Source organism: Caballeronia sp. LP006, assembly GCF_031450995.1.
Lineage (GTDB): Bacteria > Pseudomonadota > Gammaproteobacteria > Burkholderiales > Burkholderiaceae > Caballeronia.
This window is the reverse complement of the sequence record NZ_JARTVW010000003.1, coordinates 1-115,343: the sequence shown is the minus strand read 5'-3', so window position 1 is coordinate 115,343 and position 115,343 is coordinate 1. Positions and strand designations below refer to the sequence as shown.

General features: G+C 61.0%; 98 protein-coding genes and 1 pseudogene (1 of these 99 running past the window's edge). 66 read left to right on the top strand and 33 right to left on the bottom strand.

Going from position 1 to position 115,343, the window contains the following annotated elements; genetic code table 11:
- From P9250_RS05235 to P9250_RS05220, 4 genes are all read right to left on the bottom strand, one after another.
- On the bottom strand, positions 1-567 hold the 5' portion of the coding sequence (locus P9250_RS05235) for an ABC transporter substrate-binding protein (protein WP_250468890.1). Its footprint begins 384 nt before the window's first position; the window shows 567 of its 951 coding nt (coding positions 1-567); its start codon is at positions 565-567; its stop codon lies off the left edge, out of view.
- A gap of 80 nt (positions 568-647) precedes the next feature.
- Positions 648-1,664: an ABC transporter permease subunit gene (locus tag P9250_RS05230; RefSeq protein WP_310391566.1), complete on the bottom strand. Its 1,017-nt coding sequence runs from the start codon at positions 1,662-1,664 to the stop codon at positions 648-650.
- Positions 1,665-1,683: 19 nt separating this feature from the next.
- A complete protein-coding gene (locus P9250_RS05225; protein WP_310391564.1) occupies positions 1,684-3,243 on the bottom strand; it encodes a sugar ABC transporter ATP-binding protein in 1,560 nt (519 codons plus the stop codon).
- Complete coding sequence (locus tag P9250_RS05220; RefSeq protein ID WP_250468886.1) at positions 3,233-4,474, bottom strand: ROK family transcriptional regulator; 1,242 nt, start codon at positions 4,472-4,474, stop codon at positions 3,233-3,235. The genes P9250_RS05225 and P9250_RS05220 overlap by 11 nt, the downstream gene beginning before the upstream one ends.
- Positions 4,475-4,802: 328 nt before the next feature.
- Between P9250_RS05220 and P9250_RS05215 the strand changes: the two genes are divergently transcribed.
- The gene (locus tag P9250_RS05215; RefSeq protein WP_310391559.1) at positions 4,803-5,309 is read left to right on the top strand and encodes a GAF domain-containing protein; all 507 of its coding nucleotides are present in this window, start codon (positions 4,803-4,805) and stop codon (positions 5,307-5,309) included.
- Positions 5,310-5,618: 309 nt separating this feature from the next.
- Complete coding sequence (locus P9250_RS05210) at positions 5,619-6,602, top strand: substrate-binding domain-containing protein (protein WP_310391557.1); 984 nt, start codon at positions 5,619-5,621, stop codon at positions 6,600-6,602.
- A gap of 79 nt (positions 6,603-6,681) precedes the next feature.
- Here P9250_RS05210 and P9250_RS05205 read toward each other — a convergent pair whose 3' ends face one another.
- Positions 6,682-7,869 carry a fumarylacetoacetate hydrolase family protein gene (locus P9250_RS05205; RefSeq protein WP_310391554.1) on the bottom strand — a complete coding sequence of 396 codons (1,188 nt, stop codon included), beginning with the start codon at positions 7,867-7,869 and terminating at the stop codon, positions 6,682-6,684.
- Between the two features lie 147 nt (positions 7,870-8,016).
- On the opposite strand from P9250_RS05205, the gene P9250_RS05200 reads away from it, so the two are divergent.
- Entirely contained in the window at positions 8,017-8,763 is a 747-nt protein-coding gene (locus P9250_RS05200; protein ID WP_310391552.1) for an IclR family transcriptional regulator, read from the top strand.
- Here the strand turns inward: P9250_RS05200 and P9250_RS05195 are convergent.
- Positions 8,730-9,263: a universal stress protein gene (locus P9250_RS05195; RefSeq protein WP_310391550.1), complete on the bottom strand. Its 534-nt coding sequence runs from the start codon at positions 9,261-9,263 to the stop codon at positions 8,730-8,732. The two genes, P9250_RS05200 and P9250_RS05195, sit on opposite strands and share 34 nt — an antisense overlap.
- Positions 9,264-9,602: 339 nt before the next feature.
- On the opposite strand from P9250_RS05195, the gene P9250_RS05190 reads away from it, so the two are divergent.
- The 3 genes from P9250_RS05190 to P9250_RS05180 are packed head-to-tail and all read left to right on the top strand — an operon-like array spanning position 9,603 to position 13,921.
- On the top strand, positions 9,603-10,769 hold the full coding sequence (locus tag P9250_RS05190; protein ID WP_310391547.1) for an HlyD family secretion protein: 1,167 nt from the start codon (positions 9,603-9,605) through the stop codon (positions 10,767-10,769).
- Positions 10,770-10,779: 10 nt separating this feature from the next.
- Positions 10,780-12,363, top strand: a complete 1,584-nt coding sequence (locus P9250_RS05185) for a DHA2 family efflux MFS transporter permease subunit (RefSeq protein WP_244829902.1) — start codon at positions 10,780-10,782, stop codon at positions 12,361-12,363.
- 1 nt (position 12,364) lies between these two features.
- Positions 12,365-13,921: an efflux transporter outer membrane subunit gene (locus P9250_RS05180; RefSeq protein WP_310391545.1), complete on the top strand. Its 1,557-nt coding sequence runs from the start codon at positions 12,365-12,367 to the stop codon at positions 13,919-13,921.
- A gap of 10 nt (positions 13,922-13,931) precedes the next feature.
- Here the strand turns inward: P9250_RS05180 and P9250_RS05175 are convergent, their stop codons facing one another.
- Complete coding sequence (locus P9250_RS05175; protein WP_250468871.1) at positions 13,932-14,174, bottom strand: hypothetical protein; 243 nt, start codon at positions 14,172-14,174, stop codon at positions 13,932-13,934.
- 228 nt (positions 14,175-14,402) lie between these two features.
- Here P9250_RS05175 and P9250_RS05170 point away from each other — a divergent pair, with 228 nt between their 5' ends.
- Positions 14,403-14,840, top strand: coding sequence for a response regulator (locus P9250_RS05170; RefSeq protein WP_244829905.1), 438 nt, complete (start codon positions 14,403-14,405; stop codon positions 14,838-14,840).
- Between the two features lie 6 nt (positions 14,841-14,846).
- Here P9250_RS05170 and P9250_RS05165 read toward each other — a convergent pair whose 3' ends face one another.
- From P9250_RS05165 to P9250_RS05155, 3 genes are all read right to left on the bottom strand, one after another.
- Positions 14,847-15,257: a hypothetical protein gene (locus P9250_RS05165; protein ID WP_244829906.1), complete on the bottom strand. Its 411-nt coding sequence runs from the start codon at positions 15,255-15,257 to the stop codon at positions 14,847-14,849.
- A gap of 178 nt (positions 15,258-15,435) precedes the next feature.
- On the bottom strand, positions 15,436-15,846 hold the full coding sequence (locus tag P9250_RS05160) for a hypothetical protein (protein ID WP_244829907.1): 411 nt from the start codon (positions 15,844-15,846) through the stop codon (positions 15,436-15,438).
- Positions 15,847-16,388: 542 nt separating this feature from the next.
- Positions 16,389-16,781, bottom strand: coding sequence for a hypothetical protein (locus tag P9250_RS05155; protein ID WP_250468858.1), 393 nt, complete (start codon positions 16,779-16,781; stop codon positions 16,389-16,391).
- 493 nt (positions 16,782-17,274) lie between these two features.
- Between P9250_RS05155 and P9250_RS05150 the strand changes: the two genes are divergently transcribed.
- Together P9250_RS05150 and P9250_RS05145 are read left to right on the top strand one after the other, a co-directional pair.
- The gene (locus P9250_RS05150; protein WP_250494359.1) at positions 17,275-18,612 is read left to right on the top strand and encodes an AarF/UbiB family protein; all 1,338 of its coding nucleotides are present in this window, start codon (positions 17,275-17,277) and stop codon (positions 18,610-18,612) included.
- 417 nt (positions 18,613-19,029) lie between these two features.
- Positions 19,030-24,057 (top strand): autotransporter outer membrane beta-barrel domain-containing protein, encoded by a 5,028-nt coding sequence (locus P9250_RS05145; RefSeq protein ID WP_310391541.1) that lies wholly within the window; start codon positions 19,030-19,032, stop codon positions 24,055-24,057.
- A gap of 11 nt (positions 24,058-24,068) precedes the next feature.
- On the opposite strand, the gene P9250_RS05140 is transcribed toward P9250_RS05145, so the two are convergent.
- The 8 genes from P9250_RS05140 to cyoA all read right to left on the bottom strand — a co-directional run bounded on the left by P9250_RS05140 (position 24,069) and on the right by cyoA (position 31,676).
- Positions 24,069-24,878: an IclR family transcriptional regulator gene (locus tag P9250_RS05140; protein WP_244829911.1), complete on the bottom strand. Its 810-nt coding sequence runs from the start codon at positions 24,876-24,878 to the stop codon at positions 24,069-24,071.
- A 68-nt stretch (positions 24,879-24,946) separates the two neighbouring features.
- Positions 24,947-25,675: an SDR family NAD(P)-dependent oxidoreductase gene (locus P9250_RS05135; RefSeq protein WP_244829912.1), complete on the bottom strand. Its 729-nt coding sequence runs from the start codon at positions 25,673-25,675 to the stop codon at positions 24,947-24,949.
- A gap of 15 nt (positions 25,676-25,690) precedes the next feature.
- Positions 25,691-26,992 (bottom strand): MFS transporter, encoded by a 1,302-nt coding sequence (locus P9250_RS05130; protein WP_244829913.1) that lies wholly within the window; start codon positions 26,990-26,992, stop codon positions 25,691-25,693.
- Between the two features lie 122 nt (positions 26,993-27,114).
- Positions 27,115-27,642, bottom strand: coding sequence for a 2,4'-dihydroxyacetophenone dioxygenase family protein (locus tag P9250_RS05125; RefSeq protein ID WP_310391538.1), 528 nt, complete (start codon positions 27,640-27,642; stop codon positions 27,115-27,117).
- Positions 27,643-27,831: 189 nt separating this feature from the next.
- Entirely contained in the window at positions 27,832-28,164 is a 333-nt protein-coding gene (gene cyoD / locus P9250_RS05120; RefSeq protein ID WP_250510824.1) for a cytochrome o ubiquinol oxidase subunit IV, read from the bottom strand.
- Positions 28,164-28,772, bottom strand: a complete 609-nt coding sequence (gene cyoC / locus P9250_RS05115) for a cytochrome o ubiquinol oxidase subunit III (RefSeq protein WP_244829916.1) — start codon at positions 28,770-28,772, stop codon at positions 28,164-28,166. Before cyoC ends, cyoD begins: the two co-directional genes overlap by 1 nt.
- Positions 28,773-30,788 (bottom strand): cytochrome o ubiquinol oxidase subunit I, encoded by a 2,016-nt coding sequence (cyoB, locus tag P9250_RS05110; protein ID WP_310391535.1) that lies wholly within the window; start codon positions 30,786-30,788, stop codon positions 28,773-28,775.
- Positions 30,789-30,791: 3 nt separating this feature from the next.
- Complete coding sequence (gene cyoA, locus P9250_RS05105; protein ID WP_244829918.1) at positions 30,792-31,676, bottom strand: ubiquinol oxidase subunit II; 885 nt, start codon at positions 31,674-31,676, stop codon at positions 30,792-30,794.
- A gap of 556 nt (positions 31,677-32,232) precedes the next feature.
- Here cyoA and P9250_RS05100 point away from each other — a divergent pair.
- The 3 genes from P9250_RS05100 (at position 32,233) to P9250_RS05090 (ending at position 34,316) form a co-directional block, all read left to right on the top strand.
- On the top strand, positions 32,233-33,438 hold the full coding sequence (locus P9250_RS05100) for a nitronate monooxygenase family protein (protein WP_310391533.1): 1,206 nt from the start codon (positions 32,233-32,235) through the stop codon (positions 33,436-33,438).
- Between the two features lie 116 nt (positions 33,439-33,554).
- Positions 33,555-33,767 (top strand): DUF3079 domain-containing protein, encoded by a 213-nt coding sequence (locus P9250_RS05095; protein WP_250468816.1) that lies wholly within the window; start codon positions 33,555-33,557, stop codon positions 33,765-33,767.
- Between the two features lie 117 nt (positions 33,768-33,884).
- Positions 33,885-34,316: a hypothetical protein gene (locus P9250_RS05090; protein ID WP_244829921.1), complete on the top strand. Its 432-nt coding sequence runs from the start codon at positions 33,885-33,887 to the stop codon at positions 34,314-34,316.
- Between the two features lie 30 nt (positions 34,317-34,346).
- Here P9250_RS05090 and P9250_RS05085 read toward each other — a convergent pair whose 3' ends face one another.
- On the bottom strand, positions 34,347-34,649 hold the full coding sequence (locus P9250_RS05085; protein ID WP_244829922.1) for a hypothetical protein: 303 nt from the start codon (positions 34,647-34,649) through the stop codon (positions 34,347-34,349).
- 140 nt (positions 34,650-34,789) lie between these two features.
- Between P9250_RS05085 and P9250_RS05080 the strand changes: the two genes are divergently transcribed.
- Complete coding sequence (locus P9250_RS05080; protein WP_244829923.1) at positions 34,790-35,110, top strand: HNH endonuclease; 321 nt, start codon at positions 34,790-34,792, stop codon at positions 35,108-35,110.
- A 17-nt stretch (positions 35,111-35,127) separates the two neighbouring features.
- Here the strand turns inward: P9250_RS05080 and P9250_RS05075 are convergent, their stop codons facing one another.
- Positions 35,128-35,406 (bottom strand): hypothetical protein, encoded by a 279-nt coding sequence (locus tag P9250_RS05075; protein WP_244829924.1) that lies wholly within the window; start codon positions 35,404-35,406, stop codon positions 35,128-35,130.
- 413 nt (positions 35,407-35,819) lie between these two features.
- Here P9250_RS05075 and P9250_RS05070 point away from each other — a divergent pair, with 413 nt between their 5' ends.
- Positions 35,820-36,878 carry an NAD(P)-dependent alcohol dehydrogenase gene (locus tag P9250_RS05070; RefSeq protein ID WP_310391529.1) on the top strand — a complete coding sequence of 353 codons (1,059 nt, stop codon included), beginning with the start codon at positions 35,820-35,822 and terminating at the stop codon, positions 36,876-36,878.
- Between the two features lie 56 nt (positions 36,879-36,934).
- Here P9250_RS05070 and tssE read toward each other — a convergent pair whose 3' ends face one another.
- The 6 genes from tssE to tssK form a co-directional block, all read right to left on the bottom strand.
- Positions 36,935-37,360 (bottom strand): type VI secretion system baseplate subunit TssE, encoded by a 426-nt coding sequence (gene tssE, locus P9250_RS05065; RefSeq protein ID WP_244831024.1) that lies wholly within the window; start codon positions 37,358-37,360, stop codon positions 36,935-36,937.
- A gap of 10 nt (positions 37,361-37,370) precedes the next feature.
- Complete coding sequence (tssH, locus tag P9250_RS05060; RefSeq protein ID WP_310391527.1) at positions 37,371-40,046, bottom strand: type VI secretion system ATPase TssH; 2,676 nt, start codon at positions 40,044-40,046, stop codon at positions 37,371-37,373.
- Positions 40,047-40,164: 118 nt separating this feature from the next.
- Positions 40,165-40,650 carry an Hcp family type VI secretion system effector gene (locus tag P9250_RS05055; RefSeq protein ID WP_244829927.1) on the bottom strand — a complete coding sequence of 162 codons (486 nt, stop codon included), beginning with the start codon at positions 40,648-40,650 and terminating at the stop codon, positions 40,165-40,167.
- A 93-nt stretch (positions 40,651-40,743) separates the two neighbouring features.
- Positions 40,744-42,417, bottom strand: a complete 1,674-nt coding sequence (locus tag P9250_RS05050; RefSeq protein WP_310392732.1) for an OmpA family protein — start codon at positions 42,415-42,417, stop codon at positions 40,744-40,746.
- Between the two features lie 5 nt (positions 42,418-42,422).
- Entirely contained in the window at positions 42,423-43,151 is a 729-nt protein-coding gene (locus tag P9250_RS05045) for a DotU family type IV/VI secretion system protein (RefSeq protein ID WP_310391525.1), read from the bottom strand.
- A complete protein-coding gene (tssK, locus tag P9250_RS05040) occupies positions 43,148-44,500 on the bottom strand; it encodes a type VI secretion system baseplate subunit TssK (protein WP_250468806.1) in 1,353 nt (450 codons plus the stop codon). Before tssK ends, P9250_RS05045 begins: the two co-directional genes overlap by 4 nt.
- A 245-nt stretch (positions 44,501-44,745) precedes the next feature.
- Between tssK and P9250_RS05035 the strand changes: the two genes are divergently transcribed.
- The 21 genes from P9250_RS05035 to P9250_RS04935 all read left to right on the top strand — a co-directional run bounded on the left by P9250_RS05035 (position 44,746) and on the right by P9250_RS04935 (position 79,095).
- A protein-coding gene (locus P9250_RS05035; RefSeq protein WP_310391523.1) for an IS3 family transposase occupies positions 44,746-45,866 on the top strand; the annotation gives its coding sequence in 2 pieces (ribosomal slippage) (positions 44,746-45,004 and positions 45,004-45,866; 1,122 coding nt in all).
- Positions 45,867-46,234: 368 nt separating this feature from the next.
- A complete protein-coding gene (tssB, locus tag P9250_RS05030) occupies positions 46,235-46,747 on the top strand; it encodes a type VI secretion system contractile sheath small subunit (RefSeq protein WP_244829930.1) in 513 nt (170 codons plus the stop codon).
- Positions 46,748-46,793: 46 nt separating this feature from the next.
- The gene (gene tssC / locus P9250_RS05025) at positions 46,794-48,347 is read left to right on the top strand and encodes a type VI secretion system contractile sheath large subunit (protein ID WP_310391520.1); all 1,554 of its coding nucleotides are present in this window, start codon (positions 46,794-46,796) and stop codon (positions 48,345-48,347) included.
- Positions 48,348-48,456: 109 nt separating this feature from the next.
- Positions 48,457-50,799, top strand: a complete 2,343-nt coding sequence (locus P9250_RS05020; protein WP_310391518.1) for a type VI secretion system tip protein VgrG — start codon at positions 48,457-48,459, stop codon at positions 50,797-50,799.
- A gap of 8 nt (positions 50,800-50,807) precedes the next feature.
- Positions 50,808-53,669, top strand: coding sequence for a hypothetical protein (locus P9250_RS05015; protein WP_310391516.1), 2,862 nt, complete (start codon positions 50,808-50,810; stop codon positions 53,667-53,669).
- On the top strand, positions 53,666-54,628 hold the full coding sequence (locus tag P9250_RS05010; protein ID WP_310391514.1) for a hypothetical protein: 963 nt from the start codon (positions 53,666-53,668) through the stop codon (positions 54,626-54,628). Before P9250_RS05015 ends, P9250_RS05010 begins: the two co-directional genes overlap by 4 nt.
- A gap of 228 nt (positions 54,629-54,856) precedes the next feature.
- Positions 54,857-55,240, top strand: a complete 384-nt coding sequence (locus P9250_RS05005) for a hypothetical protein (RefSeq protein WP_310391512.1) — start codon at positions 54,857-54,859, stop codon at positions 55,238-55,240.
- Positions 55,234-56,247, top strand: coding sequence for a hypothetical protein (locus P9250_RS05000; protein ID WP_310391510.1), 1,014 nt, complete (start codon positions 55,234-55,236; stop codon positions 56,245-56,247). The genes P9250_RS05005 and P9250_RS05000 overlap by 7 nt, the downstream gene beginning before the upstream one ends.
- 1,090 nt (positions 56,248-57,337) lie before the next feature.
- Entirely contained in the window at positions 57,338-57,958 is a 621-nt protein-coding gene (locus P9250_RS04995; RefSeq protein ID WP_310391507.1) for a hypothetical protein, read from the top strand.
- Between the two features lie 603 nt (positions 57,959-58,561).
- Complete coding sequence (locus P9250_RS04990; RefSeq protein WP_310391505.1) at positions 58,562-58,819, top strand: PAAR domain-containing protein; 258 nt, start codon at positions 58,562-58,564, stop codon at positions 58,817-58,819.
- Between the two features lie 3 nt (positions 58,820-58,822).
- Positions 58,823-60,058, top strand: a complete 1,236-nt coding sequence (locus P9250_RS04985; RefSeq protein WP_310391503.1) for a hypothetical protein — start codon at positions 58,823-58,825, stop codon at positions 60,056-60,058.
- Between the two features lie 1,180 nt (positions 60,059-61,238).
- Complete coding sequence (locus P9250_RS04980) at positions 61,239-63,575, top strand: ImcF-related family protein (protein WP_310391501.1); 2,337 nt, start codon at positions 61,239-61,241, stop codon at positions 63,573-63,575.
- Entirely contained in the window at positions 63,575-65,155 is a 1,581-nt protein-coding gene (gene tssA / locus P9250_RS04975) for a type VI secretion system protein TssA (protein ID WP_310391499.1), read from the top strand. Before P9250_RS04980 ends, tssA begins: the two co-directional genes overlap by 1 nt.
- Before the next feature lie 8 nt (positions 65,156-65,163).
- Entirely contained in the window at positions 65,164-67,011 is a 1,848-nt protein-coding gene (gene tssF / locus P9250_RS04970) for a type VI secretion system baseplate subunit TssF (RefSeq protein WP_250468755.1), read from the top strand.
- Complete coding sequence (tssG, locus tag P9250_RS04965; RefSeq protein WP_310391497.1) at positions 66,975-68,117, top strand: type VI secretion system baseplate subunit TssG; 1,143 nt, start codon at positions 66,975-66,977, stop codon at positions 68,115-68,117. Before tssF ends, tssG begins: the two co-directional genes overlap by 37 nt.
- A gap of 24 nt (positions 68,118-68,141) precedes the next feature.
- Complete coding sequence (tssJ, locus tag P9250_RS04960) at positions 68,142-68,672, top strand: type VI secretion system lipoprotein TssJ (RefSeq protein ID WP_250468744.1); 531 nt, start codon at positions 68,142-68,144, stop codon at positions 68,670-68,672.
- A gap of 466 nt (positions 68,673-69,138) precedes the next feature.
- Positions 69,139-70,338 (top strand): non-hydrolyzing UDP-N-acetylglucosamine 2-epimerase, encoded by a 1,200-nt coding sequence (gene wecB / locus P9250_RS04955; RefSeq protein ID WP_244829942.1) that lies wholly within the window; start codon positions 69,139-69,141, stop codon positions 70,336-70,338.
- A 192-nt stretch (positions 70,339-70,530) separates the two neighbouring features.
- Positions 70,531-72,756, top strand: a complete 2,226-nt coding sequence (locus P9250_RS04950; RefSeq protein ID WP_310391494.1) for a cellulose biosynthesis cyclic di-GMP-binding regulatory protein BcsB — start codon at positions 70,531-70,533, stop codon at positions 72,754-72,756.
- Complete coding sequence (locus P9250_RS04945) at positions 72,753-74,933, top strand: glycosyl transferase family protein (protein ID WP_244829944.1); 2,181 nt, start codon at positions 72,753-72,755, stop codon at positions 74,931-74,933. Before P9250_RS04950 ends, P9250_RS04945 begins: the two co-directional genes overlap by 4 nt.
- 98 nt (positions 74,934-75,031) lie before the next feature.
- Positions 75,032-77,998, top strand: coding sequence for a bacteriophage N4 adsorption protein A (locus P9250_RS04940; RefSeq protein WP_310391491.1), 2,967 nt, complete (start codon positions 75,032-75,034; stop codon positions 77,996-77,998).
- Between the two features lie 44 nt (positions 77,999-78,042).
- On the top strand, positions 78,043-79,095 hold the full coding sequence (locus tag P9250_RS04935) for a hypothetical protein (protein WP_310391489.1): 1,053 nt from the start codon (positions 78,043-78,045) through the stop codon (positions 79,093-79,095).
- 3 nt (positions 79,096-79,098) lie between these two features.
- Here P9250_RS04935 and P9250_RS04930 read toward each other — a convergent pair whose 3' ends face one another.
- The gene (locus P9250_RS04930) at positions 79,099-80,490 is read right to left on the bottom strand and encodes a PLP-dependent aminotransferase family protein (protein ID WP_250528001.1); all 1,392 of its coding nucleotides are present in this window, start codon (positions 80,488-80,490) and stop codon (positions 79,099-79,101) included.
- On the opposite strand from P9250_RS04930, the gene P9250_RS04925 reads away from it, so the two are divergent.
- The 9 genes from P9250_RS04925 (at position 80,473) to P9250_RS04885 (ending at position 87,696) form a co-directional block, all read left to right on the top strand.
- Positions 80,473-80,757: a hypothetical protein gene (locus P9250_RS04925; protein ID WP_310391484.1), complete on the top strand. Its 285-nt coding sequence runs from the start codon at positions 80,473-80,475 to the stop codon at positions 80,755-80,757. The two genes, P9250_RS04930 and P9250_RS04925, sit on opposite strands and share 18 nt — an antisense overlap.
- Before the next feature lie 103 nt (positions 80,758-80,860).
- Entirely contained in the window at positions 80,861-81,343 is a 483-nt protein-coding gene (locus P9250_RS04920) for an MSMEG_0572/Sll0783 family nitrogen starvation response protein (protein ID WP_244829948.1), read from the top strand.
- Positions 81,344-81,348: 5 nt separating this feature from the next.
- Positions 81,349-82,353, top strand: a complete 1,005-nt coding sequence (locus P9250_RS04915) for a Nit6803 family nitrilase (protein ID WP_310392729.1) — start codon at positions 81,349-81,351, stop codon at positions 82,351-82,353.
- A complete protein-coding gene (locus P9250_RS04910) occupies positions 82,346-83,416 on the top strand; it encodes an MSMEG_0568 family radical SAM protein (protein WP_370652265.1) in 1,071 nt (356 codons plus the stop codon). The genes P9250_RS04915 and P9250_RS04910 overlap by 8 nt, the downstream gene beginning before the upstream one ends.
- A 2-nt stretch (positions 83,417-83,418) precedes the next feature.
- The gene (locus tag P9250_RS04905) at positions 83,419-83,970 is read left to right on the top strand and encodes an MSMEG_0567/Sll0786 family nitrogen starvation N-acetyltransferase (RefSeq protein WP_244829951.1); all 552 of its coding nucleotides are present in this window, start codon (positions 83,419-83,421) and stop codon (positions 83,968-83,970) included.
- Positions 83,967-84,938, top strand: a complete 972-nt coding sequence (locus P9250_RS04900) for a sll0787 family AIR synthase-like protein (RefSeq protein ID WP_250527999.1) — start codon at positions 83,967-83,969, stop codon at positions 84,936-84,938. Before P9250_RS04905 ends, P9250_RS04900 begins: the two co-directional genes overlap by 4 nt.
- Positions 84,935-86,092, top strand: coding sequence for an MSMEG_0565 family glycosyltransferase (locus P9250_RS04895; protein WP_310391480.1), 1,158 nt, complete (start codon positions 84,935-84,937; stop codon positions 86,090-86,092). The genes P9250_RS04900 and P9250_RS04895 overlap by 4 nt, the downstream gene beginning before the upstream one ends.
- An 11-nt stretch (positions 86,093-86,103) precedes the next feature.
- Entirely contained in the window at positions 86,104-86,388 is a 285-nt protein-coding gene (locus tag P9250_RS04890) for an MSMEG_0570 family nitrogen starvation response protein (RefSeq protein WP_250468704.1), read from the top strand.
- A 27-nt stretch (positions 86,389-86,415) separates the two neighbouring features.
- A complete protein-coding gene (locus P9250_RS04885) occupies positions 86,416-87,696 on the top strand; it encodes an MSMEG_0569 family flavin-dependent oxidoreductase (protein WP_310391467.1) in 1,281 nt (426 codons plus the stop codon).
- A gap of 63 nt (positions 87,697-87,759) precedes the next feature.
- Here the strand turns inward: P9250_RS04885 and P9250_RS04880 are convergent, their stop codons facing one another.
- Entirely contained in the window at positions 87,760-88,041 is a 282-nt protein-coding gene (locus P9250_RS04880; protein ID WP_250510803.1) for a hypothetical protein, read from the bottom strand.
- A 159-nt stretch (positions 88,042-88,200) separates the two neighbouring features.
- Between P9250_RS04880 and P9250_RS04875 the strand changes: the two genes are divergently transcribed.
- Positions 88,201-88,839: a TetR/AcrR family transcriptional regulator gene (locus tag P9250_RS04875; RefSeq protein ID WP_250494232.1), complete on the top strand. Its 639-nt coding sequence runs from the start codon at positions 88,201-88,203 to the stop codon at positions 88,837-88,839.
- Complete coding sequence (locus P9250_RS04870) at positions 88,836-89,654, top strand: AraC family transcriptional regulator (protein ID WP_310391464.1); 819 nt, start codon at positions 88,836-88,838, stop codon at positions 89,652-89,654. Before P9250_RS04875 ends, P9250_RS04870 begins: the two co-directional genes overlap by 4 nt.
- A gap of 12 nt (positions 89,655-89,666) precedes the next feature.
- Here the strand turns inward: P9250_RS04870 and P9250_RS04865 are convergent, their stop codons facing one another.
- Positions 89,667-90,110, bottom strand: coding sequence for a DUF2000 domain-containing protein (locus P9250_RS04865; RefSeq protein ID WP_244829959.1), 444 nt, complete (start codon positions 90,108-90,110; stop codon positions 89,667-89,669).
- Positions 90,111-90,387: 277 nt separating this feature from the next.
- Between P9250_RS04865 and P9250_RS04860 the strand changes: the two genes are divergently transcribed.
- The 6 genes from P9250_RS04860 to P9250_RS04835 all read left to right on the top strand — a co-directional run bounded on the left by P9250_RS04860 (position 90,388) and on the right by P9250_RS04835 (position 95,390).
- A complete protein-coding gene (locus P9250_RS04860) occupies positions 90,388-91,158 on the top strand; it encodes a flagellar brake protein (RefSeq protein ID WP_250468695.1) in 771 nt (256 codons plus the stop codon).
- A 76-nt stretch (positions 91,159-91,234) separates the two neighbouring features.
- On the top strand, positions 91,235-91,576 hold the full coding sequence (locus P9250_RS04855) for a hypothetical protein (protein ID WP_250468685.1): 342 nt from the start codon (positions 91,235-91,237) through the stop codon (positions 91,574-91,576).
- 54 nt (positions 91,577-91,630) lie between these two features.
- On the top strand, positions 91,631-92,104 hold the full coding sequence (locus P9250_RS04850) for a hypothetical protein (protein ID WP_250494231.1): 474 nt from the start codon (positions 91,631-91,633) through the stop codon (positions 92,102-92,104).
- A gap of 6 nt (positions 92,105-92,110) precedes the next feature.
- Complete coding sequence (locus P9250_RS04845) at positions 92,111-92,776, top strand: MarC family protein (RefSeq protein ID WP_244829963.1); 666 nt, start codon at positions 92,111-92,113, stop codon at positions 92,774-92,776.
- Between the two features lie 120 nt (positions 92,777-92,896).
- Positions 92,897-94,651: an L-arabinonate dehydratase gene (gene araD / locus P9250_RS04840; RefSeq protein ID WP_310391461.1), complete on the top strand. Its 1,755-nt coding sequence runs from the start codon at positions 92,897-92,899 to the stop codon at positions 94,649-94,651.
- 4 nt (positions 94,652-94,655) lie between these two features.
- Entirely contained in the window at positions 94,656-95,390 is a 735-nt protein-coding gene (locus P9250_RS04835; RefSeq protein WP_250494228.1) for a ribonuclease activity regulator RraA, read from the top strand.
- Between the two features lie 3 nt (positions 95,391-95,393).
- Here P9250_RS04835 and nudC read toward each other — a convergent pair whose 3' ends face one another.
- The gene (gene nudC / locus P9250_RS04830; RefSeq protein WP_250510798.1) at positions 95,394-96,320 is read right to left on the bottom strand and encodes an NAD(+) diphosphatase; all 927 of its coding nucleotides are present in this window, start codon (positions 96,318-96,320) and stop codon (positions 95,394-95,396) included.
- A 215-nt stretch (positions 96,321-96,535) separates the two neighbouring features.
- Between nudC and P9250_RS04825 the strand changes: the two genes are divergently transcribed.
- Complete coding sequence (locus P9250_RS04825; protein ID WP_244829967.1) at positions 96,536-96,868, top strand: hypothetical protein; 333 nt, start codon at positions 96,536-96,538, stop codon at positions 96,866-96,868.
- A gap of 27 nt (positions 96,869-96,895) precedes the next feature.
- Here the strand turns inward: P9250_RS04825 and P9250_RS04820 are convergent, their stop codons facing one another.
- Entirely contained in the window at positions 96,896-97,393 is a 498-nt protein-coding gene (locus P9250_RS04820) for a response regulator transcription factor (RefSeq protein ID WP_250468672.1), read from the bottom strand.
- A gap of 201 nt (positions 97,394-97,594) precedes the next feature.
- On the opposite strand from P9250_RS04820, the gene P9250_RS04815 reads away from it, so the two are divergent.
- Positions 97,595-98,254 (top strand): glutathione S-transferase family protein, encoded by a 660-nt coding sequence (locus P9250_RS04815; RefSeq protein WP_310391458.1) that lies wholly within the window; start codon positions 97,595-97,597, stop codon positions 98,252-98,254.
- Positions 98,255-98,277: 23 nt separating this feature from the next.
- Positions 98,278-98,988: a DUF899 family protein gene (locus P9250_RS04810; RefSeq protein ID WP_250494226.1), complete on the top strand. Its 711-nt coding sequence runs from the start codon at positions 98,278-98,280 to the stop codon at positions 98,986-98,988.
- 79 nt (positions 98,989-99,067) lie between these two features.
- On the opposite strand, the gene P9250_RS04805 is transcribed toward P9250_RS04810, so the two are convergent.
- Positions 99,068-100,207, bottom strand: coding sequence for an acyltransferase (locus P9250_RS04805; RefSeq protein WP_310391456.1), 1,140 nt, complete (start codon positions 100,205-100,207; stop codon positions 99,068-99,070).
- 62 nt (positions 100,208-100,269) lie between these two features.
- Here P9250_RS04805 and P9250_RS04800 point away from each other — a divergent pair, with 62 nt between their 5' ends.
- Both P9250_RS04800 and P9250_RS04795 read left to right on the top strand, forming a co-directional pair.
- The gene (locus P9250_RS04800; RefSeq protein ID WP_310391454.1) at positions 100,270-101,586 is read left to right on the top strand and encodes an acyltransferase; all 1,317 of its coding nucleotides are present in this window, start codon (positions 100,270-100,272) and stop codon (positions 101,584-101,586) included.
- Between the two features lie 416 nt (positions 101,587-102,002).
- The gene (locus P9250_RS04795; protein ID WP_250494223.1) at positions 102,003-102,860 is read left to right on the top strand and encodes a transposase; all 858 of its coding nucleotides are present in this window, start codon (positions 102,003-102,005) and stop codon (positions 102,858-102,860) included.
- 56 nt (positions 102,861-102,916) lie between these two features.
- Here the strand turns inward: P9250_RS04795 and P9250_RS04790 are convergent, their stop codons facing one another.
- Positions 102,917-104,422: a mannose-1-phosphate guanylyltransferase/mannose-6-phosphate isomerase gene (locus tag P9250_RS04790; RefSeq protein WP_244829974.1), complete on the bottom strand. Its 1,506-nt coding sequence runs from the start codon at positions 104,420-104,422 to the stop codon at positions 102,917-102,919.
- Positions 104,423-104,806: 384 nt separating this feature from the next.
- Here P9250_RS04790 and P9250_RS04785 point away from each other — a divergent pair, with 384 nt between their 5' ends.
- The 9 genes and pseudogenes from P9250_RS04785 to P9250_RS04745 all read left to right on the top strand — a co-directional run.
- Entirely contained in the window at positions 104,807-106,198 is a 1,392-nt protein-coding gene (locus P9250_RS04785) for an undecaprenyl-phosphate glucose phosphotransferase (protein WP_250510793.1), read from the top strand.
- A 56-nt stretch (positions 106,199-106,254) separates the two neighbouring features.
- Positions 106,255-107,652, top strand: a complete 1,398-nt coding sequence (locus P9250_RS04780) for a UDP-glucose/GDP-mannose dehydrogenase family protein (RefSeq protein WP_310391452.1) — start codon at positions 106,255-106,257, stop codon at positions 107,650-107,652.
- A 9-nt stretch (positions 107,653-107,661) separates the two neighbouring features.
- Positions 107,662-108,105, top strand: a complete 444-nt coding sequence (locus tag P9250_RS04775) for a low molecular weight protein-tyrosine-phosphatase (RefSeq protein WP_310391450.1) — start codon at positions 107,662-107,664, stop codon at positions 108,103-108,105.
- Positions 108,084-109,280, top strand: a complete 1,197-nt coding sequence (locus P9250_RS04770) for a polysaccharide biosynthesis/export family protein (RefSeq protein ID WP_409014806.1) — start codon at positions 108,084-108,086, stop codon at positions 109,278-109,280. Before P9250_RS04775 ends, P9250_RS04770 begins: the two co-directional genes overlap by 22 nt.
- A gap of 32 nt (positions 109,281-109,312) precedes the next feature.
- Positions 109,313-111,544 carry a polysaccharide biosynthesis tyrosine autokinase gene (locus P9250_RS04765; protein WP_409014857.1) on the top strand — a complete coding sequence of 744 codons (2,232 nt, stop codon included), beginning with the start codon at positions 109,313-109,315 and terminating at the stop codon, positions 111,542-111,544.
- A 29-nt stretch (positions 111,545-111,573) separates the two neighbouring features.
- On the top strand, positions 111,574-112,545 hold the full coding sequence (locus tag P9250_RS04760) for a glycosyltransferase family 2 protein (RefSeq protein WP_250528112.1): 972 nt from the start codon (positions 111,574-111,576) through the stop codon (positions 112,543-112,545).
- Positions 112,542-113,669, top strand: coding sequence for a glycosyltransferase (locus tag P9250_RS04755; RefSeq protein WP_310391449.1), 1,128 nt, complete (start codon positions 112,542-112,544; stop codon positions 113,667-113,669). Before P9250_RS04760 ends, P9250_RS04755 begins: the two co-directional genes overlap by 4 nt.
- Positions 113,670-113,673: 4 nt before the next feature.
- Positions 113,674-115,188: a glucose-6-phosphate isomerase gene (locus P9250_RS04750; RefSeq protein WP_310391448.1), complete on the top strand. Its 1,515-nt coding sequence runs from the start codon at positions 113,674-113,676 to the stop codon at positions 115,186-115,188.
- Positions 115,185-115,343 (top strand): annotated as a pseudogene (locus P9250_RS04745) (glycosyltransferase family 1 protein); the annotation flags it as partial. The gene P9250_RS04750 and the pseudogene P9250_RS04745, both read left to right, overlap by 4 nt.

Here is a 115,343-nt window from a genome sequence, read left to right as displayed (position 1 = left end):
GTCGGATAGCACCTTGATGCCCGGATTCTTCGCCAGTTCCGCCTTGCAACCCTTCACGCGATCCGTCACGGCCGAAACCTGCGGCCCGTTCTCGATCACCACGTTGCCCTTGCCGTTGAGCTTCTTTGCGAGGAAATCGCATGCGAGTTCGCCCGCCTGCACGTTGTTGGTCTGCACGGTGGCGTCCGTTCCGGCAGCGGCCACGTCGACCGCGACCACCACGATGCCCGCCGCCTTCGCCTTCTTCACGGCGGGTTCGATCGCCTTCGGATCGACCGCGTTGAGCAGGATCATGTCGACGTGCGCGGAGATGAAATTGTCGATCTGCGTGAACTGCTTGTTCATGTCGTAATCCGACGATACCGCCGTGACCTTGACGTTCGGATTGATCTGCTTGGCCTTGGCTTCCGCGCCGCGCGAGATGGTCACGAAGTACGGATTGCCGAGCGAGCCGACCGTGATGCCGACCGACTTCAGTTGCTTGTCGGCGGCCTGTGCGGCGGGCAGCGCCGCGCAAAAACCGACTGCGAGTGCGACGCTGGCGAAAAGCTTGTTGTGTTTGCGCATGTTGTTGTCTCCAGTGGGTCCATTCGAGTTGGACGGGCGCAGGCGGACCTGCATGCGCCCGGTGTTTTCAAAGCGAAACTTCAGGTTCGGGCCGAACCGCGCTGGCGGTAACGGTCGAGCGCCACCGCGCCGATGATGACGAGACCCTTGATGATGTACTGCCAGATATCCGACACGCCGAGCAGCACGAGTCCATTCGACAGCACGGCGATGATCAGCGCCCCGACCAGCGTCCCGACGATCGACCCCACGCCGCCCACGAAACTCGTGCCGCCGAGAATGACCGCGGCGATGGCATCGAGTTCATACGATTGGCCGAGTTGCAGACCGTTCGCCGCATAGAGCCGCGCCGCCGACATCACCGCGCCGAGACCGGCGAGCAGTCCCGATATCGCGTAGACGAAAAGCTGGATGCCCCACACCTTGATGCCCGAGAGCCGCGCCGCCTCCGGATTGCCGCCGACCGAATAGATGCGCAGGCCGAGCACCGTGCGGCGCAGAATGAACCACGAAATGGCGACGACCGCGAGTGCGATGATCACGAGCCACGGCACGCCGAGCACCGTGTCGTTGCCGATGAACGCGAACGAAAGTTGCGGGTTGAAGATGGTCGTATCGTTACCGATGAGCCGCGCAATGCCGCGCACCGCCGTGAGCGAACCGAGCGTCACGATGAACGGCGGCAGTTTGAGCAGCGAGATCAGCAGCCCGTTGACCACGCCGAAGCCGAGACCGACGGCAAGCGCGGCCGGAATGCCGAGCCAGCCGAGATGCGGCAGGTTCGACGCAAGCAGCGCGGTGACAGCCGCCGCGGACAGGATCGAGCCGACCGACAAGTCGATGCCGCCCGTGAGAATGACGAAGGTCATGCCCGCCGCGAGCACGATGTTGATCGACGCCTGCTGCGTGACGATCGACATGTTCTGCAGGCTGAAGAAGCCGTCGGTGACGATGCCGAAGCCGATGCATAGCAGAATCAGCACCGGCAACATGCCGGCGGTGCGCATCAGGACCTGCATGCGCTCGCGATGTTCGATGCGCGTCTGCCGTTCCGCCGCGCCTGGCCCGACGTTGTCCTGCTTGGTGGTGTTAGCCATGTCTCTCTCCAATGTGCTTTTATGCGGCCTGATCGAGCTTGACCTTCGAGCCCGTCGCCAGTTCGATGATCCCTTCCTGCGAAATCGGCTTGCCGGAATGTCCGCCGAGTTCGCCCGCTATCAGGCCTTCGCGCATGACGAGCACGCGGTCGGCCACGCCGATCACTTCCGGCAACTCGCTCGAAATAACGATGAGGCCGACGCCCGAGCGCGCCAGTTCGTTGATGATTCGATAAATCTCCGACTTCGCGCCGATGTCGACACCGCGCGTCGGTTCATCGAGGATCAGCACGTGCGGCCGCGTTTCGAGCAGACGCGATAGCAGCACCTTCTGCTGATTGCCGCCCGATAACGCGCCCGCGTTCACCCGCATGTTCGGCACGCGGATGGTGAGCGCGGCGATTGCCTCGCGCGCGCGGTTGTTGCCAAGCGCGATGTCCATCACGCCCATCTTGGAATCGCGTCCGGCGACCGCGACGTTGATGTTGTCGCGCACGCTCATGTCGAGAAACAAGCCCTGACCCTTGCGGTCTTCGGTGAGATAGACGAGGCCGGCGTCGATGGCATCGCGCGGCGTGCGCACCTTGAGCGGCTTGCCGTGCATCAGGATGTCGCCGCGCGTGCGTTCTTCCGCGCCGAAGATGAGGCGCGCGAGTTCCGTGCGTCCCGCGCCGACGAGTCCCGCGATGCCGAGCACTTCGCCCGCGTGCAGTTCGAGACTGCAGCCGCGCACGCGGCGGTCGTCGGCGATATCGCGCACCGACAGCACGATCTTGCCGGGATCGTAAGGCGCGTGTTCCTTCTTGTAGAAGCCGGAGATGTCGCGGCCCACCATCATCTTCACGAGGCTCTCGGCGGAGAGTTCGTCGCGCTTGAGCGTGCCGACGTAGCTGCCGTCGCGCAGCACGGAAACGCGATCCGACAGCTCGTAAATCTCCGCCATGCGATGGCTGATGTAGATGATCGCGATGCCTTCCGCGCGCAATGTGCGCACGAGCTCGAACAGCCGGTCCGTTTCGCGCGATGAGAGCGGCGTGGTCGGCTCGTCCATCACGAGGATGCGCGCGTGGGCGTGCACGGCGCGCGCGATTTCCACGAGCTGCCGTTCCGCGATGGAAAGATCGCCGACGAGCGTATGCGGCTTGAACGATGCGCCCAGCCGCTTCAATACGTCCACGCAGCCGCGCTCCATGCCGGCGCGATCCACGACGGACCACGGACCTCGGCCCTTGCGCAGTTCGCGGCCCGCGTAGATGTTCTCGGCCACCGAAAGATTGGGCGCGAGACTCAGTTCCTGATAAATCACGGCGACGCCGAGCGCACGCGCCGCGAGCGGACCGTCGATGACGACCGGCTTGCCATCGATGAGAATTTGCCCGCCTGCATCGGCCTGATACGCGCCCGACAGGATTTTCATGAGCGTGGATTTGCCCGCGCCGTTTTCGCCCATCAGCGAATGCACTTCGCCTGGAAAGACCGAAAGACGCACGTCGTTCAGCGCGCGCACGCCCGGAAACGTCTTGCTGATGCCGCGCATTTCCAGAAGCGGCGTACGCGGGTCCGCGGTGTCATGCGGCATGGTTCACCTCTTGCGTTTTGATGCCCGCGTGGCGAAAGCCGGCGCGCGGGGAGAAGTTATAGAACATGGGCAACGTGGCGGCGCCAATTGCGCCCGCATCCGGGCCGAAGGTGCCGCGCACGAGCGCGGGCGTGCCGCGTGCCTCGGGCGCGTTGGCGGTCATCGTGGTCCGGAGGCGCGCGACGAGCCGGTCGAGCAGGCCGCCGTCGATGTCGGAATCGATCACGACCATCGGCACGTCGAGCACGCACAAGGTTGCGCGCAACGCGGGCGCGAGGGCTTCGATGCAGTCCTCGATCCATTCGTCGACGGCGGGCAGGCGTTGTTCGATGCACGCCTGCAAGTCGACGCGGTTGTCCGCCGCCGCGCCGCTGTAGTGCAGATGCCGCACGAGCGCATTGAGCGAGGCGCGCGACAGCAAAATGTCCCACTGCCCAGCGGGTTGCGGGGCGGAGGGCAGGCGGCTTGGCGGCACGGGAATCACGCCGATATCGCCCGCGTTGCCGGATGCGCCGCGCAGACAATCGCCGTCGATGGCAATGCCGCCGCCGATCGCCGATCCCAGGAACAGGTAGATGAAGTCGTCGCACGTGCGGCCGTGACCGTAGAACAGTTCGGCGGTGGCGGCGGCGTTGCCGTCGTTTTCGCTGAAGACGGGCAGGTTGAGCGCGCGCGATAGGGCGTCGGGGAAATCGGTTTCGTCCCAGGCGCGGAAGTTTTCGGCGGGCAGGCCGAGTTCGCGCAGCCAGCTGCCGAGATTGAACGGCTGCGCGATGCCGATGCCCGCGAGCCGTTCACGTTCGGACGCGCTAAGCAGCGCGAGCATCTGTTCGACATCGCGCCGCACGATTTCGAGCACGACCGACGGATGCGGCAGCACCATGTCGATGGCGCTGCGCCCGAGCACGTCGCCCGCGAAATTGACGAGCACCGTCTCGATACCGGTGCGGTCCAGCCGCACGCCGATACCGAACGCGCCGCGCGGATCGAGCCGGATCAGCGCGGCCGGCTGACCGCGCTGGCCTTCGATCCGGCGTCCGGTGTACTCGATGAGCCCTGCCTTGCCGAGCGACTCGATGATGCTACCAACCGCCGTGCTCGTCAGATTCGCGTGACGCGCGAGATCGGCCTTCGATGCGGGCTCGGTGCGCCGCAGCGCCTGCAACAGCAGGCGTTCGTTGTAGCGCCGGACGTTCGCGGAGTTGCTGCCTCTGCCGCTTGCTGGTTTCACGCGCCTGTCTCCTGTCGAGTCAGCGCATGAAGCGCTGCTCGTTGTCTCGTGTCGCCCTCATGCGGGGCATTAATTAAATCAAGTTGATTTATTTAAAGACGGCGGCGCGTTCTTGTAAAGAGAGGGAATTCCCCAAGCCTCCTTTTAAGCAGCGAATGAAAACTATTCGTGGCATGCGATGCAAGCAACGCTCCCGACGAATGTGCGCCTTTCACACTAGGCGATAGGCCCTTCAGTTCCAAGTTTCGGGCGTCCGTGCCTTTGCCTGCGTGGCGATGAGCGTTGTGCTATCGTCGGCGACACTTTTCGACATTGCGGTTGCGCCATCATGTTTTCGATCTCTCAGTCGGCCCACGCGAGTAAACCTGCCCAGTACGACGATCTGCTTCAACAGGTGCGCTCGCTGCTGGCGGACGAAAGCGATTTCATCGCCAACGCGGCGAACTTTTCGGCGCTGGTTTTTCACTCGCTGCCTGATTTGAATTGGGCGGGCTTTTATCTTTTCGACGGCGCCGAGCTCGTCGTCGGGCCGTTTCAAGGCAAGCCGGCGTGCGTGCGAATTGCGCTTGGACGCGGCGTGTGCGGCACGGCGGCACGCGACCGGCGCACGCAAGTCGTGCCGGATGTCGAGGCGTTTCCGGGTCATATCGCGTGCGACTCGGCGTCGCGTTCGGAGATCGTTGTGCCGCTCGTCGATGCCGCTGGCGCTCTGATCGGCGTATGGGATGTAGATAGCCCGATTCCCGGCCGCTTCGACGATGAAGACGCCACGGGCATGGAAGCGCTGTGCACGGCGTTCGTAGCGATTGCGTGGAGCAAGCGCGCGAAGGGTTGATGGCCGTTTCTTTGAAGCGCGCGGTTTTGCAATCGGCGCGGTATGCGCTTGCAGTTCCCGTTTAGCTCGACGCGAGACACGCTCCGGTCGAGATCACGCGGTAGCTCGCTGGACGCTTGCGGCTCTACTCCGCTCAACGCACTTCACGCAGTGGGAGCGATCACGCAATAGTTCGCTGGCCGTGCGCGTCATCACTCCGCTCAACGCAATCCATCCGTCGAACGTGGCCACGCGGTAGTTCGCTGCGTTTCGGCAAGCGTCTTCCCCGCCTGCGGCTACAATGGGGCGACCCTAACGCCCTCCATTCCGATGCCGAGCCTTGCCCGCCGCCGTCTGCTTGCCGCGTGCGCCCTGAGCGCGAGCGGCCTGGTACGTGTTCGCGATGCGCGCGCCGCCGATGGCCGCGCTACCATCGCGCTCGTGATGAAGTCGGTGAACGATCCTTTCGTCGTGTCCATGATCGACGGCGCAAACAACTACCAGCGCCATTTCGCGTCGCAACTGGATTTGATCGCGCGCGGCACGCAGGGCGACAACGACGTCGCCGCGCAAATTCAAATCGTCGAGTCTTTGATCGATGCGAAGGTTCAGGCCATCGTGATCGCGCCGACGGATTCGAAAGCGCTGCTTCCCTCGGCCACGAAGGCGATACGCGCGGGCATCATCGTGATCGCCATCGACAACGCATTCGACGACGACGCCGACGACCCGGCGTTCACCATTCCCTTCGTTGGTCCGGACAGCCGCCGGGGCGCGCGGCTCGTCGGCAATTATCTCGGCTCGAAGCTGAAAGCAGGCGATGAAGTCGGCATCATCGGAGGACCGGCGAACGACCGCAACGCGCAGCAGCGCGCCATCGGCTTCAGGGATGCGATGAACGCGGCGAACGTGCGCGTCGCGGCCGCCGACGCGGGCGACTGGAGTCTCGCGAGCGGCAAGTCCATTGCGCTGCAGATGCTCTACACGCGCCCGACCTTGCGCGGCATGTTGTGCGCGAACGATACCCTCGCGATGGGCGCGATCGATGCCATTCGCATCGCCGGGAAAAAAGGCCGCGTGCTGGTCACGGGCTATAACAACATCGACGCCGTGCAACCGATGCTGGAAGACGGGCGCCTGCTTGCGACGGTCGAGCAGTTCGGTGCGCGTCAGGCGGTATTCGGCGTGGATGTCGCGGTGAAGGCGCTACTGGAGAAACGGCGACAGCGGGATTTGTCGCCGTACATGGAGACGCCGGTGCAGGTGGTGGCGAAGGGGATGAAGCGCCCGCCGAGGCTGGGCGCTTCTTCGTAATGCCTGCTGTCGCTCGATGACCTGCGCGTCGCCAGATGGGCCATGCGCGCAGGCTGAAGTTCAGCCGATCCTCTAACGCTCAACCCGCCGCCCCACCCAACAACCCACGCGCCGCCAGACTCCGATACAACGCCCGCACCCCAAACGTCCAGGGCTCGACTTCCGTCGAAAGCTGCACCGTGTTCACGAGTGCGCCCAGACTCGGCGTGGCAATCGTCACCACGTCGCCGAGATGATGCGTAAAGCCGCCGCCCGGCGTGTCGCGGTCCTTGATCGGCGAAAACATCGTCCCGAGGAACAGCATGAAGCCGTCTGGGTATTGGTGATGCGCGCCATGCGTCTGCTTGACGAGGTCGGCGGGATCGCGGCTGATCTCGCTCATATGGCTCACGCCTTCGAGCACGAAATCGTCGTCCGCGCCTTCGATGCGCAGCGACAAAGTCGTGCCGCGCACCGTGTCCAAAGTGAAGCGCTCGTCGAACAGGCGCACGAACGGGCCGATCGCGCACGAAGCGTTATTGTCCTTCGCCTTGCCGAGCAACAACGCGCTACGGCCTTCGATATCGCGCAGATTCACGTCGTTGCCAAGCGTGGCGCCAACGATCTCTCCGCGCGCGTTCACCGCCAGCACGATCTCCGGCTCCGGGTTGTTCCATTGCGATGTCGGATAAAGCCCCACGTCCGCGCCAAAGCCCACCGACGACATCGGCTGCGACTTCGAAAACACTTCCGCGTCCGGCCCAATGCCCACTTCCATGTATTGCGACCACGCGCCGCGCCGCTCCAGCTCCGCCTTCAACTTGGCCGCGCTCTCCGAACCGGGCTTGATCTTCGAAAGATCCGCGCCGATCAACTTGTTGATGGTCTCGCGAACTTCCTTCGCCTTCGTCGCATCGCCGCCCGCCTGTTCCTCGATCACGCGTTCCAGCAAGCTCACCGCGAAGGTGACGCCGCACGCCTTCACCGCCTGCACGTCGCAGGGCGCGAGCAGGCGTGGACTGTCGGTTGCGGCATCGAGCGTGGCTTGCAGCAAATCTTCCACGGTGCCGAGGCGTTCGCCTTCAGCCGTGCGCGCGATGTTCACGGCGTCGGGATTGTCGAAGAGATCGGCTGTGGTCGGCGCGGCGCGCGTAATGTCGAACACTTCGCCCCGGCGCACGGCAATGACCGCTGGGCCGTTCACCGGCGCGGGACGCCATACGCGGCCGATCAGCAAGGCATCGGCAAAGTCTTCGGGCAGATACGCGGAAAGGGAAACGGGCTGCATGAGTGGGATCACCGTGCACGGGAAAAGGGAAAACGATCGTAGCCCGCAGGTGCGTTAGTGTCCATTGGGTTGCATGTTTATCCAACCTGTTGGAATATGCGCGGTCTCAATCTCGCTTCCGGTTCAGTAGGAACCGCGACCATCGACATGGATAAAGCCTACGACGTGCCCGCGCTGCGCCGCGCGAACGACATTCTTCAGACGCTCGCCGACGCCGCCAAGCCCGTGCGCGCCGCCACGCTCGCCGAGACCACCGGGTTGTCGCGCAGCACGCTCTATTTGCTGCTGGAGACGCTTGCGCGCATGCAGTGGGTCGAGAAGCGCGACGATGGCTACGTGGTCGGCGTCGGCCTGTTCGAGCTCGGCAACGCGTACGTGCGTCACGACAAGCTGCAGGCGGCGTTTCGCGAGGGCGCGGGCGCGTTCATCAACATGCATAACGAGGTCGTGCAGCTTGCCGTGCTGGATGGCGTGCAGGTCGTGTATGTCGCGCGCGAGGACGCGCATCGGCCGGTGCGGCTCGTATCGGATCTCGGTTCGCGGCTGCCCGCGCATTGCTGCGCGCTCGGCAAGGCGCTGCTGGCCGGTCTCACAGACGATGCCATCAGCGAACGCCTGCCCGAGCGTCTCGAAGCGGTAACGCCGCGCACCATCACGCGGCGCGCGGCGCTGTTGCGCGAGCTCGCGTCCATTCGCACGAGCGGTCTCGCGCTCGAACGCGAGGAAGTGACGGAAGGGCTTGCGTGTTTCGCGGCTTATGTCGGCATGACGCCGGCGGGCAAGCGCGTGGCGGTATCGACGAGCGTGCCCATCGGAAGGCTCGATGCAAAGCGCGAAAAGCAGATTTCGATCGGCATCGTTCAGCTTGCGGCGTTGTTGCGCGGGGCGCTGTGAGCTTGTGTGAAGCGCGCTTCGATCGCCTGCATTTCGCCCGTATCGAACACGTGCCCGACGCCATGCGATGCAATCAGAACGTCGCATGCCGTATGCGTGCAGATCACGTCGCGCATGCGCGCTTCGCCGAACCTCCAGCCGGTTTCCGCTTCGCCGCCTAATACGATGAGGTCCGCGCCGATCTCGCTTGCAACATCGACAATTGCCTCGCCGACGCTCACGCCATGCGGCGGCAGCGTGATGCTACGCGCGACGCCATCGATGCCCGCGCGCTCGATCATCCGGGCGCTATAGCGCGTGACGGCGCGCGCGTGATCGTCGATGACCGCGGCGGTCTCCGCGAAATTGCACTCGGCGGTGACGACGGCCCACCACGGCGTCTGATCGACCACATGCAGCGCGGTGAGGCGCGCGTTGCAGTCGCGGGCGCGCGAGATGGCAGTGGTCAGGGCGCTTTCGCTGAGGCTCGTGCTGACCGCGACGAGAATGTGCTTGTACATGATGGCCTCCGTTGCAGGGTTTCGATTCGATGAAACGCATGATCGGCGCACAAAGTTAGGAGCGAATGAGCGGCGTGGAAACTTCTACAACGCGCATTTAAAAGCTTCCGGCCGTCGCACTTACGCGGCAAGCGCAAATTCATGCCAACCCGCCCGCATGTTCGCGCCAAGCGGACAAATGCCATCGCGGAACACGATTTGCTTGCTGCCTGCCCTCGGATGATTCCGCTCGGGCACCCCGCATACGCGGCGTCGATTGCGCGTGGTCCATCCGCAGGTCCAGAACCCGAGGTTCCACCCGGCGCATCGTCCGGGTTTCAACCTGACAAGTGAGCGGCGATGCCAGATCAACACGACTCCGAAGCCCAAGACGACGAGCGCAAGCGCGACGACAACGGCGAGCAAGAAAAAGACAGCAAGGAAAGCAAGGACGGTAAAGACGGTAAGGACGATAAGGGCGAAAAGAAGGGGCCTGGCAAGAAACCCCTGATCATCCTTGGCGTCGTCGTGGTCGTGCTGGCTATCGGCGCCTTCGTCTGGTGGTTCATGACGCGCAACGAAATCAGCACCGACGACGCCTACACGGATGGCGACGCCGTGACCATCGCGCCGAAGGTATCGGGCTATGTCGTGACGATGAACATCGACGACAACCGCTTCGTGCATAAGGACGATCTGCTCATCAAGATCGATCCGCGCGACTATCAGGCGCAACTCGATCAAGCCAACGCGCAGCTCGGGCTTGCCCAGGCGCAGTTGCATGCGCAGGAAACGCAGCTCGAAGTGGCGCGTGTGCAGTATCCGGCGCAGCTCGCGCAGGCACAGGCGCAGGAGCAGAACGCGCGGGCGAATCTCGCGCAGGCGAGCGCGGCGTATCAGCGTCAGCAATCAGTCGATATCCGCGCGACGTCGCAGCAAAACATCGATACCGCGACCGCGCAGCAAAAAAGCGCTGCGGCGAACGTCGCGCAGGCGCGTGCGCAAGTGCGCACGGCGAGCCTCGTGCCGCAACAAATAGCCACCGTGATCGCGGCCGTCGAAGAGAAGCGCCAGCAAGTGCGTCAGGCACAGGCGCAAGTCGAAGCCGCGCAACTGAATCTCTCGTACACGGAACTGCGCGCGCCCGCCGACGGCTGGATCACGCGGCGCAACGTGCAATACGGCACCTTCCTGCAAGCTGGAACGTCGATTCTCACGCTCGTCACCACGCGCGTCTGGGTCACGGCGAACTTCAAGGAATCGCAACTCGACCGCATGCGTCCCGGCGACAAGGTGAAGCTCGAAGTCGATGCCTATCCGGGCCTCGATCTGCACGGCCACGTAGACAGCGTTCAACTCGGCAGCGGCTCGCGTTTCTCCGCGTTCCCGGCGGAGAACGCCACGGGCAACTTCGTGAAGATCGTGCAGCGCGTGCCCGTGAAAATCGTCATCGACGATGGCATGAAGCCGGGCACGTCGCTGCCGCTCGGTCTGTCGGTCGTGCCGACCGTGATGCTCACGCATTGAGAACCGAGCCATGAGCGATACCGCCGCGCACGATCACAGCAACTGGAAGCCGAAGTCGAACCCGTGGCTGATCGCCGTCGTGGTGACGCTCGCGGCATTCATGGAAGTGCTCGATACGACCATCGTCAACGTCGCGCTGCCGCACATCTCCGGCACCATGTCCGCGAGCTACGACGAAGCCACGTGGACGCTCACGTCCTATCTCGTCGCGAACGGCATCGTGCTGCCGCTGTCCGCCTACTTCTCGAAGATCCTCGGGCGCAAGCGCTACTTCCTGATCTGCATCGCGGCGTTCACCGTGTGTTCGTTTCTGTGCGGCATCGCGACGAATCTCGGGCAGCTCATCATCTTCCGCATTCTGCAGGGCTTCTTCGGCGGCGGTTTGCAGCCGAGCCAGCAGTCGATCATTCTCGATACCTTCCCGCCCGAGCAGCGCGGCCGCGCGTTTTCGATCTCGGCGGTGGCGATCGTCGTGGCGCCCGTTCTCGGGCCGACGCTCGGCGGCTGGATCACCGACAACTTCACCTGGCGCTGGGTCTTTCTGCTCAACGTGCCGGTTGGCGTGCTGACGACCATCGCGGTCATGCAGTTCGTCGAAGATCCGCCGTGGGAAAAGAAGCAGAGCCACAAGGACGTGGGTATCGACGGCGTGGGCATTGGCCTGATCGCGCTCGGACTCGGCTGTCTGCAAGTGTTTCTCGATCGCGGCGAGGACGACGACTGGTTCCATTCGAACTTCATCATCACGTTCGCGGTGCTGGCGGCGGTCGGCATCGTCGGTGCGACATTCTGGCTGTTGTACGCGAAGCGACCCGTGGTCGACCTGCGCGTGCTCAAAGACCGCAACTTCGCGCTGGGGTCGGCGGCCATCGTCGGCTTCGCGTCGGTGCTGTATGGCAGCGCGGTGCTGATACCGCAACTCGCGCAGCAGCAGCTCGGTTACACGGCCACGCTTGCCGGTCTCGTGCTGTCGCCGGGCGCGTTGCTGATCGTGTTCCTGATACCAGTCGTCAGCAAGCTGATGAGCTACGTGCAGACGCGTTATCTGGTCGGCTTCGGCTTCTTTCTGATGGGCGTCGCGCTGCTCTACTCGCATCGACTGGTGCCGAACATCGACTATAGAACGTTGACGATGATGCGCAGCGCGCAGTCGGCCGCCATCGGTTTTCTGTTCGTGCCGGTGACGACGCTCGCCTATCTCTCGCTGCCGAAGTCGATGAACAACGACGCCTCCGCGCTCTTCACCATGTTTCGCAACGTGGCGGGTTCCATCGGCATCTCGCTTGCGACCGCGATGATCCGCGAGCGCACGCAGGCGAACATGGCGCATATGGTCGAGCATCTGACGCCGCTCAACCAGCCGTACAACGACGCGGTGCAGCGCATTGCGCGCACGCTGATGGACACGGGCCAGACCATGTCGCAGGCGATGACGGCCGCAACGGGTCAAATGTACAAGACGCTCGTTTCGCAAGCGACGATCCTCGCCTATCTCGATGTCTTCGCCGCATGCGCGATCTTTTCGTTCATGTTCATTCCGCTCACGTTTTTCTTCTCGCCGGTGAAAGCTGCTGGCGGTGCGGGAGGCCATTGAGATGAAGCCGCGTCGTTCCATTCTGATGCTCGCCTTGCTGACGAGCGCGTGTACCGTCGGACCCGATTACAAGGCGCCGAGCGCCGATGTCCCCGAGGTCTGGAGCGACACGCAGCGCTCGCAGAATCCGCAGAACGATCCGCGTGTGCCGCATGCGGATGCGCCATCGGTCGTGCAGACTGCCGCCGATCCCGATCCGCGCTGGTGGAAGCAGTTCAACGATCCGATGCTCGACTCGCTGATCGACCGCGCGGCGGCGGGCAACCTGAACTTGCAGCAAGCCGTGTTGCGGATAGCGCAGGCGCGCGAACAGAGCGTGTCGGCAGCGGCGCAGGGTTTGCCGCAGGTCAACGCGAGCGCCAGCGTGATGCGCGAGCAACTCGGGCTCAAGGGCATCCTCCAGTCGCAAGGCGTCTATAACCAGATCGATCAGCTTGGCGCGCAAGGCGCGACGCTGCGTCAGGGTCTCGATTCGGCCACCGGGCCGGCGACGATCTATCAAGATGGCTTCGATGCATCGTGGGAACTCGATCTGTTCGGGCGCGTGCGGCGTTCGGTGGAGTCCGCCAATGCGCAGGCCGAGGCAGAGATGGAAAGCCGCAACGACGCGCTCGTCTCGCTCGAATCGGAAGTGGCGCGCACATATGCCCAGTTGCGCGGCGCACAGTCCATCAAGCAAATCACGCTCGCCGAGATCGACGCGGAGCAGCAAATTCTCGATCTCACGCGCGAGCAGGCGCGCGTGGGCCTGACGAGCCAGCAGGACGTGCAAAGCGCGAGTGCGCAAGTCGGCACGCTGCAGGCGCAACTGCCGACGCTCGACGCGCAAATCGCGCAGGCGCTGAATGGGCTCGCCGTGCTAATAGGCAGTCCGCCCGGTACGCTCGATGCCGAGTTGTCCGATGCGCGCGCCGTGCCGCCCGTTCCGCCGATGGTGCCGATCGGGCTTCCCTCGACGCTCGCGCGGCGTCGCCCCGACATCCGTCGCGCCGAAGCGCAGTTGCATGCCGCGACCGCGGAAGTGGGCGTGGCCGTCGCGCAGTTGTATCCGGATATCTCGCTGACGGGTCAGGTCGGCACGCGCGCGTTGAAGGCGAACTATCTCGCACGCTGGTCGAGTCTGTTCTGGTCGGTCGGGCCGAGTATCTCGCTGCCGATCTTCGAAGGCGGGGCGCTGCGCGCCAACATACGCATTTCGAAAGCCGAGGCCGCGCAAGCGGGGCTGGCTTATCGGCAGACCGTGCTCAATGCGTTGCAGGACGTGGATAACGCGCTGGTTTCGTATCGCACGGAGCAGGACCGGCGTGCGGCGCTCGTGCGGACTGTCGATGCCAATCAGATCAGCCTGCAACTCGCGACCGATGCTTATCGCAAGGGCATCACCGCATTCGTTACGGTGCTCGACGCGGAGCGTCAGCTTGCGCAGACCCGTGAGCAGCTTGCGCAATCGACGGTGAATGTGACGACCGATCTCATCGCGGTCTATAAGTCACTGGGCGGCGGATGGCAGGACGACGACCCGAACGTGGCGCAGGCGCAGAAGGACGCACGTTCGTAACGCGCAAGGCTTAGCGTCGACGTTTCTTCCATGCGTAATCGGCGGGTGGATCGGCGACTCCGGCTTTGCCAACGGACTGCGGATTCTCGCTGCACAAAGTAACGAACGCGATGTCCTGGCCTTGCGCCTGTCGGCGGCGAAGTGCTTCGGCGTATTGCAGCGCATCCGCGAGCGCGGTGGGATCGAACCTTCGGTGTTCGGCCTGGGGCGTTGCCTCGTTCAATGTGCCGCTTAGCCAGTAGACGACGAACATCGTGTGAACCTCGGGTTGTGCGGCGACGTCATCGACGCGCCAATGTCGGGAGCGAAGGCGTCACGGCGGTGCAAAAAACGCTCGACGTGTCGCCTGACGGCGCGTGTCATTAGCATCGGGTATTCCCCGAGTGTAATCGCCGTGAGCCATATGCTGCCTGAGGACAGCCAATTGCTTAAAACAGGGAACGCGGGTTGCTTTCGTCCTTGCTTCCCTGAGGGCAACGACATGCAACGACTTGACCGTCTCACCGATGAAGCCGTGTGGCAGATGCCCGAACGCTCGGCCGACAGCGGCGAACCACGCGTGCTGATTGCCGACGACGACATGAACGCGACACGCGCCATTTGTCTCGCGCTCGAGGACGCCGATTTGACGGTGCGCGCCGCCCATACCGGGCTCGATGCCGTGACGGCCGTGCGCAAGTGGCGTCCTGGCGTGGTGCTGCTCGATCTGATGATGCCGCTCGGCGATGGCTGGGAAGTCGCCGAAGTCATCCGCGCTGCCGATCCCGCCATGCTGCTGATTGCGCACACGAGCCGCACGAGCCTGGAAGATCAAACGCGCGCGCGGCTGAAGGGCTTCAATGGATACTTCGTCAAGCCGACCGAACTCGATCGGCTGATCGCCGTGCTGCATGAGTATTATTCGATGCGCCAGGCATGAGCCTCTTCAATGCTCCAGAACCGTGTTGCGCAGTGCGTCCTGCCGCAGGCGCTTCGTTGCGATGCCCGAAGATTTGATCGGCCGTTCCACGGTCTCGGTCTGACGCGCCGGCAAGGTCCGTTGCAATCCCGCGCTATACCCTTTTCTGAAGGCACGGCGGTACGTCCTGCGATACGCTTCATCGGATGAAAACTCGCCTGCGTGGTCGCCGAGCGCAGCGGTCAGCGCGAGTTGCTCGTGCGTGAGCGTGCGCAAAAGCGCCATGAGCGACCGCTGTGTGGAACTGTCGGCGGCCGCGACGCTATCGGCGAGCGCGGCAATGGCCTGCGCGATATGGTTGCAGCGCTGTTCTATCGATTCCGAATGGCCGATGACGGGATGCCCGTCATTGTCGACCGTGACCTTTACTTCATCCATCGTTTGTTCCTTTACCTTGAAACTCGGGCTGAGCACGCCGATGCAGTGCGACGCGGCATGCCGTTCGAGCACGGCAAGGAAGCATTCCTCAAGGGTGATCGACTGCCGCGGGCGAGCGCGCGAGTGTGCCCGAGTTGCCGCTGGGCCGCAACCTGACGCTGTCGAGGCTCGCGGCGACTCACAGGTTCGCGCTCTTGCGCTGCAATCCATTGAGTTCGATGCTCAGCCTGTCGATGTCGCGCTGCACATGCTGCTTGAGCACGTCTTCCCAGTACTGACAATAGCCGGCCCAGAAGGGCATCTGGGTTTTGGCGCAGGCATCCGCCGGGAGCGGATGCGGTAACAGACGGCTCAGACGTCCGATTTCCTCATGCTTCCAGCGAAGCAGCGTGCGTCTCGAACCGCGTTGCGGCGGACACAATTCGTCCATGCGCGCCACCGCGAACCACAGACCTTCGGCGGGACGCGAGGCCATCTTGGTAAGGATGGATGTGTTGGGACGCGGCCCATGGTCGTGACAGATTACGGCACCGATCTGCCCGAGGATATACATGGCTTGCTCGACTGGTTGTTCGGCCTGGTTCTGCATGGCGCCTCTGTCTTTTGTGCGGATGGGAATGATATTGCTGGCGCTCAAAAGTGCCTCTCAGCATGATTTTTCGATGAAGTACGCGGCTTCGTCGTTCTTTATATTGCTAACGTGTTGCTAGCAGGGATTACGATACCGTATCGAAATTTATGTGCAGCATGTGCCGACAAAATAATACAAAGTAACGGTGCGCTGAAAACGGACGCGAAAATGAAAAAAGCCCCTGCTGGCTTAGGGCAGGGGCTCGGGTACTGCTGACTTTCTCGTACTGCGTTTTGCTACGGGTGCTGCTTTGCTTCTGATACTGCTTCACTTTCTCGTACTGCGGATACTGCGGGTGCTTCAGATGCTACTGGTACTGCGTTGCTACAGTTACTGCTCACTTCTCGTACTGCTGCTGCTTTACTTCCGACACTACTCGACTACCGCGTACTGCGGATGCGACCGGTGCTTCAAAATGCTAGTACCGGTTTGCATCCGATGCCACCTCAACTGCTTCAACGATCCATCCTTCCATTTGCAACTACGACAACACTGCCTTATTAATGCCGAACTTCTTCGAAAGCCGGCATTGAAATGTGCGGGTAGTCCGTTGATTCGACCGGCGGCGGTTCAGCGATTTCCGCTTGTTGCTGACGACTGCGATGCTCGAGCGCCGCATTCATGCCCTTCTCGTAATAAACCTGCGCCGTGTGTTTTTCGAGCGCCTCGACGAGCGGCATTTGTTCTTCCGCAAGCGAGTGCATGAGATGCAGAAGATCGCGCTGCATGACGTCCGAAAACATTGCGAATTGCTCGTAGGCACCGGGCGCGGCAATCATCTCGACCAGCGATGCAAGCAAACGCACGCGGCTCTTGCAGTGCTCGCTGATAGGTGTCGAGTGGGAAACAATCGTGTTGCCTTGCGCATCTACCGTGACTTGAGGGGCTTTCATCGCTGACCTTGTTTGCTTGGGATGAGTGTCATTAAACTCGATCGGGCTTAAGAATCTAATGAGACACATCCGAGTATCCGAATCGCTCGATGCAACGGAGCGAATTGTCGAAAGAGCGGGTGAAACATGCGCGATCCGGCTTCGACCAACGGACTGCTCAAGATGTCGCCGTCGCTTCGACGCGTTCGACGAGGTTCGCGAATCCCTCGTACTAAATAAAATTAGCACATGAAAAACGGGACGGTAAGAAGCTGGCCATCGACTTTCGAGGCGACTAGCAACAAAGCCAAGCACACGCACGGCTGGCTGAAACGTGTTACACATGGAAGACAAAACGCGTTTCAAATGCCTGCATCAAGGCATGTCTATTGCACGTTTGCGAACTTAAACCTTACTAAGCGAGCCCGACTCTGCCATGCGACGACTCGCCACCCTTTGGCGCCTAGGCCGTGCATTCATACGGGAAAGTCACCATAGCGAGGATGGTGCCTCGATGCAGCGTGTCGCCCGCTTCTTCGCGCTACATGGAGCGCGTGCCGCGCCGCTCGCGTCGAGCTTGCCCGTGCTGCGGCAGTTGCCGCGCGTCCTGAACGCGACGTCCGGCGCGCTCGCACGTCATCCGGCGCTGGCGGAAACGGCGGTGCGCGTTGCGCTGACTGAAATGGACGGGCTTTTCACGCCGTACGATGCCACGCAGTTCCGCGATGTGTCCGCCGCCGCCCTGCGCGCGCAAGGTGTTGCGCTGACGCAGGTGAGCGCCGCGCCGCTGCGCTCGGGCATCGCGGAGCAGACGCATGCGGCGCGCATCGGCGAAATGGCGGTGCGCGTCACGCTCCTGCGTCCGGATGCACGCCAGGAACTCGCGGATGATCTCGATCTCGCGCTCGCCGCCGCGCGTTTTGCGGAACGCCGTTCGGCCAAGGCGCGCGACATGCATCCGTCCGAATGGGTGCGTCGCGTCACCGAAACCGTCGACGCAATGATCGACCTACGCCAGCGCGCCGCCGACCAGAGCTTTTTGCGCTACCGGTTGCGTGACGATAACCGGCTCGCCGTGCCGGAAGTGCTCTGGGACTTTTGCAACGACGCCGTTCTGACCACGCGTTCCATCGCGACCATTTCTCTTTCGGACGCGCAAGCGCTCGCGCGTCACGGACTGGATCAGGCCGATCTCATTGCGACCCTCATCGAAGCGTTCTTCGAAATGGCGCTCGGCGCGGGCCTCTATCACGCCGGACTCGATGCCGCCGGCGCGCGGGTGAGCATCGACACCGACACATTCGGCCAGATCGTCCTCGAAGCCGACAATCCGACGATGTTTTTCGCCGCGCACGAACGCGAGTTCATCGTCGGCGTGTCGGATGCGCTATTGCAGGGCGATCACAAGGCGGCTGCGCGCGTGCATCTGGAGCACGGACGGCCGGACACGCACTCCATCCATCACGAAGTACGTGTCGAGGCCACGTATCGGCGCGAGGCGGAACGTTTCTCCACGAAGCACACGCGGCATGGTGTGGGCGTGGCACATTTATTCGATGCCATCGGCAAGGCGCCCGTCGAGCACATGTACAGCGCGGCGCACGGGCGCATCGCGTCGCGGGCGATGCTGCTGTCGCGCACGATGGAAGCGGTCGAGCACATGGCGCATGACGTTGCGCCCGACATCGACGTGTGGAAGATCGCGCGCAAGGTCATCGCTCGGCTGGCGCGCGATCAGTTCGGCTGCCATAGTCTCGCGACGCGGCTCGCGCACGAAGCCACTCATTGGCCGCATATGCTGCCGCGTTTGCCCCGGCTTATCGCGCAGCGGGCGGGTGCGGAGCAGCGGTGAGCGAAGCAATCCGCGTGGCGATGCGCGGGCCACGCTGACGGTCATGCGCAGGCTCGCGCGCCTCGGCACGGTGTCGCTTTTCATCGAAACGGGCGGAGTGATTCGATCTACAGGCGTTCCGAGTCTGCATGGCAGACATGACATCGAACGGTAAGACGTCTGCGATCATTAACAAAATAAGCGAAGCTAATTTCATAAGTGATCCTAGGTAACGAGAATTTTATCGGGAACTGTGTCCTAGAATGACACGGGTCGCTTACACCCCGGTAAAGCACCGGAGATTCGTAACGATAAGCCGAAGTATTACTTGTACAAACGCCGGCATGAACACGACGCACCGGGGCGAGGCCGATTCGCATGAAAACACGTCGCGCTCGAACACGTCATTGCGCATCGTTCAACACGAGACTGCGTCCATTGGCGGCCGCCGCCCTGATTGGCTTCGCGACGCCCTCCCAAGCGGGACAGGTTGCGTCGAGCACGACGGGCGCTGTCTTATCGGATGACAGCTCTTATGTGGTTCCTCCGGGCACGACTATCACAACGCAGTCCGAGAACGCAATCGATGTCACGGCCATCGCGCCTGTCACGTTCAACAACGCGGGAGTCATCGTCAGTGCGGTCGACAACCAGGCGGCCGCGATCAAATTCTATGTGCCCGCCACGCTCACCAATAACGCGGGCGGCGCGCTGCTCGGCAATACGTTCGGCGTGCTTTTCGACGGCGGCGGAAATTCCAACGATCTGATCAACCGGGGCGACATAAGCGCACGAACCAGTCACGGTGTCGCGTATATCGACGCGTCGGGGGGGACGTTCGACAACTTCGGCACGATCAATGGCGCGGTCGCCGGGCCCATCAAGCAAACGCCCAATGGCGTCTATATCGGCTCGACCGGAACGGTGATCATCAACAATCACGCGAAGGCATCGATTGCTTCCGGCGTGGGCGATGCGACCTATGGCGACGGAATATTCGTCGAGACAGGCTCGGTCGTCATCAACAACGATGGATCGATAACCGGTTATCAGGCTGGCGTGGTCAACACCGGAACGCTTCCGATGTCGGTCGTGAACAGCTCGACCGGAAGCATCCAGAGCACCGTTGGCGCAGGTGTTCAACTTCAACAGGACAGCACACTCGTCAATAACGGCAAAATCGCGAGTGCGGGATCGGCGGCGATTCTTCTCGTCGGTTCGAACAATCGCGTGACGCTGGGAACGGGGTCGTCGCTGCAAGGCGCGAATGACAATATCCTCGACATCGAAGGATTGGGAAACACGCTCGCGTTGACCGGCTCGGCCGTGCAGTCCGGGAACATCGCGACGGGCCGCGGGCCGGGATTGAGCCAGCTCACCTCCGGCGTGAAGAGCGTCTGGACGCTGACCGGCAACATCGCGATAGGTGGCACGACGCCGGACGCGCTCAACGTGATCGGCGATCTGACGCTCGGCGGCACGCTCACGCAGCACGGCGGGGCAAGCACGGTGCAGAACAGCGGCAGCCTCACGATCGGTACTGGCAGCGCGGGCGGCTCGCTCGACGGCGACGTGGTGAACAACGGCATGCTGCGCTTCAATCGCAATACGGTGGCGACCTTCGCGGGGCAGATCGTCGGCAACGGCACACTCATTCAGGCTGGCAGCGGCGCCACTCACCTGACGAAAGCCGGCTCTAGCCAAGGCACGGTGGTTGTCGAAGCAGGCACGCTCGGCTTCGACCATCCGGGTGCCTTCAACGCCGGCGTATACACCACGCGCGTCGGTGGGACGACAAGCATCTCGGACAAGTCGAGTCTGCAAATCGCCACGAACTTCACGCAGGAAGTAGGCTCGGCGCTGAACGTGGGCATAGGAAAGGTGCAGCCGATCATCACGGCCAGCACGGCGACACTCAGGGGCGCGCTGACCGTGAGCGGTTTCGGAGCCGACGCGCCCAATACGGCCAGCGCGCTTACGAGCACGCAATTCAACATCATTCGGACGACAGGCGGGATCTCGGGCGATTTCGCCAGCGTCGGCTTCTCGGGCACGCAAGGCCCCGCCGATTACCTGACGCTCACCGGCGCGAAAAGCCCCGATGGCCTGAACTATAACGTTGGCTTCGGCCTGACGTGGCGCGCACCGGCCGCTATCGCCAACGGCACCTTCACTCTCGCCGATGCCGCGAGTACCTTCAACCTCGACGTGCCGCTGGCTGACCGGGTCGGTGTATTCGCGAGTGGCTGGGACGGCCGCACCTTGACGAAGACAGGTCCGGGCCTGTTGATCGTATCGGCGCCGCTAATCCACACCGGCGGCACGCTGATCGACGGCGGCACGCTGAGAACCGATGTGAAGGACTCGCTCGCGACCAGCAGCAATGTCAACATCGCGAGCGGCGCCACGCTCGACATGAACGGCTTCGCGCAGCAAATCAACCAGTTGAGCGGCGCGGGCGCAGTCGCGCTCGGCGGTGCGGCGCTCACCGCCGTCAATCTCGCCGATACCGCTTTCAGCGGCACGATCGGCGGTAGCGGAAGCGTGGTGAAAACCGGCCCGGCGACCCTGAGCCTAAGTGGCGCGAGCACGTATAGCGGCGGCACGACCATCGCTACGGGCAAGCTGATCGCGGCAACCGGGACCGCGCTCGGCGCAGGCGCGGTGACGAATAACGCCATCCTGCAACTGGATTTCGCCAACGACGCCCTGATGCTCAACACACTGAGCGGCTCAGGCGCGCTCTTGAAAACGGGCGTCGGCGCGGCGAATCTCGCCGCCTCCGGTTCGACGCAAGGCGCGGTCAGCGTCGAAGCCGGCACATTACGGCTTTTGCAAACGGGCGCGTTCACGACTGCGGCCGACTGGACGACCGCGTCCGGCGCGACCACCGCGCTGTCGAGCCGCAGCCAGCTCGAAGTCGGCCGCGCCTTCACCATGACCGGCACACTGTCCAGCATTGCGGGGGTTGCCGAACCGGTGATCTCGGCGAGCACGGCATCGATCGGTCCTGGCGCGATCTTCAACCTCGCGGGTTACACGGCAGCGCCCGCGACGAGCGCCGCGCAACTGGCAGCGGGCGCATTCACGGAAATCCACGCGACCACGCCCGGCGGGCTTAGTGGAACGTTCGCATCGACGCGCATCGGCGGCACGGCCAGTTCCGTCGATTTCCTGACGCTCTCGTCCGCTTATACCGCCCAGAACTACAACGTGGGCGTCGGGCTCACGTGGTATGCCGCGCACGGGACGACGCCCGCGACGGCGAACGGCGTCTTCACGCTCGTGCAACCCGGCGATTCGTTCGACATGGACGTCGTTCTTGCCAATGAGACGGCCAATCAGACGACGGGCTGGGATGGCAAGACGCTCACCAAGGCAGGCGCGGGCACGTTGCAATTGTCAAAGGCGAACACGTACACCGGCGCGACGCTGATCGAAGGCGGGACGCTGCAAGCCGGAGCGGAGAATGTCATCGCGCCGAGTTCGCGCGTGATGTTGTCGCCGGGCACGACATTCGATTTGAACGGTTTCAATCAGCAGGTCACGAGCCTCGCAGGCGCGGGCAACGTCTCGCTCGGCACGGCAACGCTCACGGCAAATTACAGTACGAACACCGTGTTCGACGGTGTCATCAGCGGCTCGGGCGGCTTTACGAAAACCGGCGCCGGCCGGTTGATTCTGAGCGCGGACCACACTTACACGGCGCCGACCACCATTGACGCAGGCGTGCTGCAGCTCGGCACGGGCGGCGCGTCGGGCAGCGTCGCGGGCGATATTGTCAACAACGGCGCGCTGGTGTTCAATCGCAGCGATCGCTACGTCTATGGCCACTCGATCAGCGGAACCGGCGCGTTGACGCAGCAAGGTTCTGGCGCGCTATTGCTGCCGGGCAGCCAGACATACAGCGGGACCACTCAAGTGAATTCGGGCGCGCTCATCCTGACCGACAACGCGCAATTGCCGAACACGCCGCAAGTATCGGTGGCGCAGGGCGCGACATTCGGCGGTTATGGCGGCGTGGGCGGCGCGGTGGTGAACAACGGATTGCTCGCGGTCGCGGATGCAGCGCCCGGTTTCGCGAATGCCGCGGCTGGCGCGTTCAGTATCGGCGGAACGTTGACGAACAACGGCGAAATCCGCATGAGCAGCCCGACGCCCACGAGTACGTTGACGGTCGCGGGCAACTACATCGGCAACAACGGATTGCTGACGTTGAGCACGGCGCTGGGCGGCGACAGTTCCGCGACAGATCGCCTGATCGTGCATGGCGACAGTGCCGGTCAGACCGCCGTGAAAGTGCGGAACGCAGGCGGCGCGGGGGCAATAACGAGCAACGGAATCCGCATCGTTCAGGTGGATGGTCAGTCGAACGGCCAGTTCACGCTCGATGGCCGCGTCGTCGCGGGTCCATACGAATACAACCTGTACAAAGGCGGCGCGAGCACACCCGCCGATGGCAACTGGTATTTGCGAACCTTGACGGACGGACCGTCGCCTACACCGACACCCGCGCCACGACCCGAACCGGGCGGCTATCTTGGCAATCAGGCAGCGGCGCGCGACATGTTCGTCATGACCTTGCACGACCGCGCGGGCTTCCCCGATCCCTTCGCCGTGGATGGCATGAGCGGCAACGAATCGACGGCCTGGGTGCGCACTCGCGCCGCGCACACCGACGGCAACGCGGCCGGCGGGCGGCTTGCCGAATCCACCGACACCGCGGTCTTTCAGGCGGGCATCGACTTGCTGCATCGCGTGTCGAACGCGCAGCATTGGCAGGCGGGCATCATGGCGGGTTATGGCTCGTCGACGACCGATGCCACTGCGCGTAACAATCCCGCCACCGCGCGAGGCAATGTGAACGGCGCGAGCGCCGGCGTCTACGCGACCTGGCGCGCGAATGCGCTTTCGCCTGTCGGACCTTACGTGGATACGTGGCTGCAATATGCGCACTTCGACAACACGGTCAAGGGCGCGCAACTGAATGGCGAGAGCTACGCGAGCCATACGTGGGGCGGATCGGTCGAAGGCGGATGGGCGTTCGCGGTAGGTCAGACGTCGAGCGGCCCGGTGCTGATCGAGCCGCAAGCGCAAGTCATCTATTCGAACTATGCCGCCGACGATCACGTGGAGTCTGGCGGCACGATCGTCCATGGCGGCAATATCAATGCACTGACGACGCGCGTGGGCATGCGCGTTTTTCACGCGCCGGGATCGGCCGCGGCGCCGGGCTGGCTGCCGTATCTGGAAGTCAACTGGTGGCACGACACGAGCGGCAATTCCATCGCCTTCAATCAGATCGTGGTGTCGCAGGACGGCCCGAGAAATCGCCTCGAAGTAAAGGTCGGCGCGCAGGCGCAACTCGCGCGGAACTGGCGTCTGTGGGGCAACCTCGGCTACCAGCAAGGCGACGGCGGTTATCGCAGCTATCAGGGTTTGCTGGGCGCGCGGTACATCTGGTGAGCACGCGCGCGTCAGCGCGTACCCGGACTCATGCGCTCCCCGATCGCGCGGCACGCGGCCTTGAGCGGTTCGATATAAGTTTCGACAGGCGTCGCGCTCTTTCTGAACAGCGGAATGCTCACGCTTACGCAGCCGAGCGTCGTGCCGTTCGCCCCGACGATCGCGCTGCCATAACAAAAAATCTGCGCTTCGTTTTCCTCGCGGTCTTCCGCATAGCCGCGCGCGTGGCAGGCATCGAGTTCCGCATCGAGCGCGCGACGCTCGGTGATCGTATTCGACGTAAAGCGCTCGAACGCCATGCCTTGCAACAACGCATCGCGCTCGGCACGACCGAGCGTCGACAGATACGCCTTGCCCACCGAACTCGAATAGAGCGTGACGCGCGTGCCGATGCGCGAAGCCATGCGCACCGCATGAGGACTTTCGAGCTTTTCGATATACACCATCTCCGCGCCGCTGCGCACGGCGAGATGCACGGTTTCCTGCGTACTGTCGCGCAGCGCCTGCAACGCGTCGGTGGCGGCGATGCGCAGATCGGAGCGCTCCCAGCTTCGGCTCGCAAGCGACATCAGACGCGGGCCGAGCGCATAACTTCCACCACGTGCGCTCTCGACCGCGAGCCCTTCGGCAATTAGCGCGCCGACGATGCGATACACCGTCGGACGCGGATAACCCGATCCCGCCGTGAGGCTGGCGACGGTCGGCGGTTCATCGGCATCGGCGATGAGTTGCAGCACCACCATGAACTTCGAGAACGCGGCGGTGCCGTTGGCTTTCGCCGCGTCGAAGGAGGAGGAAGAGGAGTCGGAAGCTGCGGACATTTTTGGAAACCTGAGTGCGACGGCGCGCCGAGTATATCGGCATGCCGTGTGATCCGTCGATTGGCGCGTCAGGCGATCAGATAGCCGCCATCAACCGGCACGACCGTTCCCGTCATGAACGACGCCGCCGGCGACGCCAGAAACGCCACCACGCGCGCGACATCCTCCGGCAAGCCCCAGCGCTTCATGGGCGTGCGCTCGAGAATGGCTTGCGAGCGGCCGTCGTCCTCCTGCAGCGCCTGCGTAAGCGGCGTGGCGATCCAGCCGGGCGCGACCGCGTTCACGCGAATGCCTTCTGCCGCGTAAGCAATCGCGAGCGACTTCGTCAACTGCGCGACGCCGCCCTTGCTCGCGCTGTACGCAGGCACGAGACCGCCGCCGAAGAACGTCAGCATCGACGCCGTGTTGACGATCGATCCCCGGCTTTTCGCGAGTAACGGTCGCGCCGCCGAGCACATCCGCATGGTGCCGTTGAGATTCACGGCGATCACGCGCTCGAAGGTTTCGATGTCGTGCTCGTCGCCACGCTTGATCATGCCCGCGCAGTTGACGAGCACGTCGAGCGAATCGAGACGCGCGAAAAGATCGGCGGTGCTGGCGGCATCGGCGACATCGAGCGCGGCGACTTCAATTTCCGCGCCGAGCGCGTCCTTCTGCGCTGCCGTCGGCGCGATACCCGCCGCGATGACGCGCGCGCCGAGCGTCGCGAATTCCTGCGCGATGCCCGCGCCGATACCTTGCGTGCCGCCCGTCACGACGACGGTCTTGCCTTTGTACAGATCAGGTTGAAAGGTCATGAGTAGCTTGAATGATCAGACGACGGGAACGGCGGCGGCTTGCGCCTCGGAATCCTGAATCGGCGAGCGCACGACGAACATGTACACGAGCGCGGCGGCGAACGCCACGCCCGCGCTGATCAGGAACGCGTTGACGAACGAATGCGTCTTGTCGACCACGAGCCCGGTAATGAACGGCGCGAACGACCCGCCGAAGTAACCGCCGAAGTTCTGGATGCTCCCGAGCGAGGCCACCATATGACGCGGAGCCGCGACCGAGACGAGCGCCCACGCCGCGCCGCTCGCCATGTTGACGAAGAACATTGCCGCCGACAAATACACGATGGCAAGCGTGAGATTCGGCGTGAACGCGGCCGGCACCGTGAAGAGCGCGCCGCCGATGAGACCCGAGCAGATTGGCCACTTGCGGCTGCGAATGGGCGCAACGCCGCGCGCCATCAGACCATCGGCGATAAAGCCCGACGACAGCATGCCGAGCGTGCCGGCAAGATAGGGGATGGTCACGACCCAGCCGGTCTTCGCAATCGTCAGATGACGCTCGTGTTCGAGATACGCCGGCAGCCACGTGAGATACAGCCACACCATGTAGATCACGCCCATGAAGCCGAAGATCATGCCCCAGGTCGTCGCCTTGCCGAAGAGACCGCGCCATTCCGCGAACGTCATATTGCGTTCGGCGCGCTGTGCGGGTTCGCCTTCGGTCAGATGCGCGACTTCCTGCGCATCGAGCGTGATGTCCTTGCGGTTCCGATACACCACATACCAGCCCACCGACACCATGATGCCGAGTACGCCCATGATGACGAACATGTTGCGCCAGCCGAAGTTGAGCAGCAACACGGTGAGAATGGGCGGAGCGAGCGCCGGGCCAATGGTCGACGACGTCACGAAGATGCCGGTCGGCTTGCCGCGTTCGCGCTGCGCGAACCATTCGCTGACGACCTTGGCGCCCGCCGGAAATTGAGGCGCCTCGCCGATGCCGAGTGCGATGCGGGCCGCGAGAAACTGATGCAGCGTCGTGACGAGGCCGCCGAACAACTGCGCCACCGACCACACGAACATGCCGAGCCCGAGCATGATGCGCGCGCCGAAGCGATCGAGCATCACGCCGATGGGCAACTGCGAAAACGCGTACGCGAACGAGAATGCTGAGAGCAGCAAGCCCATCTGCGATGCGGACAGGCCCAGCTCCTGTGTGACCGAATGATTCGCGATGGAAAGCGTGCTGCGGTCGAGATAGTTCACGATTCCGGCAAGCGTCAGGAACGTGAGCGCGACCCACTGTATGCGCTTCAGGCGCGGCGATTTACTCTGCATGTTGTCTCCTCCGAAAGCCTTGTTTTTATGCTTCGGTTCGGTTGGCGAAAGGTGCTGCGGGAATTGCGTTGCTTCAGACCGTGCTTCAAGCCGTTGCTTCAAGCCGTTGCATCAAGCGTTATTCAGCGAATGAACTGGTCGGCGAAATCCGCGCCCAGTCCAACGGCTTCGTAATGCTTGCGGCACATGTCCACCTTCGTGAACACGTCTTCATAACCGGTGTAGTTGCCGTACGGATCGCAATAGAACATCACGCCGTTCACCTGGAAGTAGGTGATCATTTCCTCGACGTCTTCGGGCACGTAAAGCGTGTGCGTTTCGCCGGGCGGCTCGAACACGTAGCTGCCTTCTGTTGCAACCCAGTCATGCTCCAGATAATGCCAGCGCCCCTTGAGCACCATGCCGTGCACGGCTTGCGGATGACGGTGACGCGACAGCACGCCCGACTTGCGCACGCGCAGCAGGTTCATCCAGTAACCGGTCGACACATTGAGGCACAGCGGACGAAACCAGACGTTCTCGGCCTGCGGGACCCACTCGCGCTCGTCGGTTGGAATCGCGTGACTTACGACGATTTCCTTCTGCGCTTCCTTGGGATTGGGATATTGATACGGCGTGAGGGCATCCGCCGAATTCTTGGGCGCGGGCATTCGCGTCTCCTTGTCCATATTGTGGATGGTTAAACCAAATTATGGACAGATATTCACGCGGCTGCAACAAATTGTCAAGATTCATCACGCGCTTAAAAATAGGGATTCGCACCGACGAAAAAAAAGCGGACCTGCGAGGCAGGTCCGCTTTGACGCAGCAATACGGTTCCTTGGGAAGGACCGATGGGCTTAACGCGCCATCATCAGCATGTGGACGTTATGCATGACCCATACCGTTCCGACGACAACGACGAGTGACATCAGAATCGTATAGGCGAACGACAAGGCGTGCCAGCGCTGCCCCTTCGATGCGTTCACGTGCAGGAAGAAAACCACGTGGACGACCATCTGCACGGCGGCCAGCACTGCAAGCGCCGTGATTGCGCGCTCGCCGCTGAACGTGCCCGACATCACGAGCCAGAACGACGCCAAGGTCAGCACGACCGCCAGCACGAAGCCGATCAGATAGCCACGCACGCTGACATGCGGGATATCGCCATGTGTTGAATGCGTATGTGCCATTAGACGAGGCTCGCAAGGTAGACGAAGGAGAACACGCAAATCCAGACGATGTCCAGGAAGTGCCAGAAAAGGCTCAGACAGGCGAGCCGGCGCAGTTCGCGTTCGCCCATGCCCGGCTTCGCGATCATCTGCACCGCAAGCACGATCAGCCAGATCATGCCGAGGGTGACGTGCAGACCATGCGTGCCGACGAGCGTGAAGAACGACGACCAGAACGCGCTGCGCTGAGGGCTGGCGCCTTCGGCGATCAGATGCGCGAACTCGTGCAGTTCCAGCCACAGGAAGCCCGCGCCCAGCAGAAACGTGACGATGAGCCACGCGAGCACGGCACCCGTCTTCTTGCGTTGCGCAAAAATCATCGCAAAGCCGAACGTCAGACTGCTCGTGAGCAGCAGCGCGGTTTCGATCGCGACATCGTTGAGATTGAAGAGATCCTTTGCCGTCGGGCCGCCCGCGAACTGATGCCCCATCATCGCGAAGGTCGCGAAAAGGGAGGCGAACAGCACGCAGTCGGTCATCAGGTAGGCCCAGAAGCCGAACACGGAATGCGACGAGTGTTCGTGCTCATGGTCATGCGCGTGATGCGCGGATAGTGTCGATTGCGACATTTACAGCACCTCCAGTTCCAGGTCGCGCGCGACGCCGGTCTTTGCAAGCGACTTCGGCGGACGGTTCCGCTCTTCGGTCGCCTTGACGGTCGCGGCGGGGATCATGTAGCCAGCGTTCGCACGGAAGCTGTAGCCGATGACGGTCGCGGCAATGCCGACCAGACCGACGATAGCCATCCACCAGATATGCCAAATGGCGGCAAAGCCGAGCACCAGCGCGAACACGCCGACGACAAGACCCGCGCTCGTGTTCGACGGCATGTGGATGGCGCGGTACGGTCCCTGATCGGCCATGCTGCGGCCGGTTTCCTTCATGTCGGCGAACTCGTCGAGTTCACGCACGGCTGGAATATGCGCGAAGTTGTAGACCGGCGGCGGCGAGCTGATCGCCCATTCGAGCGTGCGGCCGTTCCACGGGTCGCCCGTGACATCGCGATACGCCGGCTGGTTGCGGCGAATCACGCTGACTACGATCTGCGCGACCTGGAAGGCCACGCCCAACGCGATGATGCCGACGCCCGCAGCCGCGACCATCAGATACGGCTGCCATGCGGGGTTGTCGTAATGGTTGATACGGCGCGTCATGCCCATGAAGCCGAGGATGTAGATGGGCACGAACGCCACGAAGAAGCCCACGAACCAGCAAATGAAGGCGTTGCGGCCGAGCTTTTCGTCCAGCTTGAAGCCGAACACTTTGGGCCACCAGTACTGCACGCCGGCAAAGTAGCCGAACACCACGCCGCCGATGATAGCGTTATGGAAGTGCGCGATCAGGAAGAGGCTGTTGTGCAGCACGAAGTCCGCGCCGGGAATGGCCAGCATGACACCCGTCATGCCGCCGAGCGTGAACGTGATGATGAAGCCGATGGTCCACAACACGGGCGTCGTGAACTGGATGCGGCCACGGTACATCGTGAACAGCCAGTTGAAGATCTTCACGCCGGTCGGGATGGAGATGATCATCGTCATGATGCCGAAGAAGGCATTGACGTTGGCGCCCGAACCCATGGTGAAGAAGTGGTGCAGCCACACGAGGAACGACAGCACCATGATGCAGCACGTCGCGTAGACCATCGTCTTGTAGCCGAACAGCGGCTTCTTCGAGAACGTCGAGACCACTTCCGAATAAATGCCGAAAGCCGGCAGAATCAGAATGTAGACCTCGGGGTGTCCCCAAGCCCATATCAGGTTCAGATACACCATCGGGTTGCCGCCGCCGTCGTTCGTGAAGAAGTGCATGCCGAGGTAGCGGTCGAGACCGAGCAGCGCGAGCGCGACGGTCAGGATTGGGAACGTCGCCATGATCAGCACGTTCGAGCAGAACGCCGTCCATGTGAACACGGGCAGCTTCATCCACGTCATGCCGGGTGCGCGCATCTTCACGATGGTGACGAAGAAGTTCACGCCCGTCAGCAACGTGCCGACGCCGGAAATCTGCAAGGCCCAGATGTAGTAATCGACCCCGACGCCCGGACTGAATTGCGTCTCGGAGAGCGGCGGATACGCGAGCCAGCCCGTCTTCGAAAACTCGCCGATGAAGAGCGAGAGATTGATCAGGACAGCGGCCACGGCCGTCATCCAGAACGACAGCGAGTTGATGAACGGAAACGCCACGTCGCGCGCGCCGATCTGCAAAGGCACCACGAGGTTGAAGAATGCGACCAGCAGCGCCATGGCCATGAAGAAGATCATGATGGTGCCGTGGGCCGAGAAAATCTGGTCGTAGTGATGCGGCGGGAAGATGCCGGGATTATTCAGCGCGATGGCTTGCTGCACGCGCATCATGATGGCGTCCGCGAAGCCGCGCACCAGCATGAGTCCCGCCACGACGAGATACATGACGCCAATGCGCTTGTGATCCGTCGACGTCAGGTACTCGTTCCAGAGCCAGGCCCATTTGCCGAACTTAGTGAGAAGGGCGGCCGCACCGATCACCATGATCGCCATGAGGACCGTCGCCCCCATGATGATGGGTTCGTGGTACGGGATCGCCTCGAGCGTTAATTTGCCAAACATGGCTTACCCCTTGGTTACGCAGTTTTCGCCGTTGACATCGAAACGGCCGTTGTTGTACTTGCCGACGATGTTGTTGAAGAGCTTGGGATCGACGGTGGAAAAGTACTTCACCGGATCTTTCTCGCTCGGTTTCGCGACGCCGGCGTAGACGTCCATGTCCAGACGCGCGGGCGCGGTCTTGACCTTCTTCTGCCATGCATCGAAATCGGCGGAAGACATGGCGAGCGCGCGGAACTTCATGTCGGAGAAGCCCTGGCCGCTGTAGTTCGCGGAGATGCCCGCATAGTCGCCCACGTGATCCGCTTGCAGATGCAGCTTCGTCTGCATGCCGGCCATTGCGTAGATCTGGCCGCCGAGTTGCGGGATGAAGAACGAGTTCATCACCGAATCCGACGTGATGCGGAAGTTCACCGGCGTGCCAACGGGAATGGCCAACTGGTTCACCGACGCAATGCCGAGATCCGGATAGATGAAGAGCCACTTCCAGTCGAGCGCGACGACTTCTACGTTGATCGGCTTGACATCCGATTGAAGCGGCTTGTACGGATCGAGTTCATGCGTGGTTTTCCACGTCAGAATGCCGAGGTACAGGATGATGACAGCGGGAATCGCCCAGACGACGATTTCGATTGCCGTGGAGTGCGTCCATTTGGGCGCGTAGGTAGCGTTCTTATTCGACGCGCGATAGCGCCACGCGAAGAACAGGGTCATCAAAATGACCGGGATGACGACGAGAAGCATGGTGTAAGTCGAAAGAGCGATCAACGAAGCTTCCGCTTTGCCGATGCTGCCCTTCGAGTCCAACACTTCCAGCTTGCATCCCGAGAGACAGAGACTGGCCACCCCCGCTAACAGTGGCGCTGCTAAACGTTTGGTTTTCTCATTCATTGCATTCGCTGGTTTCTTTGATTGAAGCGTTCTGGAAGAACGCCGTGCACGGCGTTGCGCCGCGCCACGATGATGCCATGCAGCATTGAGCACGAAAACGCTAATCTATGGAAAAGCGTTTCATTTGAAGTGCGTGCGACGCTGTGTCACGCGAACGCTTATTACCCGCTCAATTTGTGACGAATTTATATGTTTTGAAGGCTTGATTTTTCGCAAGCGAAGCGCTTGTTTTAGCGGCTTTTATTGTTTTGGATCGGTCTTGTCCAAGGCCTAAGCAAAACGAATTAACCAGACGGTGTGCCATGCTGACAGACGATTGGCAATCGTGTGTTAAATCATGTTGCAAGAGGTGATGGTACCGGTTGGGATGAGTAGAAAAGCGGTCTCGCAAGACGCGCAACCTCGCGCATACCCGATCCAAAGAAAGGCCTCGTGTGACATTCGTCAATATCAGCGCGTGACATGCGATTGTCGAGCGAGAAAGCTGCCCATACCATCGGGTGCAAGCGCAGGTGGAATCGAATCACGCAGCGCATTTCATTCGGGCAGTCCAATCATGAATCGACATCAAGCTGAAAACGGCGCGTCGCGCGCTTCCTCACATTTGTTTGCACCGCTCGTCATTCGCGGTCGCACGCTCTTGCCTATCGTGCAGGGCGGCATGGGCGTTGGGGTGTCGGCGCATCGGCTGGCGGGCAGCGTCGCGAGAGAGGGCGCGCTCGGCACGATTGCGAGCATCGACCTGCGGCATCATCATGAGGATCTGCTCGCGATGTGCCGCGCCGATCCGTCGCGCGATACGCTCGAACGCGTCAACCTCATCGCGCTGGAACGCGAGATTCAGGCCGCGCGTGAACTGTCGCAAGGGCGCGGCATGATCGCGGTCAACGTCATGAAAGCCGTGCGCGCGCACGCCGACTACGTGCGCGTCGCGTGCGAGCAAGGCGCGGGCGCAATCGTCATGGGCGCGGGCTTGCCGCTCGACCTGCCCGATCTCACGCAAGGCCACGACATTGCGCTCATTCCCATACTTTCGGACAGTCGCGGCGTCGCGCTCGTGCTGAAGAAGTGGATGAAGAAAGGCCGCCTGCCCGACGCGATCGTGATCGAACATCCCGCGCATGCGGGCGGACATCTCGGCGTCAACGACGTCGCCGACATGCACAACGAGCGCTTCGGCTTCGAACGTGTACTCGGCGAATTGCAGACCGTGTTCGAATCGCTCGGGCTGAACCGAGGCGACGTGCCGGTGATCGTCGCGGGCGGCATCAACAGTCATGAAGCGGTGAGCAAGTGGCTGGCGGCGGGCGCGAATGGCGTGCAGATTGGAACGCCCTTTGCCGTCACCAAGGAAGGCGACGCGCATCCCGAGTTCAAGCGCGTGCTCACCGAAGCGACGCCGGAAGACATCGTGGAGTTCATCAGCGTGACGGGTTTGCCCGCGCGTGCGGTCAAGACGCCGTGGCTCATGCGCTATTTGCGCAACGAGGAGCGCATCCGCACGAAGATCGGCGCGCGCGAGCAGACGTGTCCGTCGGCGCTCGAATGTTTGAGCGCATGCGGTTTGCGTGATGGCATCGAGAAGTTCGGGCACTTCTGTATCGATACCCGGCTCGCGGCGGCTTTGCGTGGCGATGTCAACAACGGCCTCTTCTTCCGTGGACGCGAAACCCTGCCATTCGGTCCGGCCATTCGCAGCGTGCGCGACTTGATCGAGCTTCTTCTGACCGGAGCGACGAAGCCGTTACTGAGCCTCCGATAAATTCCGCCGAAACGATGTTCGTCGCGCCGCGCAACGAAGCTCGGCCCTGCTCCTATTGATGCGCGCGGGGCTTTCGCCCTAACCTGCGTGACCATTGCAACAGGAGCATGTCGACCATGGCGAAGCGATTTCCCCTTCACCCCAGCCACCCGGAGCGTAACTGCTGGGGCTGCGACCACTACTGCTCCGAGAAAGCGATGCGCTGCGGCAATGGCTCGAATCGCACGCAGCATCCGGCCGAATTGCTCGGAGAAGACTGGTACGAGTTCGGCGATTGGGATCTCGGCGTGGTCGAAAACGCTACTTCCGTCGCGCCATCCGCCAAGTAACGCGTTCTCGAAATAGATCAATCGACGCTGCGACCAGCGCTTTAGAACTAATCCGAACCTCAGGCGCAGGCTGCATCCCTAGAATTCGGGCATCTCATAAACACAGCGATGCCCGACATGTCCACGAAGCTCGAATTCGAATCTCCCGAAGGCCGTCTTTCCCTGTCTATCGACGATGTCGAATTCATGGCTTACGGTGCCGGTGAACTCGCCATGCGCTCGATGCGCGAGCTCGTCGAACGCATGCGCCGCATGGGGCTTGGCGCAATTGCCGAAGCACATGCACGCGTGCAGGCGCAGAGCAAGGTGACGATCATGGAATTGCGCGAGATGCGCGAGGACGCGGAAGCCATCCTTCTGCTGGGAAGCCAGGGCGAGACGATAGACGACACCATCACCCCGCGGCTCGACGCATTGCGGCAAACGATCGCGCAGACGCAGGTGGACATGCGTGCAAGCGTGGACCGTCTCGCGGCGCTCGCCGTCTCGTGCCACGAAGCGCTGATGCGTATTCCCGGCTACCGTCCGCCCTCGGGACCGCGCGGCTGAGCCGATCTTATAGAAAGTCTGTCGCGGAACTCAACTGCCTGAATACTTCCGCAACAGCGCATTCACGTCGATGCGCTGACCTTGCAGCAGCATGATGCGCGCATGCAGCACGAGGTTTTCGAGCACGAGCAGCGCGGTGGTGAGCATGTAGGTGAGGCTGACATCGCCGGGATTGAGGCCGCTGTCTTGCAGACCGCGATGCCGTTCCAGAAGCGAAGTCAACACGAGACGGCGCAGTTCCGGTTCGCCGAACGGCAGGTCGCCGTAATCGACCGGATCTTCTTGTTCCAGTTCTTCGAGCAGGCCGGCCAATTCGTTGATGGTCACTTCCATGGCTTCTCCGACGTCGACTTGCGTGAGCGGTGAGCTAGCAGTTCCATGGTGCCACGTCCGGCCAGAAAACAAAACAGCCTCGGCGTACACTCGAAACGATCAGTTCCAACGCAACGACGCAGCGCCAGAAAAGGAGCCGAATGGCAAAGCCCGCGCCCGAACCGTGGTATCGGCCGTTACCGGAAGAAACGTGCGCGCTATGCGGGCGGCCCGTGCCCGCGTCCGAGCGCGACCTGCATCATCTCGTGCCGAAGTCGCAGGGCGGACGGCAGACGGCGGTGCTGCATCGCATCTGTCATCGGCAACTGCATGCGCTCTTTACCGAGAAGGAACTCGCGCAACGATTCGCCACCATCGACGCGCTCATGCAGGACGAAGCAGTGCGCAGCTTCGTCGACTGGGTGCGCACCAAGCCGAATAGTTTTTATCAGCGCACTCGACGCTCGGCGCGCAAGCGGTGACGCGGACCGCGTCTGCGTCATTGCGCCATCGAGACATCCGCGCGCAGCGCCGACATCCCGAAGCGCTGCATGATGTAACTCTCGACGACCAGTTGCAGGTCGCGCTCGCGCGGCCGCGTGCCCCAGCGGCTGTTCCCGGCCACCGATGCGATGGTGAACCACGAATGCGGCGGAAATAGTTCCACGCGCAATAGCCCGCGCTCCAGTATTCTCAACCGCCCCGTGTCGACGTGAAACTCGGCGCTTATCGTGCCGCTCTGCGTGTCGATGCTCGCTGTTACCGCCTTCGAATTCATGGTCTCGCTCTCGTGTGATATCGATTCGATGCCGGCGCCCCGACGCCAGCTACTCCGTTGCTTTCGGAAGCGCCCCGAACGTTCCTTGGCTTCCGCGCTTACCCAAACCTTAGATCTGCAACTTTTGCACGCATAGTCCCGCTTGCGCAGGGAGACGGACGGGGGAGGTCCCCATCGGTCGTGCAGAAAGATGCTTATAGGCATACAGTACTGAAGTTGCGATTTGCCGCCGAAACATCGGCGCGATCGGCAAGATCACCGCAACACGTGTGCGACAGCGCGGCGAACGTTCGTTGTCGCACATAAAAAAACGATGCGCGCTCTCGCGCGCACTTCCGTTTCGACCGTGTCCCTGAGGTGTCGCAAGGACGCGGTTCCTGTCATAAGCCTGAAACTCAAGAGGGAAAACAATCATGCGCAAGGTGTATTCCTATGCAGCATCCGCCGCCGACAAACCGCTCGGCCCGCTTGAAATCGAGCGTCGCGATGTCGGCCCGAACGATGTCCGCATCGACGTGCTGTTTTGCGGCGTCTGCCACTCGGACCTGCACATGGCGCGCAACGAGTGGGGCGGCACGAACTATCCGGTCGTGCCGGGCCATGAGATTGTCGGGCGCGTGGCGGAAGTCGGCGCCGAGGTGACGAAGTTCAAGGTGGGCGATCTGGCGGGCGTCGGCTGCATGGTCGATTCTTGCCGCGTGTGCCCGTCTTGCAAGGAAGGCGAGGAGCAGTTCTGCGAGAGCCCGGAAAGCTTCGTGCAGACGTACAACTCGCCCGACAAGAAGTCGGGCGGCGTGACGTACGGCGGCTATTCGACCTCGATGGTCGTCGACGAAGCCTTCACGTTGAAGGTGCCTGACAACCTCGACCCGGCGGCCGTCGCACCTTTGCTGTGCGCGGGCATCACCACGTACTCGCCGTTACGTCACTGGAACGTGCAGCCGGGCGACAAGGTGGGCGTCGTCGGACTGGGCGGCTTGGGCCATATGGGCGTGAAGCTGGCGGCGGCGATGGGCGCGCATGTCGTCTTGTTCACGACATCACCGGGCAAGATCGAGGATGCGAAGCGTCTCGGCGCGAACGAGGTGGTGATCTCGAAAGACCCGGAGCAGATGGCGGCGCACGCCAACAGCTTCGATTTCATTTTGAACACGGTGGCGGCATCGCACGATCTCGACCAGTTCATGGTCTTGCTCAAGCGTGATGGCACGATGACGCTGGTTGGCGTGCCGGAGCATCCGCATCCTTCGCCGGCTGTGTTCAACCTGATCTTCAAGCGCCGGTCGATTGCGGGTTCGCTGATCGGCGGTATTGCGGAGACGCAGGAGATGCTGGATTTCTGCGGCAAGCACGGGATCACGTCCGACATCGAGATGATTCGCATGGATCAGATCAACGACGCTTACGAGCGTATGTTGAAGAGCGATGTGAAGTATCGGTTCGTGGTGGATATGGGGACGTTGGCGCAGTAGGGGAGTTATTTGGTGAGTGAAGGAGAGCCCGCGTGAGCGGGCTTGTTCCGTGGTGTTTAGCGACCTTCGCGAACGCGACGTTCCAGGCGGAATACGCCCGGCGGAACGAAGTACGTGCCAAAGCGCACGAGCCCTGTCTTTTTCAAATGACAGGTCATTTCGAAGCTCACCTGCAAGCCGGGGTCGTCGTTTTGCAAGATGCCGATATCGATAGAGCGAATCCGCGGCTCATACTTCAAAAGCGTTGCTTCCATCTGCTGCTTGAGCGCGTGTGACGAGCCGGGCAACTCCTTATAAACATTGGTCAGATCCGGCAAACCGTAGTCTGGTAGATGCTTCAGTGCGCCCGCACGCGTATTGAGAATACGCCGCACGTTTTGCTGCACGCTTAAGGCTTCGAGCGTGCGGTCGTCGAAATGGTCGATCGACTCCCCGTCAATCTGACCGAGGAGCATGTCGTAGAGCGATGGGCCGGCCGCCATGACGCAGCGCTCAGCCGTGTGCAGCGGCAACTTCGCCGCGATCGACGAATTCGATCGTCAGATTGCCTCCTTCGGAACTTGCAAGGCGAACCTCGGCCGGCGTGGTGCCGGTGGCCATGCGTGTCAGAAGTTCGCGCGAAACGGTCGGCAGGATGCGCTGATCGAGGAACGTGTCGACATTGCGCGCGCCGGATTCGCGGGCGAGGCACAGTTCTGCGAGCGAGGCGATGAGCGTGTCGTCGCAAACGAGATTGACGTCATGCTGCTTTTGCAAGCGGTCCGAAATCTTGCCGAGTTTCAGCCGAACAATCTGCGCCAGAGCGTCGGCGGCCAATGGCCGGTAGACGAGCGTCTGGAAGCGCGCGAGCAACGCAGGTTGAAAATGCTTGACGAGCGGCTCGTGGATCGCATCGAGGAGCGCCGCCTGGGCAATGTCCGGATTGTCCGTCGTCACTTCGTCGATCTGCGCGCTGCCAAGATTCGACGTCATCAAAATCACGCAGTTGCGGAAGTCGATTTCGCGACCTTCGCCATCGCGCATGGTGCCGCGGTCGAACACCTGATAGAAGATATCGAGCACGTCGCGATGCGCCTTCTCGACTTCATCGAGCAATACGACGCTATAAGGGCGTTGCCGCACCGCTTCGGTAAGAATACCGCCGCGTCCATAACCGACGTAACCTGGTGGCGAACCCTTTAGCTGCGAGACCGTGTGCGCCTCCTGATACTCCGACATATTGATCGTCGTAAGGGCGGCCTCGCCGCCAAAGAGAACATCGGCAAGCGCGAGCGCGGTTTCGGTCTTGCCGACACCCGAAGGTCCTGTCAGCAGGAACACGCCGAGCGGCGCGTGCTCGCTCGTGAGTCCCGCCTTCGCCGTGCGCAGGCTTTGCGCGAGTGTGCCGAGCGCGTCGTTTTGCGCAACCACGCGTGCGGCCATGCGCTCCTCCAGCGCGAGCAGGCTCAGAAGCTCGTCTTCGACCAGACTGCCCACCGGCACGCCTGTCCACTCCGCGACGACGCGGGCAATGGCTTGGGCATCGACATCGGCGAAGATGAGCGGAGTCTTGCCTTGCGCGTCGGCGAGCGCGTGGCGGGCTTGCGACAAGGCATCGGCATGCGGCTTAGTGCTGCCGTCGCCCCGCTGTTCCAGCAGACTCTGCACGAGCGTCAGTTCTCGTTCATAACGCGCGTGCAGGTCACTCGCTTCTTGCTTCGCGTGCATGATCGATACATCGAGTGCCGCGCGACGGGCTGCCACGTCGGCAACACCGGCGCGCTCGTCGGCATCGAGCGTCGCGCACTCGAGTTCCAGCGCAGCCACTGCCGCTCGCGCGCGTTGCAGTTCGGCCGGCGGCGAATCGAGTCCCATGCGAACCCGTGCCGCTGCGGTGTCGATGAGATCGACGGCCTTGTCCGGCAACTGCCGCGACGGAATGTAACGGCGCGACAGCTTGACGGCGGCGACGAGTGCCTCGTCGCGAATATGCACGTGGTGATGCCGTGCGTAACGCGTGGCAAGGCCGCGCAACATGAGACATGCGGCATCGTCGCCGGGTTCTTCGACCTTGACGAGCTGGAAGCGCCTTTCGAGCGCTGCATCGCGTTCGAAATACTCCTTGTATTCGGCCCAGGTCGTTGCTGCAATCGTGCGCAGTTCGCCACGCGCGAGCGCCGGCTTGAGCAGGTTCGCGGCGTCCGATCCGCCTGCTGAATTGCCCGCGCCGATCAATGTATGCGCTTCGTCGATGAACAGTAGAACCGGCGTGCTCGATGCGCGCACTTCGTCGATCACGTTCTTCAGACGCTGCTCGAATTCGCCCTTCACGCCAGCGCCCGCCTGCAGCAGGCCGAGGTCGAGCGTGAGAATGCGTACGTCGCGCAGGATTGCGGGCAAGCTGCCGTCGATGACACGCAGGGCCAGCCCTTCGACGATCGCGGTCTTGCCTACGCCCGGATCGCCGACGAGGATCGGGTTGTTCTTGCGACGGCGCACGAGCACGTCGATCATTTGTTGAATCTCGCGATCCCGTCCGAACACGGGGTCGATGTCGCCACGGCGGGCCTTTTCTGTCAGATCGATAGCAAAGCGCGCAAGCGCTTCGCCTTCGGTCGAGCGTGGCGGCGCGGGTGTAGCAGATGACGTATTTTCTTCGGATGCCGACGCTCCCTGTTCGCGCGCCTCGTCTTCCGCTTCCGGTTCGTCGACGCGGTTTTCGCACGACAAACGGCCAAGACGCGGCAGCAACCGCTCGATCTGCATGCTGGACAGCGACAGCAGCGGCCAGGCGTCTTTCGTACGCAGCACGTGCGGCGCGTCGATGATCGCCCGCAGCAAGTGCGCCGAGCGAATCTTGCCGTCGATATCCTCGCGTGACGCCAAGGTCCACGCGTCTTGCAGCATGCTCGCGAGCTGAATTGAAATCGAAGGCATGCCCCGCAGATTGCGTGGCAGCCGATTGATGGCTGCGAGCAGTGCGTTCCACACCGCATCGATATCGATATCGTAGTGTTTGAGGATCGCCGGAATGTCCCCGTCATCGGCCTCGATCAGCTTCAAAAGCCAGTGCTCGACCGTGATTTCGTCGGATAGACGCGTTTGGCAAAGGCTCGCGGCCGCTTCAAGCGTACGTGAGCAGTGCGGGTTGAGCCGGCGAAGCAATTGCGTGGAATCTCGGGATGTCATAACGGGAAAGCGAAGAAACCGAAGGAGGCGAAATATGAAAAATCGCCGGCCCATTCGATATGGACCGGCGACGGACCCGATCAGCGGATCAGATCCGTTTGCAACTCAAGCGCCTGAATTACGAGCGCTCGTTCCACGTGTCAGCGTGAATGATGTTGCCGTCCTTGTACGCCCACGTGATTTTCTCGTAGCGCAGTTCCACCTGTTCGAGGTGGTTGTGCTTTTCGTAGTCGGGAACCTTGATGTCGTGCATCTTCGGTCGCACAGCGACGACCTTGACGTTCTCGAGCTTGGTGTTGAAGTATTCCTTCTCCTTGCCCGCGTCGTCGATCTTGTACCACTTCATCTCGACCGACTTCAGCGTCTGACCGCTCGTCACAGCCTTGTACAGATAAGGCGTCGACGCGTCCGTTTCCTTCGTGAAGGTGATCGGCGCGTGCACGCGCGTGCCGGTCAGCTTGCCGGTGTTGCCGTCGGTCGGGATGTGGATGCCGTGATCGAAAGCGACGACTTCGACGCTGCCTTCACGATCTTGCACGGTAACGGAACCCTTGATGTCGGCGCCACCGTCATCCTTGAGCCACATGTATGCGGGAATTGCCATTTACTGCTCCTTCTTAGTACAACAAAACGTGCTCGGGAGAGCGTTCTCCCGGGCCTCAAGATCCCAAGGCCGTAGCCCCGGGGATTCTAAAACCTACTTGTTCGTATCAGGCACAAGCGTAATTTCCACGCGTCGATTCTTCGCACGCCCTTCTGGCGTGTTGTTATCGGCAATCGGGCGCGTGTCGCCGTATCCTTGCGTAGCGAACTGCGTGGCGGAGATACCCGACGCGTCGATTAACCAGTCACGTAACGCCGCTGCACGCGTCATGGAAAGTGTCAAGTTGCTACGCGGATTGCCTGCGTTATCCGTGTGTCCCGCGACCAGAATACGCTTGTCCGGATGCGCCTTGATCATCTCCACGGCGTCGACCAATGCCCGATTCGAACCAGGCTTAAGCATTGCCTTGCCGCTATCGAACAACGACATACTGTCGAGTGTCACGACCGCAGGCGGCGGTTCAGGTGGCTGATATGCGGCGATCGCGGTATTGAGCGAAGGCATGAGCGGCGCACCGTGATATTCGCCGAGCGACAGCCGCAATGGGACACCCGAACGCCCGTAACGATCGAGTTCGTCGCGATCCGCGATAAGCGCGTGCAGCGCGTCGCGGCGACCGGCATCTTGCTCGGGCGCGATGCCCGCATAGCGCTCCATATGTCCGCCGATACGTGTCAGCAACGCGGCGTTGTTCCGGCCTGCGCCCCAGAATGCGGTGGCCAGCGCGAGCGCGCACATTGCGCCGACATGCGCGAGTGCTACGTGCCGCGGCGACGCTCTCACGCGCTGCGACATAGCCGCGATCAACGGCTGTGGCAGAGGCCACGGCGCAGGCGAGCCCGCGACGACCGCCGGTATAACGCGCGTCTGCATCTGGACGTCGCGCTCCCACGGTTTATCGGCATTGCTTGCGGGACCGCAGTCGATCCACCCGGCGCCGTGAAGCGCCCACGGGGCTGCCGGCTGACGGGAATCGGCTAGTGTGTCGAATATCACGCGCTGGGTCCATCCGATAATCGAAGCCAGTCCGGCAACGCTTGCGGCAGCATATGGGTCTGTTGCGTGCCGGCGTGCATCCGTTTCGGAACTCTCGATTACCGCATCGAAGCGCTTCATGTCGGTGAGCGGCGATCCGCTTGAGATCCCGTGCCACTGCACGGCGGCGAGCGCATCGGTCTGCGCGTTTCTGACCAGCCGTTGATACACAGCGACATAGCCGGGCAACGGTGCACCGATCACGCGAGAGGCATCGGCGACTGCCTGACGGACGATCCGCAGCGACTGTGACAGCGCGTCAGCGTCGGCATGCAGCGCAGGCGCCACGCTTAGCACGACGCCATCAGGTGCGTGACCGTCGCGCCATTGCCGCATGGCGAGCGCGAGGCGCGGCAGATCCTGGATACGATCCGCACGTACCCAGATGGCTCCCTCTCCGACATGAACAAGACGTTCCCTGCTGCTCTCATGATTGAAGATCGATGGCAGGGCGTCACCCGTCACCAGGACGAGCGGCATGCGCGTGCGAAGCCTGACTGGTACCTCCGCCGTGGCGGAGCCGAGCGCCGTCAAAACGTGTTCACTGGCCTGACGCGCTCGTGTCTGTTGATGCGTGCTCAAACCGATGGCGAGTAATGCCGCCAGCACGACGACGGCAGTCAATGACCAGGCGAGCGTCGTCGTCACCGGCATGACGAGCCAAAGCACGGCGAGCATCAGCGCTGCGGCGATACCGACTACTGTGCGAAAGGGATACCCCAGCCGTTGCATTGAATTCACCGCTTGATGCCCGACGGAATCGTGCTAACCAGTTGCGCATCGAGCGCCACGTGCCACGCAAACCAGACAGCCAGCGCCACTACGGCGCACAATCCGGCGATACCCCAAGGCGACAGGCGCTGAAACCAGCTACCGAGGCGGCGTCCGCCATGTTCGATCAGAAACACAGGCTTTTGAGACGGGCGTAACTGCTCAATTTGCGCATTAAGGCTAGTAATGAGCGCGTTGCGTTTTGTCTCGTCCTCTAACGCATAACGACCCCGAAAGCCGAGACCAAGGATTGCTGCATAGCATTCGAGCAAGTCGATACTCGGCGCCGCTTCGCGCATGCGAATTGCCATTCGCTCGAATACGTATTCGCCAGCGTTATGGTGCTGTAGACGCTCGACTTGAATGGGTTCCGCGATCCACTTGTTCTTATTCACAGGATCGAGATGACGCAAGGCGGTTTCGTCAAGCAGTGCGCAAAGCGCGACGATTGCGTCGTTGCCTACGTCGTGCGAATACGCATGCTGCGTAAGCGCCGTCTCAAACGCTTCGACAAGTTCCTTGCAACGGTGGCGGAGCAGTTCGAAGTCACTGGCTTTGCCACCGGCCGATAGTGTGGTAACGAGAAGAGCTGACGCGCGTAGCAAGCCTGTCAGACCCGCAGCCGGCTCGATGGTCGGCTTCGTCGACCGAAGCAACGTGTCGCCGCGCGCCGGCGAAAAAGTAAGCGTCGTCATGCGCGTAGCACCGCGTAGAGTTCAAGCGCCGCATCTGGCACGGATGAGGGCAAGTAGATCTGGCACGCGCGGGCAGCCAGCAATCGGGCGTGCGCGGGGCTCGCGGCGTCCAGCGCGAAATAGTGATTGTCGAGGCGGACCGGAATAGCCGACGGCACCCGTTGCACAGGCTTGAGTGCGATGCCCGCAAGCGCGGAATTGACGATGTGTTCGACATCGTCGGGCGCGCCGATCTTGCACAAGCGCGGGATGCGTTCGACGAGTTCGAACGCCGGGAGTGATGAGTTCACGGACAGATACCAGTCCGCTGCATCCGATGCGATACGTTCGTCCATAATCTTGCCTGACCATGTCGTCGCATTGTCACGAGACAGCCCGATCGACACCACGCGCGACGGGATGATTGCATCGAGCAATTGGCGAATCAACGCTTCCAGCTCCGTGAAGACTTCATCGGCGCGTGCGTGATCGTAGAGAGGGATGTCGGTAAGCTGAGATCCGGTCGAAAACGTCATCAGCGCGCTCGCTAGTTCGGCGATGATCGCGTACAGCCGCTCAGGAGGCTGATTTGGATTCGATGCAAGAAAGCGCAGCTTCGGCCACGCTGCATGTATGCAATGCAGCAGCCAGAACAGCTGTACGTCGGCCACGCCGTATTCCGTCACCTGATCGACCCGCTCACTACGACGCGCACCGAGCGCGAGACTTTTTGCCAGCAGAATGTCGGTCAGGCGATTGATGCGCTCCATGTGCAGAGCATGAGCGCCCAACGTCAGACACGGTGGCACGTATTGCGAGACTAGCTGAAACTGTCCGCTGGTTGAACGCGACAGGCGTGCGATGGCGCATACCGTGTCGTCGGCGTGTGGTTCGAAGTCGAACAGCAGCCTAAGGGCATGGCGTTCGGCCGCGATCTCCGCTTCATCCGAGCCATTGAGATCGACGACTTTCACGAACTCACGATAGGAGCGGCGCGGACGAGTCAACGCTGTCTCATCCATGCGGCAGTTGCTGCCGTTTGCATCGGGAAGCGCGAGCGCGGCTAGCACAGTAACGCTTTGCCGATTAGCACCGACGCCTTCGAGCAGATCGCGCGCCGGAGGCAGCGCCTGAGCAAGCGTCGTGTCGATGGGAGTGCCATCCGGAAAACGCAACTTGAGTCGAGTCAGTTTGAATCGCCCGGACGCGAGCGCGTCTTCATCTACCTCGACGGCCAGGGTGCCCCATGGTTGAGCCAGCGCGGCCGTCGCGACTTGCCTCAAGGCGAACTCGTTCCAACGGTCCTGTTGCTGAAAATGCTGTTGCGTGAGGATCAGGCCTTCATGCCAAAGCGGTTTTTCGATCCGCATGTCTTTCTTCTCTAGCTATTGTTGCCATCAGTTGAGAATTCTATCTCTCACCACTTAGTTCGTATAGCTGATAACTAAAACGAAGCGACGAATCATATCTGCTAACGAGGACATTCTGTGTACCGTTTCGCCGGAGACGCGAAACATTTATTTCGAGATATGAAGCGCGTCCAGTGCGCTGACCTGCCCCGGTAACTTGAGACCGAATTGATCTACGATAACGGCGCATCCATACGGAGCGCGTCATGAAGAAGAGTCGATACAGCGATGAGCAGATTGTTCGGATCTTGCGAGAGGCGGACAGTGCGCCGATTGCCGAGGTGGCAAAGCGACACGGTGTCAGCGACGCGTCGATTTACGCGTGGCGCAAGCGATTTGGCGAAATGGTCAGTGACGACGTCAAGCGATTGAAGGCGTTAGAGCTCGAGAACAACCGACTGAAGAAGCTCGTGGCGGAGCGTGACCTGGAAATCGAGGTCATGAGGGAGATTTCCGCAAAAAAATGGTAAGCGCACAGGCACGCCGCGAGCAAGCCCGCTATGCCATTTCGCGCGGGCTGAGCCAACGACGTGCGTGTGCGCTGATTCACGTCAGTCGCGCCAATCTCGGTTACATCAGCCTCATGCCGGGCAAGAACGGCCCGATCGTGGAGATGATGCGACGCCTCTCGGGTGATTATCCCCGCTTCGGCTCGCGGCGCATCCGCATCATGCTGGGCCGCGAAGGGATCGTCATCGGCAAGGAGCGGTGCAGCCGGTTGTGGGCGCAAGCCGGTCTTCAAGTGCCTCGCAAACGACGCCGACGCCGCGTTGCCGGTTCGCGTCCTCGACCGCTTGCTCCGAGCGCTCGCAACGCCGTATGGAGTTACGATTTCGTCTTTGACGCGTGTGCCAACGGCCAGCAACTGAAGTGTCTGACGGTCGTCGACGAGTACACGCGTGAATGTTTGGCCATAGATGTGTCTGGCTCGATCCGATCGGCCAGAGTCATTGAGGTGCTGAGCAAGCTAATCAGCGTTCACGGCGCGCCACGCTATATGCGAAGCGACAACGGCCCCGAATTCGTCAGCGCAGCGTTGCTCAAGTGGGTGGTATCGGAGAAGATCGAATCGGCGTTAATCGATCCCGGCAAGCCATGGCAGAACGGCACGAACGAAAGCTTCAACGGTAAATTCCGTGACGAATGTCTTGCTATGGAATGGTTTCGCAATCGGATTGAAGCCAAGATCGTGATTGACGACTGGCGACGGCATTACAACGAGGTTCGACCGCATTCGAGCTTGAACTACGACACGCCGCTGGCGTATCGCCAGCGCTTAGAAACCAATTCAACCCAAGCCGTTATTGCTAGAACGCAGTGGTCTTAGAAAAACGGGCAGGTCAGCGCGACGTGGAAATTGTCAAATGGTGTTGCATTTGAGTTGAGGGACCGACGAATCTCACTTCCGTCGATTTACACGAGTAGTACTAAGTCTTTGAAGGGACAAAGATTAAGGCCTTGCATAAACCTTCGTTGCCTAACTATTAGTCACGCCGTACGATCATTGGCAGTTGATGTGGAACCTGTTCTAATAGTGCCCCAATGAGAATCACAATCAAGTGAACAGATCCATGAGCGTGCTCGAGAGTCGCGCCTTCAAGTAGTGCGGCTCGTTGTCGCAACGAATCTTCTTCGAGAGGTTCCTGCGTGTTCGCAGATCGAGTGGCGCTTATGGCTAATCAATAAGGACTATTTATGGACAGCTTCCAGCGCGAAATCCCGAAGAGCCGGGTTTCGATCACCCTCGACCTGCATACCGGCGGCGCGCAAAAGAAAATTGAGTTGCCGCTGAAGCTACTCGTTGCAGGCGATTTCAGCGCGGGGCGAGAGCAAGCGCCGCTCGCCGAACGAAAGAAAGTCAACATCGACAAGAACAACTTCGACGCGGTGCTTGCTGATTACGCGCCAGACCTCAAGTTCGGTGCGGACAATACGCTCGCGAACGACGGCTCTGAGTTGCCGGTGAACCTGTCGTTCCGTTCGATGAAGGACTTCGAGCCGGAACAGGTGGCGCGTCAGATTCCGGAACTTCAGGCACTTCTGGCCGTGCGCAATCTGCTGCGCGATCTGAAGTCGAATTTGTTGGACAACAGCACCTTCCGCCGCGAGTTCGAAAAGATTCTGAAGAACAAGGAAATGTCGGACAAGCTGCGCGGCGAACTATCGCAAATCGCCACGGCTGCCACGCAGCCCGAAGGCAACGCTTAACGCGCCCTCGACACCTCTCGAAAAGCACCGTAGACAGGACAAGAAAATGAGCAAGAATCCCGCACGCCAGAGCGCCGCGGCAGAGACCGTCGTGCTTGACGCACCTCGTGATGCGCAAGGCGACAGCGTCTATGCATCGCTTTGCGACAAGATCAATCTCACGCCGGTTGCGCAGGCTCGGCCGCTGGAAGCGTTTCGTGACAACGACACATTGTCGGAAGCGTCTGCCGACGAACGTCTCGCACGCGGCATGGGCGCGTTCCTCGAACTCGTGGCGCAAAGCAGCAAGCCGGTGGATCGCCTGGACAAGTCGCTGCTAGATTTCTTTATTGGTCAGCTCGACCGTCAGATCAGCAAGCAGCTCGACGCAGTGATGCACAACCCCGAGTTCCAGGCGCTCGAAGGCCGCTGGCGCGGTCTGAAGATGCTCGTGAGCCGAACGGACTTTCGGAAGAATGCCCGTATTGAGGTGCTGGACGTGTCGAAGGACGCGCTTAGCCGCGACTTCGAGGACGCCCCGGAGTTGATCCAGAGTGGCCTGTATCGTCTGACGTACATCGAAGAATACGACACGCCGGGTGGCCAGCCTATCAGCGCGATGGTCAGCGACTTCGAATTCGCCAACTCGCCGGTGGACGTTGCGCTTCTGCGCAATATCTCGAAGGTCGCGGCAGCGGCTCATATGCCTTTCATCGGCTCGGTTGGCGCGCAGTTCTTCGGCAAGAAGTCGATGGAAGAAGTCGCGGCTATCCAGGACATTGGAAACTTCTTTGATCGCGCTGAATACGTGAAATGGAAGAGCTTCCGCGACACCGATGACTCGCGCTATGTGGGTCTGGTCATGCCGCGCGTGCTTGGCCGTTTGCCGTACGGCAAGGACACCACGCCCGTCCGCGCATTCAACTATGAAGAGCAGGTCAAGGGTCCTGACCATGACCGTTATCTGTGGGTGAATGCGTCGTTTGCGTTTGCGGCGAACATGACGCGTAGCTTCGTGAACAACGGTTGGTGTGTGCAGATTCGTGGTCCGCAAGCGGGCGGAAAGGTGGAAGATCTGCCGGTTCATCTGTATGACCTTGGCACCGGTGTGCAGCCGAAGATCCCGACCGAAGTGCTGATTCCCGAAACGCGCGAATTCGAATTCGCCAACCTCGGGTTCATTCCCTTGTCGTTCTATAAGAACCACGACTTTGCGTGCTTCTTCTCGGCTAACTCGGCACAGAAGCCGGCGCTTTACGAAACAAAGGAAGCCACCGCGAATAGTCGCATTAACTCGCGCTTGCCATACATCTTCCTGCTCTCGCGGATTGCGCATTATCTGAAGCTGATTCAGCGCGAAAACATCGGTACGACCAAGGATCGTCGTCTTCTTGAGCTCGAGCTGAACAACTGGATCAAGAGTCTCGTCACCGAAATGAAGGACCCCGGCGACGAGTTGCAAGCGTCGCATCCGTTGCGCGAGGCGAAGGTGATGGTCGAGGATATCGAAGACAATCCCGGCTTCTTCCGCATCAAGCTCTTTATCGTGCCGCACTTCCAGGTGGAGGGCATGGATATTGGGTTGTCGCTGGTTTCGCAGATGCCTAAGGCGAAGAGTTGATTTGACGTGCTTACGCGGTAGTTTTTAGCGTGAATTGCCGAGGCGGTTTTGATTTTAATTGCCTCGGCGTCGTTTAACGACGTGGCGTTCGTTCCGTAGAGGTTTAAGAATGTCGATGGTCTTGCCGTCTCAGGCGTACGTGTTGACGATAGCGCCGCACCCTGCGCCGATTTCCGTCCTTAAATTTAGCGCTCAAAGCGCTATCAGCGATCTATACCGTTGCCAGATTGAATTCACGAGTCCTTCGGCCGAAATACGGATGAGTCAAGTCGTGGGGCGACCTGCCCGATTCTCGATCGAACCGATCGATCCGGATATGGCGCGCCTTCAGCGAATGTTCGGCGACCGTGCAAAGGAATTCAGCACCATGGCGCCGGCCTATACGACGCACGGCATTATCACGCGCTTTGAACAGCTTGGCACATCGGCGGATGAAACGCGCTATCGCGTCGTACTTGAACCGAAGATTTCAGACCTTGCTCGCGGGCTTAAGAGTCGGCTCTTTCAGAAGCAGTCCGTCGTGGAAATCATAACGGATACCCTGCGCCATTATGGCTACCGTCTGGGTGTCGACTTCGATTTTTTCAGGCTACGCAGTACGTACAAGCGTCACGAATACATCACGCAGTATTACGAGACAACTTTTGCGTTCATTCAGCGCCTCTGTGCGGAAGCCGGAATGTGGTTCCGTTTTGAACAAAAACGGGATAGGTCGGTCATCATCTTCGGCGACGATCTGGACGCCTATGCGCGCAAGCAGCGCGTTGTTCCATATCGGACGCATGCGGGGCTGGAGAGCGCGGGTGCCGAATCCATCCGCACGCTCAGGCTCATCACGCAGCGAGTTCCGGAAGCGGTGCAGCTTAACGATTACAACCATCGTCAGGCGGATGTGAATCTGCTGATTCAAGAGAACGCCGCGCGCGGTGACGAGACGACGAACGCGGTGGACAGTCGTTGGGGCGAGCATTACGAGACGCTGGATGAGGGGCAGCAGATTGCGAAACTGCGACACGAGGCGCATCTTGCCACGCAGGTCAGCTATCGAGGGAGGGGAAATCCGTTTTCTCTCGAAGTAGGCGAGGTAATGCGGCTCGACGTAAATCCCCAAGATGCGCAACACGGTTTGTTTATTACGTCGGTGCGTTGTGGCGGTGGTCGCGGTGCGTCGTACTGGAATGCATTCACGGCGATTCCGTCGGATCGAGTTTGGCGAACGAGTGTCGACTCCGTCAAGAGACCGAAGATCGAGGGCATTCTTCCAGCCCGAGTCGATTCCCCGGGAAAATATAAATATGCGTATCTGACAGAGAAGGGCGAGTACGTCGTCAAGATGCCGTTCGACTTGGATGCATGGAGTCCAGGCGGAGCGAGCAGGCCGGTGCGCATGGCCAAGCCATATAGCGGTGGAGATTACGGTCATCACTTTCCGTTGATCGACGGGACAGAAATAGCGCTGGATTTCACTGCTGGCGATCCGAATCGGCCGGTCATCATTGGCGCGATGCACGACAGCCTGCATCCTGACTTAGTCAATAACCTCAATCACACGCGCAACTTGATTCGCACGGCAGCGAACAATGAAATGCGCATGGAGGATCGCGAGGGCATCGAACATATCCACTTGACCACGCCGCTTCAGACTTCCGAGCTGAATCTGGGGCATATGGTCGATCAGGATCGCAAGGAGCGAGGTAAAGGTGCGGAGGTGCGCACGGATGAGCATGTGGCCATAAGAGGCGGGAAGGGCGTCTTGTTGTCCGCAGAGGCTCAGCCCAATGCGACGGGTCAGCAGCTAGCCATGCAGGATGCTGACACTACTCTGGACCAAGCGAAGACTCTCTTGCGCTCGCTCAACGATTCGGCCGCAGCGGCTAAGGCGTGGCTCGCCGAAGTCGAGCAGCAGCGCACGCTCGTCGAAGAGAAGCTGATGAAGCTAGGGAAACCAGTGCTCGTTGCGACCGCGCCGGACGGGCTTGGCATTGCAAGCGGACAGCAATTGCAGGTCGCATCGCGCAAACAAATGTTTGTGACATCGGGCGAAGGGATCGACTTTGGCGCGTTGAAGCGGATCACAGCATCGGCTGGAGAGGCGATCTCGCTTTTTGCGGCAAAACTTGGCATTCGCTTCTTCGCTGCGAGCGGCAAGGTGCAGATTCAGGCACAGGGTGACGCGATGGAATTGCTCGCGTTGAAAGGAATGTTAATCAGTTCGTCGGATGCCGATGTGACTATCACCGGAAAGAGAGGCGTGACCATTGGTGATGGCTCCGGTGCTTATATCAAGCTGTCTGGTGGAAAGATCACATTGGGCAGTCCTTCTGGCGAGATCGAGTTGAAAGGGAATCTTCTCGTTGGCGACGCTGACGGGGGAAGCTTCACTTTTCCGGCGTGGTCTGGCACGCCTGTGCAAGACGTTAAGAACCCGATCTCTTTCGGCTTTTCTGAGTAAGCATCGATATGGCAAATTCATCAAGAGCGGCACAACCGGCCTCTGCGCCTGCGCCTGCTTCTGCACCTCGCGCCGCCTCAAGCGCTCCGGCGAACGCTCCTGCTGCAAGAGCGCCGAGCGCTCCACGCTCCGCGCCGCCTGATACCAAGGTCAAACAAATATCGTTTGGGTTCCCTTTTTTGAAGAAGGGACAACGCCCTGCAGACGCGGCGGCAAAGTTCACCGACGAGCACGAGATCTATCAAATGCTCGCCAATAAGGAACCGTCAGGGAGCTATCTCGTAAGCAAGAGCGGAATGTGGCATGGCGGGATACACATCACGGATACGGGGGCGGGTACGCAGCTGGATCTCAACCAAGGGGTTCGATGCATCGCGGATGGCCATGTCATCGCCTACCGCGTTAATCGCGCTTATCCGGTCAGCCAGGTTCCGGCTTCCAGCAATCAGCCGGCCTCTCAGGCCTTATACAGCACCGGGTTTGCCTTGGTTCGGCATACGATGGAATTCCCAAAGGGAAAGACTTTCACGTTCTATAGCGTGTACATGCACCTTCAGGCTTACGACGACTACGAACGGGATGTGGGGAAAAGCAAACCGTCGTACTGGTCCACGCAATTCAAGGTGACCGAGCACGCTCGGGATAAACCTGAGGTCAGTAGAACTGGGTCGGCTGCTGACCCGGGTCAGCAGGGTTTGACAGTACGCGCGACGCCGCGAGGAGGCCAACGAGGAGGTCATGCTATGGCCATACTCCCGCAGGGCGCATGCGTCAGTATCGGAGAACAACAGCACGGCTGGGGAAAGATCACCGACGTACATGGCGCGCAGTTGTATGCACCGCAAGCGGGTGGGGTTCCGCCGTCAACAGCCGTGGGCGGATGGATTTTTCTTGGCAACGAAAACGGCGGTCCGCTGGTACAAGCGTTCATGCCCGACGACACCTTCGATCGCGTCGTGGTTACTGCGTCGACCTTGGATAGCGCGGGCGACTCGAGTGCTCAAGGTGTTCCCATCAAGGCTGGTGACTTGATTGGACATCTGGGACGTTACGACTCGCTGAACGCAGGTTCATCGGCCACGCGCATGGCACACATCGAGGCGTTTTGCGACGACAGCGTGCAGACGTTCATCGACCAGTCCCGAACGTGGATCGGAGCGCATGGCGCGCATAAGGACGACTGGACTCCGCTGGGCTTGTCTGCAGAACCGACGATCTTGCGTATCGACACCCAAACTAAGCTATTCCACGATGCCGAGCGCGAAGGTGCGAGCGCGCCCATGACCGGAGTTGTGCAGCGTTGGTCGCTCGGGGAACTCGCACGTGACAGAAATAAGCAGCATGTGGAACAGAACGCTGATCGCACCGGACGCAAGGTGAATTGGTGGCGTGTCGGAAGTGCGGATCCACGGGGGCAAGCCATAGAAGGATGGGTGCGGGAGGAGGCGTTCGCGGGCGGTAGGGTGACGCGTGAATTTGCTCAGACGTGGGTGGACTTTTCTTGCATCGACGATGCGCACGACCCCGCGCACTCAATGTTTGCGACTACGCAAGCTTGGGTGGATTATGCCGGTCATGCGAACGTGCCAGACGCGAAATCCCTGACTAAGCTGAGTCCAATGATGAGGACCATCTACCGTGTGTTGTTTCCACAGGGAGATGGGAGTGGCGCTGCGGACGATATGTGCGTGTCTTATGCGGGGGAGTCGGGGCACTATCCGTGGTTGATGCAGCGGGCCTCGCGGTTAATTGTGAAGCACGAGAGTGAGTGGGCGAATCCGGATAAGTGGAAGCAGCTCTATGCGGAGATCGAAAGGGTCGCGGGACGGACACCGCAGTATGACGAAGAACAGAAGCGAATTGAGAAGCTCGTTTGGTGGGATGAGGTGAAGGCAAAAGTCCCAGGCTTTCCTGGGTCAGATGTGTTTCATATCAATCCGATTGGGTTGGTGGCGAATTTTGAAGCGTCAAACGGTTGTTCATGTGGCTGCTGTTATGTCGACAAATTCAAAGTTTCGCGGTGGTCTGGTCAGACCGTGCACTACGGACCCGTCTATTGGGGGGGAGTAAGCTTAGAAGCATCGCCCGCGATGCGGTGCCTTCTTTCCAATGGGCAGATGACGCAAAGCGAACACAGAATTTTAGTGGCTATGTCTAAAAACGAAGGGAAGATGGATTCGGTTCAAGCGTACGATAGCGAGATCTTCACCGCCGGAGCTTGTCAAAAAACCGTAAATATCCGGGGAGCTGGGGAATTTCCAATTCAAGTTGCCGAATTTAAACAAGAAAACGGGGCCGCTTATAAACGCTTATTCGCCGATTGCGGTTGGAGCGTTGAAGATACTGGATCTAAATCGCCCATTGCCACTATGTTTTATAGTGATGAATCTTTAACCGGCGGCACGCCTATTACCGGACGTGAACTTTATAGCCTCGTTAGGACTGGCTGTAACGCGAAAGCCTTTGGTCATGTCGTATCTAATAAGCCGTTAGCATCCATCGTAAATGCAGTGATTGATAACGAATTCCAGGAGAAACAAGTAAAGGATTTCGTGCGCCGACTTAGGTTAGTAATTTCTATAATTCCTACGGGGTTCACTTCTACAATTGGAGACTTTTGTCGAAACGATCTAGGGCGGGCGTTAGCCTTAGACCAACATGTGAATCGGCCTGGCAATGTTGCCGACGATTTTGGAAGGGCTCTCACTGACTTCTTTCATGCTAATCCATCGGTTGCGAACGATCCCGCGAAGTGGGGTGTGCAGCATACGGCACACGAGGCAGCGTTGACTGCGGCTTACGCCGCACGAAGGCGAATGAATGACAACAATACTCGTTACGCATCATTAAGTGGAGCGCTGTCCCAATGAGATTAAGTACTCACTCTTTCTTGGCCTTATTGTTCGTTTCATGCGCATTATTTGTGACGCGTAGTTTCGCAAATGTTAGCGCAGACGTCACCGCCCAATTGCCAGGTGGTCAAGTGTTGCAATTTAGCGATCATCTATCTGGTACTAATGAGCTACGTTTTGGATCAGGGTGGGCGCGCGCTCGGCTCAAACTGAAAACAGGCGACTGGCTGCGGTTCCTTCCAGACGAATCATTAAGCATCAATGGCGGCGTTGTCTTCAATGGCGTAAGCGCTCGAAGCTCATCTTTTAGCGGGCGTTATTTGGTGCTCCCACTAGTTAGACAGGGAATGCTCGAAAGTGCAGGCAAGGAGCCACGTATAGTGGGAAATCAATATTGCCCCGTCGTAGACACGTCTTCCGGATGCATGATTAGCTTCGAAACTGGAGCTATCTGCTCGGGAGCCTGGTCGCAGCAAAAAGACGCTTGGATTGAGCAGGGGCGCGACCGTTCGGGCGAGATGTTGCAGGGGCAGGAAGATCTTGCTAATCAACTATGGACCGATTTTAGAAAATCACCAAAATCAGGAACATTGCGCGATCGCGTGGTTGATGCATTGGGTATCGAGAATTTAATCTCGTGTGACTCCCCCAGTAATGATAATCGACACACTTATAGGCAGATAGCTGCAGCACTCAGACGCGAGGGTGCAGCGTCTGATGCAACGTACATTGAAAATAAGCTTGCTAAAGTATCGAATGAAGGAGATGGTAAGTTAGCTCTTGATACCAGGGTCCGGATCAAATCTTGGCTGTATGATTCTCCTGACGCATTAGCAAGAACAACCGCATATCTAGTTCCGGGCGACAGGGTAAAAGTGCTCGGGGTTAGCAAAGACGGATGGGTTAAGACAGAATACACACAGGCTAATGGCAAGAAAATAAAAAAATGGATACTTAAGTCAACTCTCGACGAATGACAATCTGAAGGGAAGTCTTCTTTAGGATGGTAAATTCGCGTTTATAATTTTCTCTTAATTTTTTGGAACTCGTAACGCAATTCCAATCCTCCAAATTGCAAAAGGACAGTAATTGGAAGATTAAAACCAACCCGAACGGCGAAAGTGACGTGGTCCCAGCAGGCAAGCGCTTAGGCACCCCCGAAAGCGGCGGTTCCCCTTGCACCCAGAGCGCCGCTCGTCCTGTAGGTGCTCGCACTGTATATTGACGCAACCGTGGCGCCTTCTTTTTGGCGAAAAAGCCATAAGACAGAGACGGTCCGGTTCTGGCTCTGCGCCGTCGGTTATGTTCAAGTGACCTGGGCGAATAATTACAGCGCCACAGGTCAGTCACTTGGCATTGATTTAGTTAACGATCCCGATCGAATGTTAGAGCCCGAGGTCGCAGCCTGGGCGACAGTGTATGGAATGGACACTGGGCTTTTCACTGGAAAGAAACTGTCAGACCATATCAACGACGAACACGTGGACTTCGTGAACGCACGGAAGATTATCAATGGCTTAGATCAAGCCGAAACGATCGCAGGACTTGCCATTCGCTTAAAGTCAATTCTGGAACTGTCGAAATGTTAAAACTTTTGTGCCTGTTTTTGTTTGCTAATTTTTATTCTCCGCTAATATCGGCGCAAACTTTTGACTTATCCGACCAAAAGGCAAGTAACACCTTGCAGCTTGAATTCGAGCGAGAAGGCGAAAGAAATGTTGTTCAGTTGTACAACGGTGAAATGCCGCTAAAGCGTTACGAAAATCTTCTGGAAAGCCAGCATACCCTGGATTCCAATTTGGTGCACCTTGTCGGTGGAGGCGTAGCGTTAGAGATTAATTCTGAAGGCTCGCGGAGAAAGTATCACGTGATAGTGCCAATCGACGTGAGTGGCGGCGCCTTATACACAGATTGTGCGTTTAAAAGCGTCTACGACGCAGTAGATCAATCTAGACTAGTGGGGACCCTCTGCAAGAAGACTCCTTTGGAAAAGTTCGTCGTAGATGAAACTGTGAACGACGTTGGACTGGTTTCATTCGTCGACGATTCGACGAGCCAAGTTACTCGAACTAATGGGTGTACGCAGGCTAAAAGCCTCAAATTTGCGCACCATAGCATTTTTCTATGTAGCCGCAACGATCCCGAATCAGGCAGTCGATCAATTCACATAACCGATGCCGAGGGCAAATCATTAATATCCCTCGTGGGGTTCGATTTTATTCCGGGACCGGGTGATCGATTTGCTCTAGTTGCGAACGCTGAGGCCAATGCCATCGTCTTTCGTGGCAGACTCTCTTGCCTGGCTAGGTCCAAATCAAAAGGCGAGCCGCAGAAAGGGCACTCGCTCATCGGGGGTAAATATAGATTTAGTTATTCGATTTCGGTCGAAGATCCGTGTTTAGAGGGGGCTTATACGTATTCGAACGCATCCGCTGCGATGAGGCTGAATGGGTCGAATTCAGGACATGAAACCTATCTGCTTGAAACAGACAAAGGCGCGAATGTGACCGGCTTGTTCATCCTAAAAGCCTTGAAGCCAAAATTGATCGGCGAGTGGGTTTCCGTACCTCCAAAAGCGCCTCTTACTGTGGATTAACCTAAAGAATGGTCATTCTATTAGGATTTTGATCTTACAACGATGGTAGCCGTAGGATGGCGTGTAAAATTATTGCGTCATAAAAAAGTTCGTGCATTGCCTTCGGGCTTGAATTGTGAATTAACTAACCAAGACTGGCTCGTAGGCTGAGTCGCTACAATCTAACGATCGCGTGTAAACAAAATGCTCAGCTTCCAAAAAATTATGATTGCACTCGCGATCAGCTCCAGTACATTAAATGTTGCACACGCAGAATTGACGCTTTGTAAGGATTTTGAGGAAGTGTATTTCAGTTGTCATGCCAGCGGAAAAATAATTTCCCTTTGTGCCTCTGGTAATATCTCGCCGATAACGGCTATGTACAATATCGCATCGGAACGAAAGAGAAGATCGATCTCCAATATCCAGAACAAAGCATTCCGCCACGTAATAGATTCAATATTAGCGATGTTTTTGCAGCCAATGCAAGCTCAACACACATTAAGTTTCGACGCGGTGCCTATAACTACGTAGTGTACGCAAGCGCACTCGGCGGAGTTTATGTGAAACGAGGCGACGAACTTTTATCAAACAGAGTCTGTGAGCCAGGAATCTACCAAAGGTTCAATTCGCGAGCTTTCAGAGGCATCGGGACGGTGGCGCCGATTGATGGCATCGACTAACGGAAGACTGTAGCTAATACCGCAAAAAGCAGTGTTATGGCGGACTACCACTTAGAGTGGGTAGAGTACCACGTAGACTTTTTCATCGGAAGCCACAAAATAGCGGCATGTTTGCCGCGATGTTATCAACGCGGTCAAGGAGATGTCAGCTATCTAAAGGATTTTCGCAAACGGTGTAAGTTTATTGAAGATCGCGCGATGCCATAGATTTCATCTTTTGCTTTGACGCATGTCAGAGCGAGAGTTTCGTAGAACCGATAGGATAGTCTCGTCATTCTATAAAATAAGGGCGCAGAGAATTGACATCTGTAAAGTGGAGAGAAGCAACCTGCGAGTGCTTGATTTTCGTTATTTTAATTTCGGTCATAGATTTGCCGGCTTACGCGCGCGAAAACGTACTTCGAGACGATTTCGAGAGGATTGGCGTTGTGAGTACATTGACATCTAAAAACGATCACGACAAGCTAAAAATCAGGTATCGTGCGACAGATGGGGTTGTCCATTTATATAATGTGGATAAATTCGATTCATGTAGCTCGATGGCAGTTTACAAGGTTCCAAGTACGTATTCCATAGCCATTGACCGCAGCTGTTCGAGTCAAGGTGGACAGATTTTTACGAAAATTTATCAATGGGATAGCTCGTTCGGGAATTGGTGCTTACGACGGGAAGTAACAGGAGAAAAGCCCTACCTAAACTCTGGCGAAGTAGCCTCAAAAGAATATGTTTCGCGTGTCGAAGGCTGCTTTGCGCCAGGCGATCTCAGACCTCCTCGATATACGCCTTCAACCCAGTCGAGGAAAGCGGTGATTTCGCAGCTTCGTTATTTTCGGACCATTATAAAAGATGAGGCGGCTATTAAAGAATTCATCAGATTATTTCCGTTTTATAGCGTTGCAGAGCTAGTGCCGTATATTGATGTAAATACTGTGCAGGAGATAAATGATATCGCTTTCTATCTTTCAAAGTATGATCGATCTTACGAGGCAATACCGTTGCTAGAGCACATAGTGAGAGAATTCCCGGAACGATTTGTTGCCAAGGCTTAACCTCGCTGACGCCTACTGGACGAACGGATTTGAGAGTAAGGCCATACCGCTTTATGTGGCTTACGAGGCCAAAATGAACTCACTCGGCTTAACCAAGAACATTCCATCGCGAGTAAGGAATCGACAGGCTGCAAAGGAAAATTAGACTTATGCACGCCGGATTGAATGTTGAGGCTTGAGTCGCAACTTAGGCAACGGTGTTTGGGAGATGTCCATCACATCTTTGACGAATACGCTGAGTATGCAAGCCATGAAAAATTTCGATAATTAAGTCAAATTGGTGATTCTTAAAATGGTGTTTCCGCATAGGTCTCTGTTTTTTTTGGAGCTCGTAACGGAGGTCCAATTCTCCGAATCGCAAAAGGGCCGCTAATTGGAAGACAAGACCAACCCGAACGGCGAATTGCACGCGCCTGCAAGGCGAAGCTGGACCGCAATGGGTGATGACCGCACCAGCGCCGTGTACGACGAGTCGCTACGGGTGGTTCCTCATCGGCAAAACCAAGCGTGACGTGGTCCCAGCAGGGCAAGCGCTTAGGCACCCACAACCCAGGCTTCTAGATTGAACCGATTTCCGTTGGCGCGAAGCAAAACAAAACCATCATGAAAAACCTAGCATACGAAGGCGATGTAACCAGCCACGGCGGCAACATCCTCAGCGGCTCCAACCGCATTAAAGTCAAAGGTCGACGTGCTGCCCGCATCGGAGACTTTGTCTCTTGCCCAATCCATGGCGACAACCGGATCGTCGAAGGAAGCAAGCGGATAAAAGATGGCATCGCCTCACTCTCCCGTGATGGAGACCACACGGAATGCGGCGCGTACTTGATTGCATCTTCGCTCGGTGCTTCCGTCGAGTAGACGATGCCAATCGATTTCGAAAGAATTCCACCGAAAGCGGCGGTTCCGCTTGCACCTAGAGCGTCGCTCGTCCTTTGGGGTTCGTTGTTGGTGCTTGCACTGTGCGTTGGCGCAACCATGGTGATTTCTCTTTGGCGAGAGAGCCATACGACAGATACGGCCTGGTTCTGGCTCTGCGCCGTCGGATACCCCGTTCTGATTTGGGCCTTCTCGCTCTTTTCGACTTTGGCATACAGTTCCGCGGCGCGAGCATCAGCGCTTGCCAATAATCGAGTTAGCGAAGATGCAGAAGCAGCATGTCACGCTGCCGCCAGTAAGCCATTGACCGTTTATGGCTATTCCTGGCACTACTCTTCGGACAAGAAGGAAAACAGTCTCCAGAGCATCGTCGATGGAAAAGTTCGTTCAGAGTTGCGTCTGAGCGCTGCCGAGAGAGATAGAGAAGTCTTGGCGCGCTGGATAGACGTGCCCGGCGAGCCTTTTTATCCGAGCAACGAACTGGGGGAGCACACTCGTCATCTGGCTGTGTGCGAATGGCTGATCGACCAAATACTCAGCGATCTAGAGTTGCCGTTGTCAGCTTTACCGGGAAAAAGCACGCTTCACGTACATCTCTGCTTGCACTCCAATCTCAAGACGCAGCCTGTGATTGATCGAATTTGCGCGTTGCTGAAAAAGCTTGGAAAGGCTGATCTCCGGATCAGTTGCGAAGACGTTTTTGCGCTCTTCACCACCGACGCGTGGCTGGATCAGAAAGACGAAAATACCTTTCATCTCGTCATTGCAATCGAACTTCGCAATGCCATAAGCAACGTGCTTGGCGGGGGAGTCGCCGAAGTAGGGGTTGCCGTGTTGCTTGGCTATGTCTCCAAGCCTGAGGCTGGCGGTCAGCCGGCAGTGCACCTGCACCGGCCGGTCAAGTCAGGCGTCGATAAGATCGCGGACGCGATTGGCCTTGCAAGCCGTTGGTCCGGGGCAAGTGTGCAGGAATTGAGCGCTGTCTGGATTGCTGGCTTGCAAGAAGATGATGTGGGCCTTGTTCGTCGGTCAGCGAAGCTCGATGAGCAAACCCAATTGATCTCGATCGAGTCGTCGGTCGGCGACTGCTCGGCTGCTAGCGGTTGGCTCGCGCTTGCGCTAGCTGCAGCTAGCGCAAGCGCGAGCCCCAGCCCTCAATTGATCTTGGCACGGGAAGACAACGAAATGACCGCTCTGGTTTGCAGGAAAGAACGTGACTAAACAAAGAGAAAGACCGCTCGCGCTTCTAATTGCTATCGCTATTTTCATCGTCTATCTGGCACTGGCGGTTGGCTTGGCGGTAAAGGGCCCAAGCATTGGTTTGTCAGGAGACAAGCTGCTCATCGTTGAACTTTCGTTGTTTTGTGTGCTCTTGATATTGATTTTGCTGAGCAAGTTCTTCGAGGCAATCTTGCTCTTGATTGCATCGCTAAGGGCCACACGATGGTTCATGCGGTACGACGCGGAAAAAGGTAGTCCACCCGGTGGCACGGCTGACAACTTACGCTCGCAAGACTCGGCCGGCCGCGCGAAGGCATTAAAGACCGCGCTCGTTCATCGCTTCGGGTTGAGGTGGAGACACCGGGCTCGGTGGATACTCGTAGCCGGCGAGCGCTCGGTCGTGGATCGCATCGCGCCAGGACTTTCCACCAGCGGCTGGCAGATGATTCAAGGCGCCGTGTTGCTCCATGGATGCCATGACGACGGTCAACCCGACGTGGAATGGTTAAGAAAACTTCGGCGGTTACGTCGTCACCGCCCTGTGGACGCAGTGGTTGCTTGCACTGAAGTGCTCGGCCCGGCAAGGACGCCCTTCGATGCAGAGGGCATGGCGCAGCGCCTCGTGCTTCAGGCTCGAACGTTGTGCTGGTCGGCGCCTGTCTATCTTGTCGATGCCGTCAGGTGTACCGGGAATATTTCCGCGTACGACGCATCGATTGGCGTGACGTGGTCGGATCGTCGCTCGAACTCGGCAGAACTTGAAACCACTCTAACGAATCTCGCCGGCAGTCTTGCAGGCAACGGGGTTGCACGCCTTGCTCGCGACCCGCTCGATCGGGCTGCGGCGGAGATGTCGCAACACATAGAGCGGTTTCGTGCCGCGTTACGTGTCCTCCTCGACACGGTTGGAACGTCGGGATTCTGGCGCAGTGATGTACACGGTTTGCTGTTTGCCCCGATTTGTGTTGAACAGGTCGAGGACGCAGATCGCGAAGTGAGCGAACAAGCTTTTGCATTGCCGTCTTATGACGCTCTTTGGAAATCCGTCTTAACGCACAGTCGCGCTATCTATGGCCGCCGTGTGGGCGTGTCGTTATCGAGCGCGGCGGCATATGGCGTCATCGTTGTCCTGGGCATATTTGTCGCCGGCACGTTGCTTTCAGGCTTCGTCAATCGTTCAATGGTCCGAACTGATGCAGGCACGCTGGAAAGTCTGTCATCCGCGAAAGATCCCGAGCAACGACTGCAGGCGTTAAACGCGCTCGACAAACAACTCGACACGCTCGAAATCCGCAGCAAGGAAGGCGCGCCGCTTTACACCCGCTTCGGTCTGAACCACGACGCCGCCCTATACCAGCGCCTCTGGCCGGCTTACCTCAACGCCGCCTCACGCGTCCTGATCGTTCCCATCAAAGCCAAACTCGAAAACCGCCTGAGCCAACTTGCCTCGCTATCGGATGCCGAAATCGCCAGTGGCGGCAACGCACAAGTTCAGGCAGCCTATGACACGCTCAGAACATATCTCATGCTCGCCAACCCCGAGCACGCCGACGCAACCTTCCTTACGACGCAGCTACTCGCCACCAACGAACCCGCGCGCCAGCAAAATGCGACGCTCACGCAAGGCGCGTGGGAGGACCTGCGCCAGCACGCAATTGCATTCTATGCAAGCCACTTAACGCACGGGGCGTCGCCGGCCTTGACGCCCGACGCGGCACTGATAGCGTCGGCGCGTCAGACGATCATCGGCGTGCGCGGAATCCAGAATTCGACGGATGCGATCTACCAGCAGATCATCGATGAAACCAAGCCCAAATATCCGCCGCTGACATTGGCCGGCATCCTCGGGGATCATCCTAGTCGCGGCCTCTTCGGTACGAGCGCCACGGTCCCGGGCGTTTTCACGCGCGCCGCTTGGGAAGAACGCATTCCCAAAGCGATCGACGAGGCGAGCGAACATCACACCGTCGCAGGCGATTGGGTGCTCTCAGACGCGAAAGCCGACAATACATCGCCGTCGGCGCTGAAGGCCGAACTTCGCCAACGCTACTTCGACGACTACTCCCGCGCCTGGGCGCAATTTCTAAACGGTATTCGCTGGCAGGATGCATCGTCGCTTTCCGGCACGGTCGATCAACTGACACTGCTCGGCGACCCGCAACGCTCGCCGCTCGTCGCGTTGATGGACGCAATCGTCTATCAGGCCGGCGCGGGCGCATCGACGCAAACGTTGTCGGACAGTCTGATCACGAAGGCGCAGCAACTCGTGGGCGCCGATGAGAAAGACCCATCGAAGCGCGCTCAAGCTAGAAACACCCCGCTCGCCGAAGCATTCGGCCCCGTCCTGCGCCTGACCGGAAGCGATCTCGGGGCCGCTGCATCCGCGAATGGGAAAGGCGTGCCGCAACCTGTCGGCGACCTCAGTCTGCCGCGCTATCTCGAACGCGTCACCGCCATGCGCCTGAGAACGCAGCAGATGATGTCCAGTCCCGACCCGGACGCCATGTCGCGCGCCGCGTCGCAAGCGATGCTGCAAGGAAAGACTTCGGATATTGCTGACAGCCGCGACTACGCAAGCCGTGTGTCCGCGAGCCTCGGCGAGCGCTGGGCCGGTTTCGGCAAACTCTTTGAAGCTCCCTTCGACCAGACGTGGCAGGTTGTCGTGCGCCCCGCGTCCGCAAGTCTGAATGACATCTGGCGCACGGCCATTCTCGCGGACTGGAATCGCAACTTCGCATCCCGCTATCCGTTCGCGGATTCTGACAACGATGCATCGTTGCCCGATCTTGCGCGCTTCCTGCGGCTCGACAATGGCGTGATTGCGCAGTTCGTCGCGACGCAACTTGCAGGCATCATCGAACGGCAGGGCGATCACTGGGCCGCGGCGCAGGGCGCGAATCAGGGCGCGCTTACGCTCGATCCCGCGTTCCTTATCGCGCTCAACAAGCTCACGCGCGTCTCGACCGTGATGTTTCCATCCGGCGATGCACACGTCCGCTTCGATCTCCGTGGTGTACCAACTCCCGGCGTCACCGAAATGACGTTCGTGCTTGCGGGCCGCACGTTCAAGTACTTCAATCAGCAAGAAGAATGGATGCCCTTCGAATGGCCGGGCCAGTCGCTGGAGAACGTCACGCATCTGGAATGGGAAACGGCGCAAGGCGGCCTGCGCTCGGCCCTCGATGCCCAAGGCCGTTTCGGCGTGATACGCCTGCTCGAGCGTGCGAAGGTTACGCAACAGGACAGCGCGCGCTACTTGCTTTCCTGGACACCCGATCAAAGTCAGGCGCTGCCTCTTTCGGTGCAGATGCGCGCGGAAGGCGGCGCGGGTCCGCTCGATGTACTTGTGTTACGACACTTCGCTTTGCCGGAGCGCGTCTTCCTGGTTAATAACCCCGCGAAGACGAAGGCGACGTCGGCGGCCTCGAACCCTCCGCCGCTGCCTCCCGGAGCGTTCACTGCGGCGAATCAGTTGGGCATTCCCTTGCCGCAAGGCGCAACCACAGAGATGCATTGATGTTTGCTGGTCTTTTTAAAACGCTTTTCCCTTCGCGCGATGCTGCCCAATTTGCTCGCGCTCGCCTCGACACTTGGGAGGCTTGGCTCGCGCCGCTTCCCGGAGATGCAGGCGTCGGTCGAGATCCCGGTTACGAAGACGCCTTTTTCAGCTTGAAGGATGAAGCAGGGAAACTTTCGGGCATCGACGATTCGTTGATTGTCCGCTCGTGCGAGCAAATCACGAAAGAAGTCGGCAAGGATCTGCGTGTCGCGGGCCATTACGCTTTTGCGCGATTGCGTCAGGACGGACCTGAAGGCTTCGTCGATGGTCTCGAACTCGCTGCTGCCATGATCGACCGCTTCGGCGATGCCATCTTGCCTTTGCGTCCCGAAGCCAGGAAGGGCGCGCTCGAAATGCTCGCCACGACACGCACGCTGGACTTGCTCGACAGCCGGGACGCTTTCGATCCTGGTGATGTGGAACGCGCGGTCGCCGCGCTCGATGCGATCGTCGGAAAGACACTCACATGGCCGGAAACGGCGCGGCCCAACTTGCAGATGCTCGCCTCTCGCTTCCAACGCAAGGACGACGGCATACAAAGCGCCGAGCCGAGCACGACCGCGCCGATTCCATCGGCTCCGGCGCTTGCCGGTAGCGCCCCGATCGCATCGCAGCGCGAACTGCTCGATCAGGCCCGCACCATGGCAGCATGGTTGCGCGATCAGGAAAACGGCTATCTGCCTTCTGCGCGACTCGTGCGCAGTATCCGTTGGGATACGCTTCACGAAGTTCCGCCCGCCGATGCCGGCGCTCGAACCCGCCTCGCCGCGCCACGCGGCGAATTGCGTCAGCAGTTCAAGCGCCTCGTGCTGCAAAAGCAATGGAACGAGTTGCTGGAACGCGTCGAAGCGGCGTTCATGGAAGGGGTCAATCACCTCTGGTTCGATCTGCAACATTTTCAGCACGTTGCGCTCGATAACGTAGGCACGCCTTATGATGCATGGCGCGATTTGCTGCGCGCGGATTTCGCGCTCTTTCTCGAACGTCTTCCCGGCATCGAGCGGCTTGCCTTCAATGACGGTACACCTTTCGCCGATGATGTCACGCTCGAGTGGATCGCGCGTCACGCCGTCGTGCGCGATCTTGACGCAGGCGAGAGTATCGCGGCGTTGCCGGTGTCGGCAAATGCCGCGGAAGGTGCGGCCGGAGACTGGCCCGAGATCGAAGCACAGGCGCGTGATTTGTCCGCGCGCGATGGTATTGAAGCTGCATTTATCTGGCTCGATGCGCTGCCGGGCATGAAGACAGACAAGCATCGCTATCTGCAGCGCCTGATGATGGCGCGTCTGGCCGAGCAGGCCGGCCGCGCGGATACCGCACTCTCACTTCTCGCGGAACTCGATGCCGCCACGCGCACCTTGCCTCTCGCACGCTGGGAGCCGGCGCTCGCTTTTGAGGTCAAGCAGCAATTGATGCGTGCATTGAAGACGATGAGCGTCCGCAAGGACGCCGACAAGACAACGCTGACCAACCGTATCGGCGAACTGCGTAGTGAACTGATCGTGCTGGACCCGGCGCGTGCGCTCACGCTGTCATGAAAACATAGATGAACGACGAATCGACACAAGACCCCAATCAGGACCTCTCGCGCGGCGATCCGGTCCTGCGCTACTACGAAGCAGAAATGCGTTATCTGCGCGAGTCTGGGCGCGAGTTCGCACGGGCGCATCCTGATCGCGCGCGCATGCTCAATCTCGATCGCGTGGGTGATCGCGACCCCTACGTCGAACGTCTTTATGAAGGTTTTGCGTTTCTCACGGGCCGGCTTCGGCAGAAACTCGACGACGAACTGCCGGAGCTGACAGAAGGCATCGTAAGCCTGCTCTGGCCGCACTACTTGCGGATGATCCCATCGCTGTCCGTCGTGGAACTCTTGCCGCAAGGCGAGCGGATGCAGAAAACCGCATACGTCCCGGCAGGCGTCGCGGTGCGCTCCGCGCCGATTTCCGTGCCGACGGATTCAGGCACAACCGCTGCGCCTCGGACGGTGCAATGCCTCTACCGCACGACGCAGCCCGTCGCCATGCAGCCGTTGCGCCTCTTGCAGGCAGGCCCCGCGGTGCGGCACGACGGCCGTTCGGTCATTCGGATAGCCTTTGAACTGGATAACTCGGCGCGCCGCACGGAAACCGATCTCTCGCGCCTGCGACTACACCTGAGCGCGGATCAGCCGACGGCGTTTGCCATGCACCTTGCGCTGACCCGTCAGGTCGACGTCATCGAATGGCGCATCCCCGAGGTTCGTAACGGCGAGGCCCTGCCGTGCAAAGGCGTGAGCATCGAACCAGCAGGGTTCTCTCCTGAAGAACGGTTGTGGCCTAAGTCGGATGCTGCATTTTCGGGCTATCAGCTGCTGCTCGAATATTTCACGTTCCGCGAGAAGTTTCTGTTCGTCGATCTTTGCGGGCTCGACATCGACATGCTTCCGGTGGGCGCGACGCGCTTCGAGTTCGAAATTGTGTTGAAGCATGCATATCCGTCGGATCAGCGTTTTAACAAAGACAATTTGCGCCTCTTCTGCACGCCGGTCATCAACCTGTTCAGCCTCGACGCCGAGCCGGTGGTAATCAATCATCACGAGACGGAGTATCGCGTGGTGCCCGCGGGGCATCAGGGCGGGCACGTCGAAACCTATTCGGTCGATGCCGCCGAATCTTTCGATCACGAAACCGCCGAGCGCTTCGAATATGTTCCCTTCGCGACGTTTCGACATCGCGGAGGCATGTTGCGGCACGAGTCGCCCGAACGATACTTCCATACGCGCGTGCGGCCGGGTATGGACGGTCTACACGAGACGTGGGTGATTCTTGGCGGACATGCATGGGATTCGATGCAGACGCTGCCAGAGGAAAGCATATCGCTACGCGTGACCGGCACCAACGGAATGTTGCCGCGTAAGGGTTTGCGCGAAGCGCGCATCGACGAGCTCGCGCTCAGCACGCCAAACGTGGGCGGCGTGCGCAATCTCGTCGCGCCGACGCTGCCGCTTTATCCGCCCACCGGCGACCGGTTTCAGTGGCGCGTGTTGTCACATCTCGCGCCGAATTTTCTATCGATGCTCAACGCCGAGGTCTTGCGCGGCGCGCTCGCACTTTATGACTGGACCAACGACGAACTCAATCGGCGGCGGCTCGCCGGCATTCTGCACGTCTCGGAGCAACTGCTGGAGGAGATTTCCGGCGGCGCTGTGGAGCGCGGCGTGCTGATCGAAGTGACGCTCGACTCGCAGGCGTTCTCGGGCGAAGGCGACGTGATGCTGTTCGCCGAACTGCTGCATCGCTTCTTCGAACTGTATGCGGAAATCAATCTCTTCACGAAGCTCGCCATCGTGAGTCTGCCGTCGCAGGCTCGCATCGAATGGCCGCGCAGCAAGACGCGGCGTGCTCCGCTATGACGGCGCGCGATCTATCGGGGGTCGAACCGTTCGTCGCCGCGTTGCTCGCGCGCGCGCCACGAATGAGCTTCATGCAACTGTGCCGTCTTTTTGAGGCGAGCGAGCCGAACAGGCCGGGTTTCGGCGAGCGTGATACGCCCGAACACGAACCCGTGCGCTTCAGGCCGCGCCCGCGCATGGGCTTTCCCGCAGGCGAAATGGCGAGTGTCGAATTCGCGGACGAGGGCGATGCCCTGCTTGCGCCTACCGTGCGCACTACGTTCATGGGTCTGTACGGCGTCGATGCGCCGATGCCGACGCATTATCTCGACGATATCGTCCAGCGCGAGGAGGGGCACGAAGCAGTCGAAGCGTTTCTCGACCAATTCAATCATCGGCTGGCGACGCTGCTTTATCGGACGTGGAAGAAGTATCGCTATCCGGAAAGTTTTTGCCACGGCGGTACGGACCAGCACTCGCAAAAGCTTTTGTGCCTTGCTGGTTTCGGCTGGGGCAACAAGCCCGCGCGCGCCGGTTTGCCAGATTCGCGCATGCTCGCCTTGCTAAGTCTGATGGTTCAACGTACTCGCACGCCGGAGGGTCTGGCTGGCGTCATTGCGCTTGGTGCGCCCGGCGTGGAGGTCAGGGTCGATGAGTTCTGGCCGGTTGCGAAGCGCACGGAACAGGGTTCGCCGCTAAGCGCGAAAGACGTCGGTGCCGCAAGCGCCGGCAGCAAGCGACGTGGCCTCGGCGGAGGTTATGTGCTCGGCAAGCGAATTACCTATCGTAGCCGTGCGGTGCGTGTGACGATGCGTCCGCGCGACGCCGAGCAGGCCAACGACCTCCTGCCCGGTGGGTGGCTGCATCGCGATCTGATGGCACTGGTGCGTCTCTATATCGGCGTCAAGGCCGATGTGCATTTGCGCGTGCAGATGTCCTCGCGTTTCGTTCCGACACCGGCGGTTGGCGTCCTGCTGGGGGCGCGCGCCCCGCGGCTCGGCTGGACCGTCGTGCTGCCCTCCGAGGCGGAACGCGACATCGAGATATCGCTCGGTGTGTGCGAGGCGCTTCCTGCTCCCGGCATCAATCCTTATCTCAAGCCATATGTCAGCCCGCACGCGGCGTGACTTCGAATCAAGCAGAGGGCAATCATGTTGAAACGATTTAGCGCAGCAAGCGTCGCCGCGACGCTGCTGCTTTCCGGATGCGGCGCTTGGCAAACCGTTTCCGATACCTCGGTCGACGCTTATAACGCAGTCTTCCACAAGCGGGTGAAAGTGCTCGACGTGGATCTGACCGCGCGCGCCGGGCTGAATCAGGACGCGGCGGGTCGTTCGACTTCAGTGGCGGTACGCATTTATCAACTGAAGGACCGCAAGCTATTCGACAGCGCGGCCTATGGCGATCTCATTCGTGACGACAAAACCATGCTCGCGCAGGATCTCCAGGCAAGCCTAGGCGTGGTGGTCAACCCAGCTGCATCGGTGAGTCTTTCACAGCCATTGGAAAAGGAAACGGCATACATAGCGATCGCCGCTTTCTATCGCGATCCGCCTGCGAACGGAAGCTGGAAGCAGGTCGTCGAGGCGAAGAAGCTGTCCGCCGATGCTCCGCTCAAACTCGGGCTATCCGATCGGCAAGTAACGGAGCTCACCGATACTAAGGCAAGCGGCACAAAATAGACTTGCGCACCGGGGCACTGATTCAGTTCGACGGACATTTCGCTCGCGAACCGCGTTCCTCACTACGGACAACGTCCGCCCGCTATCCATGCTCACGGGAGTCTGCATGGCGGGCTGCGCAGCGAATGATAGAAGACGGCTGTGTCGCGGCAATGGCATTCGCTCCCAGGCAAGGGCCCGACGTCCCTCGCTCTCGACGCTCATGGGAAATCCATGAGTTCGGTACTACTGGATATCGACTTCGATTGATCGTATAAAACGGCCGTGCGCATGAGGCGGCTGCGCGCTTCGAAGTGTCGGAAAAAACTAACCGTTCCGGTAAAAACCACCGTCCATGCCTTGACAAAACATGGCCACGCAAGGGCAGAATGCTCTGGTTAGACTTTTTTACACTTTAGTTGGCAGAAGGTTTCTAAACGTCTGAATACAATCGAAATTGTTAAAGATTGTGTAGCCGTCGGGACCAATGACAACGAAGCGAACAACGATACTGTCCATTTTTGGGACGCGCCCCGAAGCCATCAAGATGGCGCCGCTAGTCAAGGCGCTGGAAGCGGAGCCGGGCGTTCGGTCCATTGTGTGCGTAACCGGTCAGCATCGCTCGATGCTGCAACAGGCGCTGGATCTCTTCGATATCGCTCCGCAGTACGACCTCGCGGTCATGTCCGAGAACCAGAGTTTGAACGGGCTGGCCGCGCGGCTGATCGGCGCGATCGATAACGTCATCGAAGAAGAAAAGCCGTGCCGCATTCTCGTGCACGGCGACACCACCACGGCAACGGCAGGCGCGCTCGCGGCGTTTCATCGGCGCGTGCCGGTGGCGCACGTCGAAGCAGGCTTGCGTACCGGCGACATGACGCGGCCCTGGCCGGAAGAAATGAACCGCCGCGTGGTCGATGTCATGAGCGACCTCATGTTCGTGCCGACGCAGCGCTCGGAACAGAACATCGCGCGCGAGACGCTGCAAGGCCGCTCGATCATCACGGGCAACACGGTGATCGACGCGCTTTTGTCAGTGACGAAGCGCATCGACTCGAACGCCACGCTGCGAGCCTCGCTCGATGCTCGCTTCCCGTATCTCGACGATTCGAAACAACTCGTGCTCGTGACCGGTCATCGGCGCGAAAGCTTCGGCCAGGGTCTGCGCGACATCTGCGCGGCGCTCGGCGAGATCGCCCGGCGTGACGATGTTCAGATCGTCTATCCGGTGCATCTGAATCCGAACGTGCAAGCCACGGTGATCAGCGCGCTCGGCGCCTCGCCGAACGTGTTCCTCATTCAGCCGCAGAACTACATGGGCTTCGTGCGTCTCCTGCAGCGCGCGTCCATCGTACTAACTGACTCTGGCGGCGTTCAGGAAGAAGCGCCCGCGCTCGGCAAGCCGGTGCTCGTGATGCGCGATGTCACCGAGCGCCCCGAAGCCGTGCAGGCCGGCACCGCGCGGCTCGTCGGCACGGATCGCCATGCAATCGTTTGCGCTGTGTCGCTGCTTCTCGACGATGAAAGCGCCCGCGCCGCCTTCGCCCGCAGCGTGAACCCTTATGGCGACGGCCATGCCTCGTCGCGCATCGTCTCGGCGTTGCTGGACCGTCCTTTCGAGGAGTTTCGCCCCGACTTGCGCGTGTCCGAGGAGCAGCATCGTCTGATGCGCGCGGCGGTTGCGTAGTGCGGCAGTGCGCGCATCGCGCGAAGCGCCGCAAGGCCGCGAAGCGAACGATGCGGATATCGAACGAAATAACTGCCAGCTTGGGCGTTGCACCAAAAAGACCATCGCAATCTCGCGCGTTCGCGCTCTCGAGCCTCTTCGGGCGACTGAGCGGCTGTGCGTGAGAATGCGCCAAAATTCGAGCCATTCGCCTTGATCAACGACATCATCAAACCGCGCCGATTGCGCGTCGCACTCGCTTTGACCGCCGCATGGGCGGCCTTTTTCATGGCGCTTCCGTGCACGGCGCTCGCCGCCGCCGGCGATCTTGCAAGCACGTTCGCGCATCTCGGGCTCAACGGCCGCGAATCGCGCACGGTGACATTACGCGAGCTAGGGCTCTTGCAAGACGTCACGCTGAGCGCACCCGACACGCGCCAGGAGTTCTATCTCCCCGTTCCCGCCGATGTCCCGCTCAGCGACGCCACGTTGCAACTCGACGGCGGTTACGTACGCGGCGACGGCGGACGCGTGACGATGCTGCTCTCGCTCGACGGCTCGCCCGTGCTCTCGCGCGCCTTCACGCAGGACGCGGGCAACGCCGCGGTGAACATCGGCGTGGACGGTGCGCCGCGTTCGGCCGGTTTCGTGCGGCTCGGGCTCGGCTTCGCGTCGGTGATCAATCAGAACGTGTGCACGGACCAGACCGCGATCGGCAACGTGCTGCGCGTGCGTCCGGAAACGCGTCTGACCTTCAGCTTCGATCCCGCCGATATTCGCGATCTGCGCACGGCGTGGAGCGCGCTGCCTTACGCGCCGGTGCTCGCGGTGTCGTCGCCAAAACTCGCCAGCGACGCCTTCGACACGGCCTGGCGCACCGATGCGCTCCTGCAACGCGACGGCAAGCGCCCGCTCGTGCAGGCGCTGCCAGCCGTGGGCGATACGGCCGACCTGACCGGCATCGACGTGCCCGCGGCTTTGCGCGCGATTCCCGCGTTCAGCGCGCTGGCCTCGGGCGGCAAGCATGCAATAAGCGATGACGCCGAACTCGGCGCGCTCGTCGCGCTCGGAGCGCGCGCGGCGTTCGGTCCGGACGTGATCGTGGCGGATGACGGCATGAGAAAGCGCATCGTCGGCGCGCTCGATGCGTTGCGCGCGCAAGTCGCCACCGCTTCCGCCGATGCCGTGCCCGCCTTCGACGAATGGCGCGCCCGCACGATGAACACGCTGACCGCGCCGCTCGCGCCGGGCGAGGTGCGCATTGCGCATGTCGGCGGACGCGCGGTGATCGTGGTCGGCGACACGCGCGGCATCGGCGCGCTGGCGGCAAGCTGGCGGCCCATCGATGTATCGAACCGGCTGATCGTGCATTCGATCGATGCCGACCAGCGCGTGCGCGGCGACAACATCGCGCTTTCGGAGCTCGGCGGCGATCCGCGCAGCATCGACGTGCAGACCAACGCGTCGTGGTCCGCGCGCTTCGACCTCGCCGCGGCTTCGGGCAACGGCCGTCTGCCGCAGAACGTGGTGCTCGACCTCGCGGCATCGCCGACACTCTCCAACGGCGGCGCGACCGCGACGGTGTATTTCAACGACGTGATGATCGGCGCGCGGCTCCTGAACGTGGATGGCGTGCGTCAACGCATCATCGTGCCGATTCCGCGCTATGCGCTTGCACGCACCAACGAATTGCGCGTGAGCTTTCGCCGTCAACCGGATGCAGGCTGTCAGGCGCGCCAGGCCTATCCGGTCGCCGTGTTGCCGACGAGCCATCTGCAACTCGGCAACTCCACGCTCGACAACACCTTCGCGGGCATGGCGGCGCGCTTTGCATCGGCGGCGACGGTTTACGTGCCGCACGCCTGGCTCGACGATGCGTTGAACAGCGTGCCGCGTCTCGCTTATCTGACAGGCGCGGCGGGCGTCGCTCCCGTGCAGGCGAAGTTCGCCGTGAGCGAGTCGGGCGCGACCGTGCATCCGGATGGCGCGTTCCTCGCCGCCGATGTCCCACTTGCCGACGAGCACAATCCCGCCGTCTATTCGGCCGACAGGCTCTCGCTGAAGTCCGCTTCAGGCGACATGCTGCTCGACATGTCGGGCCTTTCGCGTGTCGCGGTGGTGAGCGTGGCGAGCTCAAACGGACAAAGCGGCGTGGTGTATCGCTCGGCGGGCGCCATGCCCGTACTCAGCGACAAGCTGCAACTCTCGCGCGGCGACATTGCCGTGGTGGACGGCAGCGGCGTCCTCAAGCAGTTCGATACCGTGAATCCCGATGAACTCGTCGATGAACCGGCGGGCAGCTCCGACTGGATCACGCGGCACTGGGCGCGCTGGGGCATTCCGGCCGTGCTCGTGGTGTTGTTGCTGGTGCTGATCGCGCTGGCGGGTCAGGCGCGCCGCAGGCATCTGCGCCGGCAGAAGAAGGACAACGGCGCGTGATCCTGGAAACGATCAGGTGGTACGGCCAGATACTCGTCGCCGAGTACTACCAGACACTTGAATATGTCGCGGCGGTGGTGGCGACGATCATCCTGCTGTCGAGTCTCGATGATCTCTTCATCGATATCTGGTTCTGGACCCGCAAGTTCTGGCGGCGCGTGACGGTGGAACGCCGTTACGCGCCGCTCACCGTCGAGCAGCTTTACGCGCGCGACGAGCAGCCGATCGCCATCATGGTGCCCGCCTGGCAGGAGCACGATGTCATCGCGCCGATGATCGAAGACCTCGTGCGCGTGCTCGATTACCGCAGCTATACGATTTTCGTCGGCACCTATCAGAACGATCCGGCGACGATCCGCGAAGTGGAACGCATGCGGCATCGCTACAAGCATTTGCATCGCGTGGAAGTGCCGCACGACGGGCCGACCTGCAAGGCCGACTGTCTCAACTGGCTCGTGCAGGCGATTCTGCGCTACGAGTTCGAGGCGGGCGTGGAGTTCGCGGGCATCGTCATGCACGATAGCGAGGACGTGCTGCATCCCATCGAACTCAAGTTCTTCAACTATCTGCTGCCGCGTAAAGACATGATTCAGTTGCCGGTGGCATCGCTCGAACGCAACTGGTTCGAACTGGTCGCGGGCACGTACATGGACGAGTTCGCGGAATGGCACGCAAAGGATCTGGTCGTGCGCGAGAGTCTCGCGGGTGCGGTGCCCTCCGCCGGCGTGGGCACGTGCTTCTCGCGCCGCGCGATGCTCGCGCTCGTTCGGCAGACCGAGAGTCAGCCGTTCAATACCGAGAGCCTCACCGAAGACTACGATATCGGCGCGCGCATTCTCAAGATGGGCATGCAGTCCATCTTTCCGCTGTTTCCGGTGCAGTTCACGTCGCGCCGCAAGGTGTGGTTCGGCCTGGGTCCCGAGCGCGAGATCACGACCACCATGCCGCTATGCGTGCGCGAATTTTTCCCCGACACGTTTCGCACCGCGTACCGGCAGCGGGCGCGCTGGACGCTCGGCATCGGCTTGCAAGGTTGGGCGCTGACAGGCTGGAGCGGCACGCTCGCCAACCGCTATCTCTTGCTGCGCGATCGCAAGGGCGTGGTGACGGCGTTCGTCGGCATGCTGGCCTATCTGCTTGCCGTGCAGTTCATGCTGTTCGCGAGCGCTTCGTACTTCGGCTTCACGAATGATTTCTTTCCGTCACCGTTCATCGATTCCGGCTGGCTGCAGGCGCTGCTCGCCGCGAACTTCGTCGCGCTCTTGCTGCGCGTCACGCAGCGCATCATCTTCACGACGCGGCTTTACGGCTGGGAGCACGGCATTCTGGCGGTGCCGCGCATGGTGATCGGCAACGTGGTCAACTTCATGGCGGTGTCGCGCGCGTGGCGCCTTTTTATCGTGCATGTGGTGACGGGAAGGCGGCTCGCGTGGGACAAGACGATGCACGATTTCCCGAGCGTGGATGGCTTGCGCAGCACGCGTCAGGACCTCGGCGACTTGCTGGTGTCGTGGCAGGCGATCGACCCCGAACGGCTCGAACAGGCGAAGCAGACGGACCATGCGCGCGAAGCGCCGCTCGGACGCGTGCTCGTCACGCGCGGCTGGCTCGACGAGGAGACGCTCGCGGAAGCAATCGCGTTTCAGGCGGACTTGCCGCGTGGAAGGTTCGACGTGGCTCGCATGCAGAACGAGCCGGGCGTCGCGGTGCCGCCGGAAACGCTCGTGCGCCTGCGCGCCATGCCCCAGGGCGCCGATGCGAACGGCAACGCGATCTTCGTGAGCGCCAGTCTGCTCGATGACGCGGCGCTCGCCGAATTGCGCGAAGCGACCGGCTGCGCGGTATCGATCAACGTGGTGCGCGAAAGCGAGATCGCGGCAGGCTTGCGGATGTTGCGCGATGTGGGCGTGTCGGCGCTTTCCGGCGACGAGCAGACGGCCGCGAAGGCGGTGAACGACGAGGCTGCGCGCGGCGTGCCCTTGCTTGGCGACATCATGATCGAGATGGGCCTCGTCACGCGCCGCGCGTTCGAAACGGCGTTGCAGAATTATCGGCCGGAGCGGCATGGACGTATCGGCGATTACATGGTCGCCGAGCGCGTGATTACGAGCGAAGCGCTCGCTTCGGCGGTGGGCGAGCAACGGCGCCGGTATGCGAAGCGGGCGGGTGGGCAATGAAGCGCTATCGTGCGCGCCTGCGTGGCGAAGAATCGGCTTTGCGGGAAAGAATCGATTTGGTTGCGAGAAAGCATAAGGCTCGATTGCACACCGGAACGATGCCCGATCGTCAGGTGCCGAACGCGCGCCGGATGACGCCGCCGGCAACGCGCGCGACATCCCGCGTCGCTCGCGTCATGTTCTGGACCGCCGCGATGATGTGCGCGAGCGGTCACGCACACGCCGATGAAACCTTGCCCTTGCAATTGAGCGGCGCGCCGTATCGCATTGCGCGCGACGCTTACGCGGCGTTCGGCGAACATCGATATGCCGATGCCACCGCGTCGGCGCGCGAGGCGATTCGGCAGCGGCCGGATGTCGTGGGTTTGCGCGTGCTGCTGGCCAATTCGCTGGCGGCGCGTGGCCGTCTGAAAGAAGCGAGCCACGAACTGTCCGATGCGATCGCGCAACTCGGACCCGTGCCCGCATTGATCTCGCGCCGCCGGCAGATCGATACGTCGATCGCGGGCGGTGGCGAAGGGCATCCGGGCGGTGGCGGCGCCGGCGATCTGCAAGGTCCGGCGCTCGTGGCCGCGCGCGCGGCGTATCGCGATTTCGGCAAGAAGGATTACGCGGCGGCCGTGCGCGAGAGCCGTGAAGCCGTGCGTCTCGCGCCGCAAGTCGAGCGCTTGCGCTATCTGCTCGTCGATTCGCTCGCCGCTTCCGGCGACGATCCCGCAGCCTACGCCGCCGCCGCCGATGCCGCGCGTCGCTTCGGCGAGAACAACGAATTGCGTACCCGGCGGCGTTATATCGGCGATCGGCTGGCGCCGGTGGAATCGAAGGCGGCGTATGCGGCGCGTGCGAATGGCGATCTCGTCGAAGCGGAAAGCCATGCGCGCAAGGCGGTGGCGTTCGCGCCGTCGCGGATGGAGTTTCGCACGCAGTTGCTCGAAACCCTCTTCGCGCGTGGCGATCTGGCGGGCGTGGAAGCGGCGGCGAGCGATTGCATCGCGATCGATCGCAACGACGCGCTCTGGTGGACCTTGCGCGGCTATGCGCGTGCGGCGCGCGGCGCGAATGCGGACGCGGATTTCGCGCACGCGTTGGCGGTGGCGCCGGAGTCGTTGTCGCAGGCGGGGGATACGCGGGCGAACGTTGGGGCGCAGGCGGATGATGCGAACGAAGGCGGCGCGATGAGCGTTGCTTCCTCGGCATTGCGGAATCCGCGCCAAAGTGACGCTGCCAGTGCAAAGACAAGCGCCGACCCCTCAGACCCAAGCAGCGCGATGCTCGCTGGTTCGGCGGCAGTGCGCCATCGACAACGCGGCAGCGAAGCTACGGATGCAAACGTGAACGCCGACACGCAAGGCAGCGCCATGCGCGCCGACCCCACGGGCATCGAACTGGAACGCGTGTTGATCGCCGAAGGCGACGCGCGCCGCGCCGAAGCCGCGGCTTCCGGCGAAAACGTGATGTTCGACGAAGCCGATGCGCGCCGCGCCAATCCGTCGATTGCGGGCGTAACGCAGTCGCGCGGCAACCAAGCCACGAATGACGAGGCCTCGACGAGCGGCCAAGCCGCTTCCGCAGCCGAACGTCGATACCGCGATGCCCGTGTGGCACGCACGATCATCGCCGATGTGCGGCTCGCGCAGAACCGTCCGCAAGCCGCGCTCGACGCGCTGCCGTCCGTATCGCAACGAAACGCCGCCGCGCTCGACGATGCCGACGCCGCCATCGCTTTACGCCGTCAGCGCGCTAAGACGATGCTGCAAATGGCCGCCGCCGCGCAGAACGACATCGACCCGCGTGCGCGGCCGACCTTCGATTGCCGCGAAGACCGCTACGGCGCATCGTGCGATGTCTACGCCCACGACCCCGCGCTCGCCGACACGCGCGCCGCACGCTTGGCCGAACGCGACGGCAAGCATGGCGAGGCCATCGACCACTGGCGCGATGCGATCGCCGCCGTACCCGACGATCCGCAATTGCGCATCGCGCTGATCGATGCGCTCGCGGCGGCGGGAAAAACGCGCGAGGCATCGAAGGAAGCGCGCGCGGCCATCGACGCCAATCTGCTCGATTCGATGAGCGACCTGCAGGCGGCCTTCATCGCGTCGCGGGCGGGCGAGCGGCAGCTTGCGCTGGACCGTTTCGCACGCGCTGAACGAAGCGGGACATTGCCACCGGGCGCGCAAGCCGATGCGGGTTATGCCGCGCTTTCGATGCATCGCAACGAGGAAGGCGCGCGCTATCTCGAACGCGCGATGGATCGCACCGCGAGCGCGCCTCACGCAGACGACGCGCTCCCGCCGCAAGCCGTGTACGACGCGCGCGCGGCCCACGCCGAAGCCACCCGCGACTGGGGCTTCAGCATGAACGTGAACTATCGCGGCAGCGGCGCGCAGCAGGGCTTTGCGTTCAACCCGACGCCCGGCCTGTCGAGCAACTGGCAAGCGGGCGTGGAGGCGTACTGGCGCCCGTTCGGCAGCCTCGGCGACCGCATGTTCGAAGTCTATGCGCGCGGTTACGAGAACTTCGGCGTGCAGGGTAGCGGACCGTCGGGGGCATCGACGTTGCAGGCCGCGTTGGGTGCGCGCGTGAAGCCGTTTGCATCGGTGAATGCGATCTTCGCCATCGAAAAGATCTTGCCGATAGGCTCGGACGTGCGCTCCGACTGGCTCGCGCGCGCGGCCTATTCGACCGGTTTCGGGGACACGCGCCGCCTCGACGTTCCGAGTTGGTGGACCGGCACGTTCTACGGCGAGGCCGGCCATTACCTTGTGAATCCGTCGACGTATGCGACCGCGAACGCGCGACTCGGACGCACGTACCGTATGGATTCGATCAGCCCGCGCCTCACCGTGTTTCCGCATGCGGTGGTCGGCGTGGACTACGATTCTGCAATCGATCGCAGCGTGCCGGTGGGCATCGGCGCGGGCGTGGCGGCGCGTTACTGGTTCCGTGGCGATGGTTACGATACGACGCGCTCGTTCGTCGACATATCGGTGCAATATCGCGTGCGCGTGGCGGGCGACGATCGCGCGAAGGGCGTGTTCTTCGGTGCGGTATTCTCGTACTGATGGCGCTCATGCTGCCGATGAGTTCGATGCAGTGCAGGTCTTGCATGTACGAGGTTTATGACATGTTCGCGGGTCATGCGTTTGCACGGCTATTACGCGCTTCGTTGTTCGCGGGGCGCAGTGCGCGCGGCACTCGGTCGCTTGCTTCGTCGCGTGTAAGCGCGGGCGGCGGCGTCGATCAGTCGCCTGGATTGGGCTCGCAGGCAGATGCAACCGCAAGCGCGTTGCCCGCGCGGACTTCACGCGCCGTTATCCGTGTGATGACGACGGCGTGCGTGTTCGCATCGATATGCTTCGCGAGCGCGGCGCAGGCGCAACCGCCGCGCATCGTCTCCGGCATCGTCTGGCAGCCGGACAACACGTTTTACGATCCGCACGGCGACTGGGACAAGCTTGGCGCGCACGAACTGATCGTCCAATGGACGGCGGTCGATGGCATCTCCTTCGTGCCCGGCGCGGGCTTTCGGCCGGCGCCGCGCATGCCGGACTGGGAGCGCATTGGACGTGAGCCTTGGGCACGCGATGTGATCATCGGCTTGTCGGGACGTTTCAGCGAAGCGGTGGCGCGTGCGAATGCGGCGCAGCTTTCCATCGAGTCGATGCGTCTGGCGGATGTCGTCTTGCCGGTGCACGTGACGGGCTACTACTTTCCCGTCGAGATCGATCCGACCTGGCAGGATGCGAGCGCGCTGCGCACCTTGCTCGATGCGTTGCCCCGGCCGCTCTGGATCAGCGTCTACGATCGCGCGAACGTGGGTGGGAATGCGATCGCCGAATGGCTCGATGGCTGGCTGCCGCGCGATGTCGGTGTGCTCTTGCAGGACGGATGCGGCGTCTATGCGCGCGAGCCGCGAGTAGCGCGGCAATATGCGGATCAGCTTGCGGCGCGCCTGGGGCGCCATCGCGTGAGGATAATCGCGGAGGCGTTTCGACCGAATGTCGGTGGCGGATTTCGCTCCGCAACGGTCGATGAATTGAAGCCGCAGATCGATGCTTATCGCGGATATAAAACCTATCTTTTCGATGGGCCGCATTATGTGTCGAACGAGCTCGTCAAAGATCTGCTCGATGCCTATTCAATCAACAGAGCGCAGTGAACGTCAAAGCATCGGCATATGCAAATGATGCGGATCGGCCAGCATATCGGCCACCCGCTTCAAAGCCTCCCTGCAATCCTCGCGATTCTGCGGTCCACCCAGACACAAGCGCAATGCATTAGGCGGATTGCCATCCGTTGAAAACGCCGCGCCCGCAACGGCTCCGATCCCCTGATTACGCAACTGCAACGCCAATTCCGAAGCGCTCCAGTCACACAAGTCGGGCACGGGCAACCAGAGATGAAAGCCATGCGGATGCGCGCTAAACGGAAAGTCGCGCAACGCCTGCGCCGCAATCGCCTGCCGCGCGATCGATTCCTCGCGCATGGCATCGAGCACGTCGGCGGCGGTGCCGTCGTTGATCCAGTGCGTCGCCAGCAGCACCGTATATGGGCTCGGCATCACCGTCGTCGCGCGCAACGCGCCCGCGATACGCTGCGTCTGCCGTGGCGTCGGCGCCTTGAGATACGCCACGCGCAAGCCCGCACCGAAGGTCTTCGATAAACCCGTGACGTGATAAGTCAGCTCGGGCGCGAGCGCGGCAAGCGGCGCGGGCGCATCGAGCGGCAACATGCCGTACGGTTCATCCTCGATGATCGGCACGTTATAGCGCATGGCGACATCCGCCAATGCCTCGCGTCGTTGCGCGCTGATGGTCAACGTACTTGGGTTCTGCAAGGTCGGATTGCAGTAGAAACCGCCGGGCTTCTCCGTCTTGCAAAGCGCTTCGAACGCATGCGGCAGCGGCCCCTCGTCGTCGCGCGGCAACGCCTGCAAGCGAACTCCGAGTTGCGATGCGATCGCCTTGATGCCAGGATACGCCAGCGTATCGAGACAGATCATCTCGCCCGGTCGCGCAAGCTGCGAAACAAGCGCCACCAACGCGCTATGAATGCCGGGACAGACGAGCACCGTATCGTCCTCGCAATCGGGCAGTCGCATGCGCAGCCACGCACGGCCCGCCGCGCGATCCGCCGCCGTCCCGCCGAAGTCCTGATAGCGCAACAACTGCCACGGGTCCGCACTCTGCATCAAACTGGCCGCCGATGCCCGCAAGCGCGCCGTCAACCCGGGCGGCTCGGGCGGCATGTTCATCGACATCTCGACGCTGCTGCCGCCCGCCAGCGGCAAGGTCTGCGTTCGGCCGCGCACGAAGGTGCCGCTGCCCGCGCGCAGATCCAGCAAGCCGCGTTTGCGTGCTTCCGCATAAGCGCGCGCCACGGTCGTGTAGTTGAGATTCAGGACATCGGCGAGATCGCGCAGTCCCGGCAGACGATCGCGCGGACGCAAGCGGCCGCTCGCGAGATCTTCCTCGATGAGATCGGGAATCGTCAGATAAGCAGGCTTGCGGCTCTCTTCGAGCTTCCTGATCCAGTGATGCGCGGGCTGATTCATAGGGGCGATTTCCCTTGTGTGCATGCGATCAGCCAAGCATGCCGCATCAAAAAAGATCGCATAAGCCTGGGCAACCTGATTGCATTGATCGCATCGATGCACGGCTTCGGTGTTGCGCGCACCAGCGCCATGCGTGTCTGCGCCGAATTCGTGCGCGCGATCTTCATTGATTGCATCGACAAAACGTCACGAAGCGTTACCCATCATGGCGCGCGAAAATTTTTTCGGCGCGCATCGCCGCAGCGCTTTTTATTGATCGCGAAGTGATTGCATTTCGCGGGCCAATCATTGGCATATCCGTTGCGTTTGTAGGCTCGCCGTCGCGACAACTCGATGCGCGCCATATCAGACACCACCATCGGAGAATGCCATGCCCGCAGTCACGCAACCGCTTCACAAGAACGGCGATTATCTGGTCGACTACGAAGAGAAGGTCTTCGAGGATGTCAAAGCCGAGCCCGGCGAAAAAGCGCTCGTCACGTTTCATACGGTCGCGTTCGAAGGCTCGATCGGCTTCGTGAATCTGCTGCAGGCGACGCGTCTGCAACGCAAGGGTTTCGATACTTCCGTGCTGCTCTATGGCCCCGGCGTCACGCTCGGTCTGCAACGCGGCTTTCCCACGCTTGGCGACGAGGCCTTCCCCGGTCATCTCAACTTCAACAAGCAACTACAGAAGTTCATGGCCGAAGGCGGCAAGGTCTATGCATGCCGATTCGCGTTGCAAGCGCTGTATGGGCACGGCGAAGCGTCGTTGATCGAAGGCATCCGGCCGATCAGTCCGCTCGATGTGCTCGACATCCAGCTGCTCCATCGCAAGGATAACGCGCTCATCATCCATACGTGGACCGTCTGACGATCATGGCCGCACAGAGCGCAAAGCGCATCGTCCGCGCGGCGGCCGTGCAGATCACGCCCGACTTCGAGCGGCCCGACGGCACGCTCGACAAGGTGTGCACGGCTATCGACGAAGCCGCCGCGAAAGGGGTGCAGTTGATCGTGTTCCCCGAAACCTTCGTGCCGTACTACCCGTACTTCTCGTTCGTGCGCGCGCCGGTTGCCATGGGCGCCGATCACATGAGGCTCTACGAACAGGCGGTCGTGGTGCCGGGACCTGTCACGCATGCGGTCGCCGAACGCGCGCGGCTCGGCAATATCGTGGTCGTGCTCGGCGTGAACGAACGCGATCACGGCAGCCTCTATAACGCGCAACTCATCTTCGATACCGACGGCAAGCTGTTGCTCAAGCGCCGCAAGATCACGCCGACGTATCACGAACGCATGGTCTGGGGACAAGGCGATGCAGCGGGTCTCAAGGTCGTGGATACGAGCATTGGACGTGTCGGTGCGCTTGCTTGCTGGGAGCACTACAACCCGCTCGCGCGCTATGCGTTGATGACGCAGCACGAAGAGATCCACTGCAGTCAGTTTCCCGGCTCGCTCGTCGGGCCGATCTTTGCGGATCAGATCGAAGTGACGATCCGTCATCACGCGCTGGAGTCCGGCTGCTTCGTCGTCAACGCGACGGGCTGGCTCACCGAGGCGCAGATCGAAGCCATCACGCCCGATCCGAATCTGCAGCGCGCGCTGCGTGGCGGCTGCAACACCGCGATTGTTTCGCCCGAAGGCCAGCACGTGGTCGAGCCGTTGCGCGAAGGCGAGGGCATGGTCATCGCCGATTTGGACATGTCGCTCATCACCAAGCGCAAACGCATGATGGATTCGGTCGGCCATTACGCGCGACCCGAGTTGCTGAGTCTTGCGATCAACGACCGTCCCGCCATGCCCGTCATGCCATTCACCGGAGCCTCATACGATGAGCGCCAGAGAGAACCTGCCAGCGTCGAGCCGGCAATTGATGACTGAGCTTCAGTCGGCGGGCCTGCGGCTCGTCGATCCGCGCGCCGGCGTTTCGAGCCGGCGCGGCGGCGCGGGGCCATCGGATCACAAGGCCGTCACCGTGGATGGCGTGACGATCATGGTGCCCGTGCATACGAGCACCGCGTGGAACTCGCCCTTCGTCGCGGGCGAAGCGGACGCGAACGGCACGAGCGCGTTGATGCGCAATGCGATCCCTATCGCGAGCATCAGCTTCCCCAAAGCGCCGCGTTTCTATGCGATGCAGACGCTCGACGGCGTGCCGTACTCGCACATCGCCACCTTGCACAGCAAGGACGTGCTCGCGACGACGGTGCTGCAAACCTGCATCCGCTATGAAAGCCGCCGCAAGTCGTGCAAGTTCTGCGCGATCGGGCAATCGCTCGCGGCGGGGCGCACCATCGCGCACAAGACGCCCGAGCAGCTTGCCGAAGTGGCGCGCGCGGCGGTTCTGCTCGATGGCGTGAAGCATATGGTCCTCACGACCGGCACGCCGCCCACGCCGGATCGCGGCGCAAAAGTGCTGTGCGACAGCGCGTTCGCCATCAAGGCCGCCGTCGATCTGCCGATTCAGGCGCAGTGCGAACCGCCCGATGACGACCGCTGGTTCGAGCGCATGAAGGCAAGCGGCATCGATACGCTCGGCATGCATCTCGAAGCGGTGACGCCCGCCGTGCGCGATCGCATCATGCCGGGCAAGGCCAGCGTCCCGATGTCGCGTTACATGGAAGCGTTCAAGGCAGCCGTCGCCGTCTTCGGACGCGGACAGGTCAGCACGTACATTCTCGCCGGCCTCGGCGATAGCGCGCAGTCGATCATCGACATGTCGCGCGAGTTGATTGCGCTCGGCGTGTATCCATTCGTCGTGCCGTTCGTGCCGATCAGCGGCACGCCGCTCGAAGACCATCCCGCGCCGGAGCCGGAATTCATGCGTTCGGTGCTGGCGCCCATCGGCTCGATGCTCGCCGAAGCACAGATGCGCTCGACCGATATCAAGGCCGGCTGCGGCAAGTGCGGCGCGTGTTCGTCGCTTTCATCGTACGAGGTGTGATCATGTTCGTCGAAGCCGATGTGCCCGATCTCGATTACTCGCCGGTCGAATATCGCGTGAAGTGGGCGACGCTGTCGTGGGAAGCGAGCGAAGCCTACAAGCTGCGGCGCGCGGTGTTCTGCATGGAGCAAGGGATATTTATCGGCGATGACCGCGACGCTATCGACGAACGCGCGCAACTGCTCGTCGCGCTGAGTTGCGTGGCGGGCATGCCGGAACAGGTCGTCGGCACGGTGCGCATCCACGAGGAAGAGCCCGGCGTGTGGTTCGGCTCGCGCCTTGCCGTGCACGCTGCGTTTCGCTCGCACGCGAAGATCGGCGCGACCTTGATCCGGCTTGCGGTATCGAGCGCGCATGCGTTGGGCTGCGAGACGTTTCTCGCGCACGTGCAGTCGCAGAACGCGCCGCTCTTTGCGCGCCTGCGCTGGGATTCGCTCAAGGAGGAGGCCATTTTCGGGCGCCCGCATCATCTGATGCAGGCGCAACTCGATGCGTATCCGCCGTGCGTCACGCCGCAAAGCGGCTTCGTCGCGCTGGCCCGCAAGCCGTCATGAGCACGTTGTCCGCACTGGTCGAGCGTTTGCGCGAGAGCCGCGGCTTTCGCCACAAGCGCGATATCGCGGATGTCGTGAGCCGCTTGCCCGACAACCGTCTCGATCTTTCGCAAGCGGTTGCAATCGGCGACGACTGCGCGGCTATTCGCGATGGCGACGGCTTTCTGCTCTTCGCCATCGAAGGCATGGTCAGTGACTTCGTGCGCGCCATGCCGTGGTTCGCGGGCTATAGCGCGGTCATGGTCAACGTGAGCGATATCTATGCGATGGGCGGCCGCCCGCTCGCCGTAGTCGATGCGTTATGGAACGCGAACATCGAGGACGCCTCCGAAGTGCTCGCGGGCATGACGGCCGCATCGGCGACGTACGGCGTGCCTGTCGTCGGTGGACATAGCAACGTGCAGAGCGACGGCGCGCAACTCGCGATGGCCATTCTCGGCCGCGCCCGCAAGCTCTTGACGAGTTTCGATGCACGACCCGGCGACGCGCTTCTCATGGCCGTCGATCTGCGCGGCAAGTATGAAGACCCGTATCCGTTCTGGAATGCGTCGACCGATGCGCCGCAAGGCCGTGCGCGCGACGACTTCGAGATACTGCCCGCGCTCGCCGAAGACGGACTCTGCGATGCAGCCAAGGACATCAGCATGGCGGGCGCGCTCGGCACCGCGCTCATGCTGCTCGAATGTTCGAAGGCGGGCGCGCGTATCGATCTCGATGCCATCCCGCGTCCCGCTGACGCCGACCTCGAACGCTGGCTCACCGCCTTTCCGAGCTTCGGCTTCGTGCTGTCGGTGCGCCCCGAACATGTCGATGCCGTGCGCGCGCGTTTCGAAGCCCGTTCGCTGGCGTGCGCCGCGATCGGCTCGGTGGATGCGTCGCGCGAAGTGGTCGTCGAACGTGGCGGGGAAAGCGCGCTGTTATGGAATCTGCGCGAAGAAGGCTTCATTTGCGCGAGGAGCGCGACATGATGCGCATAGGCTTGCTCACGCATTCGGTGAATCCGCGCGGGGGTGTCGTGCATAGCCTCGAACTCGCGCGTGCGCTCCACGAAAGCGGCCACCTCTTGACGATCTTTGCGCCCGCGCGTGAAGGCGAATCCATGTTCCGCGCATCGCCGTGCCGCGTGGTGCTGGCGCGCGTGGTCGGAACGCGCGATGGTCTCGTCGCAATGGTCAATGAGCGCATCCGCGCGCTGAAACATGCGCTGATCGAAGAAGGCGCGGAGAGCTTCGATGTTCTCCATGCGCAAGACAGCATTGGCGGCAATGCGCTCGCCGAGCTTAAAGCGGAAGGCTGCATCAAGGGATTCGTGCGTACCGTTCATCATCTCGACAATTTCGACGATGCGCGTCTTTCGCACTGGCAACGTCGCGCGTGGCAAGACGCCGACGCCGTGCTCTGCGTCAGCGATGCATGGACGCGCACGATGTACGACACGCATGGCGTGCATGCGCGCACGGTGAGAAACGGCATCGACAGAACGCGTTATGCGGCGCGCGCGGACCGACAGCGCGACGAGTTGCGCAAGCGTTTCGCAATAGGCGCGGGGCCGGTCGTGCTGGCTGTGGGCGGCATAGAGGCGCGCAAGAACACGCTCATGCTGCTCGAAGCGTTTGCGCTGCTGCGTGCGCAACGGCCATCGGCGCAACTGGTGCTTGCCGGCGGCGCGAGCCTGCTCGACCACGACGCCTACACGCGCCGCTTTCTTGCGCGTGCAGCCGAGCTCCGCCTCGATCACACGCAAGTGATCCTTACCGGTCCCTTGCCCGACGATCAGATGCCCGCGCTGTTCAGCATCGCCGATGTCGTCTCCATGATCTCGCTACGCGAAGGCTTCGGCCTGGTCGTACTCGAAGCGCTGGCGAGCGCCAAACCCGTCGTGGTCTCGCATATCGAACCCTTCACCGACTATCTCGACGATCGAACCTGCATCTTCACCGATCCACATGACGCCGCTTCGATTGCCAAGGCGCTTGCAAAAGCAATGGACGGTGCACACGACATCGATTTCGATCAAGCCGTGCCGGCCTTGCTCGACCGTTACACATGGCAGGCGAGCGCTGCGCACCATCTCGACATCTACGGCAAGTGGCTGCAAAGCCTGCCGCTCACGACCGTCTAAAGGACGCCACCATGCCTGTCATGCACTTTCGAATTCGCTGGCCCGATGGCGTCGAAGCGAACTGTTATTCGCCGTCCACGGTCGTCGGCGAATTCTTCACACCGGGCAACACCTATCCCGTCGATGACTTCGTCGCGCGCTCACGCGAGGCGCTGACGATAGGCTCCGAGCGCGTGCGCGAGAAGTACGGCTTCGCGTGCTCGGCCGCGATGGATCAACTCGCGCAGATCGAAGCCGACGCGGGCCGCTTCGATGCAAGACCCGGCGCGCTCGTCACCGTGCTCGCGCTCGATTGAAGTCCTTGGATCAAAGGGAATCGGAACATGTCGAACGTCACTTCCACTGAGACGCACTACAGCGTGATCGTCGTTGGCGGCGGGCAGGCCGGGCTGTCGGTCAGCTACTTTCTGCAGCAGGCGAACATCGATCATCTCGTGATCGAGAAAGCGACCGTCACGCATACCTGGCGCACGCAGCGCTGGGACACCTTCTGCCTCGTCACGCCGAACTGGCAATGCGCGTTGCCGGGCTACCCGTACACCGGCGCGGACCCGCATGGCTTCATGAAGAAGGATGAGATCATCGACTATCTCGATGGCTTCATCGCGAAGGTCAATGCGCCCGTGCTCGAGCAGACCGCCGTGTTACGCGTGCAACGTGATGCAGCGGGCCGCTATGCCGTGAAGACCACGCAGGGCGAGTTCACGGCGGATCAGATCGTGGTGGCATCGGGCGGCTATCACACGCCTATCGTCCCGCGCATGGCCGAACGCTTGCCGCAGGAGATCGCGCAGGTGCAGTCGTCGGAATATCGCAATGCGGATCAGTTGCCACCGGGCGCGGTGCTCGTCGTCGGATCGGGTCAGTCGGGCGCGCAGATCGCGGAGGACTTGCATCTCTCGGGACGCAAGGTGCATCTCGCCGTGGGCGAAGCGCCGCGTTGCGCGCGGTTTTATCGCGGACGCGACGTGGTCGACTGGCTCGCGGACATGCGCTACTACGAAATGCCCGTGACGGATCATCCGTTGCGCGAAGGCGTGCGCGACAACACCAATCACTACGTGACGGGCCGCGACGGCGGCCGCGATATCGACCTGCGCCGCTTTGCACAGGAAGGCATGGAATTGTTCGGGCGGCTGCAGGATCTCCGCGATGGCAAGCTGCGTTTTGCGCCCAACCTGCGCGCGAATCTCGAAGAAGCCGACGATATCTACAACCGCATCAACATGAGTATCGATGGCTTCATCGACAAGCATGGCATCGACGCGCCCGCAGGCGAACGCTACGAACCCGTGTGGCAGCCGCAAGACGAGCGCACCGAACTTGCGTTGACGGACAGCGGGATCACGTCGGTGGTGTGGTGCATCGGCTTCACGCCGGACTTCAGCTGGCTCGATGCGCCGGTCTTCAACGGACGCGGCTACCCGACGCACCGGCGCGGCGTGACAGCCACGCCCGGCATCTACTTCGTGGGCTTGCCGTGGTTGCATACATGGGGCTCGGGCCGCTTTTCCGGCGTCGCGCGCGACGCGCAATTTATCGTCGATGCGATCTGTGCCGAACGGGCCGCCACGGTCGATCAGATATCGATCGCGTGCGCCTGATGCTTGACGCAAGTGAAACGGCCCGCGCTAAAACGAACAACGAAGCGGGCCTTGGCCACACATTTACTTCACCGATGCAGCGCTATTGAGCTGTGCATAGTCGGCGGGCATGGCGCCGGACGTCAGCACGGTGGCAGGCAGATGCTGCGTGTCTTCCGCCGATACGGCGCCGACGAACTTCCAGCCGGCCGGCATCTTCACGAACGTGTAGCCCGTGGGTTGATCCACGAACACCGAATAAACCGGACTCGCTTGCGACACGACAGGCGCGGCGGTTTGCGCAAACGAAACCAGCGGCGCGGCCAGAACGAACGCGGCGGCCAAGGCGGTAATAGATGATTTCATGTTGATGCTCCAGAAAGCTGAATTGTGTAATGATCGACACACATATTAAAACACTGGTCCGTGCAAAGGTCCAGATATTTTGTTACGATCAACACAGAATTCAGAATTCCATGGAACGCACCAATCGCGTGCCACGTCGTTCATAAAAACGGAGACGACATGACGCTGCATCGAGATGAAGTCTTGGAGACGGTTCACAAGACGCGTGGCCGACCGCGCGCCTTCGACCGCGACGCCGCCCTCAGGCGCGCGATGGAAGTGTTCTGGGCCAAGGGTTTCGACACCTGTTCCATGGCCGATCTCGTCGATGCCATGGGCATCAACTCGCCGAGCCTTTATGCCGCGTTCGGCAGTAAGGAAGACTTGTACCGCGAGGCGATCGCGCTCTATTCCGCCGCGGAAGGTGGCGCGGCGGTGCGCCAGTTGCGCGCGCACGAGTCCGCGCGCGACGGTTTGCGCGCCATGTTCCGCACGAGCATCGAGCTTTTCACGAGCGGGACGGGGTCACGCGGCTGCATGATCTTTCTGGGCGGCATGTCGGTGGCGCCGGAGCACGGCGAGTTGCGCGACGAGTTGCGCAAGATTCGCCGTCAGGTGGCAAGCGCCATCGCCGCGCGGCTCAACGATGCGCGCAAACACGGCGAGCTCCATGCCAACGCGGACATCCATGCGCTCGCCGCGCTTTGCATGACGCTCTTCGCGGGCTTGTCCATCGAGGCGCAGGATGGCGTGCGTCGCAACGCGCTGTACGCCGCGATCGATCAGTTCATCGCGAGCTTGCCGTTCGAATCGAAATGAAAACGCCGCTCAAGGCCGACACGCACATCTGGCGCGCGCCGGAACTCGGCGCGGAACTACTGCGCGGCCGCTTTGCCGATTTCTCCTACGACGTCCATGCGCACGACACCGCCTGTTTCGCGCTGCTGACGGGCGGCGCCATCCGCATCCGCATGCGCGGCACGGAGTTCGTGGCGCGACGTGGCGACCTCTACGCCATCGACGCCGATGAACCGCACGCGGGCTGGCCCGTCGACGAAGCCGGCTGGACGCAGCGCACACTCTATGTCGATGTCGCGCATCTGCGTGCGCTCGCGGGCGACGAACGTATGCGCGGCGGCGGGCTGATCGGCCCGATCATTCGCGATCCGGCGTTGTGCGCGGCGCTTCACGATGTGCACCGGTCATCGGAAGAGCAGGGACCGTCGCTGTATCGCGACGAGCGGTATTTGCAGTTCGCGGCGCGTCTCACCGGCCGGCATATGACGGATCGCACGAAGGACGCAAAAGCGCCGCGCGAACCGCGCGCCGTGGCGGCCGCGCGCGGGTTTATCGACGAACGTCTGGGCGAGCAGGTGCATCTGGAAGATATCGCGGAGGCGGCGAATTTGCCGCCCTATCGCTTGTTTCGCGCCTTCAGTCGTGAAACCGGCATGACGCCGCACGAGTATCAGCGGCAGGCGCGCGTGCGCGTCGCCATGGCGTTGATCCGCGATGGCGGCGCGTTGAGCGATATCGCGGCCGCGACCGGTTTCGCGGATCAGGCGCATCTCACGCGCACTTTCCGCCGCATGCTTGGTGTCACGCCAGGCGCATACAAGACGGCGACGCGTTGAATCGAAGCAAGTTTATTTAAGCAGGCCGAGATTCGCGACCGCTTTGCTGACGGGCTTCTTGTCGCCGATCAGCGCGAGACCGACATAGCGCAAGGCCTCGGTTTCCACGCTGGCGACGGCATCGCGGAAGGCGTCGTAATCGGTCGTTTGCTGGCCTTGCACGGGAAACGTCACGACATCGCACGATGCGGCCGCGGCCTTCGCGCGCAACGCCGATAACGTGTCCTGATCTGCCGCCAGCACTGCAATGCCGATGGGAATCAGCCCCGGATGCGCGTGCCCAGAGGCATCGACGAGCGGCGCGCCGACGAGCGACGGATGCCGCTGCCCCACCGTCAGCGCCAGCACCGCCGCCGCGTTCGCCGCCCGGCCGGGTGGCAGTTCGCTATCCACCACGATCACGCAGCGTTGCGGCCGCGCGCTTGGTTCATGTTGTTCTGGTGATGCGCTCGTCATAAGGGCTGTCCGTTTCGGTTCGAAGTGACCCATTGTGAAAGCGCTGGCGGCTTGTCGTCTTGAATCCTGTTGCACGCATGTTGCAACGCTGGCGCGTCGGCGCAGGCATTCTGAAAGCCTCGAACCCTTTCCTGCCGGGCAAAACGCTGAAATAACACGAAAACCTAGTCGTAACCCGCGTTATGAAGCGTTTGCTTTTCGTGCAAACTGCGCATATTCGAGACGTAGCTCGCATTGTTCGTCGCTCCTGCTGGAAACCTCAATCGACCCGACCGCCATGCTCGCTGAAACGCAGTCGCAGACTGCCCCGCCCATTACCGACATCGAACAACTCGCGGAAGACTACGCGCGCTTTGCCCGCCGTACGCCTTCCGAAATGGGCATTTGTCTGCGTTCGCTCCTGCAGCGGCGCGACATGCTGACAGTGGCGAGCGCGCACGGCCAGATCGTCACACAACTACTGGAAGTGGACCCGCGCGAAGGGCGCATCGTGTTCGACTGGGGCGGCGTGGAGTCGGACAATCGCGCGTTGCTCGCAGCGCCGCAGTTGTACTTCAAGGGCGCGCCGGAAGGCGTACGCGTCGAGTTCACGACGGGCCCGGCGCAAGCGGTGAGCTTCGAGGGACGACAAGCGTTCGAAGTATCGTTCCCGGAAGCCGTCTATCACGTGCAGCGCCGCGAGTACTTCCGCGTGCCGGCGCCCATTCTCGATCCCTTCTTCGCCAAGGGCACTTATCCGGACGGTGACCCGTTCCACTGCGAAGTGCACGACATTTCGCTTGGCGGCGTCGCGCTGCGCATGGATACGCCGCGCCTCGCGGAAACGGAGATCGGCACGCTCTTCACCGATGTCCTTTTGAACCTCGGTGCGGGCGGCTCGCTTTCGGTGGATCTCGCGCTCGTCTCGCCGCGCAGTATCACGACGCCGCGTGGCGACGTGCGCTATGTCGTCGGCTTTCGCTTCACGCGGCTTTCGGGCTCGGCGGAAAGCGTGTTGCAGCGACTCATCACGCGCATCGAGGCGAAGCGGCGCAGCCTGTCGGCGTGAGCGCGGACATAGGAAACGAGGCGCGTGGAGTAGAATTCGGGCCTCATTCCAGCAGTTTAGACGACGCATGTTGACTATGTTGCCCAGAGCCTGGCGCGGAGAAGAACGCTTCTGGAAAGTCTGGTGGCTACTGGGTCTGCCCTTGCATCTCGCATGGTGGGCGCTCTATCTCTACCTTCTGTCGAGCGGCCTCGCTCCCGAAACGTTCCTGTTGCTCACCATCTGGTTCTGGCCCGGCACGCTCGCGTTATTCGTGGCGGGTTCGGTACTCTATCTGGCGTGGTGCGCGGTGGCGTGGCGTTGTTCCGGCAATGTCGATAACCGCTTCTGGACGATCCTCGCGCGCGTGCTGATCGGCGTGGGGCTGGGCTCGTTTCTGACCGAATGGCTGTTGATTCTCGGCGCGCCGCTCGCCTGAGTGCGACGCCTGGCGCGATGCTTCGCGGTTTCTTTTGACACGGAGTGCCTTTGCATGCCGCTTCGATCGATGTTCCGTTTCCTGAGCGCTTGCTGCGCCGCCGCCGCGTTGTGCGGCGCGCTGCCACCGGCGGCCAACGCGCAGACCGATCAGGATGTCGATGCCCGCATCGACACGCTCTTCGGCGCCCACGAGACATATCGCGCGTTCTTCGACAAGCTCAAGCAGGCCGTCGCGGCCGGCGACAAGAACGCGGTCGCGGGCATGATCCACTATCCGATCGCGGTGCATCGCAACAGCAATGGCGACAACGCCTTGCTGCGTAACAAGCGCGAGTTTGTGGCGGCCTACGCGGGTATCTTCACGCCAGAACTCGTCGATACCGTCGCGCATCAGCAATACGCCAAGCTCTTCGTGCGCGATCAAGGCGCGATGATCGGCGACGGCGAAATCTGGTTCAGCGGCGTGTGCCGTGACGATGCCTGCAAGGACTCGGACGTTCGGATCACGGCGTTCAATCTGGAGTGAGCGGACATGTTCACGGAGTTCGCGAAGACCGTGCTCGTGATCGTCGCGGGCCTGTTTCCGATCATCAATCCGCCCGCGGTCGCACTCGTCGTGCTGAGCATGCTGCCGCATCTGGCCGATGCCGAACGCAGCGAACTCGCGCGGCGCATCTGCATCAATAGCTTCGCCATCCTGGTCGTGTCGCTGCTGGTCGGTGCTTATGTGCTCAACTTCTTCGGCATCTCCATTCCGGTGCTGCGCGTGGCGGGCGGTATCGTCGTGGCCATGGCGGGGTGGGGATTGCTCCAGGCGCCCGACGACGACACAACGACCGAACCCGCGCCCACGCCGCGTAGCGGTGCTTCGCTGCGCGCCAAGGCGTTCTATCCGCTGACCTTGCCGATCACCGTCGGACCGGGTGCCATCGCTGTCGCCATCGCGCTCGGAACCGGGTCGCCGCGTGAAGGGTTGCAGCCGGTGCATCTGATCGGCGTGATCGTCGGTCTCGTGCTCGTCTGCGCGAGCATCTACTTGTGCGTGCGCTTTGCCGGGCATCTGGAAAGGCTGCTCGGCACGGTCGGCACGCAGGTCGCCATGCGGCTTTTCGCGTTCGTCATCTTCTGCATCGGCGTGCAGATTCTCTGGCTCGGGCTCTCCGATCTCATTGCGTCGGTGCGGCTCAGTATCAAATGAATCGTAAACCCTAGGCGACGCGTCTTCGATGCGAGCGCTAGGATGCGGTTCGATTCTATGGTAGCGATACCATCGCACTGAAAGACCGGACGACGATCCGGCCGCTTAAGGAGACACGGTTTGACCTCATCCCGCAAGACGCCCGAACAGTTGCGCAGCCACCGCTGGTACGGCGTGAACGACCTGCGCTCCTTCGGTCACCGTTCGCGCACGGCGCAGATGGGCTATCACTCGTCCGATTACATGGGCAAGCCGGTCATCGCCATTGTGAATACATGGAGCGAGATCAATTCGTGCCACACGCACTTCAAGCAGCGCGTCGAGGAAGTGAAGCGCGGCGTCTGGCAGGCGGGCGGCTTTCCCGTCGAAATGCCGGTGATGACGCTCGCCGAGCCGTTCCAGAAGCCGACGACCATGCTCTACCGCAATTTTCTCGCGATGGAAGTCGAGGAACTGCTGCGGTCATATCCGTTCGATGGCTGCGTGCTCATGGGCGGCTGCGACAAGACCACGCCTGGCCTGCTAATGGGCGCGATCAGCATGAATCTGCCTTCCATCTTCCTGCCCGCCGGCCCGATGCTGCGCGGCAACTGGAACGGCCGCACGCTCGGCAGCGGGTCGGACACGTGGAAGTACTGGGCCGAACTGCGCGCGGGCAAGATCACGGAAGACGAGTGGAAGGGCGTGGAGAGCGGCATTGCGCGCTCGCCGGGCCATTGCATGACGATGGGCACCGCCTCGACCATGACGAGCGCCGCCGAAGCGCTCGGCCTCACGCTGCCGGGCTTCGCTTCGATCCCCGCCGTGGATTCGCGGCACGCGCAGTTCGCATCGCTGACGGGGCAACGCATCGTCGAAATGGTGTGGACCGATCTCAAGCCGCTCGACATCCTCACGCCGAAGTCGTTCGATAACGCCATCACCACCGTGCTCGCGATGTCCGGCTCGACCAACGCCATCGTGCATCTCGTGGCCGTCGCGCGCCGCGCGGGCGTGCCGCTCACGACCGCGCGTTTCGATGAGTTGTCGCGCATCACGCCCGTCATCGCGAATCTGCGTCCGGCCGGCAAATATCTGATGGAGGACTTCTTCTATGCAGGCGGCCTGCGCGCGCTGCTCGCGGAACTCGGCGATCTAATCGATGGCTCGCAACTAACTGTCACTGCCGCGACCCTCGGCGAAAATATTCAGGGTGCCGAAATTTTCGACGATGACGTCATTCGCCGGCGAAGCAACCCGCTCGTGCCAAACGATGGCCTCGCCGTGCTAACCGGCAACCTCGCGCCCGATGGCGCCGTCATCAAGCCGGCTGCGATGGAAGCGCATCTGTTGCGGCATCGCGGCCCGGCGGTCGTGTTCAGGGATTACGCCGACATGGCCGCGCGCATCGACGATGAAGCACTCGACATCACCGCCGATTCCGTGATCGTGCTGCAGCACGCAGGACCGGTCGGCGCGCCCGGCATGCCGGAGTGGGGCCAGTTGCCGATTCCGCAAAAGCTCCTCAAGCAAGGCGTGCGCGACATGGTGCGCATCTCGGATGCGCGCATGAGCGGCACGAGCTACGGCGCGTGCGTGCTGCACGTGGCGCCGGAATCGTTCGTCGGCGGACCGCTTGCGCTGGTCGAGGCTGGCGATGTCATCGAACTCGACGTGCACGCGCGCAAGCTTCATCTCGACGTAAGCGACGCGGAACTCGCCGCGCGCAAGGCGGCGTGGATCAAGCCGAAACGCCCGTTCGAGCGCGGCTTTGGCGTGATGCATCAACTGCACGTCACCCAGGCGAACAAGGGTTGCGACTTCGACTTTCTCGAAGAACCCTTGGCCGATGACTCTGCTGAAATGAAATCGCACGACGATCCGGAAATTCACTGACACCATGACCATTCAAGACATCGACGTCGCCGACGAAACCATCGAGCAACTGCGCCACGTCAGCACCGCGACGCTCACCACGCAGCTTTTCAAGCGCGGCTTGCGCAACGTGTTTCTGCAAGGCGTCGCGCCGCTCGTCAAGCCCGCTAATGGCGCGCCGAACCTCGTTGGCCCCGCGTTCACGTTGCGCAATATTCCGGCGCGTGAGGATATCGATCACGTCGGCGTGTTTCAGGACCCCGATCATCCGCAGCGCAAGGCCGTCGAAACGGCGCCGCCTGGCAGCGTGCTCGTGCAGGATTGCCGCGGCGATCGCACGGTGGCGTCGACGGGATCGATATTGACCACGCGTCTCAAGGTGCGCGGCGTCGCGGGCATGGTCTCGGACGGTTGCGTGCGCGACAGCGGCACGATAGGCGATATCGGCTTGCCGTTGTTCTGCGCGGGCGCGAGCGCGCCGCTCAATCTCGCGAAGCATCACGCGGTCGATATGAACGTGCCGATTGCATGCGGCGGCGTGGCGGTGTATCCGGGCGATATCGTCGTCGGCGACGTGGATGGCGTCGTCATCGTGCCGCGTCACATGGCGTCCGAGGTCGCAAGGGACGCGGCCGAGCAGGAGTTGCTGGAAGAGTTCATCGCGAAGCGCGTGGCGGACGGCGCGATCTTGCGCGGCACGTATCCGCCGAACGAAGAAACGCTCGCCGCCTACGCGCAATGGCGCAAGACACGCGGCTGATTTTTATTCTTCCGCGAACGCCTTCAGCAAATGATGCGCGATGGCAAACGGCTTCGGCGCGGACAAGCCTTGCGCGTGGGAGCCATCGAGCATCGACGCTACTTCCTCGCGTGAGAACCAGCGCGCATCTTCGAGCTCGTTGTAGTCGATCGTGATGTCGGTTTCGACCGCGCGTGCGAAGCAGCCGATCATCAGCGACGATGGAAACGGCCACGGTTGCGAAGCGTAGTAGCGCACGTCGGCCGAGCGGATGCCCGCTTCCTCCAGCACTTCCCGGTACACCGCATGCTCGAACGTCTCGCCCGGCTCGACGAAGCCCGCGAGCGCCGAGTACATGCCGGGCGCGAACTGCTTTTGCCGCCCGAGCAGGCAGCGCTCGCCATCGGTGACGAGCATGATGACGACCGGATCGACGCGCGGAAAATGCTGTGCGTGGCAGTTCGGACAAAGGCGTCGCCAGCCCGCGCCGGCGGCATCCGTGGCGTGGCCGCAGTTCGCGCAAAAGCGGTGCCGCCGATGCCAGTCGAGCATCGAACGCGCTTCGCCGAGCGCACTGACGAGCGACGGTTCGACAAGACCTTGCATTGCGATGGGCCGCAACTCCACCGCTTCGACGGGCGACGCGTCGAGCGCATTCGCAATACTCTCGGCGCTGCCTTCGAGCGCGTGCGCGAAGAGCGCGCGGCCATCGGCTTCGCGACCGAGCAGCACAGTTTGCAGCGGCGCGCCGAATTTCGCGGCTTCGTCTGCATCGAACAAAGGATCGTGACCGTGCGCGCGCTTGAAGAGCGGCACATCGTTCACGAAGAGCAGAAAGCGCGTGGACGTCTGATCGCGCAGACCGGCGACGAAGCTGTCGTCGTCGCGCTTTTCGGAGACGCGGTCGAGCGGAGCAAGCGTGAAACCGATGGCGTGGGGCGGCGTGGGCATGGTGTTTTTATCGATGAGCGGGATGCGTGTCATCCGCGCGGACTGGGGATATTCGTTCAGTCGGACATCGTAGCGAAGTTGGCGGGTTCTTGCTGATGGGCAATTGCTTGACGGCAGGCTTACAGTTATCGCGCGGTTTTAGGATTTATCCCGTGGCGGCCGCCAAGCCCAGACTCCTAGAGTTCAGCTCCAACTCAACTAAAAGGGGAAGACTCATGGAGCCAAACATATCCGTGTCGATCGACGAGAAAGGGCAGCCCGTCATCACGCACGGCATGCCGCTTGCCGATTACTGCGTGCAGCGCGCGCAGACGTTGCGCGCGATGGTCCAAGTGGTATGCGGCGCGAAGCGGCCAGGAGAGGACGCGGGCGTCGTGTCCGCCGCGCTCATCAAGCCTTTGATGCAGTTGATCCGCACACAGGTCGACGAGCTCGAACCGCTTTTCAGGGCGCTCGATCAGCGCGCGTACGAGAAGGGTTTCGATGACGGCAAGGAAGTCGGATACCCCAGGCGCGCGCTGGTGGAACTGGACAAACAGAAGGTCTAGCAATGGCGCGGGGCACGCGCCCCGCGTTCAACTTGCGACTGTTTTGACGGACACGCGCACGTCGCGATACGACGGATTGATATCGAAGCTGCGCGCGGTGTTGCAGTACGCCGCGATACGGCGGGAAACAATGCCCGTTGCCCCTGACAACGCGCGCTGACAAACGCGCTCCATTTCGCGCAACTCGTCGCACTTGCTGACGATACCCGCCGCGCCCGCCTCTTGCATCGCGAAGAGCGTACTCGGCTCGGTTTCCTGCGTAAAAGCAACCACGGGTACATCGGGGAAACGCTCGCGCACCATGCGCAGCAGCGGAAACTCGCCGCCTGGCGCGCCTTCGAACGCACAATCCATCACGATGAGATCGCCGCCCGTCCTTTCGAGCTTCGTGAACAACTGCGCGGCGTTGCGCGCCGTTGCCGCCACCCGATAACGCCCGCGCGCCTCGAACCAACTTTGCAGGCCCAGCAGCACGACGGGCTGGTCGTCCGCTATCACGATATTTATCTTATAGATGGGCGTCATGCAGAGTTTCGCGGGTTTCGCTGGTGCTTCGGGTCTCGCACCTTAACAAAGGACGGCACGTCAGCGCTGCATCGCACAACAAAATTTTTTTAATTCCGCATGATCCGCTGTCGATTTTCAACGTGGCCGCGCGTCGTGCAGATAAGGGCCAAAGTCGCGACGGTTTTTTGCTTCTTTCGGCTCATTACAGGAGGTTTGTCGATGAGTCTGATTCTGTACGCGCATCCGTTTTCCTCGTATTGTCAGAAGGTGCTGACCGCGCTGTACGAGAACGCGACGCCGTTCGAATGGCGCGCGCTTTCGCCGCAAACGCCCGAGGCGATGCGGGAACTGACGGAGTTGTGGCCGATAAAGCGCTTTCCCGTGCTCGTCGACAACGGCCGTTCCGTGATCGAGGCAAGCGTGATCATCGAGTATCTCGGGTTGTATCATCCCGGCCCGGTGCGCTTGATTCCGGAAGATCCGCGCGCCGCACTGGAAGTGCGCTTTCTCGACCGCTTCTTTGACAACTACGTGTCCACGCCGCAGCAGAAGATCGTGTTCGATTGCATGCGCGCGGATGGCGAGCACGACCCGCACGGTGTCGCGGATGCCCGCGCGATGCTCGACACGTCCTACGCCTGGCTCGACCGCCTGATGGGCAAACGCGAATGGGCGGCGGGCGATGCCTTCACTCTCGCCGATTGCGGCGCGGCGCCGTTTCTGTTTTACGCGGACTGGACGCATCGCATCGATGAGCGGTACGCGAACGTCATCGCGTATCGAAAGCGTTTGCTCGCGCGGCCTTCGTTCGCGCGTGCGGTGGATGAAGCGCGGCCGTATCGCGCGTTCTTTCCGCCGGGCGCGCCGGATCGCGATTAAGCCTTCATGATAGGAGACGAAACATGAATACGCTCGTTCCCGCAGCAGAACTGGCCCAACGCGCCACCATGACTTTTCCGAACGAAAGCGCGGAGTATCGGCAGGCGCGTATTGCGTTGCTTGCCGAGGAAATCGAATTGAGGCGACATATCGAGCGGGTTGCGGAGATGCGGCGCGCGCTGCCGCCTGGCGGTATCGTCAAGGGCGATTATCACTTCGATGGCGAGCGCGGCGCGGTCGATATCGACGGGCTCTTCGGCGACAAGAACACGCTCGTCACGTATAGCTACATGTTCGGGCCGGAGCGCAAGCGGCCGTGCCCGATGTGTACGTCGCTGCTATCGGCGTGGGAAGGGGAGGCGGCGGACATTGGACAGCGCGTGGCGCTGGCGGTCATCGCGCGCTCGCCGCTCGAACGGCTGGTCGCGTTCAAGCAAGAGCGCGGCTGGCGCGATCTCGCCTTGTTCTCGGATACGAATGGCAATTTCAGCCGCGATTATCACGGCGTTTCGAAAGACGGCGGCGACGAACCGGCAATCAATGTCTTCACGCGGCGCGACGGCGTGATTCGCCATTTCTGGAGCGGCGAGATGGATTTCGCCACGGCCGATCCCGGCGAGGACCCGCGCGGCGCGCCCGATCCAATGCCGCTCTGGACCGTGCTCGACATGACGCCGGAAGGGCGCGGAACGGACTGGTATCCGAAGCTGGAGTATGGGGCGAAGAGTGAGTAAGGTGCTTAACGATCGCAATTGCAAGCACCTGCAATTACGCGTCAGCGACACGCCGCACACGGCCACTGGCGCATGCAAACTACTTCGGCCCCTGCGTGCCGAGCGCATCGCCATGCGTCATGCCGGCCTGCCGGCTTCTGCCCACCCGCGCCGCGAAGCGTTCCTTGATGCGCAGGAACGGCACTTCGACCAGAAAGTAGCTCAAACTCGCGGCGACGAGCGCACCGATTACGCAGCCCGGAAAGCCGAATGCAACCGGCGAATGCGGATGCATGAATAGCTGCTGCCATAAGTAAAGGCTGAACGAGATCGTGCCGACATAAACGAACGGCGCGGTACGCAGCAAGCGCGAGAACCAAAAGCCCTTTTGCGATACCAACACGATGATGACGAAGCCGACCATCGCGGCTTCGAGCGTCGTGCCATAGGTGGCGCGCCATAAGCCGCCGAGTTTGTCCTGCACGGGAGGCACGACGAACATCAGAAGCGCGATCAGCACGCTGGGAATGATCGAGCCTAACGGCAGCGACGCGACCTTTTGCGCGAGACGGTCCTTATTCATCGCGACATAGCAGCCGATGAGAATTGGATCGATACCGGTATGCAGCATCATGCTGAGTTGCCCGCGAAGGCTCGGCGCCGCAAAATAAGTGGCTATTCTCGCGAGTGGCACGAAGACGATCAATCCGACGAGTACACGTTGATCGCCGCGCTTCAGGATGTAAAAGAGAAGCGGCGGCCAAAACCAGTAAAACTGCTCTTCGAGCGCGAGCGTCCAGAAGTGCCCGAGATACCAAGCGCCTTCGACGTGAGCCGCGTTCACGTTCGCAAGGCCCGCGACGCCGGCATAGTTCCAGAGATGCAATGCAGCCAAAGCAACTTGCCGATGATCGACATCGACGAGACCGGCAGCCGCCAGCATCGACACGATCATGAGATAGATATAGAACGCGGGCCAAATGCGCAGCGCGCGCTTTGCGTAAAACGGCATGAGGCGAATGGTGCCGGTTGCTTGCCACTCGGCTTGCAGAATGCCTGTAATCAAAAACCCGCTCAGCACGAAGAACATCAGCACGCCGAGCCTGCCATCCGATATCAGGCGCAGCGGCGCATAGATGCCTTTGAAACCGCCATCGCTCATATGCTGCGCGTGTCCGATGACGACCATCATCACCGCAATACAGCGCAAGCCTGTCAGCTCTTGCACATGCTTCTTCATCGATATTCCTTAAGGAAGTCATGATCGGCGGCTAGTCGTTTAGTCGCACGCGCTCGAGCTCGATGGTCGATCTAAAAAATTGGGAAGAAATAGCTCGGCTTGTTAGGAAATATTTCCGGTGCACGGTAGCGGCAGCTTTAGCGACTTCAGCCCAAGGCTCAAGCACACAAGAAAAGTACAAAGGGATTTTTTTATTTTTATCCCTTCTATTCTTAAGCTGCCACCTATCTACCAGACAAGATCGTGCAAAGATGAACGAGAAAATTCGCGGCTTCGACGGCCTGCGCGGCATCGCCGTGTTCCTGGTGTTTCTTCATCACAAGGCAATGGCCGAAGGAACCGGCTTGGGCCATCTGGGCGTATGGATATTTTTTGCGCTAAGCGGATTTTTGATCACCGACATATTGACGACACAGCGACGGTATATCGATGCAGGCACGAGTACGTTCGGCGCGGAGTTGAAACGCTTTCTGTATCGGCGGACGTTGCGCATTTTCCCGATCTACTATCTGCTGCTCGCCACGCTCGCGGTGCTGATGACCATGGGTTTCGCCGGCCCCGAGTTGGCGGGCGGCATGCCGTATCACTTCGTCTATTTGTCGAACTTCTGGATTGCGGATGTGCTGCATGCGTGGCCGGGCCGTTATTCGCACTTATGGAGCCTCTCGATCGAGGAGCAGTTTTATATCGTCTTCGCGCCACTGTTGCTTGGCCTTCGGGCAGATTGGCACGGGCGCATATGCTGGCTGGTGCTTGCGCTTGGGGTGGGCTCGCTCTTTACCATGAAGGCGCTGCACGACTCACCGATTGCAATCTACACGCATCCGCTAACCAATTTTTGGTTGCTTGCGCTTGGGGGTATAGGAGCCGCGTTCGTCAAGCGCAGTCGCTTGCGCGCGCCGCTTTACGCGGTCGTCATTATCTCTACGGTGATCGCGCTCTTGTGTTTTCAGGAACCCGAGTGGGAGCGCTTGGCCAATCCCTATTCATACACCGCGCTGTATGTTCTCTATGGCGCATGTATCGCAATGCTCGTTTGCGCGATAGCATGTAGCGCAAGCGGTCCGCTCTTGCGTGTGCTTGAGTGGGCGCCATTGGCGGCGCTAGGAAAGATTAGCTATGGATTTTATCTTTACCACGGCTTCATTCCCGACTTCTACAAGAGCGTGAGCGTCAAGGCGTTGTTTGGCGCGTCGGGTGTTCCATGGTGGGCGCGTTTTCTTTGCGTACTTGCGTCGTTTGCGCTGACGTGGATTCTGGCGCGGCTTTCGTGGCGTTTTATCGAAGCACCGATTTTACGGCTCAAGAATCGGCGCTTTATGCGGGTGTCAGTGCAAGGTCCGGCCAATGCCGAATTAAGCGGCGGGGAAGCACGCTGAAGCACTTGAGCACCAAGGTTTTTTTAGCGCTTCACAAAGATTATTTTTTGCGCTAAAGAATGCCGTCCTGCCGCGCTAGCCCATGCTTTAGGTCTTAGTGAAAAAACTGCTAAGTTTCGCTCAAAAAGTCTTGTGTTGTCATATTCGGACAAACCATAGTAATGGTATGCTTCCTGCACATATTCTTCATACACGAGCTGGACTACGCGTCGTGCGCCGGTTTGGTTAAATTGCTGCACCAAGAGCGAAAACCTTATCGGACGAATGCACCATTTTGTTGTTCGAGCAAACGTTTGCGAGTACCTCGAGATCCTTCGTTCGCGTGCTGACAAAGCCGGGGTTTGTGCTTCGTCGTCAGTGCTTGACCAGTACGCAGACCGATATCCGCAGCGCAGTCGACTGCATGGAGCAAAGCAATGTTTTTTAGCGAACTCAGCAATGAAGAGTGGGTATTGGTCTCCCAAATCATAGGAGAGAGCGAAGTCCGCGAGCATAGGCGCGGGCGTCCCAAAGCTCATCCACGCACAGTAGTCAATGCCGTGTTGTGGATTCTCACCACAGGCGAAACCTGGTCCAGATTGCCAAGCCATTACCCAACGGTTCCAACCTGCCGGCGCCGTTTCGTCGAATGGCAACTGAACGGCATTCTCATCGAGATCGTCAAGGTACTGGCGAACGCGGGCCGTTCTTTCGCCTATGTACCGCGTCAGCCGGTCACCGAAGCGGCGCCGCGTCCTGCGCCCGTGGCGTACGAATGTGACCGTCTGCGCGGTGTGTTTTGGCAGAACCCGGAGTCGTGGCAAACGCCGGGCGCCTTGCCGTTCAACAGTCTCGCGAGCACGCCACGGCGTCTGCCGGAAGCGCGCGACGTGGCGCAAGCCAATGCGTCCGTGCTGACGGTCAGGCGCATGCGCGCATCGCGTCCCGCGCGGCCGTACGAGGCGCCGTTGCCCTTCGAACCCGCGTGTCCGCCTGTCGTCGATGCGCGCGGCTACAACATCTATCCCATCGCGCGGCCGGTGTCCGGCAACATGTTTCGCGGGTGGGCGGAAATCGTGAAAGACGGGCGGCGTATCGAGCGTTCCGGTCTGATCGGGCCGCGCTTCGCTTCGTCGGATGAAGCGCGCACGTATGCGCTCGAATGGGCGCGGCGCTGGATCGCGGCCGAAGCCACGCGCGGCGATACACCCGATGAAGTGGACATGGAGTCCGCTCAAGTCATGCAGCCTGAAGAGCGACCGGTCGAGCGCATGACGCTCGAGATGCGCGACTAAAAATACGACGCGCGGACCAGCTTCTTAAGGCTGGCCCGCGCACTCTTGCTTAGAGCTTAATTTCTGCCGTAAGTATCTTCGAATCGCACTATGTCGTCTTCGCCGAGATAAGTCCCCGACTGCACCTCGATGATTTCAAGCGGCATCTTCCCCGGATTTTCCAGCCTGTGTTGAATGCCGATAGGGATATACGTCGACTCGTTCTCGGCCAGAATAAACGTTTCCGTTCCCCGTGTGACGAGCGCCGTTCCCCGCACCACGACCCAATGCTCGGCGCGATGATGATGCATCTGCAATGAAAGGCGCGCGCCCGGTTTGACGACAATGCGCTTGACCTGGAAGCGGTCGCCCTGATCGACCGAATCGTAATGTCCCCACGGCCGGTGCACCTTGCGATGATCCGCAGCCTCCGTGCCGCGCTCGGACTTGATGCGCCCGACGATTGCCTTAACGTCTTGCGCGCAAGATTTATCGGCAACGAGGATTGCATCGGCCGTTTCGACCACCACGAGATTTTGCGTACCCACGCACGCAATAAGCCGCCCTTCGGAATGCGCATAAGTCGATGAAGCGCCCTGGAACATCACGCGTCCGCGCGCGACATTCGAGGAATCGTCCTTAGGCAATATGTTCCAGATCGCATCCCATGAGCCGACATCGGACCAGCCTGCGTCGAGCGGCACGACAGCACCCGTGAAGGCCTCCGTGGCGCGTTCACCCGCAAGTTGCTCCATCACCGCATAGTCGATCGAATCCGACGGCGACGCCGCGAACGAATCGCGATCCAGCCGGAAGAACTCGCCATCGTCGCTGCCTTTATCGAATGCCGCGACGCACGCTGCATGAATAGCCGGCTGATAGTGTTCGATAGCTGCAACCCAAGTCGATGCGCGCACGATAAAAATGCCGGCATTCCAGCCATATTCGCCCGATTCCAGATACTGACGCGCGAGTTCGAGATGCGGCTTTTCGACGAAGCGCTCCAGCTTCCACGCGCCGCACGGCAGAGCTTCACCGCTCTTGATGTAGCCGTAGCCCGTTTCCGCATGCGAAGGCACGACACTCAAGGTGACGATCGCCCCTTGCTCCGCGCATTGCGCGCCGGTCGCAATCGCTCGATGAAACTCGTCCTGATTTGCAACCACATGATCGGCGGGCATGACGACGAGCACCGCATCTTCGCCCGCGCGTAACGCATGAATGGCCGCTGCAGTCAGCGCGGGCGCCGTGTTGCGCGGCACGGGTTCGAGCACGAGCCGCGCGCGCCGGCCTTGGCCGCGCAGTTGTTCAGCCGTCGTGAAGCGATGCTCCTCATTGCACACGATGATGGCATCCGCCACGCGCAACGTCTTCTCCGCGGACACCGAGCCAAGACCATCGAGCCGATTGGCAGTGGCCTGCAGCAACGACTGCTCGCCAATGAGACCGATGAGCTGCTTGGGAAAATGTTCGCGCGACATTGGCCAAAGACGAGTGCCCGAACCACCTGCAAGGATCACGGGTTGAATGGCTAGGCGCGTGTCTGCGGCGACCGTGGCGAGCACGGTATCTGAAGCGTTCATAAAAAGCCTCCTGGCGTTGATCGCCTAATTCGGTAAGGCAATTTTTAGCACGCAGCAAAAGAGACGTTAAAACAAAAAAATCATGACGCGGCGCTGCATTTATTCATTGAAAGCAACCGCGACTGTCATGCGTTCGAGTGCCCGAATATTTTTCGCTAAGCGAGCCGATGCCTGCAAAGCCCCGTCCAGCAAGGGGGTCTTGAGCAAATAATTCTAAAAAAATCAGGCTGAACACGCAGACATATTTTCGCGGTTGCGGCGCCTTAATTATTCCGATTCCATATGCCTGAACAGCGGATGGACAAGAGCACTCAAGCAATTTGCTGGCGACTCCATCCGCGACAAGACGAATATGCGGGCGATCTTTCTTCCAGGGGTAAAGCGATGCTGAGCGTGCTATCGAGAGTCGTCGACATTGCCATGGCGGTGCTGGGCGCAGCGCTCGGCGCGTCGCTCTATGCGGGCGCTTTCGTATGGGTCGACGACGTGGAAGGCACCATGCTCGCGTTTTCATGCGTGCTGATGGTGATGACGTTTCCGTCTCTCGGCATCTATCAATCATGGCGCGGCAAGCCGTTCTATGACCTGCTGCTGCGCTTGATCGCGGCTTGGATTCTGGTCGAAAGCGCGGGCGTGCTGCTCACCTTCAGCATTCATCGCGCGGAGTCGCTGTCGCGCTTGTGGCTGATTTACTGGGCTGCGTCGACCATCGGTTTGTTGATCGTCACCAAGACCGTGATTTATACGGCGCTCAGGTTTATCCGCCGCGAAGGCTTCAATCAGAAGACGGTGGCTATCGTCGGCTCGGCGCCTTATGCGAAGTTCCTGATTGGCCAGATGCGCAATCGTCCCGAAGCGGGCTTTAGCCCCGTGCTCGTCTTCGACTTGCAACTCGACGCAAACGATTCACCCTTGCAAGGCGATGCCTTCAAGGGCGTGCCTATCGAACGCGATCTCGCGGAATTGACCAAGCGTGTGCGCGGCCGTGCGATTCGCGAACTATGGCTTGCCTTGCCGATTTCCGAAGAGCAGACCATTCACCGCCTCGTGAACGAGTTTCGCGACGACTTCGTGAACGTGCGCTTCATTCCGGATGTCCGCAGCCTCTCGTTCTTCAGCAACGCGGTGGTGGATTTGCTCGGCGTGCCCGCGATCAACCTGGCGGCATCGCCGATCACGGATGTGAAAGTGCTTCCCAAGCTCGTCTTCGATCGCGTCTTCGCCGCTCTGGTGCTACTTGGCATGGCGCCGTTGCTCGCGGTGATCGCGTTGATGGTGAAGCTCTCGTCGCCTGGACCGGTGTTTTTCAAGCAAAAGCGCAAGGGGATCGACGGATACGAGTTCGAGATCTACAAGTTTCGTTCGATGAAGGTACACACCGAAGCCAGCGGGCAAATAACGCAAGCGCGTCGCGGCGACAAGCGCGTGACGAAGGTCGGGGCGTTCCTGCGGCGCACGAGTCTGGATGAGCTTCCGCAGTTCATCAACGTGCTTCGCGGCGAGATGTCGGTGGTCGGGCCGCGGCCGCACGCGCTCGAACACGACGATATCTACAAGGACCTCGTCAAAGGCTACATGCATCGCTACCGCATCAAGCCGGGTATCACGGGATGGGCGCAAGTGAACGGCTATCGCGGCGAGACGGATCGCATCGAAAAGATGTCGGGACGCGTGAAGCTGGATCTCTACTACATGCAGCACTGGACCTTCGGACTCGACATGAAGATCGTCGCGCTAACGCTGTGGAAGGGCTTTGCAGGCGCAAACGCGTATTGATCGGCAGACAAAGTAGTTAGCGATGCAACGATATTTTCACTACTTGGAGCAGGACCATGAAACTGACGATCATCGGCAGCGGCTACGTGGGGCTCGTAACCGGCGCATGCCTCGCGGACATCGGCAATGAAGTACTGTGTCTCGACGTCGATCGACGCAAGATCGCCATTCTCAACAGCGGCGGAATTCCGATCCACGAGCCGGGACTCAAGGAAGTGATCGATCGCAATCGCGAAGCGGGGCGGCTCTCGTTTTCGTCGAATGTGCAGCAGGCGGTCGAACATGGCGAGATGCTGTTTATCGCGGTGGGTACGCCATCCGACGAAGACGGCTCCGCCGATTTGCAATACGTGCTCGGCGCCGCGCGCGATATCGGCCGCTATATGAACGGCTTCAAGGTCGTGGTCGATAAATCCACCGTTCCGGTTGGCACCGCTCGACGCGTGAAGGCTGCGATAGAAACCGAGTTGGCCGGACGCGGCGTCAATCACATGTTCTCGGTGGTCTCGAACCCCGAGTTCCTCAAGGAAGGCGCGGCGATAGAAGACTTCACGCGGCCCGACCGCATCGTGATTGGTTGCGACGACGACGTGCCCGGCGAGCGCGCCCGCGATCGCATGAAGCGCCTCTATGCGCCATTCAACCGCAATCACGAACGCACGCTCTACATGGACGTGCAGTCGGCGGAATTCACGAAGTATGCGGCCAACGCAATGCTCGCCACGCGCATCTCTTTCATGAACGAGCTCGCGAATTTCGCGGACCGTGTGGGCGCCGATATCGAAGCGGTGCGGCGCGGCATCGGTTCGGACCCGCGTATCGGTTATGACTTTCTGTACGCGGGCTGCGGCTATGGCGGTTCGTGCTTTCCGAAGGACGTGCGTTCGCTGATCCAGACCGCGACGGAATTCGGCCATGAGATGAGCATTCTCAAGGCGGTCTCGAACGTCAACGAGGCGCAGAAAGATACGCTCACGCGCAAGATCGTCGAACGTTTCGGCGACGATCTCACGGGACGCACCATCGCGCTTTGGGGCCTTGCGTTCAAGCCCAATACCGACGACATGCGCGATGCGCCGAGCCGCGTGCTGGCCGCTGCGTTGCTCGAACGCGGCGCATCCATCGTGGCTTACGATCCCGTCGCCGTGGATGAGGCGCGCCGCGTCTTTGCCATCGACCTGCACGACAAGCCCGATGCGCTCGGACGTCTCACGTATGCGAACAATCACAAGCAAGCGCTCGACGGCGCGGATGCACTCGTGATCGTCACCGAATGGAAAGTCTTCAAGAGCCCCGATTTCGACGCGATCAAGCGGCGTCTCAAGACACCCGTGATCTTCGATGGCCGCAATCTTTACGAGCCGGAAACCCTCCAGGAAATGGGTATCGAGTATCACGCGATCGGGCGCGGCGTGCGCCACGTCGAACGTGACGTGACGGCGAGCGTGGCCTAGAGCGCGCGCATGTTCGGAAGCGTATTGATCGTCTGTCACGCCAACATCTGCAGAAGCCCCGCCGCCGAAGCGCTCTTTCGTGCGCATCTCGCGCGGCGCGGTGGCCGTCCGATCGAGTTTCGTTCGGCGGGTCTCTATGCGCATGAAGGCGACGACATCGACCCGACCATGCAGCGTCTGCTCGCCGAACTGGGGCTGGATTCGTCGGGGCATCGCTCGCGCCGCTTCAATCGTCAAATGGCGCGCGAAGCCGAATTGATCCTCGTGCCCGAGCGCAAACAGATCGATGCGATTTCACGACTCGCGCCCACGACCCGCGGCAAGGTGCATCTCTTAGGCAAGTGGGAAGACTCGGAGGTGACAGACCCGTATGGCGGCCATGAAGCCGCTTATCGGGAGAGTTTCGGACTCATCGAACGTCTGGTCCTTGGATGGCTAAACAAAATATGCTGATTTCGCGCTTGTCTAAGTACTCGATTTTGCTGACGACCCTTTTGTCGGCCTTGATTGCCGGATGTGCCGCCACACCGGGAAACTTCCTGAACACATCGCGTCTGCAGGACAACGACCCCACGCCGACCGCGACCTATCCCGTGCGTCTGATCACGGCGCAAGTCGTCGCAGAGGAAATGACCGCGCCAGAAGTCGCGCAACCCTTGCCGCCCGCGCGCTTCGCCGACGAATCGCAATACGTTTATCGCGTGGCGCCGCAGGACATTCTAGGCGTAACGCTCTGGGATCACCCCGAACTGACGACGCCGCAAGGCAGCACCCTGTCGATGGGCGGCAACACCACGCAAACCGTCGCGGGCGCGCTGGCGCAGCCTTATACGCAGGCTTTGCCGGGACAGGCCGATCCATACGGTCAGACGGTCTCCGCGGACGGCTACATCTTCTTTCCGTTCATCGGCAAGACGCGTGTGGCGGGCAAGACCGTCGGCGAGATTCGCGACGAACTCGCGGCCAAGCTCTCGCCGTATATCAAGAACCCGCAGCTCGATGTGCGCGTGCTGGCCTATCGCAGTCAAAAGATCGCGGTGACGGGCGAAGTGAAGACGCCGGGTCCGCTCGCCGTGAGCGATGTACCGCTCACGCTCGTCGATGCCATCACGCGTTCTGGCGGCACGACGACAGAAGCCGACCTGCAGCGCGTGCGCCTCACGCGCGGCGGCAAGCTCTATGTACTCGATGCAAACGGCATGCTCGATCGCGGCGATGTCTCGCAGAACGTCATGCTGCAATCGGGCGACATCCTCAACATCCCGGACCGCTACGACAGCCGCATCTTCGTGATGGGTGAAGTGAAGACGCCGATGCCGGTGAACATGGTGCGCGGCCGTGCATCGATTGCGGATGCGCTCACGCAAGCGGGCGGCGTGCTCGATACCGACGCCAACGTGCGCCAGATTTATGTCGTGCGCGGCGTGCGTGCGAATCCTTCGCAGCCGGACATCTATCGCCTGGACATGTCGCAACCGGATTCGCTCTTGCTGTCGACGCAGTTTCAGCTTCGTCCGCAAGACGTGGTCTATGTCGGAACGGCCGGCGCGGTGCAGTTCAATCGCCTGATCAATCAGGTGCTGCCGACGCTGCAGACGATCTTCTACCTGAAGCAACTGACGCGCTGAGCGTTTCAACCATTACCCGTGGCGGGAGCCGAATCGTGGATATGCAAGCTCATCCTTATTTGCAAAAGCCGGATGAAGAGGACGTGGTCCTCGGCAATCTGATCCAGGCCGTGATCGACGATATCTGGTGGCTGATCGGCGTCGCTGCTTTCGTCATCGCGGCGGCGGCCGTGTACTGCTATCTCGCGCGGCCCATCTACTCCGCCGACGCGCACGTGCGCGTCGAGACCAACGACAACACGTCGCAAGCGCTGACGCAGACGCAGACGGGTCAGGCCATCAACAGCGGATCGAGCGCGCTGCCGACGGATGCGGAAATAGAGATCATCAAGAGCCGTGGCGTGGTCGCGCCGGTGGTCGATCAATGCAAGCTGAACTTCGCGGTATCGCCCATGACGATGCCGTTTTTCGGCAGCATCGCGGCGCGGTTCGCGACGCCCGGCCAGCCCGCGAAACCTTGGTTCGGCATGACGAAATACGCGTGGGGCGGCGAGGTGATCGACGTCGATTCCGTCGATGTCGAACCGCGCTACGAAGGCAAGGACCTGATCCTCACCGCACTCGGCGATGAACGTTTTTCGCTCGTCGATCCGGACGGTCATGCGCTCTTGCAAGGCAGGGCCGGCGCAAGCGCAAGCGGCAATGGCGTGACGCTGCTGGTGACGAAGCTCGTGGCGCGCCCCGGCACGCAGTTCAAGGTAATGCGCGCGAACGACCTGAGCGCCATCGGCGCGTTTCAATCGGGTATCACGGTGACGGAGCAAGGCAAGCAGACCGGCGTGATTCAAATATCGCTCGAAAATCAGAATCCGGACAAGGCGGCGGAAATCGCCAATGCGCTGGCGCAGTCTTATCTGCGTCAGCATATCGAGAGCAAGCAGGCCGACGCCAGCAAGATGCTCGAATTCCTGCGCAGCGAAGAGCCGCGTCTGAAGTCCGATCTTCAGCGCGCGGAAGCGGCTTTGACCGAGTATCAAAGGCAAGCGGGCGTCATCAACGCAAGCGACGAAGCCAAGGTCTATCTCGAAGGCAGCATCAACTATGAAGCGCAGATTTCCGCGCTACGTTTGCAGATTTCGTCGCTCGAGCAGCGTTACGGTAACGCGCATCCCGCATTGCAGACCGCGCGCGATCAGCTCTCGCAACTCGAAGTGCAACGCGAACGTTATGCATCGCGTTTTCGCGATCTGCCGCAATCCGAAGTGAAGGCGGTCGCCTTGCAGCGCGATGCAAAAGTGGCCGAAGACATCTACGTGCTGCTGCTCAATCGCGTGCAGGAATTGTCCGTGCAGCGCGCGGGAACGGGCGGCAACGTGCATATCGTGGATGCCGCGCTGCGTCCGGGCGATCCCATCAAGCCGAAGAAAGTACTCATCATGTCGGCGGCCGTGATTCTCGGCTTGATCCTCGGCACGGGTTTCGTGTTTGCGCGGCGCGCGATCTTCAAGGGCATCGACGATCCGGAAAGACTCGAACGTGTCGCTGCATTGCCTATCTTCGGCCTCGTGCCGCAAAGCGCGGAACAGATCAAGTTCGATACCGACGCGCGCCGCTATCAGAACCGTGGCGATCGTCTGCGCGAGACGCCGATCCTCGCGACCATGCGTCCGAACGATGTCACCGTCGAGATCATGCGCAGCCTGCGCACGTCGATTCAATTCGCGTTGATGGAATCGCGCAATCGCGTCGTCATGTTCACGGGGCCAGCAGCAGGCGTCGGCAAGAGCTTTCTGGCGGTGAATCTTGCCGTGCTGCTCGCGGCGACCGGCAAGAAAGTCTTGCTGATCGACGCCGACATGCGACGCGGCAAGCTCGAACGTTCCTTCGACGGCGAACGCGTGCCGGGTCTTGCCGAGTTGCTTGCGGGGAACATCGGGCTCGAAGAAGCGATACGCACGACGCGCATTCCATCGCTTGGGTTTCTTGCCGCGGGCAAGCGTCCGGAGAATCCTTCGGAGCTATTGATGTCGCCGCGTCTTCAGCAGTATCTCGATGGCCTGAGCCGCGCGTACGACGCAATCATCGTCGATACGCCGCCGGTGCTCGCAGTCACGGATGCGCTGATCGTCGGCAAGCTCGCGGGCGCCAACTTCCTCGTGCTGCGCTCCGGCGCACATAACGAAGCGGAGATCAGCGAAGCCACGCGCCGTTTGCGCACGGCGGGCATCGCGGTGCAGGGCGCGATTCTCAATGGCACGCCATTGCGGGCACGCGGCTACGGGCGCTCGCATTACGCGAGCACGGAAGAATATTTGAGCGCATGAAGTCGATTCGAGAGGAACGAGCCATGACTCTGAAAGTTTCCGTGGTGGTGCCGACTTATCGGCGCCCGGCGGACCTTAAGCGCTGTCTTGCCGCATTGCGCGCGCAGACGCATTTGCCCGATGAAGTGCTGGTCATTGCGCGTCCGGAAGACGATGCGACCGCGCGACGTCTCGCCATCGAGATGAAAAGCGCGAACGGCTTTACGTTGCGCGTGATCGATACCGGCGCGGGTGGCCAGGTCGCCGCACTCAATCGCGGGCTGGAGGCCGCGCAGGGCGACATCATCGCCATCACGGACGACGATGCGGCGCCGCGCCCCGACTGGACCGCGCGCATCGTCACGGCATTCGCGCGCGATACGCGGCTCGGCGCAATCGGCGGACGCGACTGGGTCCACGAGAAAGGCCGCGTGCTGGATACGTCGCGCGAGGAGGTGGGCGTGATCCGGCGCACGGGGCGCATTGTCGGCAATCATCATCTCGGCGTGGGCGCGGCGCGCCGTGTTCGCATGCTGAAGGGTGCGAACATGAGCTATCGGCGCGTGGCCGTGGCGATGCTGCGCTTCGATACACGTTTGCGCGGCGCGGGCGCGCAAGTGCATAACGACATGGCCTTCAGCATGAGCGTGGAGCGCGCGGGATGGCATGTGATGTACGACCCGCTGATCGCGGTGGATCACTTCCCGGCAGAACGTTTCGACGATGATCGCCGCGACGCGCAAACGCTCAACGCATTAAAGGACGCGGCCTACAACTTCCACCTGATCCTGAGCGAACAACTGGCATCGTTCGATCGCGAGGTCGCGTGGCTTTGGTATGCGTTGATCGGTACGCGCGTGTATCCGGGTGCGCTGCACGCGCTTGCTGCCGCGCGTTTCGGATTGCCGCGCGCATGGCAACGCTGGCGCGCGGTCCGACGAGGCGCATATGAAGCGCGCCGCGATGCACGACATTCGCGCGATGACGCCACGCAATCCATTCATGCCGCGAGGACGCTATGACTCACGTGCACGTGCATCTCTTTCATGGCGCGGACCCACGGCACTACCGTTCCGGCGACAAGATCGGCTGCCTCTACGGCTATCACCATGCCGAATCGCCGGAGTTCGTGCTTTCCTATTCACGCGATGCCGCCGAAGGTAAGCCGATGCGCATCTTGCGGCGCGCGCTGAAGGCGATCGTAGGGTTCGACTTCATTCATACGTGGCGCAACCGCGATGACATCTTGTCCTCGGATGTCGTATGGACGCATACGGAGCACGAGCATCTTTCGGTCGCGCTGTTGCTGCTTCTCAAAGGCCGGCGCAAGGAATCGCCAGGCTCGCCGCTCTTGCTCGCGCAGTCGATCTGGTTGCTCGACAAGTGGGCGGGTTATGGCGCGTTACGTCGCTGGGTGTATCGCAAGCTGATCGACCGGGCCGATATTCTCACCACGCATTCCAGCGTGAATGCAGCGCTGGTGCGCGAATACTTCGACCGTGAAGCGACCCAAGTCTTCTATGGTTTGAACATGCAGGACTTCACGGTGCAAGCGCCGCGCGAATGGACGCCGCACGCGCCGGTGCGCATCGGCGCAATTGGCAATGACCGTGACCGCGACTGGCCGACGCTTGCCGCCGCGTTTCGCAACGACGCGCGTTATGAAGTGCGAATTGCAACGCGTCGCCGGGTGCCGGCGGCCTTGCGCGCATCGAATGTTCATGTGGCGCCTGCAATCGGTCTCAAGGCCGCCCGCGAGGTCTACGATTGGGCCGACGTGATCGTCGTGCCATTGCGCGCGAATACGCATGCCTCGGGGCTGACGGTGCTGCTCGAAGCCATCGCGCTTGGCAAGCCCGTGATCGTCACCGATGTCGGTGGCCTGCGCGACTACTTCGGCGCAGGACATGTCGCCTATGTGCCCGCGCACGATTCCGCCGCCATGCGCCGCGCGCTCGATGAAATGCGCTCGAACCCGGCGCTTGCGCTTCATCGCGCACAAGCGGCGCTGCGGCATTTCATCGAGCAGGACTACACCACGCGGGAATTCGCGCTGCAGCACGTGAGGATTACGCGTGAGGCGCTGCGTCCTTCGTTCGGACGCAACATGCATACGCGTTCACAACCGACGCACCGCACGAGTTGATGCGATGACCGCACCCACGCTTCCTCATTCCCCACGCGCCCCACGCGATCTCGCCGGTCGCATCGGCAAGGTCAGCGAGGACTCGACGCACACGCGCAAGGGCGCACCGGAGTGGACCGCGCAAGCCATCGTCTGGGGCTTGACGACGCTGCTCGTGCTCGCCAAGCAAGGCACCGTGCTCACGCTCGCCTTCCCGTTGATGGCCACGCTTGCAGCGCTATGGCTCTACTTCAAGAGTCCTGCGCGTTATGTGGGCTTCATGTGGTGGGTCTGGTTTCTGAGCCCCGAAGTGCGGCGTCTCGCGGACTGGGGCAAGGGCGGCTTCACGCCGACGAGTCTCATTCAGATTGCGCCACTCGTCGTCACGATGATCTGCGGCATCACGCTCTTGCGGCAATATCGCGTGCTTGCGCAACGGCGCGGCCTGCCGGTGCTGCTGATGCTGCTCGGTATCGCGTATGCGTATCTCATCGGGGTGGCTGCGAGCGGGCCGATGGCCGCCACTTACGACCTCGCCAACTGGCTTTATCCGGTGCTGATCGGCTTTCACATTCTCGTGAATGCGCACGAGTATCCGAAGTATCGCAAGGTCATGCTCGACACGTTCGTGTGGGGCCTCTTCATCATGGGCGCATACGGCATCGTGCAATTCTTCGTCATGCCGCCGTGGGACGCCATGTGGATGATCGGCTCGCAGATGAACTCGCAAGGCGAGCCGGTGCCGCTCGGCGTGCGCGTATTCAGCACGATGAACTCGTCAGGGCCGTTTGCGCTCGTGGTCATGGCCGCGCTGACCTTCGTGATGGCGGGCACGCAGCGCATCAAATGGATCGCGGGCGGTCTCGGCTTCGTATCGTTCGGTCTTTCGCTCGTGCGCTCGGCGTGGGGCGGATGGATCATCTCGATGGTGTTGCAGCTCATCAAGGCAAGCAACCGCGTGCGCTTGCGGATACTGCTTGGCGCCATCGTGCTCGTCGGAATCTCGATCCCTTTGATGACCGTCGGGCCGATTGCCGACCGTCTGGGCACGCGTCTGCAGACCATGACCAACCTGAGCGACGACAGCAGCTACGCGGCACGCAACGAGTTCTATGCGAACTTCATGGTGACCGCTTTCACCGATGTCACCGGCGAAGGTTTTGGCGCTACCGGAACCTCGACGAAACTCGCGAGCGCAAACGGTGATCTTGGCAAATACGGCAGCTTCGATAGCGGCCTCATGAACGTGCCGTTCGTGCTCGGATGGCCCGGAGGATTGATGTATGTCGCGGGCGTGGGCCTCTTGCTCGTGCGTGCGTTACGCGCTTCATTTTCCCTGCGCGACGACAAGTTCGCGCAAGCGTGCCTGAGTCTTTCATTTTCGATGGTCGGCATTCTCGTGTTCGCGAACACCTTCGTCAGCACGGGCGGATCGTTGCTGTTCATGAGCCTCTTTTCGATCATCGCCGCGCGCCATCATGCCAAGCTCACGCGCCGGCGCGCCACGTTTTCTCCTTCCATCACGAGGTCAAGCCGATGAAGATCGCGATCGTCACGCACGTCGCGCGTCATAACGACGGCCAGGGGCGCGTCAACTACGAGATTGCACGCGCGGCGCTCGCGGAAGGGCATGACGTGACGCTGATTGCGTCGCATGTTGCGCCCGAACTGCTGCAAAACCCGCGATTGCGCTGG

Bases quoted from the DNA above. Each gene is read 5' to 3' on its own strand.
- P9250_RS05230 (WP_310391566.1), bottom strand. From the start codon at position 1,664: ATGGCTAACACCACCAAGCAGGACAACGTCGGGCCAGGCGCGGCGGAA.
- P9250_RS05225 (WP_310391564.1), bottom strand. From the start codon at position 3,243: ATGCCGCATGACACCGCGGACCCGCGTACGCCGCTTCTGGAAATGCGC.
- P9250_RS05215 (WP_310391559.1), top strand. From the start codon at position 4,803: ATGTTTTCGATCTCTCAGTCGGCCCACGCGAGTAAACCTGCCCAGTAC.
- P9250_RS05210 (WP_310391557.1), top strand. From the start codon at position 5,619: ATGCCGAGCCTTGCCCGCCGCCGTCTGCTTGCCGCGTGCGCCCTGAGC.
- P9250_RS05205 (WP_310391554.1), bottom strand. From the start codon at position 7,869: ATGCAGCCCGTTTCCCTTTCCGCGTATCTGCCCGAAGACTTTGCCGAT.
- P9250_RS05200 (WP_310391552.1), top strand. From the start codon at position 8,017: ATGGATAAAGCCTACGACGTGCCCGCGCTGCGCCGCGCGAACGACATT.
- P9250_RS05195 (WP_310391550.1), bottom strand. From the start codon at position 9,263: ATGTACAAGCACATTCTCGTCGCGGTCAGCACGAGCCTCAGCGAAAGC.
- P9250_RS05190 (WP_310391547.1), top strand. From the start codon at position 9,603: ATGCCAGATCAACACGACTCCGAAGCCCAAGACGACGAGCGCAAGCGC.
- P9250_RS05185 (WP_244829902.1), top strand. From the start codon at position 10,780: ATGAGCGATACCGCCGCGCACGATCACAGCAACTGGAAGCCGAAGTCG.
- P9250_RS05180 (WP_310391545.1), top strand. From the start codon at position 12,365: ATGAAGCCGCGTCGTTCCATTCTGATGCTCGCCTTGCTGACGAGCGCG.
- P9250_RS05175 (WP_250468871.1), bottom strand. From the start codon at position 14,174: ATGTTCGTCGTCTACTGGCTAAGCGGCACATTGAACGAGGCAACGCCC.
- P9250_RS05170 (WP_244829905.1), top strand. From the start codon at position 14,403: ATGCAACGACTTGACCGTCTCACCGATGAAGCCGTGTGGCAGATGCCC.
- P9250_RS05165 (WP_244829906.1), bottom strand. From the start codon at position 15,257: ATGGATGAAGTAAAGGTCACGGTCGACAATGACGGGCATCCCGTCATC.
- P9250_RS05160 (WP_244829907.1), bottom strand. From the start codon at position 15,846: ATGCAGAACCAGGCCGAACAACCAGTCGAGCAAGCCATGTATATCCTC.
- P9250_RS05155 (WP_250468858.1), bottom strand. From the start codon at position 16,781: ATGAAAGCCCCTCAAGTCACGGTAGATGCGCAAGGCAACACGATTGTT.
- P9250_RS05150 (WP_250494359.1), top strand. From the start codon at position 17,275: ATGCAGCGTGTCGCCCGCTTCTTCGCGCTACATGGAGCGCGTGCCGCG.
- P9250_RS05140 (WP_244829911.1), bottom strand. From the start codon at position 24,878: ATGTCCGCAGCTTCCGACTCCTCTTCCTCCTCCTTCGACGCGGCGAAA.
- P9250_RS05135 (WP_244829912.1), bottom strand. From the start codon at position 25,675: ATGACCTTTCAACCTGATCTGTACAAAGGCAAGACCGTCGTCGTGACG.
- P9250_RS05130 (WP_244829913.1), bottom strand. From the start codon at position 26,992: ATGCAGAGTAAATCGCCGCGCCTGAAGCGCATACAGTGGGTCGCGCTC.
- P9250_RS05125 (WP_310391538.1), bottom strand. From the start codon at position 27,642: ATGCCCGCGCCCAAGAATTCGGCGGATGCCCTCACGCCGTATCAATAT.
- cyoD (WP_250510824.1), bottom strand. From the start codon at position 28,164: ATGGCACATACGCATTCAACACATGGCGATATCCCGCATGTCAGCGTG.
- cyoC (WP_244829916.1), bottom strand. From the start codon at position 28,772: ATGTCGCAATCGACACTATCCGCGCATCACGCGCATGACCATGAGCAC.
- cyoB (WP_310391535.1), bottom strand. From the start codon at position 30,788: ATGTTTGGCAAATTAACGCTCGAGGCGATCCCGTACCACGAACCCATC.
- cyoA (WP_244829918.1), bottom strand. From the start codon at position 31,676: ATGAATGAGAAAACCAAACGTTTAGCAGCGCCACTGTTAGCGGGGGTG.
- P9250_RS05100 (WP_310391533.1), top strand. From the start codon at position 32,233: ATGAATCGACATCAAGCTGAAAACGGCGCGTCGCGCGCTTCCTCACAT.
- P9250_RS05095 (WP_250468816.1), top strand. From the start codon at position 33,555: ATGGCGAAGCGATTTCCCCTTCACCCCAGCCACCCGGAGCGTAACTGC.
- P9250_RS05090 (WP_244829921.1), top strand. From the start codon at position 33,885: ATGTCCACGAAGCTCGAATTCGAATCTCCCGAAGGCCGTCTTTCCCTG.
- P9250_RS05085 (WP_244829922.1), bottom strand. From the start codon at position 34,649: ATGGAAGTGACCATCAACGAATTGGCCGGCCTGCTCGAAGAACTGGAA.
- P9250_RS05080 (WP_244829923.1), top strand. From the start codon at position 34,790: ATGGCAAAGCCCGCGCCCGAACCGTGGTATCGGCCGTTACCGGAAGAA.
- P9250_RS05075 (WP_244829924.1), bottom strand. From the start codon at position 35,406: ATGAATTCGAAGGCGGTAACAGCGAGCATCGACACGCAGAGCGGCACG.
- P9250_RS05070 (WP_310391529.1), top strand. From the start codon at position 35,820: ATGCGCAAGGTGTATTCCTATGCAGCATCCGCCGCCGACAAACCGCTC.
- tssE (WP_244831024.1), bottom strand. From the start codon at position 37,360: ATGGCGGCCGGCCCATCGCTCTACGACATGCTCCTCGGTCAGATTGAC.
- tssH (WP_310391527.1), bottom strand. From the start codon at position 40,046: ATGACATCCCGAGATTCCACGCAATTGCTTCGCCGGCTCAACCCGCAC.
- P9250_RS05055 (WP_244829927.1), bottom strand. From the start codon at position 40,650: ATGGCAATTCCCGCATACATGTGGCTCAAGGATGACGGTGGCGCCGAC.
- P9250_RS05050 (WP_310392732.1), bottom strand. From the start codon at position 42,417: ATGCAACGGCTGGGGTATCCCTTTCGCACAGTAGTCGGTATCGCCGCA.
- P9250_RS05045 (WP_310391525.1), bottom strand. From the start codon at position 43,151: ATGACGACGCTTACTTTTTCGCCGGCGCGCGGCGACACGTTGCTTCGG.
- tssK (WP_250468806.1), bottom strand. From the start codon at position 44,500: ATGCGGATCGAAAAACCGCTTTGGCATGAAGGCCTGATCCTCACGCAA.
- tssB (WP_244829930.1), top strand. From the start codon at position 46,235: ATGGACAGCTTCCAGCGCGAAATCCCGAAGAGCCGGGTTTCGATCACC.
- tssC (WP_310391520.1), top strand. From the start codon at position 46,794: ATGAGCAAGAATCCCGCACGCCAGAGCGCCGCGGCAGAGACCGTCGTG.
- P9250_RS05020 (WP_310391518.1), top strand. From the start codon at position 48,457: ATGTCGATGGTCTTGCCGTCTCAGGCGTACGTGTTGACGATAGCGCCG.
- P9250_RS05015 (WP_310391516.1), top strand. From the start codon at position 50,808: ATGGCAAATTCATCAAGAGCGGCACAACCGGCCTCTGCGCCTGCGCCT.
- P9250_RS05010 (WP_310391514.1), top strand. From the start codon at position 53,666: ATGAGATTAAGTACTCACTCTTTCTTGGCCTTATTGTTCGTTTCATGC.
- P9250_RS05000 (WP_310391510.1), top strand. From the start codon at position 55,234: ATGTTAAAACTTTTGTGCCTGTTTTTGTTTGCTAATTTTTATTCTCCG.
- P9250_RS04990 (WP_310391505.1), top strand. From the start codon at position 58,562: ATGAAAAACCTAGCATACGAAGGCGATGTAACCAGCCACGGCGGCAAC.
- P9250_RS04985 (WP_310391503.1), top strand. From the start codon at position 58,823: ATGCCAATCGATTTCGAAAGAATTCCACCGAAAGCGGCGGTTCCGCTT.
- P9250_RS04980 (WP_310391501.1), top strand. From the start codon at position 61,239: ATGGTCCGAACTGATGCAGGCACGCTGGAAAGTCTGTCATCCGCGAAA.
- tssA (WP_310391499.1), top strand. From the start codon at position 63,575: ATGTTTGCTGGTCTTTTTAAAACGCTTTTCCCTTCGCGCGATGCTGCC.
- tssF (WP_250468755.1), top strand. From the start codon at position 65,164: ATGAACGACGAATCGACACAAGACCCCAATCAGGACCTCTCGCGCGGC.
- tssG (WP_310391497.1), top strand. From the start codon at position 66,975: ATGGCCGCGCAGCAAGACGCGGCGTGCTCCGCTATGACGGCGCGCGAT.
- tssJ (WP_250468744.1), top strand. From the start codon at position 68,142: ATGTTGAAACGATTTAGCGCAGCAAGCGTCGCCGCGACGCTGCTGCTT.
- wecB (WP_244829942.1), top strand. From the start codon at position 69,139: ATGACAACGAAGCGAACAACGATACTGTCCATTTTTGGGACGCGCCCC.
- P9250_RS04940 (WP_310391491.1), top strand. From the start codon at position 75,032: ATGCCCGATCGTCAGGTGCCGAACGCGCGCCGGATGACGCCGCCGGCA.
- P9250_RS04935 (WP_310391489.1), top strand. From the start codon at position 78,043: ATGTACGAGGTTTATGACATGTTCGCGGGTCATGCGTTTGCACGGCTA.
- P9250_RS04925 (WP_310391484.1), top strand. From the start codon at position 80,473: ATGCGCGGGCTGATTCATAGGGGCGATTTCCCTTGTGTGCATGCGATC.
- P9250_RS04930 (WP_250528001.1), bottom strand. From the start codon at position 80,490: ATGAATCAGCCCGCGCATCACTGGATCAGGAAGCTCGAAGAGAGCCGC.
- P9250_RS04920 (WP_244829948.1), top strand. From the start codon at position 80,861: ATGCCCGCAGTCACGCAACCGCTTCACAAGAACGGCGATTATCTGGTC.
- P9250_RS04915 (WP_310392729.1), top strand. From the start codon at position 81,349: ATGGCCGCACAGAGCGCAAAGCGCATCGTCCGCGCGGCGGCCGTGCAG.
- P9250_RS04910 (WP_370652265.1), top strand. From the start codon at position 82,346: ATGACTGAGCTTCAGTCGGCGGGCCTGCGGCTCGTCGATCCGCGCGCC.
- P9250_RS04905 (WP_244829951.1), top strand. From the start codon at position 83,419: ATGTTCGTCGAAGCCGATGTGCCCGATCTCGATTACTCGCCGGTCGAA.
- P9250_RS04900 (WP_250527999.1), top strand. From the start codon at position 83,967: ATGAGCACGTTGTCCGCACTGGTCGAGCGTTTGCGCGAGAGCCGCGGC.
- P9250_RS04895 (WP_310391480.1), top strand. From the start codon at position 84,935: ATGATGCGCATAGGCTTGCTCACGCATTCGGTGAATCCGCGCGGGGGT.
- P9250_RS04890 (WP_250468704.1), top strand. From the start codon at position 86,104: ATGCCTGTCATGCACTTTCGAATTCGCTGGCCCGATGGCGTCGAAGCG.
- P9250_RS04885 (WP_310391467.1), top strand. From the start codon at position 86,416: ATGTCGAACGTCACTTCCACTGAGACGCACTACAGCGTGATCGTCGTT.
- P9250_RS04880 (WP_250510803.1), bottom strand. From the start codon at position 88,041: ATGAAATCATCTATTACCGCCTTGGCCGCCGCGTTCGTTCTGGCCGCG.
- P9250_RS04875 (WP_250494232.1), top strand. From the start codon at position 88,201: ATGACGCTGCATCGAGATGAAGTCTTGGAGACGGTTCACAAGACGCGT.
- P9250_RS04870 (WP_310391464.1), top strand. From the start codon at position 88,836: ATGAAAACGCCGCTCAAGGCCGACACGCACATCTGGCGCGCGCCGGAA.
- P9250_RS04865 (WP_244829959.1), bottom strand. From the start codon at position 90,110: ATGACGAGCGCATCACCAGAACAACATGAACCAAGCGCGCGGCCGCAA.
- P9250_RS04860 (WP_250468695.1), top strand. From the start codon at position 90,388: ATGCTCGCTGAAACGCAGTCGCAGACTGCCCCGCCCATTACCGACATC.
- P9250_RS04855 (WP_250468685.1), top strand. From the start codon at position 91,235: ATGTTGCCCAGAGCCTGGCGCGGAGAAGAACGCTTCTGGAAAGTCTGG.
- P9250_RS04850 (WP_250494231.1), top strand. From the start codon at position 91,631: ATGCCGCTTCGATCGATGTTCCGTTTCCTGAGCGCTTGCTGCGCCGCC.
- P9250_RS04845 (WP_244829963.1), top strand. From the start codon at position 92,111: ATGTTCACGGAGTTCGCGAAGACCGTGCTCGTGATCGTCGCGGGCCTG.
- P9250_RS04835 (WP_250494228.1), top strand. From the start codon at position 94,656: ATGACCATTCAAGACATCGACGTCGCCGACGAAACCATCGAGCAACTG.
- nudC (WP_250510798.1), bottom strand. From the start codon at position 96,320: ATGCCCACGCCGCCCCACGCCATCGGTTTCACGCTTGCTCCGCTCGAC.
- P9250_RS04825 (WP_244829967.1), top strand. From the start codon at position 96,536: ATGGAGCCAAACATATCCGTGTCGATCGACGAGAAAGGGCAGCCCGTC.
- P9250_RS04820 (WP_250468672.1), bottom strand. From the start codon at position 97,393: ATGACGCCCATCTATAAGATAAATATCGTGATAGCGGACGACCAGCCC.
- P9250_RS04815 (WP_310391458.1), top strand. From the start codon at position 97,595: ATGAGTCTGATTCTGTACGCGCATCCGTTTTCCTCGTATTGTCAGAAG.
- P9250_RS04810 (WP_250494226.1), top strand. From the start codon at position 98,278: ATGAATACGCTCGTTCCCGCAGCAGAACTGGCCCAACGCGCCACCATG.
- P9250_RS04805 (WP_310391456.1), bottom strand. From the start codon at position 100,207: ATGAAGAAGCATGTGCAAGAGCTGACAGGCTTGCGCTGTATTGCGGTG.
- P9250_RS04800 (WP_310391454.1), top strand. From the start codon at position 100,270: ATGGTCGATCTAAAAAATTGGGAAGAAATAGCTCGGCTTGTTAGGAAA.
- P9250_RS04795 (WP_250494223.1), top strand. From the start codon at position 102,003: ATGTTTTTTAGCGAACTCAGCAATGAAGAGTGGGTATTGGTCTCCCAA.
- P9250_RS04790 (WP_244829974.1), bottom strand. From the start codon at position 104,422: ATGAACGCTTCAGATACCGTGCTCGCCACGGTCGCCGCAGACACGCGC.
- P9250_RS04785 (WP_250510793.1), top strand. From the start codon at position 104,807: ATGCTGAGCGTGCTATCGAGAGTCGTCGACATTGCCATGGCGGTGCTG.
- P9250_RS04780 (WP_310391452.1), top strand. From the start codon at position 106,255: ATGAAACTGACGATCATCGGCAGCGGCTACGTGGGGCTCGTAACCGGC.
- P9250_RS04775 (WP_310391450.1), top strand. From the start codon at position 107,662: ATGTTCGGAAGCGTATTGATCGTCTGTCACGCCAACATCTGCAGAAGC.
- P9250_RS04770 (WP_409014806.1), top strand. From the start codon at position 108,084: ATGGCTAAACAAAATATGCTGATTTCGCGCTTGTCTAAGTACTCGATT.
- P9250_RS04755 (WP_310391449.1), top strand. From the start codon at position 112,542: ATGACTCACGTGCACGTGCATCTCTTTCATGGCGCGGACCCACGGCAC.
- P9250_RS04750 (WP_310391448.1), top strand. From the start codon at position 113,674: ATGACCGCACCCACGCTTCCTCATTCCCCACGCGCCCCACGCGATCTC.